Consider the following 114645-nt stretch of genomic DNA (forward strand, 5'->3'; position numbering starts at 1 on the left):
TGGTGTAAAGGCCCTCTGGTGTGCGCTCATCGCCCTCAAAGCGTTTGTGCCCCGCTGGCGCATCGCCAAACTGCAATCCGTAATAGGCGCGGATCGGGCGGCCATTGTTGTAGGCGACCAGCATCCGCTTTGACTTGTCGACAATGAGGTAGTCGGCCAAGCGCGCGCCGCGCCTCGGCACACTGCGCGATGCGCCCGCAGGTGGTATCGGATAGGCTCCGGTATGCACCCGAGCATCCGGCGTAGCATCCGCTGAAGTTTCGCTCGATGGGCCAACGCAGGACGCGGCAAGCATCAGAGCAATCAAGGCAAACAAGCGCTTCATACGGGTTCAGAGTAACGCGAGGTCACCCCACGCGCAATTGCGCATCGCTTCCCATGTCCCAAGCAGGGACGCGGTTGCTGCGCCAGCCGGACCAACCTAGTCCTCAAAGGGATCCTTCATCAGGATCGTATCGTCGCGCTCTGGGCTGGTCGACACCAGAGACACTGGCGTCTCGATCAGCTCCTGCACGCGCTGAATGTACTTGATCGCATTGGCTGGCAGATCGACATAGGAACGCGCACCCACGGTGCTCTCACTCCACCCTTCCATCTCTTCATAGATCGGCTCCACCTCGGCCTGATCCGCCGAATGGCTCGGGAAGTAGTCGAGCACATTGCCGCGCAGCCGGTATCCGGTGCAGATCTTGACCGTTTCCAACCCATCGAGCACATCGATCTTAGTCAGCGCAATCCCGGTCACGCCGCTGATCGCGCAGGTTTGCCGCACCAGAACCGCATCGAACCAGCCGACGCGCCGTTGCCGCCCGGTTACGGTGCCAAACTCATGGCCACGCTCGCCAATGCCCTGGCCGATCTCGTCATCAAGCTCGGTCGGGAACGGACCGCTGCCGACCCGCGTCGTGTACGCCTTCACAATGCCCAGCACAAAGCCGGTGGCATTGGGGCCAAGCCCGCTGCCGCTGGCGGCCGTGCCGCTGACGGTGTTGGAGCTGGTGACGAAGGGATAGGTGCCGTGATCGACATCCAGCAGCACGCCCTGCGCGCCTTCAAACAGGATCTTCGCGCCCGCCTTGCGCACTTTCTTCAAGCGTTTCCACACAGGCTGAGCAAAGCGCAGGACGAAGTCGGCAACATCACGCAGTTCGGCCAGGATCGCCTCACGGTCAACAGGCGGTTGATCGAAGCCTGCCCGCAGGGCGTCATGGTGCGCGCACAGCCGATCCAGCTGTGGCTCCAGCCGGTCGAGATGCGCCAGATCGCACACACGGATCGCGCGGCGTCCGACCTTGTCTTCGTAAGCCGGGCCAATCCCGCGCCCAGTCGTGCCGATCTTGCCCTTGCCCGCGGCCGTCTCGCGCAGTGCATCGAGATCGCGGTGCACCGACAGGATCAGCGGGCAATTGTCAGCAATCGCCAGATTGTCGTCGTTGATCGCGACGCCTTGCCCTTCCAGCTTCTGCACTTCCTCGCGCAGCGCCCACGGGTCCAGCACCACGCCATTGCCAATCATGCTCATCGTGCCAGAGACGATGCCCGATGGCAGCAGGCTGAGCTTGTAGACCTCACCATCGATCACCAACGTGTGGCCGGCATTATGCCCGCCTTGGAAGCGGACAACGGCGTCGGCGCGGCTGGCGAGCCAATCGACGATCTTGCCTTTGCCTTCATCGCCCCATTGGGCGCCGATTACGGTGACGTTAGCCATGCTCTACTTTCATGCTGATTCGGTAGGGAAGGTGTGACCCGACAAACCGCGCGGACCTAGGGCGTCGCGCGGGCAAGAGCAAGATGGTGTTTGTGTTTCGCACACCATCCGGTGTGCGATATCCTCGGCCCTGCCGGGCCTGCGGGCGGGCGCGCGCCCTTGCGAGACCTGCGGTCTCGACCCATTCCCGGCCAGCGACCTTGCGCCAAGCGTCTTGGAGCTTTGCATCTGGCTTGGTCGCGGAACACGGCGCGCAGCGCCGCAAGGCCGACTGGCCGCCCGCAGCGGCGCGGACTTGTCCGCAAACCGCGAGGACATCGCACGCTGGATAGCGTGCGGAACCACAAGAGCGCCTCCGTCCATCGCTAGTGAAGCACGCTTGGAACGGCTGGAACACAGTACAGGGCCAAAAACCCAATCGATCACAGATGGGGCGATTGATCGATTTAGTCGATTGGTGGGAGGTTGGAGAACGGGGAGCAAAAGCATACGCCATCCTTAGCGAGCGGGCGCTGAGTAGGAAAATTCGGCGTCCTCGTGTTCTCGCGCATCGTCATCCCGGACTTGATCCGGGACGACATCCTCAGTCTCGCGCTAGTTGCGGCGGTTATCCTGGAAGCGCAGCTGGCCAAAGGCCAACCTAGTTCAGGGTGACGTACCTGGTGTTTTGATTCTGACCCGAGCGCAAGATCACGCAATAGCACAGCGCCCTAAAGCGGCACCGCCTCGGTGCCGTCCAGCACATGCGTGCAGCCCAGCGCCTTCGCGTCTTCGCCTTCGCCGAGCTGCGCAATCGTGCGCCACCCAATCGCGCGCAGGCGCGCGGCAGTGTCTTCGTCATAGCCCGCTGGCAGATAGAGCGTGCTCGCCGCCTCCGCCTCTGGCGCAGCCTCAGCCACGGCATCGACATAGAGCGTGAAGCCGGTTGCGGCCTCGTCGCTGCCGCCGATCCGATATGTGCCGCCGCGCCCAGCCGCTCCGCGCACGCCCTCGGCATAGATCGTGAAGCCGAACCAGCTTTGATATTCAAAACCGTGGCGTTCTGTTGGGTCGAGCGTGATGCGCTCAGCGTCACCCACCCGCGCGGCAATCGCCTCAAGCCCCTTAATCCGGCTGGACAAGGCGCCGCCTGCGTCAATCGCGCATAATTTGTCGCGTGCCTCGGCAAAATCGCCGGTCGCATAAAGCAGCGGTAAATAGGCCTCGCCGCCCACCTGCTTCAGCCCGCCAGCATCCTTGGTATCGAGCTCGCGCCGGACATCCTCGGCTTGCTTAGCGGTCAGCGGCATCGCTTTCGCGGCCAAAGTGTCGACCAGATCGGGTAAAGTGAAATCGACCGAAATCCCGGTCAGACCCGCTGCGCGCAGAGCCTCCACCGCCAGCGCGACGATCTCGCCCGCTGCCTCTGCGGTGTCCGCCCCGATCAGCTCCGCGCCCAATTGCAGGCGCTCTCGCGCGGGGTCGAGCTGGTCCGCCCGAATCAGAGCAGTGTCGCCGCAATAGGCGAGGCGCAGCGGACGCGGGGCATCTGCCATGCTGGTCGCCGCGATGCGCCCGATTTGCGGGGTAATGTCGCTACGCAGGGCGAGCGTGCGCAGGCTGTCTGGATCAACAAAGCGAAAGGCGTTGCGGGTCTTCACCCCCTCCATACGCGCGGCCAGGGATTGCTCAAATTCGAGCAGCGGTGGGCGCACCCGGTCATAACCGTGGGCTTGCAGCGCATCCAGGCTGGCGCGCATGGCGCGGGTGATGCGGCTTGCCGTGGCGGGCAAACGGTCGGCAAGCCCAACGGGCAGGAGATTGTCGGTATTGGTCATACAGGTGCGCGCTAGAATAAGAGCAGCCCTTCGACAAGCTCAGGGCGAACGGAATATTGCATCGGTTCGCACCGCGAACCGCAAGGGCGACTGCCCGCCGGCCGGCTAGGCCGCCCCTCGGAGGCACCGGCCCGCTAAATAGTGGGCCGGATTGCCGTGAGAGAAAAAGCCTTAAAACTCCAGTGCTTTGACCAGCTTCACGCCTTCGACCTTTTCAGCCTCGGCGACGACTTCATCCGTCACAGGTTGATCGAGCGAGAGCAGCAGCACCGCCTCACCACCCGCATCGCGGCGGCCCAGGTGGAAAGTGCCAATGTTGACGCCGTGATCACCCAGCAGCGTTCCAATGCGACCGATGAAGCCAGGTGCGTCTTCGTTGACGACATACATCATGTGGCCATCCAGATCGGCTTCGATACCGATCCCGAAAATCTCCACCAGACGCGGCGCGGTGTTGCCAAACAGAGTGCCTGCGACCGAGCGCGGGCCTTGTTCGGTTTCCACCGTGACGCGGACAAGCGTGTTATACGCGCCCTCACGCTCGTGGCGCACTTCGCTAACGTTTAGGCCGCGTTCCTTGGCGAGATACGGTGCATTGACCATGTTCACCGTGTCGGAATAGCGGCGCATCAGACCGGCCAGAACAGCGCCGCTGATCGGCTTGCCATTGAGGGCTGCGGCTGCGCCTTCGCGCTCAATGCTGATCTTGGTGAGATTTCCGTGGGCCAGCTGACCCACCAGTGATCCAAGCTTTTCAGCCAGCGCCATGTAAGGCTTCAGCTTCGGCGCTTCTTCGGCGCTAAGCGAAGGCATGTTAAGCGCATTGGTGACGCCGCCATTGACCAGATAATCGGCCATTTGCTCCGCCACTTGCAGCGCGACATTGACCTGAGCCTCGGTCGTGGAGGCGCCAAGGTGCGGCGTACAGATGAAATTGGGTGCGCCGAACAGCGGATTTTCCTTCGCTGGTTCTTCGGCAAACACGTCGAGCGCGGCGGCGGCGACCTGCCCGCTTTCGAGGCAATCTTTCAACGCCGCCTCATCGATCAATCCGCCGCGGGCGCAATTGACGATGCGGATGCCTGGCTTGGCATTCTCCAGCCGTTCACGCGACAGGATGTTGCGGGTCTGATCGGTCAGCGGCGTGTGCAGCGAGACAAAGTCCGCACGGCTCAGCAGCGTGTCGAGATCGACCTTCTCCGCGCCCATTTCCACGGCGCGCTCCTCGGTCAGGAAGGGATCATAGGCGATCACTTTCATCTTCAGGCCAAGCGCGCGGCTGGCCACGATCCCGCCAATATTGCCCGCGCCGATCAAGCCGAGCGTCTTGCCGGTCACCTCGACGCCCATGAAATCCTTCTTCGGCCATTCGCCCGACTGCGTGCGAGCGTTCGCCGCCGGGATTTGCCGGGCGAGCGCCATGATCATCGCAATCGCGTGCTCTGCGGTGGTGATCGAATTGCCGAACGGGGTGTTCATCACCACCACGCCTTTGCCGCTGGCATAGGGGATGTCGACATTGTCGACGCCAATGCCGGCGCGGCCGATGACCTTCAGATTGGTCGCAGCGTCCAGAACGGCGGGGGTGACAGTGGTGGAAGAACGGATTGCGAGGCCATCATAATCGCCGATCCGCGCGATCAGCTCTTCCGGGGTCTCACCGGTGATCACATCAACATCGCAGCCGCGCTCTTCAAAAATACGCGCTGCATTCGGGTCCATCTTGTCAGAGATGAGTACTTTGGGTTTGGTCATTTTGTTTTCCTTTGCCCTGACTCGTTCGTGCTGAGCTTGTCGAAGCATTAACGACGGGCGGAAGAGTTCATCCTTCGACAGGCTCAGGACGAACGGATGCTAAAAGAGGGTGACCGAGCTAGCTTAGAGCTCAGCTTTTACGTGTGCGTAAGCCCACTCGATCCATGGCAAGAGGCGTTTCAGATCCTCTTGCTCGACCGTGCCGCCGCACCAAATGCGAAGGGACGGTGGCGCGTCGCGATAGCCGTTGAAATCATAGCCAATATGCCGTTCTTCCAGCATTTTTACGATCTTCTTCGGCACGGCGGCCTGATCGTCAGCCGACAGGTTTTCGTACCATTCGCCGGTGAACTTCATGCACACACCGGTGTTGGTGCGCTTGGCCGGATCGCTGACCATGTTTTTCAGCCAAGGCGTCGCCTCGATCCAATCGTTCACGATTGCGGCATTGGCATCGGCGCGTTCAAACATCGCCTTGCGCCCACCCAGCGCCTGCGCCCATTCGAGTGCCGCGATGTAATCCTCGGTCGCCAGCAGAGACGGCGTGTTGATCGTCGCGCCTTCAAAGATGCCGCGATTGATCTTATCGCCCTTTTTCAGGCGGAAAAGCTTGGGCAGCGGCCATTCTGGATCATAGCTTTCGATCCGCTCAACCGCTTTGGGAGAGAGGATCAACATCCCATGCTGAGCCTCTGATCCCATCACCTTTTGCCAGGAATAGGTTGTCGCATCGAGCTTCGCCCAGTCCATTTCCTGCGCGAAGATCGCGCTGGTGGCGTCATTGATGGTCACGCCTTTACGGCCCGGCTCCAGCCAGTCCGTGTTCGGGATTTTCGCGCCAGAGGTCGTGCCATTCCAGGTGAAGACAACGTCGTTGTCCTGCGGAATAGAGTGGAGATCAGGGATCTCGCCATAATCGGCATCCAGCACCTGCAAGTTCGGCAGCTTCAGCTGCTTCACCGCATCTTGGATCCAGACATTGCCGAAGCTTTCCCAAGCCGCAACGGTCGCGGGGCCTTGGCCCAGCATGGTCCACATCGCGCATTCCAGTGCGCCAGTGTCAGAGGCGGGCATGATGCCGACGAGGTAATCCTCGGGCACGCCCAGCATCTCTTTGGATAGGTCGATTGCGTATTTGAGACGCGACTTTCCGACAGCCGAGCGGTGCGAGCGCCCGAGCGATTCGGTTTTCAATTTGTCGAGGGACCATCCGGGGAACTTAACGGTCGGACCGGATGAAAATTGCGGACGAGCAGGCTTAAGCGCCGGCTCGGCGGGTAGTTCAGTCATGTATTCTCTCCTTACAGAGAGCTCGCGCGGCGTTGGGACCGCGTGGCCCGGAGCCGCGTGTAGTGGCGTCTCGCCGCATGTCAACGAAGGAGTCTATGTTTTACGCACGCCATCCGGCGCGCGCAAAACAAACTCGCAAATCCTCGCGCAACATTCTATGCCGCGCTCAACATGGAAATATCCGATCTTCGCATTGCCCTGTTCAGCGGCAATTATAACTACACCCGCGACGGCGCGAACCAGGCGCTCAATCGCCTTGTCGGCTCGCTGCTGGGTCTGGGCGCGGCGGTGCGCGTCTATTCCCCCACGGTGGATGAACCTGATTTTGAACCAACCGGCGATCTGGTGAGCCTGCCCAGCTGGCGCATGCCGGTGAAGGGGCGCGGCGAATACCGTCTGCCAACGGGCTTTAACGGCAAAATCCGGCGCGATCTTGAGAAGTTCAAACCCAATATCGTGCATCTGTCATCGCCTGACCCATCCGGCCACGCGGCGCTCAAATGGGCGCAGGAACACGATATTCCGGTGCTATCCTCGGTTCACACCCGGTTTGAGACCTATCCGCGCTATTACAAAATGGGTTTTCTAGAACCCGCCGTGCTGTGGATGCTGCGCCGGTTCTACAATCGCTGCGATGCGCTGGTCGCCCCATCGCAAAGCATGATTGAAGAGCTGATCGCGCAGGGCATGCATGATGACATTGGCCTGTGGACGCGCGGGGTCGACCGCACCATCTTCGATCCATCAAAGCGCGATATGGAATGGCGCCGCAGCCTGGGCCTGGCCGATGATGACATTGCGATCGTCTTTCTTGGCCGGCTGGTCATGGAAAAGGGACTCGACGTCTTTGCCGACAGCATTATCGAGCTGCGCAAACTTCAGGCTCCGCACAAAGTGCTTGTGATCGGCGATGGCCCTGCGCGCGGCTGGTTCCAGGATGCCCTACCCGGCGGAATTTTCGCCGGGTTTCAAACCGGCGCTGATCTAGGCAAAGCGCTGGCGAGCGGCGATATCTTCTTCAACCCGTCCATCACAGAGACTTTCGGCAATGTGACGCTGGAGGCGATGGCCAGCGGTCTGCCAGTGGTGGCGGCCGGAGCCACAGGTGCATCCAGCCTGGTGGAATGCGGCGACAGCGGCTGCTTGGTCGCGCCCGGCAACACCAAAGCATTCGCCGAGGCACTCGCGCCCTATTGCACCGATCATGAACTGCGCACGAGCCACGGCGCAGCGGGCGAAATGAATTCACGCGAATACAGTTGGGAGGCGATCAACCGCGTGGTCGCCGATATGTATGTCCGACTGGTTCAGGAACGCGAGGCTCTGATCGCGAAGGAAATGGCAGAAGAGATTGCGGCTTAGTTGCTAACGCGCCTGTAGCCCTTCAAGCACTTCCCTCTATCTCAGCACACCTGATTTGGCCATGGAGCGCGCATAGAAAAACAGCCCGATGGTAATCACCCAGATTGCTGCAGCGAACACGGTGTGCCCAGCGGTTTGCAGCGTTTCAGGCATTTCCGAAAAAAAGCGCTGAAATATCGTGGTGCCGACAAGGCCGATAATCGAAATCCCAAACAGCCAGACCGCATAGCGACTTCTGAAAAGCAGCGCAGCGGATCCGAAGAAGCATCCCCAGACGCCCAGCGCCCAAAAGGCCGTGGCCCATGCCGGGAAGCTGTAATAATAGTCAAGCTGCTCGGATGGCATGCCGGTGCCATCCAAAGCGGCGAGCTTGGTCATCGTATAACTGATGACGCCGCCAGAATTCCACAACAGTGAAAGCGCCCCGACGACCCACAGGTGCCAAGGTGTTTTGACAGATTGATCCATGATATTCCCTCCCAAGAATGGACGCGACCCAGTCTCAGAAGGGGGAAGTTATATCAAAGGCGCAGCGCGGGCAAACCGGGGGCTGGAAGCCCGCGCCTGTTCGTTCGTACCATCGGGCCTAGCCACCCGTTCCCTCCGCCCTTCCACCCGGATGTTATCCCGGTAGGCTCCGGGTGGAAGGGCGGAGGGAACGGGCGGCTAGGCTCTAATTAACGGCGCTCACATTCTTTCGATGCGCTTGGCGACCTCGTCGATAATGTCGACAATTTCGTTCATCGCGTTCTGATCGAGTTTTCCGGCGCGCGCGCGGTTTTTCAGCACAGAGCCGAGATTGCCCATCGCGCGGAACAAATCGGGTGAACGCTCCTTCACCTTTTCAGCCCGGTCGCCGTGCTCATTGATCCGGCCCATCAGTTGATCGACATCTTCAGCGCGCTCAGCCAGCTCTGCCTTGCCAGACTTCGTCGCCTTGAATGGCTTCTTACCGCTCGTTTCGCCGTCCTCTGCCTTGGCCTTCGACTTGGCCGGTTTAATCTTGCCCTCTTCCTCAAGCATTTGCAGCGTCGGATAGACCGCACCCGGGCTCGGCGCATAGCCGCCCGCCGTCATGTCTTCGATCGCCTTGATCAGCTCATAGCCATGGCGCGGTTCTTCATTGATCAACGCCAGCAATGCGAGACGCAATTCGCCCTGGCCAAACATCCGGCCCCGGCGCTTGCGCCGTTTGGGGCCGTCTTGCCACGAGCCGCCACCGCGCATTTTCTCGCCGATTTCCTCCCAATCACCCGCGGAAGACGCCATCATCGCGACCAGTGGACCGAGGTTATTCCAGCCGCCATTCCAATTGCCGCGGCGCCGTTTCTGCCATGTCATATTCACTCTCCTCAATTCAATTCGATAACTCTTGATAGTCTTAAGATATATCTCAGAGCTATCGATACAAGAGGTGGATGGCATTTTCCGACCAGCGCCTTATCAGACCAGACGAATGACGGACTTGTTCGGAAATGATGCGGCGCCACCCGCCGGAGGCCCCTCTGGCGGGCCTGACCAGACGCGCGATGACGCGCCGCTGGCGGACCGGCTGCGCCCGCGCAACCTTGGCGAGATCATCGGGCAAGAGCATCTGACCGGGCCGACTGGCGCAATTGGGCGCATGGTGGCGGCAGGCAAGCTTTCCAGCATGATCTTGTGGGGGCCGCCGGGCACGGGCAAGACCAGTATCGCGCGTCTGCTCGCCGACAGTGTGGGTATGCGGTTTGTCTCGATCAGCGCGGTATTCTCAGGCGTAGCCGATCTCAAGAAGGCCTTTGCCGAAGCAGACAAGATGGCGGGCGCAGGCCAACGCACGCTGCTGTTCGTGGACGAGATCCACCGCTTCAACCGCGCGCAGCAGGATGGCTTTCTGCCCTTCGTTGAGCGCGGCACCGTGACATTGGTGGGAGCGACCACCGAAAACCCCAGTTTTGAACTCAACGCCGCACTGCTCAGTCGCAGCCAAGTGCTGATCCTGGAGCGTTTAAGCCATGAGGCACTGGAGGCTCTGCTCGCCCGGGCGGAGACGCTGGAAGGCCCCCTCCCCTCACCGAGGATGCGCGCGCCGCTCTGATCGCGAGCGCGGATGGCGATGGCCGTTTCCTGCTGGGTCAGGCGGAAACACTCTACAACGCAGCGCTCACTGAACCGCTTGATCCCGCCGCCCTTGGCCAATTCCTTCAGCGGCGCGTCGCCGTCTATGACAAGGACCGCGAAGGCCATTACAACCTTATCAGCGCGCTGCATAAATCCTTGCGCGGCTCCGATCCGCAGGCAGCCCTGTATTACATGGCGCGGATGCTGACCGCTGGCGAAGAGCCGATGTATGTGCTGCGCCGCCTGGTCCGCTTTGCCAGCGAAGACATTGGTCTGGCTGATCCAAACGCGCTGACCCAATGCCTGGCGGCCAAGGACGCCTATGAATTTCTGGGGTCGCCCGAAGGCGAGCTCGCGATTGTTCAGGCCTGCCTCTACCTCGCGACCGCGCCCAAATCGAACGCCGCCTATGCCGCGCAAAAGGCCGCGTTCAAATCCGCGCGCGAAACCGGCAGTCTCATGCCGCCGCAAAACATCTTAAATGCACCGACTAAGCTGATGAAAGACATTGGCTATGGCAAAGGTTACGCCTACGATCACAATGCGGAGGACGGCTTTTCTGGCGACAATTATTGGCCGGAGGGGATGGAGCCTCAGGACTATTACGCGCCGGTCGAGCGCGGGTTTGAACGCAAAGTGAAGGAGCGAATGGAATGGTGGGCAAACAGACGGGCCGAATTGCGCGGGGATTGATCGGCGGCGCTCTTGTGAGTCTCGCTTGCACCTTCCCAGCGTTGGCGCAATCAAGCGGTGCAACCTCCTCGCCGCCTGACGCGCAAAAGCAGTGCCCGACTGAGCCTACGATCCAGGGGGAACACACTGATCGCGACGCACCCATTGCATTACCAAAGGATTGGACAGATTTCGCCAGCTCTTCGATGAACTGGATCGCAATAGAAACCCAGTTGGGCAGTATATATTGCACCGAAACAGCGTGGTTTTATTCCGCAAACAACTATGAGCGTTTCAATGATCAGTTTGTGGGGTTTGAATGGTTCGGATACGAGGCATCAGGATACATTCTGATCAACACCAGCGGGGTTGGATCATCAATTGAAACCGGGAGCAGGCCGATATTTTCGCCGCAAGAAAGCTATTTCGCGGCAATCCAAGTCTCCGATGCTGGTTGGGGCGGACTTGAGGGCTTTGCCGTATGGCGCACCTATCCCGGCGGCATCTCCCCGCTTCATGTCGATACCAACGTTCATACGATGGCCGATTGGCGGATTGATCGCTGGGAAGGTGAGGATTGCCTTCACCTCTCCGCCATACCGCATGACCGGATTACAGATTGGGACGACCTCTCAAAATACAAACGCGATTCCTATGTCGCGGCCCCAGCGGGCGGCTGGGCACTGACACCGGGCGATAGCTGTCCGACCTCTTAATGCGCGGCTTTGATCACTTTTTGGCGATCGACTGGTCTGGTGCAAAGGGTGAGCGGCATCGTGGCATCGCTTTGGCCCTCGCCGATGCCAAAGGCGGCCCGCCAGTGCTGGTTGAGCCCCCGCAGCGCGGCTGGTCTCGCACCGAAGTGCTCGGATTGCTGCGCGAAGAGCTACCCTCCAACACCTTGGTCGGGATTGACCTCGGTATCAGCCTGCCCTTCGTCGATGCGGGCGCGTATTTTCCGGGTTGGGACGAAAGCCCGCGCCACGCAAATGGCCTCTGGGAATTGATCGACCGGATTTGCGCCGATGACCCGCATTTGGGCGCGCACAGTTTCCTCAGCCACCCAGAGGCCGCGCGCTATTTCCGACACAGCAAGGACAAGGTCGGCGACCGCTTTCATCTGCCCGATGCCATTTCACGCGAGGGGCGCTTTCGTCAGGCAGAGACCGCTCAACGCGCGCAAAAATGCCGCCCGGTCAGTAATTTCAACCTCGTCGGAGCCGCGCAAGTTGGCAAAAGCTCGCTGACCGGGATGCGCATGCTGCACCACCTTAAGGGGCATCTGCCGGTCTGGCCGGTGCAACCAATCCCGCCCAAACATCCGACGCGCGGATCACTATTGGTGGAGATTTACACTGGGCTTGCCGCCAAAGAGGCCGCCGCTACCATGGGCGGACGCGGTGCGCGGACGAAACTGCTTACCTATGCCGACCTAAACGCTGCGCTAGAGGGTTTGGACAGTCCACCGGTTGCGCAAATCGGCGAGATTGATGACCATTCCTCTGACGCTTTGCTGACGGCGGCGTGGCTGCGCAAAGTGCACAAGGAGCCGGAGCGCTGGGAACCGCGCACGTTGACAGCAGAGATCGCCCGCGTTGAAGGCTGGACCTTTGGTGCGTTCTAGGCTGCGGCTCGCTTAGTTGTAAGAGTTGAAAATGTCGCGCCGCTCTTTGCGGTATCCTGAGGCGCGCAGATCCTCGATCATTGCCTCGCGGCGCCTATCCGCTTCGGATTGGAGCTTGCGCGCGGGCTTTACCGGTCCCTCATGAGACGTGAAATTGAGCTCGCCTATAGTCTTCATATTGTGATCACGCACTAGGCCGGGGATAAGTGCCAAGTCGATCAGCAACCATGGGACCAGAACCAACCAGCCTACAACCGAAAGCAACAAAAGCAGCTGCATGATGCCGGTCTTTGTGCTGCCAGCATAGAAGCGGTGAACCCCAAATCCGCCAAGGACCAGCCACAGCAAATAGGCGACGCCCACCGATTTACGGTCCGCCTCAATAATCATTTGCCTCTGCAGATTTTCGTCCATCACCGGTCCCTTTTCGCACGCTAAGATGTATCTTAGAAACGCGGAAAAAACCAGCGATTGGCGGTGATGTTCGACGAACTGCAAACAATGCTCTGCAAAATTGAAAACTGACTGTCTTTAGGTCGCGAATGTCGCGGGTAGCGGCTTGCGCTCATCCGCCGGAATTCAAATTTGTTGCCGCCCTGCTGCTTTGTCACTTGAGGGCCGCAAATCTTTCGCCTAAGGGGGCCTCCTCTTAACGAGATGTGCCGGCTTAGCTCAGTTGGTAGAGCACCTGATTTGTAATCAGGGGGCCGCGAGTTCGAATCTTGCAGCCGGCACCACTTCTCGCTTCTTTTTTGCATCTAACGCGATCCTGCGCCCGATTGCATAGGCACCGTCAGACCTGCGGGGAGGCATCCACCCTTGTGCCCGCTCCCCATTGCCAGCTTTTACCCGATCAAAACTCTCCTGCGATGCCCGCTCGCACGCTGGTTGAGTTGCCGCCTGCATAGGTAACGCCAGCGGTGATGGCGAAGTCACCTTCGAACCGGTGCATCAGGCCCGCTGAAAAGCCAACTTCACCGCGGTACGTCGCGACATTGCTGGCATAGCTGGTCTTGCCCGCTGCACTTGGGAAGTGCGGGCTGGCTTGCGCTGCGATGGAAGCAATGCCCCGCTGCGCATCACGGTCGATTGTGCTGGTGAGGTCGAACAAAGTGTTCACCCTTCCTGACAGCGCATCGAACTGGGCGGTTCCCACTTGTGAAATGGTGTTGAGGGCGCGGCGGACATTGTCGACCGAGGCGGCGGTTGCAACCGCTTGGCGGCCCAGCGTGCCATTGGCATCCACCGTCACTGCATCTACGGGTCCAACCTGCGCCGCTGTACTGGCATCAATGTCGCCAATGCGAACTGAACTGCCCGCACCGCCCAGGGCAACCTGATTGGCGGCGGTCGTCGTCGCCTGAAAGCCCACTGCGGTGGAGAAGTTCTCCGAGGCGGTGGAGTTAGAACCCACCGCTGTGCTGTTGGACCCTGTGGCCGAGGCCAAAACGCCCACAGCAGTTGAGCGGTTGCCCGCGGTGCTGGCAAGAAACCCAACCGCAGTGTTACCCGCACCCGCCGCGCTGCCTTGAGAGCCAACCACAACCGACTGACCGCCAGTTGCATTGGCAAGCTCACCAATCGCAGTGGAGTTGATCACCGCAGAAGCACGCACGCCAATCGCAACCGCATCGGTACCCCCAGCATTGGCTCTATTACCCAGCGCCGTTGCGTTCACGCCCAGCGCCTGAGCATCCGAACCAAACGCACTCGCACGGTCAAAGCTCGCCTGCGCGCCGCGGCCGTCAGCATCATTGCCATCACCGCCAATCGCAATCGAAGCAGCGCCCGTGGCACTCGCTGCTGCTGCCGCTGCAAAACTGTTCTCACCACTCGCAACAGAATCCGCACCAAAAGCAATCGAGGAAGCACCAGTTGCCTGCGCGCCGAAAAAGTCTCCATCCACATCACCACCTACAGCGATCGCGCCAGTCATTGTGGCGTTTGACCCTGCACCTAAGGCTGTGCTGCTAAATCCACTTGCACTAGCATCAACGCCCAAAGCCATGCTGCCATTGCTGCTTGCCGTTGCATCAGCGCCAATGGCTATTGCCAAAACACCTGTCGCCTGTGCGCCGTCACTGTCAGCATCACCGCCATCACCGCCAATCGCAATCGCACCAGCCATCGTAGCATCTGAGCGTGCACCAAGAGCCACGGATCGGTCTCCGGTAGCATCAGCGAAAACGCCCACAGCCGTGCTGTCATCTGCTCCTGCCCGAGCAAAAACGCCTAATGCCGTGCTGGCGACCGCGGTTGCTTGAGTCCCCTGGCCCAAAGCCGTGCTGCTATTTCCCGTTGCTCTCGAATCTTGACCAATGGCGATAGCGCCATCCGCTGTCGCCTGCGCACCCAAAGTGTTGCTGTCCGAACCGTCACCGCCAATGGCAATCGCGGATAGTCCACTGGCGGTGGTATCCGCGCCAATCGCGATAGAGTTCGCTCCGCCAGCAGAGGAGCTGCGCCCGAGCGCGGTGGTGCCTATTCCCAGCGCCTGAGCGGATCGGCCAATTGCCGTTGTATCGCCATTCCCAGCCAGGGACTGATACCCCAAAGCGGTCGCGCTGATATCGGTCGCGCCAGCATCGACGCCAATTGCGGTGCTGTTGTCACCCTCTGAATTTGCATCGAATCCGGCAGCTAAAGTGTTCGCGCCGGTAGCAGCCGAGTTCCCGCCAATGGCCGTACTGCTGGCACCAGAGGCATCTGATCCCACTCCGCAAGCCAGCTCATTATTGCCGTCATCAGAAATGGCGCCGCCCGTTGTATCAACGTTGGAGTCGGCATTGCCGTCTTCATTTGTGTCCAGCAGACACGCCTCTGCAAGGACCTCCTGCGGAGCCAGGACCAATGCGGCCGCGCAGCCAAGCGACAAAGCCGTCGATACCAAAAGCGTATTTTTCATGCGTGTTTCCCTTCCAACACAGTGAAAGGGGCGGCAAAATGCGATCCGAGAATTAACGGTGGCCATTACAGGCAAGCTGAGCCCATTGAGCCAAGCCGTTGAAATTGGCAAACTTCACCCGCCCCAAAGTATTCCCTGAATGAGTTTAGCTGCTTCCTAAAGACAATTATTGTACAAAGTCGACATGTCGCGCGATGCGACAGATCGACTTTGCCTACCCGCGGCCACGATAGGGTTGAACACCTTGATCGGGCACCCATAGACCCTCTGGCGCGGCGCCTGTCTGCCAAAACACATCAATCGGAATGCCGCCGCGCGGATACCAGTAGCCGCCAATACGCAGCCATTTGGGCTTCATTTCCTCAGCCAGCCGCTGGCCAATGCCGACGGTCACATCCTCGTGAAAGCCGTTGTGATTGCGAAAACTGCCCAGAAACAGCTTGAGGCTCTTCGATTCCACGATTGTATCACCGGGCGCATAGTCGATCACCAAATGCGCAAAATCCGGTTGGTTGGTGACCGGGCATAGTGATGTGAACTCTGGCGCGGCAAAACGCACCAAAAACAGCGATCCCTTGCGCGGATTTGGTACGTAATCGAGCACAGCCTCTTCAGGCGAAGTCGGCAGCGGTGTGTCTTTGCCCAGGAATGCGGGCGCAGCGGGATCGTTAGGTGTGGTTTCCATGCCGCGCTGTTGCCGCGAAAGGGCGCTCCATGCAAGCGACAAGCTGGACGGGGCGGCGTTAATATCTATGTCAGACATGCGGTGGCAGTGCTGCGCCGTTATGTTGTAATCGCGCTGCCCGGCCGCACCCGCAAAGTGCTATGACCGCTGAGTCCGTGCACACCGCTATTTTGGAAAAGACCCGCTACGCCAAAGATCATGGTTGCTGTTTCTTCTTTTCGGATGTTGTTCGCGCCCAAAGCGGCGGTCATGTGCGTTCTCATTGCGCTGAGCATTGGTGCGACCGCGCCAACGGTGGCGCAGTCCTCACCGGGCGGTTTTACACTGCCGACCAGCACACCCACACCCCGGCCAGAGGTCGAAGGCCCTGCGGATGACACCGGGCCAGCGGCATTGCCGCCGCGCGTTATTCCAACCGATAGGCCAGCGCCTGCGCCCACACAGGCCGACCCGAGCACGGTCCCCAGTTCTGATCCCACAGCCCCTGCAATTGACCTACCCAGCCCTGCACCGACGATCACGCCGGTACTGAGTCCGAGCGACACGGTATCTCCCGAGGCGACGGGAGCGGCAGGTTCCGCTTCAGGCTCGGTCACACCGGCCAATCGCCTTCCAACAGTGCAGCCAAGCACACCGAGCAATGCGGGTGGCGGCGCTTCCGGTGTATCATCTCCTGCAGTGACAGAAACGCCTACGGGCACGGGAACACCCGGCTTTGACACCAACGCTCCGTTGCCGGACGCCGCAAGCCCAGACACAGCAGTTCCAGACGCCGCGACCAGTGATGCTGCCAGTGCGATACCGCTTTGGGCATGGATCGCAGGCGGTCTTACATTGCTCGCCCTGTTGATTGGTGGAGTCTTGTTCCTGCGGCGAGGAACAGCAGCGATCACAGTGCCCGAAATTGAACGTCCAAAAGTTGCTTCGCGCTCGCCGTCCGAACTTGAACCAGCCTCGAGCGAACCTGCACACGCAGCGACAACTGCTACTAATACAATCAACACGCCAACCGCACCCGCTGTGACTGAGACCAGCGAGCCAGCCGAGGATAACGCGCCAATTCCCCGCGCGCCGGCGCGGATCGACATTGATATTGAAATCGTGCGCGCAACCCGCAGCGTGATGAACTTCACGCTCGATTACCGCCTGAACCTCGCCAATCGAACCGCCAATGCGGTGCGCGATGTGTCCGTTTCCGCAATCCTAACCAGCGCCCAGAGCGGAGCAATTCCGGGTAGCTCCGTCCTGGGGTTTGATCGTCCCGAACCGGTGATTATCCCACGCATCGGACCCAATAAAAGCCATGCCGAAAGCGGTCAGGTGCAATTGCCGACCAGCAAATTACAGGTGATGCGTCAGGGCAATGTCCCGCTGTTTGTGCCGCTGCTGCAGATCACCATAACGCAGGGCAATGGCGAGCCCGTGACGCGCCATTATGTCGTCGGCCAGCCCAGCACGGCAAGCGCCGCGCGGCTTCAGCCGATCCCGCTCAACACGCCGCCCGGCGGCATTCCCGGACTGCGCGTGCGAGAGCTGGATATTCAACCAGCATAAGCGGGCACTTGGCGGCGGCGGCCCAGCGCGCTACCGCTTTGCCTCATGAACCAGATGACCGATAATCTCGTCAGCAGTGATTGGCTGGCCGGCGCATTGAATGATGAGGATTTGGTGGTGCTGGACGCCTCGCTCCACCTGCCTGCGGCAAACCGCGATGCGCGCGCTGAATTCGCGGCGGAACATATACCCGGTGCGCGTTTCCTAGACCTCGCTAGCCTCGTCGATGAAACCAGCGATGTGCCCTCTGCCCTGCCCCGGCCCGAACAATTGGGCGCGCGCATTGCAGAGCTTGGCATAGAGCTGGGCGAGCGTATCGTGATCTATGATGATAGCGCGCTAAACAGCGCCGCTCGCGCCTGGTACTTGCTTACATCCTCGTGGATCGCACCGGTCGCGGTGCTCGATGGCGGCCTTGCCAAATGGCGCGCAGAAGGGCGCTCGGTCGACAAAGGGGAGCCGGAATTCACAGCCAGCAGCATGCCTGAGCTAAGCCCGCCTGAGCGATTGCGGATGAAGGCCGATGTGCTGGCCAATCTGGAAACGCGCGAGGAACAGGTTCTGGACGCACGCAGCGCCGACAGGTTTGAGGGCGCAGGCGCAGACCCCGTGCACGGCGTGGAAGGGGGCCGCATTCCCGGCTCCTACAACCTGCCCCACACTGAACTTTATGCAGAAGACGGCACCTTCAAACCGGCGGACGAATTGCGCAGCGCGTTTGAGCGGGCCGGAATTGATCTGGACAAGCCCATCACCACCACCTGCGGTAGCGGCGTCACCGGCAGCGTCCTGTTGCTCGCGCTGGCGCAGCTCGGCAAGACCGACTGGGCACTTTACGATGGCAGCTGGTCTGATTGGGGCCGTGATCCTGCCACGCCCAAGTCCACCGGACCTAGGGACTAGGGCATGGCGGACGACATATCAGGTAAGAAGCCCGGCACGAAATTGGTTGGCGCGGGGCGGCGCAAGGAATGGACCGGTCAGGTCGTCAACCCGCCGATCTGGCGCGCCAGCACACATCTTTACGCCAGCGAGGCCGACCGCAAGGCTGGCGGATCTCAGCCCAAGGATGGTAAGTTCTACTACGGCCGTCAGGGCGCACCAACACAGTGGGCTCTGGCCGAGGCACTGACCCAGCTGGAGCCAGGCGCGGCGGGCACAATGCTCTATCCCAGCGGCGTTGCCGCCATTAACAGCGCGCTGCTGAGCGTACTGAAACCCGGCGATGTCTTGCTGATCAGCGACAATTCCTATGAGCCGTCGCGGGTCATGGCGATGGGTTTTCTAAAACGCTGGGGCGTGGAGGCGCGGTTTTTCGACCCACTCGATATCGCCGCCTACGAGGCGCTATTCTGCGAGCGAACCAAGGCCGTGTGGCTCGAAAGCCCCGGCAGCCTGACGATGGAAGTGTGCGATGTGCCCGAGCTGACCCGGATTGCGCGGGAGCGCGGCGCGGTGAGCCTGATCGACAACACCTGGGCGAGTGCGATTGGCTTTCCAGCGCTTGAGCGCGGATGTGACATATCAGTGATGAGCCTCACCAAGCATGTCAGCGGGCATTCTGACCTGATGATGGGGGCGGCCAGCGCGGGTGAGCGCTTCTATCGCCGCCTACGCCAGACAAGTCAGCAAATGGGCAACGTTGTCTCACCCGATGATGCGGCGCTGGCTTTGCGCGGCCTGCGAACGATGGAAATCAGGCTGGAGCGCGGCGTGCAAAGCGCGCGCGCGATTGCCGCGTGGCTGCGCGATAGGCCAGAGGTTGCCGCCGTGCAGTGCCCGGTGCTGGAAGGCGATGCGGGTTACGAGCTGTGGCGCCGCGATTTCACCGGCGGATGCGGCCTGTTCAGCTTCACTTTGGCCGATGCGACAGCGGAAAGCCGCGCGGCCCTGGTCGACAATCTCAAGCTGTTCGGGATCGGCTATTCCTGGGGCGGGTATGAAAGCCTCGCTCTGCCTTATGACGCCGCGCCCATTCGCGATGCGATGCCTGTACCTGGAGCAGAGGCAGGCGGCGGTGATGATGCTGGCCCAGATACTAGCGCTGCCATGAGCATTCGCCTATCAATCGGCCTAGAAGACCCAGATGATTTGATTGCAGATCTGCAAACCGGCTTTGCCGCGATGAAAGATTTATGACCGCCACAGCGCCCCCTACCCCATCCGACGAAACTTCCGCTGCCACCAATGGCGCAGATGCGGGCACTCTGCCCGCACCGGACGCGCCCGCAACCGGTCAGGCCTGGACCATGGCGGAAACCGCGCCGGATCAAGAAACCGAGATCATCGCCAGCGAGGGCATTCGCGACGGGATCGCCTCGCAAAGCAAGGCCGCCGGTTCCGTGGTCGACACACTGGATGCCTGGGCGCTGAGCATTGGCGACATGCGTGTGTCGCTGTTCGATATCTTGCTAGTAATTGGCGTGATTGCGCTGGTCATCACCGGCGCGATGCTGGCGATCCGCCTGTGCAAGAACCTGCTGGGCCGAGTGACACGGTTCGATTCCACTCAGCGTTTGCTGGCGGAAAAGCTCAGCACCATGGCGGTGTGGGGATTGGCGTTCTTTATCGGGATCGACCTACTTGGCATTGATCTCACGGCGCTGGCCTTCTTTGGCGGCGCATTTGGCCTGGCGATTGGTTTTGGCCTTCAGAAAACCTTTGGTAACTTGATCTCAGGCATCCTGCTGCTGATGGATAAGTCGATCAAGCCGGGCGATGTGATCTCCGTCACCGATCAGGCAGGCAATGAAAGCTTTGGCCAGATCCGCAAGATCGGCATTCGCGCCATATCCGTCATCACCCGTGATCAGACCGAATATCTGATCCCGAACGAAAACCTGATGATCAATCAGGTGGTCAATTGGTCCTATTCCTCGCGCGATGTGCGGGTAAAAGCACCTGTTGGCGTGTCTTATAGCAGCGACATGAAACTGGTTGAAAAGCTGCTTTATCAGGCGGTTGACGAAACTGACCGGATTTTGAACGCACCCAGGCCGCGCGTGAATATCATGGGCTTTGGCGACAATTCAGTCGATTTTGAAATCCGCTTCTGGATCCAGGACCCGGAAGAAGGCCTCGCGAACATCCGCTCTGACGTTTACAAGCGAGTGTGGGAATTGTTCGATGAAAATGACGTCGAAATTCCATTCCCTCAACGCGATCTGCACCTTCGCTCCAGCAAGCAAATGGACCGCTTGATCGAAGTCATGTCGGCGAAGAACTCCATCTAACCCCCGGCGATCTGCGGTTACGGCGAGCCCGCAATAGCTTTGCTAAAGGTGCGCAAATCCATTCTCACTGGCGTGATCGCGGCGGGCAGCCCATTTCGCCTCCATGGAAAAGACAGGCACAATCTATCTGGTTGGCGCAGGCCCGGGTGATCCCGATCTGCTGACCCTGCGCGCGGCGCGGCTGCTCGAGGCGGCTGAGCTGGTGGTGCATGACGGTCTGGTAAGCCGCGAAATACTCGCGATGGCTCCGGCCACGGCTGAGTTTATCTCTGTTGCGAAACAGCGCGCACGGCACACTCTGCCTCAAGACGATATCAACGCCTTGCTGATCCGCGAGGCGAAGAAAGGCCGCGATGTGATCCGCCTTAAGGGCGGGGACCCGCTCGTCTTCGGACGCGGCGGTGAAGAAGCCGAAGACGCCCGCGCCGCCGGTGTCCCCGTGGTGATCGTGCCCGGCATCAGCGCCGCCAATGGCGCGGCCGCAGCGGCGCAAATCGCCCTAACCCACCGCGACGCGTCCAGCATTGTCAGTTTTGTCGCTGGGCAATGCAAAGGTCTGTCGGATCAGGATTGGTCCGGCCTCGCTGGCAAGGGCCGCACGCTAGTGATCTACATGGGTGTCAAAACTGCGCCTCAGATCGCCGAGAAATTGATGGCAGACGGCCTTGCGCCTGATGTCCCCGTCGCCGTGATCGAAAACGCTGCTCGCCCCGAAATGCGGGTTGTGCGCGGATTGCTGGCGGGTCTGCCGCAGCTCGTCACGGCCAACAAGATCAAAAGCCCCGCGCTCATCGTGATTGGCGATGTGACCGCGCGGGATGACCATTCAATCGCAAACACCGCCGCTAAGGCGCAGGAAACACAGGCCGCCACATGAATATCCTCACAGGAAATGACCTCAAGACCGGCGAAGTCGTCTGGTGGGACGGCCAGAACTGGTCGCTATCCGTGCATGACGCCGTCGATGTTGGCGACATGGGCGAGCAAATCCTCGCCGCTGAAGAAGCCGCGCGCCGGGTGAACGTGCCCTACGCGCTGGTCGCCAGCCGCACCGAAGAAGGCGTGCGGCCTGCTCATATTAAGGACCGGGTGCGCGCACTCGGCCCAACGGTCCGCCGCGATCTCGCGGTGCCGACTGCCTCCAAAACCGGCTGGGACTGGGTGATTTAAGATGTATCAGTATGACCAATACGACCAAGCGATGGTCGACGCCCGCGTTGAGGAATTCCGCGATCAGGCTCAGCGCCGCCTCGATGGCAAGCTGACCGAAGACCAGTTCAAGCCGTTGCGGCTGATGAACGGCCTGTACCTGCAACTCCACGCCTACATGCTGCGCGTCGCAATCCCTTATGGCACGCTCAACTCGCGGCAGATGATCGCGCTGGGCGATATCGCGGATAAATATGATCGCGGTTATGGCCACTTCACCACGCGGCAAAATCTGCAATACAATTGGATCAAGCTGGAAGATGCGGCGGACATTCTCGCCGACCTGTCCAAGGTTGAGATGCACGCGATCCAGACCAGCGGCAATTGCATTCGCAACATCAGCTCCGATCACTTTGCCGGCGCTGCCCATGACGAGCTGATCGATCCGCGTCCCTATGCCGAGCTGCTGCGCCAATGGTCGAGTTTCCACCCGGAGTTCACCTATCTGCCGCGCAAGTTCAAAATCGCCGTCATCGCGGCAGAGACTGACCGCGCGGCCATGCGGCTGCACGACATCGGTATTCAGATCGTGAAGAACGACGCGGGCGAGATTGGCGCGAGCTTCTATGTTGGCGGCGGCATGGGCAGGACCCCGATGATAGCCCCGCAAATTCGCGAATTTGTGCCTCTGGATCAGCTGGTTACCTACGCCGAGGCGTGCCTGCGGGTCTACAATCGCTATGGCCGCCGCGACAATAAGTACAAGGCGCGGATCAAGATCCTGGTCCATGAAATGGGCGCGGAGGAATACACCCGTCAGGTCGAGGAAGAGTTCGCGCATCTGCTGGAGCAAGGCGTTGAGCCGCCTCTGGCTGAGCTGGAGCGGATCAAGCCGTTCTTTGCTGATCCGGCGTTTGAAGACGGACCCAAGAGCATTGACCGCTCTGATCCGGACTTTGCGCTGTGGGTTGACCGCAACACCGTGCGCCACAAGCACGACAGCTATGTCAGTGCGGTCATCAGCCTTAAGCCGGTTGGCGGCATCCCAGGCGATGCAACGGGCGACCAGATGCGTCTGATGGCTAAGCTCGCCAAGCAATACAGCTTTGATGAGCTGCGCGTTATGCACACGCAAAACATCGTCCTGCCGCATGTGCGGATTGCGGACTTGCACGCGCTTTGGACCGAGCTGGAGGCGGCGGACCTCGGCGCGCCGAACCTCGACACGATCGAGGACATCATCGCCTGCCCGGGCCTAGATTATTGCGCACTCGCCAATGCCCGCTCAATTCCACTGGCTCAGCGGATTTCGGAGAATTTTGCGAAGAACGGCCGGACCGAAGAGCTCGGCCAGCTGAAGCTCAAAATCTCAGGCTGCATCAACGCCTGCGGGCATCACCATGCGGGCCACATCGGCATTCTTGGCGTCGATAAGAAAGGCACAGAGAACTACCAGCTCTCGCTCGGCGGCAGCGAGGCGGAAGACGTGAGCCTCGCCAAAATCACCGGCCCCGGCTTCGACGAGGACGGCGTGATCAAGGCGGTTGAAACCGTCACCGACGTCTATCTTGAGACCCGCGAGGATGGCGAACGCTTCCTCGACACCTACCGCCGCATCGGCATGACCCCGTTTAAGGAGGCGTTGTATGATTGAGCGAGGCCTCAGGACCGACGCCCTATCGGGCCACTCGGCTCATCTCCACTTACATTTTGCCAGCGGTCAGCCCGCAAAAGGAGGCCAGGATGGCTGATAAGACCGATCTTGGAACCAGCCCGGACGACGTGCAATTCCGTTTCCGCGATGATGAAGTCGCGGACCATGGCACGGTCACCGTTGATGCCTGCTGCGATCAGACCAACGCCACCGCCGTTCGGATCGAACCGGGCGATGATGCGCGCGTGCTCTTGCCGTTCCTAGACCGGCTCGCGCTGGTCGAGGTGAACTTCCCCAGCTTCGGCGACGGGCGCGGCTATTCCGCTGCCCGGATCCTGCGCGAGGCCGGATATGAGGGCGAACTCCGCGCGGTTGGTGATGTGCTGATCGATCAGCTTTCGCATATGCGCCGCTGCGGCTTTGATGCCTTTGCGCCGGACAAACCACTCGATGAAGACGATGCCCGCCGCGCCTTTGAAGGTTTCGGCAATGTCTATCAAAGCGCCGCCGATGCCAGAGAGAGTGGACGCCGCACAATCGCAGAACTGCGCCATGAGTGAGACCCGCCAGATAGACCGGTTAGAGACCGGACCGCGCTTTACCGAGCACGACGCCGTGCGCCTCAACCGCATGTTTCGCGGCTCCAGCACGCTGGAAATGCTTGAAGGCGTGCTCAAGGGCAGCCTGGCTGGCGATGTTACCACCGTCTCCAGCTTTGGCGCGGAAAGCGCGGTGCTGCTGCACTTAATCGCTCAGGTTGATCCCAATGTGCCAGTGCTGTTTCTAGACACCGGCAAGCATTTTGAAGAGACGATTGCCTACCGCGACGAGGTGGCGGCAAAGATCGGCCTCACCAATCTGATCGTGCTGACCCCGGATGAGGCGGAGCTCGCCAAGAAGGACGAGACTGGCCTGCGCTGGTCATACGATCCCGATGGCTGCTGCGAAATCCGCAAGGTGATCCCGCTGGCCAAGGCTTTGGCGAATTACGATGCCAGCTTCACCGGGCGCAAGGCGTTCCAATCGAGCACGCGGGCCAATTTGCCGCGCTTTGAAGTCGATACGTCTGATGCGCAAGGCCGGCTGAAAATCAACCCGCTGATCGATTGGTCGGCGGACGATATCAAAGCCTATTTTGAAGAGCATGATCTGCCGCGCCACCCACTAGTGGCCGAGGGTTATCCTTCGATTGGCTGCGCACCGTGCACGCACAAAGTTGCCGATGGCGAAGACGCGCGCTCTGGACGTTGGAAAGGCTGGGACAAGACCGAATGCGGCATCCACAAGCCAGGCGAGGAACCGTTCCTCTAAGGCGTTCAGGAAGGCGTTAAAGCCAGCCTTTATCGCGGTACCATTTGGCGGTCTGAGCGAGGCCTTCCTCGCTGGGTATCTTGGGTTTCCAAATCCGGGCAGGCACCGCTTTCAGCGTTCGCGCAACCCAATTGGGATGGCACATATAGCCGACCCGGTCGGCGGTCAGCTTGGCCTTGTCACCGCGCAGCATCTTATCCGCGCGCGCCGCGGCGCTCAACACGCCAGCGGGCAGGTTTGGCGCAAGCACCTTGCGCCCCATCGCCGCGCCTATTGCATGGGCGAGCTCTTTATGGCTCCAACCACCCTCGCGGCCATCGTCCGGCTCAAACAGCACGCGGCTGGGCGCGACCGGCCCCGTCAACACAAGCAGCAATTCGGCCAAATCCTGCACATGGATAATCGAGGTTGCCCCGCGCGGCGGCAGAGGCACGAAGCCCCATTTCGCGCTGCGGAACAGCTCAAACATATCCGTATCGCGCGGGCCATAAACCGCCGGCGGACGCACTGTCGTCCAATCAAGGCCGCTGGCCTCAACCAATGTCTCCGCCCGCGCCTTTGACGCACCATAGGCGGACAAATCTGGCTCGCGCGCGGACAGCGAGGAGACAAACACGAAGCGCTTCACGCCTACAGCCTTCGCGGCGGCGATCATATTCTGAGTGCCAAGCACATTGGCAACTTCAAATTCTGTCGGATCGGGCGTGTTGGTGAGCCCGGCGATATGAACCACCGCATCCACGCCGCTGATCAACTTTGCGAGGGCCTCCACATCGCTCAAGGTGCCCTGAACCCAGGTGACGCCTTTGCGCGGCGGCTGTTCACGCCGGGTCAGCGCGCGGACCTCATGCTCGCTATCCGTTGTGGCAACGTCCAAAAACGCTTGACCCACAAAGCCAGTGGACCCTGTGACGGCCAGCTTCACAGCAGCACCAAATGATCGCGGTGCACCACCGCCGCGCGCGGAGCGTAGCCGAGCACTTTGGCCTGATGATCGTGGCGCAGGCCCGCAATCCGGCGGCAACTGACGGCGTCATATTCAGACAGACCTTGAGCCAGAACGGTGCCGTTCGCCGCACACACGGTGATCAAATCGCCGCGTTGGAACGAGCCCTCGACCGCAGTTATCCCGACCGCGAGCACGCTCGCCCCGTCCTTGGTTAGAGCCCTTTTGCAGCCCGCATCGACCGTGATACTGCCCTCTGGCGCCAAGCGCCCGCCAAGCCATGTTTTACGCGCATCGCCAACATCCTGGGCCGCAAACAAAGTGCCAATACCATGATCTTGCAGTCGCGCGATCGGCGCATCATGCGTGCCATTGACAATGGCGAGCGCAATTCCAGCGCGCTCAGCAATCTGCGCGGCTTGCAATTTGGCGGTCATCCCGCCCGATCCCAGCCCAGATGAGGAGGCATCGCTGGCCATGGCGGTCACATCCGGTGTCACGCGGTCGACCCTCTCAATCAGGCGCGCGTCATCTTCTCCTGGAGGTTTGTTGTACAGCCCGTCAACATCGGACAGCAGCAGTACGGCATCAGCATTCGCCGCCTGCGCCACGCGCGCGGCCAGCCGGTCATTGTCGCCAAAGCGGATTTCTTCGGTCGCCACGCTGTCATTCTCGTTGACGACCGGTACCGCACCCGCCTCGAGCAATCGTTCAAGCGTCGCCGAGGCATTAAGATAGCGTCGCCGATCCTCCAGGTCGCCAATCGTCACCAGCATTTGCGCCGCTGTAATGTCATGCGCGCCCAGAGCCTCTGCCCACAGCTGCGCCAGCGCCACTTGACCAACACTCGCCGCCGCCTGCGCATCGGCCAGGCTCGCCCGGCCGCCCTTCGGCAGGCCAAGCCGAGCCGCACCAAGCGCAATCGCGCCGGAACTGACTAGGATCACTTGTTGACCGCCCGCGCGCAGCCGCGCGACATCGGCGATCAATGTTGCAAGCCATTCGCGGCGCGGCGCACCGTCCCGGACCAACAAGGCCGAGCCAATCTTGACCACCAGGCGCGGGCAAGCGGCGGGATCAACGAAAGCGCTTAAATCGGCGACCATTCGCCCGCATCCCCATCCTCGCTTTCGGGAAGCTCTTCGACCTCTGCGGCCTTCGTCTCGGTCGAGGTGCGATCCGGTAGAAAACCGAGCACCGCGTCGAGCAATGGCTCAATCCCTGCCCCGCTCGCGCCAGAGATCACAAACACCTCGTCCGCGCCAGCGGCTTTCAGCTCCTCGGTAAAGCCCTCCGCCAGCTCATCATCGGCCAGATCAACCTTGTTGAGCACGATCAGCTGCGGCTTGTCTTCTAGCGCGGCGCCGTAGGCTTCGAGTTCTTCGGCCACCACGCGCATCGCCTCGGCCGGGTCATCGCCGGAGATGTCGATCAAATGGATGAGTACGCGGCACCGCTCGATATGCCCCAGGAACCGGTCGCCAATCCCTGCGCCTTCTGCGGCACCCGCGATCAGGCCAGGAATATCCGCGATCACAAATTCACGCGCCTTGTGGCGCACCACGCCCAACTTAGGCACCAGTGTGGTGAAGGCGTAATGCCCGACCTTCGCCTGGGCATTGGACACGGCGTTGATGAAGGTCGATTTGCCCGCATTGGGCAGGCCAACCAAACCCACGTCGGCAAGCAGTTTCAACCGCAGCCACACCCATGCCTCTTCGCCCGGTTCACCCGGTTGATGCTGGCGCGGGGCGCGATTGGTAGAGCTTTTGTACGAAGCATTGCCGCGCCCGCCCTGCCCGCCTTCCATAAAGACGATGCGCTGGCCCACCTCGGTAAAATCGGCAAGCACGTCTTCCTTGTCCTCGGAGAGCACCTGAGTTCCGACCGGGACTTTAACGACCAAGTCCTTCGCGCCAGCGCCGGTGCGGTCGCGGCCCATGCCGTGCCCGCCGCGCGGCGCCTTGAAATGCTGCGAATAGCGAAAATCGATCAGCGTGTTGAGGCCGCCAACAGCCTCAAAGATAATATCGCCGCCCTTGCCACCTTTACCGCCGTCTGGACCGCCATATTGGATGTACTTTTCGCGCCGAAAGCTAACCGCTCCCGGCCCGCCGCCGCCCGACTTTAGGTATATCTTGGCTTGATCAAGGAAATGCATGGAGTGCTCCTATGCATTTCCTTGACAGAAAGCGAGAGCTTAGAACCTTGCCTCGATACCAACGGTCACAGTGCGGCCCGGACTGACGAAACTGAACACCTGCTCATATTCCTCATCCAGCAAGTTTTCCGCACGCGCGAACAGACTGACGCCGTCTGTCAGATCGTAGCGCGCATTGACGTTCACAAGCGTAAAATCATCAAGGGTGGTGACAGGTGCGGGAAAAGCGCCAGTGCTAAAATCACTGTCGAGAGCTTCACCATTATGGCGAACGACCAAAGTGGCAGAAGCTTTGTCGTCAGCAGAAGTCCATGTTAGCGCGGCACTCGCTATGCTTTCGGGACGTCGCACTTCAACCGCTCCATTCTCCTCAGCATCAAGATAAGTGTAGGCAGCGTTGACGCTCCAATTCCGTCCGATCTGCGCCGATACAGCAAATTCGATCCCTTGTTGTTCGCTTTCCGTATCGCGATTGCCCGGTGTGGCAATGAAAGTCGGCGGAGGGAAAACCGTGAAGATTTCACCATCGAGCTCAGCGTTGAAATAGGTGACAGAAAGCATCCCGTTGCCATCAAGAAAGCGCTGATCCACGCCCACTTCCCAGCTGGTCGATTCCTCTGGTTCCAAGTCAGGATTGCCAACAAACACACCATCGAAAAAGCCGAATAGTTCGAAAAAGGTCGGATTCTTGACCCCTGAACCAAGAGCCGCGCGAAGGCGTGTTGTATCAGTGACATTTAGGCCTGCTGCCGCACGGAAAGTGGTCGTATCCTGAAACCGGTCGTTAAAGTCTTGCCGCAAGGCTGCCGAAAAATCGAAACGGTCCCCGTCGTAACGGTACTCACCGACTAAACCGACATTCTCCACCTCACGGCGTTCGTTGAAGGTGGACACATTGTTGAAGCCTTCCTGCTCATAATCAGCAGCAAAGGTGATATTGTGTTCGCTTTGTCCAAAATCAAAACTGCTGACATACGACGCCTTGAACCGGTCGCTTTCCATGTCACTCGTAATGGCTGAACCGTCAAAAGTACTGCGGTTAATATTGGCAAATTGAACCGAAAGATCGTGTATCCAAGACTGATCAAGCGTCTCAAGCCGCGCGCCGACCAAGCCATATAACGCAGTGCTTTCAAAACCGACGCCCGGGCTATCAATCACAAGGCCGAGCGTAGGGCTGCCGAAGGTGAAGTCCTGATTGTTTGTTTCGCCTGATGTGTCAACGAACCGGCCAACCGCGCGTATATGCAGCGCGTTGGAAACTTCGCCAGAGATACGGCCAGACAAAGTATAACTGTCTCGCCCGATATCCCGCTCACCGCCCCGAGCATTTGGCTCCCCATCGGTGCTGACTACGGTAGCAGATAGCGATGTTTCTGCATCGCCGATGCGCGTTCCCCACCGCGCTGCCGCGTTGATTGTCTCGTTGGAACCGGCCTCCAGCCGGCCTGTAAAACCATCAATGTGCGCCAGACGATAGGCTACCACGCCGCCGATCGCATCATTGCCGTAAAGCGCCGATTGCGGGCCGCGCAGCACTTCGACATAACTGCCGATCTCAGCCTGAAGCGTGCCTATATCGAATTCACCGCTGCCAGGATCGGAAACCTCGATGCCGTCGACCAGCACTAGAACATGATTGGCCTCGCTTCCGCGCAGACGAATTTGGGTCTGACCTGCAATGCTGGAAACCGCGACACCGGGCACATCGCGCAGCACATCGGCAATGTCGCGGACCTGACGTTGTTCGATCTGCCTTCGGGTTACGATCGCCGTGGAAGCCGTCGATTCTGACAATCGCGTCGTCCGCAGTCGACTGCTGGTAACGAGAATACCGTCTTCTGGAAGAATGCCAGTTGGCAAAATGACGTTCGGATCGATTTCTTCGTCAGTATAAACGCCCTCATTCTGCGCAGCGGCATGGCTGCCACAACTGAGCGCAAACACAGCAGCGGCGCTGCTCAACAATAGATTTCTCAAGATAATTCCCTTCATCCAAAGCAACGGACTGCGCGGCGTTACCCCCTACGCAGTCCCATTAATCGTCGCTCGAGACGAAAATTCTTTCGCGCCGGATCAATCCCTGAACCAGGCCACAAGCGACACGCTCTGGTCGGTCTCCTGGCTCACGGATCATCGCTCTTGCCTCTCACCTTCCCAGGCGGCCATTCACGGCCTTCCCAGTGGCTGCGCGCTCGTATCCAAGCCCGCGCGAGGTCAATCACTCACCGCTTACAGTTGCAGGGACAGCCGCGGCTTTGGGGCCAATGGCCCCGCACCGCATTCCCGTTACCAATGCGTGTCGCTCGGTTAGTCAGCTTTTGTAGAGGGCGCAAGCCCGCGCTACTAAGACCCCGGATCCGCGGCGGCGGGATCGGCATCAGGGATCGGCTGCGTCACCGGCTGAGAGACCGTGCTCTCGTCCACCGGCACAATCGGCACCTGTGCATTCCCGCTGGTTCCCGGATCAGCCACAAAGCCAGAGGGCGGCGGGGTTGAGCCGAAATTGCCCGATTGGCGCGCGGCCTGAACTGCGACCCAGCCCGGCTGAGACGCGCCGTAGCGCTCGCCATAGCGGGCATCCCAAGCGGCCGAATCCCGCTGGTACTGCTCATAATCGGCGAAGAAGTTGTGAAACGGCGCTTCCTTCAGCTCAAAATTGCTCATCGCAAAGGCGATTGGATCATCATCTGGTGCGGCGAGATAGCGGTTCGAGATATCAAGCGCATTGTTGCAGAAGCTTGCCCGAGCAGGTGGCAGCGCAAAAAAGTTATAGACGCTGGTCATCTTGCTTTCACGCGCCATAATCGCACTACGGCGAGAGCTCAGCTGGCTGCGATAGACCCGATCAATCCGATCGTTCACTTGTTTCAGCGCGCGCGAATGCTTCGAGATGTACGAACTGTATGCGGTAAGCACCGGCGCATGTTGCAGAGCGGTGCAATTGAGCGCGGCGACATTCCAGGCGGAACGGAAATGCCAGACCTTTTCATCATCGCTGATCCCACGATTGATCGTGATGCGCTGACCATCGGCACCGGTGGCCGGAATGTTCATCACATAGGATGCGCCGCCTGGCGGCAATGGCCGGGACGGGATCGCCTCAACAATGGGAGGCGGCGGCGGAGGTGGCGGAGGCGGTGGCGGAGTGGTGGTACAGGCGCCCAGCGTGGCTGCACCAGCAGCGACAGTTAGAATACGCAGCCCCAAGTTGGAGCCAGCGGACGTGCCATCGGAATTGGATGCGACCTCATGGGTCAATTGCGTTACCGGCGTCTGGGCCAGTTGTGCTGCGCTCATTAGGAAGTGCCTCTCTCAAAATCGTAACCCACCCCAGGCATTATGCCATGTGCATGCGCTAGACTGCATTGCCCCAAGCTGAAGCGCAATGGGTTACTGCGCTTGTGCATCAAAACAAATGCCCAGAGCGCTCTAAACGCCCCGGGCATCAAAAGTTTGCAATCATTTATCGGTTGGCGCGGCAAGGTTTGCGTCAAACCGCGCTGGCTGTGCGTTCAAATCAGTCGCGGTTGCCGAGGAACTGCAACAGGAACATGAACATGTTCACGAAGTCGAGGTACAGATTGGTCGCGCCCATGATCACGGCTTTGCCGATGAAGGACGTTCCGCGGATCTGCTGATACTGGTTTTTCAGCATCTGCGTATCGTAAGCGGTCAGACCAGCAAAGATCAGCACGCCGAGCCCGCTGATGACAAATGCCATGGTTTCCGATCCCAGGAACATGTTGATCACCATGGCGATGATCAGGCCGATTACGCCCATGATCAGGAAACTGCCCCAGCCAGAAATGTCTTTCTTCGTGGTGTAGCCCCACAGCGACAAACCAGCGAAGGCCGCAGCCGTGGCAAAGAATGTCACAGCGATGGATTCACCGGTGTAGACAAGGAAAATCGTCGACATCGAAATGCCCATGACGGTCGCGAACGACCAGAACACGATTTGCAGGGTCGACTGGCTCATCTTGTGCAGGCCAAAGCTCATCGCGAGCACGAAGGCCAGCGGCGCAAGTTTCACCGCCCAGAACAACAGGCCGCCATTTACGGCGAGCCAATAGGCTGGCGATTCAACACCGCCCCAGGAAAACAGAATTGCGACAATACCTGTCAGCAATACGCCCGAGCTCATGTAATTGTAGATTGAGAGCATGTGCTTGCGCAGGCCCTCATCATACGTCTCACCGGCAAGGTTCCCGCCGGCACGGGGTACAGAAGAGCCAAAGGCTTGCTGTGATTGCTGAGTGTCTTTCCAATCAGACATGGTCATCCCTACATTTAAAAGCGGGCGCGGACATACGCGCCTTCACCAAGTAATATCGTGATTTTTGCCGTGTATTTCAAGCAAAACCGTTTGGCGGTGCTTACGTTACGTTAAGGTTGCTATCACGCTGATTTATCGTCACTTTACGCCAATTCATCGCCTTTTTGCGCGGTTGCGGCCAAGGTCGCCCGCAAAAGCGCGCGCAACGCAGCCCCATCATCCAGCACATTTAGGCCTTCGCGCGTCATCCCGCCGGGGCTGGCCACTTGATCGGCCAGTTGCCCCGGAGAGCTTGTCGCATTGCCCGCCAGAGAGGCTGCGCCCTCCACCATGGTCAGCGCCAATCGATCGGCCGAAGCCCGATCAAGCCCGAGGTCCGTCGCCGCACCAGCAAGCGAATCAATAAAGCGGTAGACAAAGCCTGGGCCGGAGCCCGCCAGCGCAGTCATCAGGTTAAACTGCGCCTCATCTTCCAGCCAGACTGCACTGCCCAAAAGATCGTACAGCGCAAAGACATTGTCACGCTCCGCTGTATCAAGGCCGCTTTGCGCCAGAATGACCGGCGATTTGCCGATACGAGCGGCGAGATTGGGCATCACGCGAACATGCGCGCGGGCATCAGGAAATGCCTCTACAAGGCCCGCCAGAGTGATCCCCGCCAGCAAGGAATGCACCGCCACTTTCGGCCCCGCAGCGGGCTGAAGCAGCGGGCGCAAGTCCGATAGTTGCTGAGGCTTTACGCCGAGCAGGATCGCATCATGATCGGAATCATGCGGAATCTCGCGGTGCAGATCCACGCCGCCGGGCGCGCGCTCCATAGAGCGGTCGACCACCACAAAGCGGCTCGGGTCCGCCCCATCCGCCAGCCACCCAGCCAGCATCGCGCCCGCCATATTGCCGCAACCAAAAATGAGAACCTTGGACATAATCGCCCCTACCAATCGCGTCTAACCAGCGAGAGAGTTACGCCTCGCCAGCGGCATCGACAAGCGCACTGTCGAGCGCGGCACGCGGGGCCTTGTCACCCCACAGCACGAATTGGAATGCCGGATAGAACCGATCGCATTCATCAATCGCCGTTTCAACCAGCGATTGCGCTTGGGTCAGGCTGAGCATGCCATCATCGCCCAACATCGCGCCGTGACGATAGAGCAGCACATCGCCATTCGACCAAATGTCGAAATGGCCGAGCCACATCTGCTCATTGACCAGGCACAGCAATTCATAGGCCGCCGGTCGCTTCTCTGCACTCACGCGAATGTCGGGCAGCGCGATAAATTGCAGCACATTATCCTCTGCCCGCCAGATCGCGCGCAGTTGATACTTCGTCCAGCTGCCCTGTACTTCGCCGGTCAGCTCGTCATTGGATACGATCTCGCACGGCCAGCCGCGCGCCTCGAACAAGGCCGCCAGCATATCGACCGGCGCGGCATCTTCCGAAGCGCTGAATTCGTTCTCGCGCGGTCTCATGGTTTGGCTATCTTTGTCATCGGCAATGACAGATGCATCGGCAAAGGGTCGCTTTGCAATGTGAATGCGGCGGGCGGCTGGGGAGAACCCTATTGCGCTGTTCAAAGCCTGTGCACAGAAACCTGTTCGTAACCCAAATTTCTATTTAAGTTCCTGAATTTCCTGACCTTCTGGACTCGTATAAGTAAAACTATCCAGACCTTGGGCGCGCAGGGCCGTGACCAGTTGACGGGCCTCTTGCGCAGTGCCGAGCGGCCCCGCGAGCAAGCGATTGGCCTCTCCCCAACGCACGACATGCGGATCGAGGCCGCTCAATTCATCCGGTGCAGTCCGGTTGAAACGCCGCCAATCGAACCGCAAAGCCGAGCGATCTTTGCCCGTTGCAACCTGCACCCATTGTCGGCGCGGATGCTCTGGCTCTTCCGGTTCCGCTTCGACCTCGCTCTCACGCGGGATTTCAATCGCAGCTAGGTCGACCGCTCCCTCACCAGCTCTTGTAACGCGCGGCACATCGGAGCCAAACTCGGCAAAGGCATCGGCAACACTTGCGCGCGAGGCAGGCTCGGTTTCGCGGGTGTTGATCCGCGCGAGGTCAAACCCTGGGCGCGGCGATTCTCCTCCAGTCGGAGCAGTCGCGGCAGTTTCGCCTGCTCGGGCCACACGAACAGTCTCTGCCGAAGCAGGTGTAGCAGGCTGCGTTTCAGGCGCCGCAGCGATCGCAACGGGAGGCGTGGAAGAAGAAGGCTCGATCTGCTCAACGCCGGGAGTAAAGCTCTGCTCGGCGGTATCACCCGCATCGGCGACCCGGCCCAGCGGTTCTCCCGCGGGGGCAAGACGGGTGTCCGCTGCGCTCGCAATGGCTCTGCCCTGTGCTGCATATTCCGCAATGCGCGGATCATCGCGGCCCACTTGCGCGGCGGCGGGGAAGATACCGAGATTGGCGGCGGCCGCCTGCTGAGCCTTGGTCAGGCGCGGCATGAAGGCGAGATAGGGCGTCATACGCGCGGCCAAATCGCGCGGCATGACCGCATCGACAATCGCCGCTGCTTCGTCCTGCTCGCCCAATATCGCCAAGCCAAAGGCCTGCGTGCGGAAAGCCGCAAAATCGCGCGCCTCCAATTGCGGCCTCAGGCTCGCCTCAAATGCTTGCTTGTCACCGGCAATTGCGTGGCTCAGCGCAAGACGCCGGACCACTTCACTGTCTTCAGTGAGCGCCAAGGCATCACGGTAGCTCGCCTGGGCGGCTTGATTGTTGCCAACCAGATCGAAGGCCAGACCGCGGTCACCCATAACGTCGCGGGAGGAAGCGCCTGCGGCCTCTGCCTCATTGAACAGCCTCAGCGCCTCAATGGGCCGATCGGACCGCAGGAAAACCGCTGCCATACCCATCTTGACCCGCGAATCCGTCGGCGAAATATCCTGGGCGCGGCCAAAGAAGCCGATCGCTGCATCCATATCGCCCAGCAGCATCGCCGCATTGCCCGCCTCTATCAGAGTGCTGAGATCGCGCGGACTGCGCGCCAAGCGCCGCAGCGCGCGGTTGAGACGCTGAACCTGAGCCGATGGCAACGGCTGCACCACTTCGCGCGATGTCGCCCCGCTGTCTTGCGCGTGGGCAGGCACGGCAGGCATGCTCAAGCCAAGTCCGGCGCTGACGGCAAATATCGCAAGCGGCATACGCCGGGCAATGCCGGACAGAAAAAGCGAACGGGGGGACCGCAGAATCATAGTTCCTCTAACTAGACCACTTTCGCTAGCGAAAGCGAACTGAAAGCGAGGTGAACACCGCACATTGGAGAATTTCGCCCCATTCATCATTGAAAGCGCTTGGCATTGAGCCGCAGAGCATCGAGGCGGCGGGTTAGAGCGGTGCGACCAAGTCTAACGCAAATCGGGCGAGTGCATCGCTGCACCCGCCCGATTAATGAAACGCGTTTTGCGCGCGGTTACTGGTTGTTCTGGCGTCCGAGGAAGCGCGGAATGCTGAGCGCTGGTGCGTCTTCGCCGCTTTTATCCTCTTCCTCTTCGTCCTCCGCATCGTCCGATCCGGAGCTGCGCGAGAGGTTGGCCATACGTTCAAACAGAGTGCTGCCACCGCCAGAGGCTGCACCTGCCGCGCCGCCGCCACCTGCGCTGGCGCTATCACCATGGCCGGAACCAAGAATGCCGGACCGGCGCGAAGGCACGCCGGATTTAACCGGATTGTCTTCTTCAGCCAGACGGTCTGCGCTTGCTAGCAAATCATCACCGTTATCCGCATCGTCTTCGGGTACTTCTGCGGTCAGATCGAGAGCGGCTTCGCCCTCGTCACTCTCATCCTCCGCATCCACGCCAAAGCCAGTCTCTGCAGCCGAACCAAACGCGTCATCATCTGCTGGTTCTGGCATGCCGCCATCGCCCAAACCGGCTTCTGCATCGCGCAAACCGGCCAGTGGGTCGACAATGCCATCAACATCATCATCGTCCGGCTCGCCCAGATCATCGCCCGCCTGCATGCCGGAAAGATCAAACGGCTCCACCGAAATCGGCTCTTCTTCTGCTTCTTCTTCGATCTCGTCCACTTCCGGTTCGGACAGGATCATTGGCTCGGGCTCTGACAGGGTCAACGGTTCAGCTTCAGCAGCCTCCGCGACCTCTTCTTCACCGGGCAATGGCAGAACTGGACGCTTCGGCGCGCGCGCACTCGACAAAGCGACAGGAGCGCTGTCCCGTGTCGTGCCAACCGCGCCTTGCTCTATACCGGTCGCGACCACGCTAACGCGGATCTTGCCGTCGAGATCGGGATTAAACGCGCTTCCCCAGATGATGTTTGCATCATCGTCCACCAGCTCACGAATGTGATTTGCCGCCTCGTCGACTTCGAGCAGCTTCATGTCTTCGCCGCCGATGATCGAGATGATCACGCCCTTGGCGCCCTGCATGCTGACACCATCGAGCAGCGGGTTGGCAATCGCCTGTTCCGCCGCATCGAGTGCGCGGTTTTCGCCCTCGCCCTCGCCTGTGCCCATCATGGCTTTGCCCATTTCGCTCATCACGGAGCGTACATCGGCAAAGTCGAGATTGATCAGGCCCGGCATCACCATCAGATCGGTGATCGAGCGAACGCCCTGCTGCAGCACTTCATCGGCCAGCTGGAACGCTTCTTTGAAGGTGGTTTCTGCCTGCGCGACCAGGAACAGGTTCTGGTTCGGGATAACGATCAGAGTGTCGACATGCTCTTGCAGCTCGTCAATGCCAGCCTCTGCCGCGCGCATCCGCCGCGTGCCTTCGAACAGGAATGGCTTGGTCACCACACCGACCGTCAACACGCCTTTGCGGCGAGCGGCCTCGGCGATCACTGGGGCTGCGCCAGTACCGGTGCCGCCGCCCATGCCAGCGGCGATGAAGACCATGTTCACGCCTTCCAGCGCGGTCTCGATTTCAGAGACGGTTTCTTCCGCCGCCGCTTTGCCCACTTCTGGCCGAGCGCCTGCGCCCAAGCCGCCGGTGATATCCGGCCCCAGCTGAATGCGGGTCGCCGCCGGGCTGCTGCTCAGCGCCTGAGCATCCGTGTTGGCAACAATGAATTCGACACCTTCGATGTCGGATTCAATCATATTCGCAATCGCATTGCCGCCAGCGCCGCCAATACCCACCACGGTAATGCGGGGCCGCATGTCATCGCTCGCTGCTGGTCCGATATTAATGCTCATCAATTATCCCTTTCAGGCGAGAGACGACCCATCCTTGTCCCGCCATACGTAATATTTCTCTATACTTGTGCCACATTCGCGTCTTCGCGGTTATAGCGCACCAACCCTTATCCACAGAGCCTCAATTGTCCTTCGGCCTCTTACCAAGGCTCTTTAGAAGTATTCCTTAAGCGCGCGGAATAATCGCGCAGCCATTTGTGTCCCTACAACGCCGCCGCCGTATTTGGCGGTCTGCTGGTATTGCGAGCCAATCGCGCGAATATCGACCGGATCATCTGCGGCATAGAGGCACAGTCCCGCCAATGTCGCAAAGCCCGGCGTAGAATGCGCCTCGGGCAGCCCGGTTAAAGTCGGCGCCCGGCCAATACGCACTGGCATCCCTAGCGCACCTTGCGCAAATTCGGCGAGACCAGCAAGCTCAGCTCCGCCGCCTGTCAGAACCACTTGGCCTGCACGCGAGCCGGAAAAGCCCATCGCCTTCAGCGCCCGGCCCACCTCATCGGTGAGCTGGGAGAGATTTTGCGTCACCACAGAGACCAATTCTGCCCGTGCAATGCGGTTCTTATCGTCCGCGCCGCGTGCCAATGGCCCGGTTACTTCATCGCCCGGCCCGTTAACCGGGATCATCTCGCGGTGATCGCTTGGCGAGGCAATAGCAGATCCCGAGACACATTTCAGCCGTTCTGCCTGAAACCGCCGAATGCCAAAGGCGCTGGCGATCGCATCGGTGATATCGCCAGAGCCATAGTGCAGTGCGCGCAGACCGAGCAGCATGCCGCCAGCGTGGACGGAGACATTGGTCACATCATTGCCGATTTCGACCAAGGCAACGCCGAGCTCGCGTTCTTCCTGCGACAGCACTGCATAGCTGGTGGCGAGCGGAGCAGCGACCACGCCCTCCACCTCTAAATGCGCGCTTTGCACGACTTCAGTGAGGTTGCGCACAGGCGCGCCATCGGCCAGCATCACATGCACATCTACACCCAGGCGCTCTGCGTGGAGACCACGCGGATTGGCGACGCCATGCGCCCCATCGAGCGTGTAATGCGCAGGCTGAGCGTGCAGGACCATCCGTCCGTCGGGCTGGATCGTGTCGCGCGCCGCGATCAGCAGGTGCTCAACATCTTCCTCTTCGATCCGGCGCCCGCCGATCTCAATCTCAACCTTGGAGACATTGCTAACCAGGCCTGCGCCCGCGCAGGCCACCCACACGCTTTGCACGCTGGCACCGGCGTTTTTCTCCGCCCGCTCCACCGCGTCGCGAATTGCATAGGTTGCCGCTCTCATATCGATCACATAGCCGCGCTTGATCCCTTGACTTGCGCGGTGGCCAGAACCCAGCACGATGAGATCGCCGTTCTCTGTCTCACCCATAATCATGGCCGAGATACGGAACGAGCCGATATTGACCGCGCCAAAAATCTTCGAAAGGCGCGCTTTACCGGCGGAGCTGTGACCCTTGGAGCTTGCCATTACGGTGTTCCTCCGGTGCCAGACGCATTGGCGAGCAATTGGTCAGAACGTCCCGGCACGCGCATGTAGATGCGCGGCGGCGCACGCATGTCGAAGGTCGCAACTTGTCCGCCGATCAAGCGGTTTTGCCCGTCCATCCGCGCGAATTTGACCAGCGCCGTAGCCGCTTCGTCATCGCCCTCTGGCAGAGCCAGGATTTGCTCGGTCTTGAATGACAGGTTCCAGCGGCGATTACCAACCCATTCTGCTGCCTCAATCTGCGGTTTCAGCGCAGGTGCAGTGGCCAGCAGGCGATCAAGATCGGCCACTTGGCGGCTGGCACCCGGGCCAGAAATCATCAGCATTTCCTTGGCCTTGTCACGCGCAACCGGCTCCAACTCGGTGCCCTCCGCATCGATCAGCACCAAACGATCGGGCTTCTCCAGAACCGCATGCGGGCTGCGCTCAACAATGTCGATCGCCAAAGTGTCCGGCAGTTGAGCGGAAACTCGCGCGTCCTTGACCCACGGCAATTCCAGCAATTCTTCGCGCAATGCCTCCAGCTCAACCTGAGGCATGGGCCGATCACGCTGAGCCAGCGCGCGGCTGTAGACGTGCTGCTCGTCCATCCGGCTGGTGCCGGTCACGCGTACGCGGCGAACCTCAAACCCGGCGTCAGAGGCGAGATGCGCAACTTGCGCCTGGGCCATAGCCGGAACGCCTGCGAGGCTGGCGATGAACCATGCCAGCGCCACTGCACCGCCAATGATGATCGAGAGAAAGATGCGCTGCAATTGCTCGTCAGTGAACGGTAGCAGTCCGATCACACTGTCGAGCACGCCACTTGTGCGCGCCCGCGCTTGCCGTGCGGTTTTCGCCCGGCTCGATGCCTTCACTGCGCGTCTTACACCTTTTCCGCCGCGTTTAATCTGCGCCATCAGTGCCTCCTGTTTGCTTGGCAGGCGCAGCAGGACCGGCATTCGCCGCCCCATGTATCCTGAGCGCCTCGTGCACGATCATTTCTGCAAGATCGGCATAATCAATTCCGGCATGTTTCGCCTGCTCTGGCACGAGGCTGAGCGGCGTCATGCCCGGCTGAGTGTTGGTCTCCAGCACAAACAGGCCAGCCTCGCCTGCCTCATCATCCCAACGGTAATCCGTGCGGCTCGCGCCGTGACAGCCGAGCAATTGATGCGCGCGGATCGCATAGCTTTCGCAGAGCGCCGCAATGTCTGCCGGGATATTCGCCGGGCAGACATGCTGCGTGCAGCCATCGGTGTATTTGTGCTCGTAATCGTAAAAGCCGCTTTCGATGATCAGCTCAGTCACGCCCAGCGCGCGCGGCCCATCTGGTCCGTCGATCACAGCAGTGGTCAGCTCGCGGCCCTTGATAAAGGGTTCGGCGAGCAGCTCTTTAAATTCCTGCCACGGCCCCTCGGCACCGCTCGCAATCGGATTGCCGACATTGCTATCCTCGGTGATGATCGCGACGCCCACGGATGAGCCTTCGTTCACAGGTTTCAGCACATAAGGACGCGGCAGCGGATCGCGCTTATGCAACTCTTCAGAGGCCACGATATGCCCGCCCGGCATCGGGATGCCATGGGGGACAAGCGCTTGCTTGGTCAGCTGTTTATCAATCGCGATCACAGAGGTCGCGACGCCGGAATGGGTATAGGGAATGCCCATCAGATCAAGCATGCCCTGCACCGTGCCATCTTCGCCGGGCACGCCGTGCAGCGCGTTGAACACAACATCTGGCGCCGCCTCAGCAATCCGCGCAGCGACGTCCCGGCCCATATCGATCCGGGTGACGCGGTGCCCCTTGCTCTCCAGCGCATCGGCAATGCCATTGCCGGTCATCAAAGAGACCTCGCGCTCTGCAGCCCAGCCGCCCATCAGGACGGCGATATGGAGGTTGGAGAGCACAGTCATGAGGCCAATCTCGGCTCGTAAAGCGCAGGTTGATCGGCACGCACCCATTCCTCGCAACCCTCTTCCCAAGGGAAAACGCCACTAGCATCCGGCCAAACAAGTTGAGCGACCCTCAACAATTCTCGGTCCATCTGGGTACGGTGGTACCACATTGCAGAATTGAGATATTCTTCTTCAATACGGCTTGGATGGACTAGCCTTACGATACCGTCATAGTCCCCGAAGAACTCATCAAGGCGGACACCTTCACTAAGCTCTTGTCCGGCGACACACATGGCAAGAAGTTGGTTGATTGCAGGTCCGCAAAAGTCACCAGGCAGGCCGAAAATAATGACTTCAGGAAAATCGGAAATGCCAACCTTCTCCAGAGTCTTTGTGAAACCGATCGAATAAACAAAGTTCGGCTCGTCACCTTCTGGGTCAAAGACGCCGTTAAGGTGGCAGCCGTGTTTATCGACATTGTCCACTATTTCACGTTCGCCTTTTGAAAGGCCGTCTTTCTTGAACCAATTTCTCACGGCCTGCCCACTCGTTTGATTTCCCACTCCAGCTGAATGCCGGAATGGGCATAGACTTTCTCGCGCACCATCTCGCCCAGACCCTCGATTTCGGTGCTGGTCGCATTGCCGGTGTTGATCAGGAAATTGCAGTGCTTCTCGCTCACCTGCGCACTGCCGTTCCTCAGACCGCGGCAGCCCGCCTCATCGATCAGCTTCCAGCTGCTGTGACCGGGCGGGTTTTTGAACGTTGATCCGCCAGTCATGCTGCCAATTGGCTGCGAGTCCTTACGCTCGCTGGAAATGCGGTTCATCTCGGCCTTGATCGTATCCGGATCGCCCGGAAAGCCTTCAAACCGCGCGGCGACGACGACCGCACCATCGGGAAGCGCTGAATGACGATAGCTGTATTGCAGATCTTTGTTCGTCAGCGTCACAAACTGCCCATCTGGCAAGATGACGTGGCAATCGACCAGTACATCGCGGGTTTCGCGACCGTAACATCCACCATTCATGCGGGTAACACCGCCAACCGATCCGGGAATGCCGGTGAAGAATGACAGCCCGTCGATCCCGGCTTTCGCCGCACGCCTCGAAACAATGCTGACCGGCGTAGCGGACCCCGCGGTGAGCGTTGTTTCGCCAGTGATCTCGACCTCAGAGAATTCCTTGCCCAGCTTGATCACCACGCCAGGCACGCCGCCATCGCGGATGATCATGTTGGAGCCGACGCCCAGCGCCATCACAGGAATTTCTCCGTCCAACTGCTCACAAAAGTTCTTCAGATCATCCAGATCTTCAGGCTCAAACAGCCAATCGGCATTGCCGCCGCTTTTGAACCAGACGAATTTTGCCAAAGACGCGTTTTGCGTCAGACGACCGCGAATGTTCTCGGTCGGCACAGGTGCGTTCGCGCCGCCCTCAATCGCGCAGGTGGGGGCCATGCCGCTATCCTGATCGTTCCAGTCATCGGGTTGTACCATGTCGTTCATGCGTTCTGCTTCGATTCAATTGCGCCAGCGAGGCCCGCCGCCCACTTGGTGATGTCACCCGCACCCAGGCACACGACGATGTCGCCCTTGCGAATGTCGCTTGCCAGCGCGCTCGCCAAAGACGCCTGATCCTCAATCGTTTGCGCAGAGCGATGCCCGCGCGATTTGAGGCCCGCGACGAGTGCGGCGGAACTGACGCCTTCAATCGGGTCTTCGCCCGCTTCGTAAACCGGGGTGACATAGACCTCGTCCGCCTCGTTGAAGCAGGTTTGGAAGTCCTCCATCAGATCATTGAGGCGCGAATAACGGTGCGGCTGGGCAACCGCGATCACCCGGCCTTCGCTCTCGCCAGCAGAAGCTGCCTCGCGCGCAGCCTCCAGCACGGCACGGATTTCGACCGGGTGGTGAGCGTAATCGTCGATAATGCTGACAGCACCGCCATCGACCGGGACGGAGCCAACCTTGGTGAAGCGGCGGCGAACCCCGCCAAACTGGCCAAAGCCCTCGCGGATGACATCGTCGGCGCAGCCCATCTCAATCGCGACCGCAATTGCGGCGAGCGCGTTTTGCACATTGTGGCGGCCCGGCATGGGCAGGTCGACGCCTTCGATCCGGCGGTCCTCTTCGCCGCGCTGCCGGATGATCACATCGAAGCAATTGCCGCCTTCATGCGGACGGATGTTCACGCCGCAAATGTCGGCCTGCAAAGAGAAACCATAGGTCACAACCTTGCGGTCGCGCACTTGGCCGATCACCGCCTGCACTTCCGGATGATCAACGCACAGGATCGCTGCCCCGTAAAATGGGACGTTGTGAATGAACTCAACAAAGGCGCGTTTGACGCCGTCGAAATCGCCGTAATGGTCGAGATGCTCCGGGTCGATATTGGTGACGACCGCGATCGTCCCATCCAGCCTTAAGAAACTGCCGTCACTCTCATCTGCCTCGACCACCATCCAATCGCTATCGCCGAGACGCGCGTTGGAGCCATATTGCTCAATAATGCCGCCATTGATCACCGTCGGGTCAACATCGCCCTTATCAAGCAGTGCTGCAATCATGCTGGTGGTGGTGGTTTTGCCATGCGTTCCAGCCACCGCGACGGTGGATTTGAGCCGCATCAGCTCGGCCAGCATTTCGGCGCGGCGCACCACTGGGATGCGGTTTTCCAACGCGGCGGCAACCTCCGGATTGGTCCGTCGAACAGCGGTGGAAGTGACGACAACGCTAACGCCGTCCACATTTTCGCGCTCATGCCCAATATGCACGGTGATGCCGCGCGCGCGCAGGCGCTCCACACTCGGCCCTTCGGCCAAGTCGCTGCCCTGCACGCCATAGCCAAGATTGTGCATCACCTCGGCAATGCCCGACATGCCGATCCCGCCGATACCGACGAAATGGATCGTGCCAATATCGGTTGCAACACCCTTCATCGGAGGTCTCCGATGAAAGGTGTCCGTTCATCCTGAGCTTGTCGAAGGACCTTCATTCGGCAGAATCCCGAACAGCGTCCTTGGTCGCGCCTTCAGCGGCGGTGTTGGTCGCGGGGGCTCGCTTTTCGCCCTCGCCGACACGGATCACATCCATCATGTCGGCCCCGCCAAAGCTTTCCATCAAGTCCGCGAGGTCCTTCGTCGCATCCGGGCGACCGCAATTCCATGCGCCATGCGCGGCGTTGGCGAGGCTCGCCGGCTTTTGCGCCATAGCCTGAATTTGCTTGGCCAGTTCTTTGGGCACGAAGTTCGCTTGGCGCACCATGCGCGCGCCGCCAGCGGACACAATCTCGCGGGTGTTGACGGCCTGATGATCGTCGGTCGCAATCGGCAGCGGAATCAGAATTCCGGGACGGCCAACCGCGGTCAACTCGGCAATGGTCGATGCACCTGCCCGGCCAATGAAGACGTGGCAATCGGCCAGGCGCTCTTCCATATCCTCAAAATAGGTGCCGAGCTCGGCCGGGATATCGTGGCTCAAATAACGTTCACGCACGGCATCGATATCTTCCTGGCGGCATTGCTGCGTCACTTGCAAGCGGCCGCGCAGAGCGGGCGGCAACATAGCCAGACCATCGGGCACCACTTCCGAAAGGATGCTTGCGCCCTGACTGCCTCCAGTCACCAGCACCCGCAGCAGGCCTTCATCCGTGAACTCGGGAAAATCCTGCTTGCGCAGCTCGAGCACCTGTGCCCGAACCGGATTGCCGACCAGATAAACCTTGGTCTCGTATTTCTCTTTGAGGCGCTCAACCTCTGGATAGCTGGTGGCAATCGCATCGACACGGCCCGCGAGCAGTCGGTTGACCCGCCCCAGGACAGCGTTTTGTTCATGCACGACGCTAGGGATGCCAGCCTTGGTCGAGGCCAGCAGCGCAGGGAAAGCCGGATAGCCGCCAAAGCCGATCACCGCGCTGGGTTCGAACGCATCAAACAGGCGCAGCGCCATATTGCGGCCATCCCGCACCGCGCGCGCACCGCCCAGCCAACGCAGCGGGTTTTTGCCAAACCGGCCAGCGGGCAGGACATGCGCGGTCAAATAGTCGGGCTTGCCGGGGATATTCGCGCCGCGCTCATCCGTGATCAAGGCCACATGGTGCCCGCGTGCATCCAGCTCCGCTGCCAGCGCAAAGGCCGGGATCAGATGGCCGCCGGTCCCGCCAGCGGCGAGAACGAAATGACGATTGGACTTGGGAGCATCGGTATTCATTCGCGCTCCTCCTTATTTTCTAGAAAGTCTCTCAGTCCCGGCGTCTCGCGCTTTAGGAACGGATTGCGCCGCGTGATTGCGAGCAACAGACCGAATGTAAAGCACACCGCCAAGGTTGACGAGCCGCCATAGCTGATCAGCGGCAAGGTCATGCCTTTTGATGGGAACAGCTGAAGATTGACGAGGATATTGATGAAGGCCTGACCGCCGATTTGCGTGACCAACCCGGCACCCGCGAGCAAAACAAACAGGTTCTCTTCATCCACCAGCCGCACCAGCACGCGAGCAACAATCGCGAGATAGAGCAGTACGATCAGCGCGCAGATCATCAGGCCATATTCCTCGCCAATGACGGAGAAGATATAGTCGGTATGCGCCTCTGGCAGGTTCATCTTGCGAATGCCCAGCCACAGCCCGCTGCCGGTCCAACCGCCAGCCAGTAGGGTCCGCTGAGCCAGATCAACTTGGTCAAACGCCGTGCCGCCGCCCAGAAACGCATCGATCCGGTGGCGCGCATTGTCATAGAGAAAATAGGTCGCAGTCAGGCCAACCACGCCCGCGCCGACCAGCGCGCTGATCCGCTGCACCGATACGCCTGACAGCAGCACCAACACGAACCACACGCCTGCAAACAGGATGGTCGCGCCGAGGTTTGGCTGAAGCATCAGCAGACCCGCGACGAGGCCCATGATCATCGTCACGAAGGTGAGCACCGGCAAATTCGGATCGCGCAGCCGCCAGCTTAATATCCACGCGAGCGCAATGGCAAAGCCGGGCTTCAAGAACTCCGACGGCTGGAGCGACATTCCAACTTCTAGCCAGCGCCGCGCACCGTTTTTCTCAACTCCAAAGATCGGCACGATAAACAGCAACGCCAACATTCCGGCGAACAGCAAGATACCCATACGGCGCGCATTATCGCGGCTGGCAAAGCTGGTGGCGATCATCACGCCCACGCCCATGATTTGCCAAACCACATGCGACTTCAGGAACAGAAACTCATCAAGGCGCACTTCGGCGGTCGACAGCTGCTCTGCACTGGCGGGCGAGGCGGCGGCCACAGCAGCGGTCCCGATCAGCATCGTCACCAGAACCAGGCCGAGCAGCCATTTATCAACCTCGCGCCACCAGATGCGCAAATCGCCCATCCACCCGCGCCGCACCGGCACAGACGCGTGGAACGATCCGCCGCTGCGGCCTGGCGCGTAGGGGCCGTATGCCGGTGAACCGACGGAATTCATGCGGCCTCTCCCAGAGCATCGACGAGATCGCGGAATTGCTGCCCGCGGTCTTCAAAATCACGGAATTGGTCAAAGCTAGCCGCAGCAGGCGAGAACAGGACCACATCGCCAGCGCGCGCATCACCATACGCCTTGGCAAAGGCCTGGCCCAGTGTTTCACAATATTGCGCTGGTGCGGATGGCTGAATGGCCTGCGCAAACATCTCACCGTCACGGCCAATGGTGTATGCGCCCGCTACGTGGTCCATCAGACCCGCGAGCGAGCCCAAACCTTGCTCCTTGGCCATACCGCCGACGATCCAGCGCACGCGCGGATCGGGATCAGGCGGGAACGCAGCGATGGCCGGCGCGCTGGAATCCGCATTGGTCGCCTTGCTGTCATTGACGAAGGTCACGTCGGCGATCTCGGCAATGCGCTCCATACGATGCGGGAGGCCGGGGAAGGTTTTGAGGCCTTTTGATACCTGAGATGTGTCTAATCCCAAGTGCTCACAGACAGCAATGGCAACGGCCGCATTTTGGGCGTTGTGTGGTCCTTGAAGGCTTGGCCAGTTCCTCTGGAAACCAACCCGGCTTGATCCAGTCTTGCCGATTCCATCAACCACACTTCCTGAGCAATTGTCATACTTTGTGGAGGCAAGAAGTGAGCGTTCGCCAGCGTTTGGCCGTGGTTGCTCGTCGGCGTTCCAGTCATACTGCTTAAGCAACGGATCATCTGTGTAGATCCACCAGCTTGAGTGGGTCTGAATTTCCACCAAACGAAATTTCGACGCCGCATATTTTTCAAAACTGCCGTCATACCGATCCAGATGATCCGGCGTAATGTTCAGCAGCACCGCCACATCGCAATCCAGGCTAAACGTCAGATCAATCTGATAGCTCGACAGTTCCAGCACATAGACCCCGACCCCATTTTCATTTGGCGTCAGCGGGTCCTGGCCCAAAATCGGTTCGCCAATATTGCCGCCCATCACACTGGGCACGCCGGCGGTTTGCAGGATGTGATGGACCAGCGCTGTCGTAGTCGACTTGCCATTGGTACCAGTGATGCCAACCACTTTGTGCGGCGGCAGATCGGCGCGGGCCTGAGCGAACAATTCAATATCGCCGATCACTGGCACATCGAACTTCGCGGCATAGGGCGCGATTGGATGGGTGTTGAGCGGGACACCGGGAGACACCACCACGCCCGCAAATCCGGTAAGATCGATTTGCAAAGGATCGGCCAGATCGCACCGGCCAGCAAACGCCTCGCGCGCTTCCTCACGCTCGTCCCATGCGGTTACCTCCGCGCCGCTCGCCAGCAATGCCTCCACCGTGGCCGCGCCAGACCGCGCCAGGCCGAGCACGGCATAGCGTTTTCCAGCAAAGGCAGCGGAGGTGATCACTTTGGCGCAGCTCTCCTTAGCGCAGTTTCAGCGTCGCCAGCCCAGCGAGCGCCAGCACGATCGAAATGATCCAGAACCGGATCACGACCTTGCTCTCGCTCCACCCGAGCTGTTCGAAATGGTGGTGGATCGGGGCCATGCGGAACACCCGCTTGCCCGTGCGTTTGAACCAGAAAACCTGAACGATGACGGAAACCGCCTCCAGCACAAACAGGCCGCCGACAATCGCGAGTACAATCTCGTGGTGCGCGGCGACCGCGATGGCGCCCAAAGCGCCGCCGAGCGCGAGTGATCCCGTGTCACCCATAAACACCGCCGCTGGCGGCGCGTTGAACCACAGAAACGCCAGGCCCGCGCCGATTATCGCGGCGCAAAATATCGCCAACTCACCCGCGCCCTCAACGTAGGGGATGCCGAGATATTCGCTAAAGTCGGTGCGGCCGACGAGATAGGCGATGATTGCAAAGGTGCCCGCAGCAATGATCACCGGCATGATCGCCAACCCATCGAGTCCGTCCGTCAGGTTCACCGCATTGCCCGCGCCGACGATCACGAAGGCGGCAAAGAAGTAATAGAACGGCCCCAAGGGGATCGACACATCAGAGAAGAACGGCACGTAAAGGTCGGTGCTGATCTGGCTAACGATGATATAAGACGCGATGCCAGCGACAACGAACTCCATCGCGAGCCGGACCCGTCCCGGCACGCCAGCATGGCTGTTCTTGGAGACTTTATCATAATCATCGAGGAAGCCGATGATCCCAAAACCCGCCGTCACCGCGAGGCAGGCCCAGACCAGCGGACTGCGCAGATCCATCCACAGCATCAGCGACAGCGCCAATGATATAAGGATCATCAATCCGCCCATGGTCGGCGTGCCGCGCTTCGCAAAGTGGCTTTCCGGCCCGTCTTCACGGATCGGCTGCCCTTTACCCTGGCGCACGCGCAAAATGTTGATGAAGCGCGGACCGATCACCATGCCGATCAGCAACGCCGTCAGCAGCGTCGCTCCGGCACGGAACGTCTGGTAACGCACAAGGTTGAAGATCCCTTCAAACCCGAGCCATTCGGCGAGCAGATACAGCATTTAGTCGTCCTGTTGCCCCTTAACCGGGTGCGTTTGCATAAAATGGGTAACCAGAGCGCCAAGGCCGACCGAGTTTGACCCTTTGACAAGGATTGCGTCCCCGCCATTGATGCCAAATTCGCTAAGCATGGAAATCGCCTGAGCCGGACCGTCGCAATGCGTAAAGCTGCCCGGGTTGCCAAGCGGAACGCCGCCTGATTTCCCCAATTCATAGGCGAGTTCACGCATCTCTTCGCCAACCAGAATGACGTGATCGACCCTCGCATCATTAAGCGGCTCGGCCAGTTGCCGGTGGAAGCGTGGGCTAAAATCGCCCAGCTCCATCATGCTGCCCAAAATCGCGACCCGACGCAGCGCTGGGGTCTGGCCCAATTGCCGCAAGGTTGCCCGCATAGACGCTGGGTTCGCATTGTAGCTTTCATCGACCAGCAAGGCCTTGCCATCACCAGGCAGATCAATCTGGAAACGCGCGCCGCGCCCTTTAAGGCCGCCCATTTCAGCCAAGGCCAGGCCCGCTGCGGCCAGATCGCCGCCCGCTGCGCGCACTGCCGCCATGACGCCGAGTGAATTGGCAATCCAATGTTCGCCCGGCTCCGCAATCGAATAGCACAGCCGCGCGTCGCCGAGGTCTGCTGTGATCAGCGAACCTCCGGTGCTGATCGGAATGGCATCGAGCAGCCGCACATCGGCGTCCGCATGGCGGCCGAAGGTCACAACCGTTGCGCCCGCCGCACGGGCATGGCCGATAAGCCGTTCGGTATAGTCGGTATCAGCCGGAATGATCGCAGTGCCGCCCGGCGTCAGACCAGTGAAGATCGCCGCTTTTTCATCGGCAATGGCCTCCATCGAGCCAAGGTTTTCGATATGTGCAGGCGCGAGCGTTGTGATCAGCGCCACGTCAGGGCGCACGTGATCGGCCAGCGGCGCGATCTCACCCGCATGGTTCATGCCCATTTCGAACACGCCAAACAGGCTGCGCGCGGGCATCCGAGCAAGGCTGAGTGGCACGCCTACGTGATTGTTATAGCTACGAACGCTGCGATGCGCCGCGCCTCTGCTGGCCCGGTCTAGTGCGGCGAAGATCGCCTCTTTCACACCCGTTTTGCCGACCGATCCGGTGACGCCAATGCGCACCGCTGGGCTGCGATCGCGCGCAGCATGGGCCAGCGTGTGTAATGCGGCGCTGGTGTCTTTGACCAGCACATGCGGATAGTCCACAGCCCGGTCGGTGATGGCTGCAACCGCACCTGCGGCAAAGGCCTTGTCGAGGAAGCGGTGGCCGTCCATCGCCTCACCTTTCAAAGCGACAAACAAATCGCCGGGACGCACATCGCGGGAATCCATTTCAACGCCGGAGGCCTGAAAATGGTGGCTGGCCGTGCCGCCCGTTGCGGCCTCGACCTCGCGCGAATTCCACAGCGCTCCACTGAGTTCATCGCGCGCCGTTACCGGCCAAGTACGCAGCGCGGCGTGGATTAGCGGCGCGTTCATGAGCCAGACCCCGAACCGCCAGCAGCGGCGCATTCGCGCGCAACCGTTACGTCATCGAACGGCAAAACCCGCATATTCTCTCCTGCACCGATGATCTGTCCTTGCTCGTGGCCTTTGCCCGCTACCAGCACAATGTCGTGTTCTCCGGCGAGCGAAATGGCCTCGCCAATCGCCTCGCGCCGGTCACCAATCTCACGCGCGCTGGCCGCTGCCCCGCGCATGATATCCGCTCGAATGGCCGCCGGACTTTCGCCGCGCGGATTGTCGTCTGTAACAATGACGATGTCCGATTTGTCAGAGGCGGCGGCGCCCATCGCCTCGCGCTTACCGGGGTCGCGGTCTCCGCCAGCGCCAAACACGGTGATCAAACGCCCGCCCTGCCCGCGCGCCACATGCGGGCGCAGCGCAGCAATCGCCGCCGCCAAAGCATCGGGAGTATGAGCATAATCGACATAGACAGGCGCGCCCGCCGGGCTGATCACGGCCCGCTCAATTCGCCCTCGTACCGGCTGAAGCCGGGAAATCGCGTCCAGCGCCTGAGCGGCATCGCTGCCGGTTGCAATCGCCAGGGCCGCCGCGACCATCGCGTTGGCGGCTTGATATTCACCGATCAGCGGGAGCTTGATCGAAAAAACGCGCCCCTCATGCTCGACGTCAATCGTCTGACCTAGCTGCGTTGCCTTGCGATCGACAAGGCGGAGGAACGCGTTGGAACCGCTCCCCACCTTGCCGACAATGAGCACGCGCAAATTTGAGGACATCGCGTGCTCGGCGGCACGGCGGGTCCACTCGCTGTTATCCCCGCCGTCCCAAATAATTGCCGCTGCACCCGGCTTCAGAACTTCGCTGAACAGGCGCATTTTCGCCGCAAAATAGTCATCCATATCAGCGTGATAATCGAGGTGATCACGGCTGAAATTGGTGAAGGCTGCAGCGGATACGGAGATACCTTCGTTGCGATATTGCGAGAGGCCGTGGCTAGAGGCCTCATAGGCCACATGGCTCACACCTTCGCGCGCCAAACCGCTCATATTCGATAGGAAAGTGACAATGTCCGGCGTGGTGAGCCCGGTGGAAACGCTCTCATCCGGCGTGGTTACGCCCAATGTGCCAATGCTGGCTGCGCGTTCGCCGCACATGCGCCAGATTTGCCGGGTCATCTCTACGGTTGAGGTTTTGCCATTGGTGCCAGTAACCGCCACGATATGCGGCGGGACAGGCGTGAAAAAACCGGCGGCCAGTCGGGCAAAGTCACGGCGCGGATTATCGCTGGCAATATGAACCGCGCCCTCCACCGTAACGCCAGGACGCGTCACGATGGCGACAGCTCCACCGGCAATCGCCTCAGGAATGACGTCCTCTGCATTGAAGGTCAGGCCCTGAAACGCCCCAAAAACCGTGCCGGGGGCAACCTTGCGATGATCGATGGCAAAGCCTGTCACGCTAAGGTCTGCGCCTTCTTCACAAGGCAACCCTGCCCTTTGCGCTAAATTTCCAAGTTTCATTTGCGCCCCTCCACCAAGAAGCGAAGATCACTAATGTCGACGTCGCGCGTCGTATCCGGCCGTACACCCAGCATGGGGCCAATTCGCGGCACGAGCCGCCCGACGACCGGAGCTGCGTTAAACGCCGCTGTCCGCTGGAAAGAGCTTGCCACAGTGCCACGTGGTTCATCAATCACTGCGACCACAACATAACGCGGGCGGTCCATCGGAAACGCCGCAGCGAAGGACGAGATCAGTTTCGTTTTGCTGTATCCGCCTTTCGTCGGCTTTTCCGCCGAGCCAGTCTTTCCGCCGACGCGGTAACCCGGCGCATCGGCGCTGCGCCCAGTGCCGTAAATCGAAATCATCCGTAGCAGCTGGCGCATCCGCGAGGATGTGGAGGTCTTGAACACACGGCGGCCGCGTGGTGCCTGTCCTGCCTCCAGCTTATGCAAAGTTGCAGGCCGCCAGATCCCGCCATTGACCATCGCGGCATAGGCCGTCGCCAGATGCAGCGGTGTGACCGAAATACCGTGGCCATAGCCGACCGTCATATTCGTAAGCCGCGACCAATCGCCGCGCGGCCAGATCGGATGGCCTTTCGCGGGCAGCTCAATATAGGGCCGCTCGTTCATGCCAAGGTCGATCATAGTCTGGCGTAGCCGCTCTGGACCCAGTTGATCCGCGACCCGCATGGTGACGGTGTTGGAAGAATAGGCAAGCGCCTGAGGAATGTTAAGCGTTGCGCCTTTGTCAGAATAATCAGCACGCTCAATCGAGCCGATCTTGACCGGGCGCGCGTTCCAATTGGCGCTGAGATCCGTGATCACACCGGCATCAATCGCGGCGGCCACCGTCAGCGGCTTAAATGTCGACCCGAGCTCATACACCTGATTGGTGGCGCGGTTCATCATGTTGGCCTGACCAGCGGCATCGATCCGGTTGGGATTGAACTCTGGCAGGGAAGCAAGCGCCATCACCTCGCCCGTGTCGACGTCGAGCACCAACCCTGCCGCGCCCAGCGCATTGGTGGCGAGCATCGTCTTGCTCAGCTCGTCTTCGAGCGCGCCTTGTACGCGCATATCGATCGACAACGGCACCGACTGAGAACGCAAAGCTGGATCGCGCAATTGCTCGTCCAGGACCGCTTCCATACCAACGCGGCCACGATCATCAGCAGCAACATAGCCAAGAATGTGCGCACCCAAGGAACCTTGCGGATAGTGGCGATCGGTCTCACGCGGGATTTGCAGCGCGACCTCGCCCAGGCGCATGATCTTGTTCGCCTCTTCTGGCAGGATGCGGCGGCGCAAATAACCCGCTCGGCCAGAAGCCAAGCGCGAGGCGGTGTCATTCACATCCATCGCCGGGAAGATATTGGCCAATTTCAAGGCAACATCTTGAGGCGAGGCTACCAGTGGCTCACCGCCATCGCCCATAGCGGTTGGCGCATACCACAGCGCATAGGCAGGAAAAGCACGCGCCAGCGGAACGCCGTTGCGATCGGTAATCTCACCGCGCGGCGGCAGCAATTGCTCCGCCAGGCTGGTGCGTGATGGAGCGTGGCCAGCAAAACCCAGATAGGCAATGCGCAAGATGGCAGCCGCAGCGACCAGCGCAAATACCAGCACAATCCAGAGCACACGCCAACGCGCCGTCAACAGCGAGCGATAGCGCAAATTGACGAGTTGGATGCGGCCTGCGGGGATGGCCGGGCGAGCCGCAAAGGCACTCATTCAGCCGTCTCTGCCGCTGCTTGGGTAACCGAAGCGCTGCTGCCCGCGCGCGCTTGCGCCGCCCGGATGGGCGAGGCCTCTACTAGGAAGTCACCGAAGGCCTCAGCGAACATTGTCGTTGCGCTCTCTTCAACCTGTGTCGCAGCCAAAGTCACAGGCGCACCCGTAATCGGCGAGACCATTTCGCGTGCCCGCAGCGGCGATGGCATGCCCTCTGCCGGCTCTGCTCGGGCAACTCGGATCGGGCTAGGCGCACCGGGAACTTGCGGTGAACCCAGGCTCGCCAATTGACGCTCGCCCTCAAGATATTGGTCGGCGCGCGGCGCGAGATAGCCAAATTCAACAATGTTCCAATTGGCCAATTGCCGCTGATTGGCGCGCGCCTGAAACTCGGTTTCGAGCACAAGCGTTTCGCGCTCCAACTCAACAATTTGCCGCTCAGCCAACAGAACTTCACTTTTTACGGCATGCACGCGGAAGCTAAGCAGGAGAAACATCCCGACGCACAGCGCGAGCACCGCAACCCAGCCGATTTGACGCATACGAGAACCTGAAACGATCATGCCGCAAGCCTCCTTGCATCGGCGGTTGTTCGGATGGCGCTGCGCAGGGTGGAAGAGCGCGAGCGCGGATTGCGTTCGATCTCACCCTCGGAAGGACGGATCGCTTTGGAAAGTTTCTCAAATACCGGCGGGTCGCCGGGAATTTCCCCTGGCAGGTGACGTGACACGGCGCGGCCTGCGCCGGACGCTTCGCGCAGGAAGCGTTTGACCATGCGGTCTTCGAGGCTGTGAAAGCTGACCACGGCGAGCTTACCGCCAGCACGCAGCAAGCGCTCTGCCGCTGACAGGCCACTGCGCAATTCGCCCAGCTCGTCATTCACATGGATGCGCACGGCCTGAAACGACCGCGTTGCCGGGTCTTTCTTGTCGTGCGGCTTATAGCCCAGCGACTTGCGAACAATCCGCGCCAGATCACCGGTCGTCTCCAGCGGGCGCGCCGCGACAATAGCGCGGGCAACCCGGCGCGACTGGCGCTCCTCGCCGTATTCATAGAGCACATCGGCAATCGTGTCGGCATCGGCAGAATTGAGAAAATCAGCCGCGCTTTCGCCCGCCTGGCTCATCCGCATGTCCAACGGTCCATCGGCCGAAAACGCAAAACCGCGCGCCGCCTGATCAAGCTGCATGGAGGAAACGCCAATATCCATTGCCACGCCATCAACCTGGGCAACACCTACCTCTTCCATCGCGCTCACCATCTCGGAAAAACGCCGCGGATGAAGCACCAAGCGCGGAGGGGAACTACGCGCCTCGCTCCATCCGCGGCCTTGAGAGATCGCGTCAGGATCGCGATCAAAGGCGTGGACGGTAGCGCCGCAATCAAGCAGCGCACGAGTATAGCCGCCGGCACCAAAAGTGGCGTCGACAATAATATCGCCAGGCTGGGGATTAAGCGCGGCGATCACTTCTTCGAGGAGAACGGGGACGTGGGGCGCGTTCTGGCCTAGGGCGGCGGAGGACGTCATTTCTTGCGCCCCTTCGCTTCGGCTTCTGCAACCAGATTGGCGCAGGCTGCCTGCGCACTTTCCCATTGCTCACCCATTTGCGCGAGCTGATCTGGGTTCCAGATCGTGAAGAAGCGCCCGCCGCCGTGGAAGTACAGACCATCGTCAACCTGCGCGAGGCTGCGCAGGTGATCGGGCATTACAAAGCGGCCGCTGTCATCAAACGGCACTTCGACAAAGCCAAACAGCTGCATCGCGCGCAGATCACGGTCGAATTCTTTATCGAGACGGATGGCGCGGTCTTCCTCGCGCTCAATCTGCTCTTCAAGTTCGGTTTTGCGGGACAGGCCAAAGCCGGTGAGGCAATTCCAGCGCTCGTGCTTTGCCAGGCAGACAATCCGTCCTTCGGAACTTTCCTTAACAGCCTTGCGGAACAGTGGAGGCAGCACAAAGCGGCCCTTATCGCCGGCGGGCGAATAAGCTTGACCACTGAATCCTGCGAACGACACGCGCTCCAACTCCCCTTCTCACCCGCCCCTCACGGGCCTTCATTTTCCCCGCCTCCCTTTTCAGGAGACCCAAAACGCCATTTGCTTGGCCATTCCACATGCGAGCGGAACCGGCACGCCAACCATCATGGGCGGCGCAAACACAAACGGTCATGTTTGATGGAAGACGGTAATATCGTGGGTTTAACCGGGATGGAAGGGGTTTTTACGGGATTTCGCGGGATAAGCTGGTAAATAACTGATTTACCATATTAATATTGAACACCCATTCACTTCGCCACCTCGCATGGAAGCCAAAGGACTTGCCTCAAAACACTGAATTTCCGCTCAAAACTGCGAGAATCACACAAGGCGAGTCGCTCATCCCCGGCCTGTCCCGCAAAATCCCCAATCGCGAATTTGGGACGCTTTGACGCAGCCTAGATGGATCGAACCGATATCGGTCAGGATCGGGCTGCTAGCGACTCAGTTGAAGGCTTGAGCCAGCAAGGCGATCAACCTTTCGCCATCTTCTCCGGCGAGCTCTTCATGTTCAAAGATGGCAGCATCGGCAAAAACCGTCACACACCCCTGGCCAATATCACAGGCTGCGATTGCTCCGTCGCCCTGAAGTTCACACGAGGCGGCGGCGGGATCGAGAACGGTTAGGACGCCGGCCATATGAACCGGGATTTGTCCGCCCACCACCGCGGCAGACCGTAGCCCCTCACCCTGTTCTTCATCAAAGCTAACCGCCAATCCCCATCGCTCAATCACCGGAGGGATCAGCGCGGCGTCTACCGGCCTGCGCGGATCACCAAGGGGCACTTCATATTCGCCGGTCAGCATCGGATCGAGCGCAATCAGCAACCGTCCGCCACCCTGGACCCAATCGTCCAATACGGCATTGTCCGACGGACTAAGCCCGCGCGGTTGGATAATCGCCAGGCGCTCCAATCCCGCGAGTGGGCCAACGCCCTGATCATCCGGTGAGAGGCTATCGAGCAGCTTCAGATCATAGCGCGCTTCCAAAACGCCGCGCTGCCAAGGTGTCTCTTGCTCTGCGTCAATCAGGCCCGCCAGATCAGCACCCAACGGCCAATAAAGCGGCAGGCTGCTCATCAAACCAAGCTCCACGTTCTCGACTGAGCCATTGTTCGCGCTCGCGCGCAGGACATGGCCCTCTGCGTTCGATTGGGCCAGCCACCACAGCGCGCCTGCGCACAGGCCCAGCACGCCAATCGCAGCGAGGGCGAATTTATGGAGTTTTGGACTCATTGATCAACGGATCGTCGCGCACAACATCGCCGGGCAGCGGGTCACCAGCGGTCCCCTCGCCTTGCTCAGGCACGATCGCCGCCTCCTGCGTTGCGACCGGGCTTGGCTCTACCGGCAAATCAGGCACGACCCCTGCATCGACCAGCGGATCATTGATTGTGGCCTCTGCGCTCGGCTCAGTCGTCGGCGCGGCCTCTGGCACGGCGCTGTCTTCACTGACTTGCGCCCGGCCTTGGATAACGCTGGCCAGACCAACCAGCAGGACCATCGCAGCAAGGCCAGAAAGCCCGACCTGAAGGCGTTGCACCGCCTCTTCGCGGGTTCCGCCAAGGGGCGCACCTGCGCGTTCAATATCTGGGTTTTCTGCGACAGCCCGCGCCAATTCTTCGCGGGTTTCGAACAGTTTGCGATACGCCATAATGGCTGCCTATCACGCTTGTTCGAGCCAGTCGAACACTGGAAGCTCTTTTGCCTCCAGCCAGTCGGCATTGTAGAGTGTCGAAAGGTAGCGAAAGCCAGTATCGCACAGGATTGTCGCGACTTGCGGGTTCTCTCGCCCTTCGGCGACCAGCTGCTTACCCAGCGCAATCGCACCAGCGACATTGATGCCAGAGGAGAGACCTAGGCACAGCCCTTCTTCACGCAGCAGCCGGGCGACCCATTGCAGGCCTTCCTCGTCAGAAATGCGAAACTGGGTATCGATCGGCGCGCCTTCGAGATTGGCGGTAATCCGGCCCTGACCGATGCCTTCGGCAACGGAAGAACCCTCGCCCTTCAGCTCCCCATTCGCGTAGTAATTGTAGAGCGCCGCACCATGCGGATCGGTCAGCGCAATGCGGACATCTTCGGATTTCTCCTTCAGCCCCATGCCAACCCCGGCAATCGTACCGCCCGTGCCAGCCGCGCAGGTAAAGCCATCAATCTTGCCATTCAGCTGTTCCCACAGCTCCTTTGCGGTGCCTTCAATATGCGCGCGGCGATTGGCGACATTATCAAACTGGCCAGCCCAGATCGCGCCTTCGGTTTCCTCCGCCATGCGGCGCGAGGTGTGCTGAAAGTGCGCAGGATCTGCGTATTTGGTCGGGGGCACGAGCACGAGCTGCGCGCCCAGCGCCCGCAGCGTGTCCATCTTTTCCTTCGACTGATTGTCCGGCATCACGATCACGGTTTTGTAACCGAGCCCATTGGCGACCAGCGCAATGCCAATACCGGTGTTGCCAGCGGTGCCTTCGATCACTGTGCCGCCAGGTTTCAGCTCGCCGCGCGCCTCAGCATCGCGGATCATGTACAGCGCTGCGCGGTCCTTCACCGAAGAGCCCGGATTGGCAAATTCGCATTTGCCCCAAATATCGCAGCCCGCCACCTCGCTCGGCCCGGCCAGGCGGACCAGCGGCGTGTTTCCGATCAAGGCGAGCGTGTCGCCGACAGGTTGAGTAATGTTCATGGACTGCGAGTTAGGAGCTTGCGAGCCAACTCGCAAACAACATCAATCTTCAGCTGCGATAGTTACCTTTAAGCCGTCCAGCTCTGCAGTGAGCGGAACCTGGCACGAAAGGCGCGAGGTTTCATTGCGATGCTCGCTCGATTCCAGCAGATCATCTTCGTCTTCGCTCATCTCAGGCAGCTTTGCCGTAAACTCAGGATCGATGTGGATGTGGCAGGTCGCGCAGGAACAGCATCCGCCGCACAGCGCCAGCAGCTCGTCAAAGCCATTGTCGCGAATAGCCTCCATCACCGTCAGGCCATCTTCGACCTCGATGTCACTCGTTTCGCCTTCACGATTGGTGACGATCAGTTTCGGCATTGCATTGTATCCTTTTCAGTGTCCGCTGGATTGGCCAGCGCTCTATCGAATAGTCGGCTGCGCTGCTAGAGGCAGATTTCGCATTGTATAGCTATGGGAATTATTAGTGGGATTGAGCGCAGCTGCAATCAAGGCCTCGCTTGATGCATTGGCCAAAAATGATGCCGATCTGGCGACTGAAATCGCGCGAATTGGCTATCCAGAACCACGCATCAGAGATCGCGGATATATGACGATGCTGCGCACGATCGTAGGCCAGCAGGTCTCGGTCGCCGCGGCGGCCTCTATGTGGAACAAATTGGAGGCGGAACTGGGCGAAGGCTTTTCGCCTGCCTGCCTGCTGGAGCGGGACTTTGACACATTGCGCGCCTGCGGCCTCTCGCGCCAGAAACAAGGCTATGCCCGCAGCCTGTGCGAGCTGGTGCAAACCGGCGAGGTCAATTTTGATGACCTGCCCGCCGATGACGAGGCGGCGATCGCAGAGCTGATCAAGGTCAAAGGGATCGGGCGCTGGTCAGCGGAGATCTATCTGCTGTTCGCGGAGGGGCGCGGCGATATGTGGCCCGCCGGTGATCTTGCCGTGCAGGAAGGCGTCAAAAGATTGCTGCAGCTGAATGAGCGGCCCGATGAAAAAGGCCTAAGGCAGATCGGCGAGCGCTGGCGCCCGCATCGCGGGGCGATGGCGATCTGGATCTGGCATTTTTACGCCAATCCTGCGCTGTAGCTTCCAAGTCTGTTCTATTTCATCTGGCTTGCGGACGGCTATCATGTGTGTATTAATTGAATAATACAGCTGTTTAGAATCGATTGGATACTTCCCATGTCCCTTCGCATAACATCTCGTCATTCACCGCGCGCCTGCTGACCACGGCACTGGCCGCATTCTGCCTTAACGCTGCCGGGCGCAGTCTCTGCAGACAATCACACCTCCAAAACCGGAGCCACAATGACCAACACCGCCGAAGCCTATGACTTGATCCCGCGCGATGCCCTGTTCGGCAATCCGACCAAAGCGCAGGGGCGCATCAGCCCTGATGGCAAATACCTCAGCTGGCTCGCGCCAAAGGATGGCGTTCTCAACATCTGGATGGCTCCGCGCGACAATCTGGATGCAGCCAAAGCGATGACGAGCGCGGCGGACCGCCCGATCCGACAGCATTTCTGGTCACCCGATTCCAGCAGCCTGCTGTATATTCAGGACAAAGGCGGTGATGAAAACTTCCTGCTCTATTCGATCAATGTGACAAGCGGCGTGGAAACCAACCTTACCCCGTTTGAAAACACCCGCGTCGATATTGTCGGCGGGTCAGAAACGATCCGCGACAAGATCCTGATCGGTCTCAACAATCGTGATCCGCAATTCCACGATGTGCACCTGCTTGATCTCAACACCGGAGAGCTGGAGCTGGTGTATGAGAACAACAGCTATGCCGGGTTTATGGCGGATGACACGCTGACCCTGCGCATGGCAATGCGCCAGAACGAGGCCGGCGGCACCGATTATTTTCGGATCGAAGGCGGCGCGGTGGAAGAGGCCGCCTTTGAAACCACCGCCATGGAAGATTCGCTGACAACCTCGCCAGCGGGCTACACCACCGATGGCTCAACACTGTATTGGCTCGACAGTCGGGGCCGCAACACCGCTGCTCTCTATGCTCAGGACACAGCGAGCGGCGAGAAGACGCTGGTAGCGGAGAATGACAAGGCCGATATTGGCGGCACCATTCGCAACAACAAAACGGGCGTAGTTGAGGCCTATTCAGCGAATTACCTCAAGACCGAGTGGACCGCAATTGATCCCCAGATCAAGGCCTCGCTCGATTGGCTCGGCGCCCAGCTCGATGGCGAGTTTGGCGTCGCCAGCCGCACCGATGACGACATAACCTGGATCGTCTGGAACGACCCGCTGACCGCGCCAAGCAGCAGTTATATCTATGACCGCGCGGCCAAGACCCTCACCCCATTTTACATCACCCGTCCAGAGCTGGAGGGCGCGCCGCTCCAACCGATGCAGCCGGTGGAGATCACCAGCCGCGATGGCTTGACCCTGCCGTCCTATCTCACTCTGCCGCCCGGCAGCGACAGTGATGCAAGCGGCCGTCCAGACGCCGCCGTGCCAATGGTTCTGCTGGTCCATGGCGGCCCATGGGCGCGCGATGATTATGGCTTCTCCAGCGGCGTCCAATGGCTCGCCAATCGGGGCTATGCCGTCTTGCAAGTGAACTTCCGCGGCTCGACCGGGTTCGGCAAGAATTTCCTCAACGCAGGCAACAAAGAATGGGGCCTGTCGATGCATGACGACCTGATCGACGCAACCGATTGGGCGATTGAGCAAGGCATCACCACCGCTGATCAAGTGGCAATAATGGGTGGATCCTACGGCGGCTATGCGACGCTTGCTGGCCTCGCCTTTACGCCAGAGAAATTCGCCTGCGGCGTCGACATCGTTGGCCCGTCCAACCTTGAGACCTTGCTGGAGACCATTCCGCCCTATTGGGCACCGATGGTGAAACTATTCCATGAGCGCATGGGCGATCCGAACACCGAGGAAGGTCTTGCTTTGCTGAAGGCCGCCAGCCCGCTGTACAAAGCAGACCAGATCACAAAACCGCTGCTAATCCTGCAAGGCGCCAATGATCCGCGTGTCAAACAATCAGAGAGCGACCAGATCGTCGGCGCCATGAAAGAGGCCGGAGTCCCTGTTACATACGTGCTCTATCCTGATGAAGGCCACGGCTTTGCAAAGCCGACCAACAACATCGCCTACACCGCAATCACTGAGAATTTCCTGGCAGAATGCCTTGGCGGACGCAGCGAAACGATTGGCGACACGGTCGGCAATTCCACTGCGCAAATCCTTGAAGGTGCGCAGCATGTCGTTGGCCTGGAACAGGCGTTGGCGAAATAGAACACGGCTTAACCCACAGCCTATCCATGCTGACACGCATGTCAGTAGCTGACAAACGGAGTGCGCGGGGTTAGACCACGCCGGTTCTTGTTTTTTGGGAGTAAGATTAGGTGACGCAGCGTCGGTCAATTTTTATCACTGGTGGTGCTTCGGGCATTGGCCGCGCAGTCGCAATCTACTTCGCCGAAAGAGGCTGGTTCGTCGGCGTGGCTGATGTTGACACAGCGGGCTTGGAAGACACGCTGGGCCTGCTTGAGGGTGGCTTCAAATACATGCACCAGCTCGACGTGCGTGACCGCGCCGCTTGGGACGAGGCGCTCGAAGCCTTTTCAACGGCAGCTGGCGGGCGCATCGATGTGGTGTTCAACAATGCGGGGATCGGGCATGGCGGGCCGATTGTGGATCAGCCAAGCGAAGAAGTCGTGGCTCTGCTAGACGTCAATTTGAAGGGCGTGATATACGGTGCGCAGGCAGCGCATAGCCATCTAAAGAAAACCGCGCCCGGCTCTGTTCTGGTCAACACGGCCAGTCTGGCCGGAATCATCGGCGCACCCAATCTGTCTGTCTATTGCGGCACAAAGTGGGCGGTGCGCGGCCTGACGCAAAGCCTGGATGCTGAATGGGCAAAGGATGGGATCAAAGTGTCCGCACTATGCCCTGGGTTTATCGACACGCCCATCATCGAACAAACCGCCGCAGATTCGAACCAATCTGTGAAAGAGGACCTGCTCGACGCAGGTGTCGAAGTATCACCCGTCAGCACAGTACCCAAAGTAGTGTGGGACGCAGTTCACGGTGACAAATTGGATTACACCGTTGGCAAGATGGCAAAACGCCTGCTGCTTCTCCAACGGTTCCTGCCCGGCCGCGTGCGCAAGGAAATGCGCAGCCAAGGTATTGGGACCGATATGGGTTAACGCCTAGGCAAGCTCAGCAATAGCCTTTGCCATGGCTGCATCGCGCATGGACAAGCCTCCGCTTTCCCCGGCATCATGCGTGGTCAAGGTGATCTCTACCTTGTTGTAGACATTGAACCATTCAGGGTGGTGATCCTGGCTTTCTGCGATCAAAGCCACACGGTTCATGAAGCCCCAGGCCTGAGAGAAATCGGCAAATTCAAACTTGCGGAAAATCGCCTTGCCGCCGCGCGCTTCATTCCATTCTGGGAAAGCCGCGAGCAGCTCCGCTCGTTCGGCATCGGTCAGTTCAGGCACACGGCTCATATCGGTTCCGATCGGGCAATTGTTGTATAGCGTGTTGTTTGCAAGTCAGCTTTTGCCTAACGCCATGCAATCATGCAAGCGCGCCTTACCGTATCTGACCTTGCCTGCCGCCGCGGCGATCGCGTGCTGTGCAAGGGGCTAAACCTGACTTTAGAGACCGGCAGCGCGTGCCATGTCACCGGCGCAAATGGCATTGGGAAGACAACGTTTTTACGCAATTGCGCAGGATTACTCACCCCGTTTGCAGGCTCGGTGGCAACCGAGGGTGCGGTCGGTCTGCTCGATGAACGTATGGGCCTTGATCCCGATCTCGCTCTGGGACGAGCTCTCGCGTTCTGGCAAAAGATTGATGGCTGCGCCGATGTGGACGCGGCGGCAGAGGCGATGGACCTTGGCAATCTGCTCGATATTCCAGTGCGCTATTTGTCGACCGGCCAGCGTAAGCGCGCGGGGCTAGCGCGGCTGATCGCACAAGCCGCAACGATCTGGCTGCTTGATGAGCCGCTAAGCGGGCTGGACGCCCGCGCTATTGAGCAAGTGACCGCACTGATTGCGACGCATTGCGAGGACGGCGGGATTGCTTTGGTCGCCTCGCATCAAACGCTCGACATTGCGGGCCTAACAACCCTGGAATTGGCCGACTATGTGCCCCGCGCAGCAGCGGAGCCAGCCGCATGATCACCGCGCTCCTCAAACGCGATCTGGCGCGGTTCTTCCCCTTCACAGGAAGCGGGGCGGCCCTGCCCGTTATCTTCTTCCTGGCGGTGGCGATGCTGTACCCATTTGCGGTCGGGCCGGATGCGCCTCTGCTCGCTCGCACCGGCGGCGGCGTCGTGTGGATCGCGGCATTGCTGGCTGCGATCCTGCCGCTCGACAGCCTGGTGGCGCGCGACATTGAACTCGGCGTGTTTGATCAATTGAAGCTGCGCGGGGTCACCGAGGAAGTCAGCATGGCGGTTCGCCTGACGGCGCATTGGCTCAGCTTTGGCCCGCCGCTGATTTTGGCCGCTTTTCCTGCTGCCGCCCTGCTCAATCTGGATGGAGAGACCCTGCACATTCTGTTGCTCGGATTGCTGGCAGGCACGCCCGGCCTCGCCGCAATTGGCCTGATGATTGCATCGCTCACGGCCAGCCTGCGCGCGGGCGCAGCTTTGTCAGGACTGTTGCTGATCCCGCTGGCGCTACCGATCCTGATTTTTGGCGCAGGCGCACTGGCCCGCATGGATGTGGCGAGCCTTGGATTTGTTGCAGCGATCAGCCTTATCTTGGTGGCTTTGGCCCCCTTTGCCGCAGGCGCGGCAATACGGGCCGCTCGGGAAAGCTAACCTGCCAGGCCTACTTCGGGATTGCGCCCCAAACCGCCTCTAGCCGTTTGTCGCGCCCGCAACCGTTCCGGTAGTAGCCATAACGAACGGGGTTCTTGCTATAGTAATCCTGGTGGTCTTCCTCAGCCCGATAAAAGTCGGCGCGGTCCACAATGTCGGTTACGATTTCCTGTTGAAAGACGCTTTCCCAGCGATCTTTAGAAGCTTCTGCCAGTTCCGCTTCCTCATCATTTCCAGGGAAAATCGCCGCAAGATAGCTGGTGCCCTTGTCACAGAATTGCCCGCGCGGATCGAACGGATCAACATTGCGCCAGAACACCGAAAGCAGGTCTTCGTATTTCAGCTTTGTCTTATCATAGGTGACAAGGATGGCCTCGTAATGGCCTGTCTCAGCATAGGTTACCTGTTTGTAGGTCGGGTTCTCTGTCCGACCTCCGGTGTATCCAGAGACCACGTCGACGACGCCATCAACCTTTTCAAAATCGGCCTCTGCGCACCAGAAACATCCCATGGCGAACACAGCAGTAGCCTGATTTTCCGGCAGATTGTCGGAGGAGATCAGAGTGCTCCCCGCGGCGCTATCACTTTGACGGTTCGCTTGCGGAGAAGAACAAGCGGCCAGCCCCATCAGGCCGGCTGCTGCGGCGAGCGTCATGGCGATTTTTGGCAATTTGATCATAACGAAATTCTGGCCCCTAGATTATGGACGATAAAATACGATGCAAAGCGTATCGCCTGCATCACCACGTCAGCACGATATTCGCGCGGCGCACCAAATAAGTTACGGGATCGCTCAACAAGCAAGCTGACGCAAGCAATCGCAAATCAATACGGCGGTTTGTCTTTACCTGTTGGGCTGAGCGTAAATATCTCAGTGCCCTCTTCAGTCACAGCGAGCGAATGCTCGAACTGTGCGGATAGGCTCTTGTCGCGGGTCACCGCAGTCCAGCCATCACCCAGCACTTTTGCCCATGGCTTGCCTAAGTTGATCATCGGTTCAATGGTGAAGAACATGCCCGGTTTCAGCTCCGGCCCCGTGCCAGCTTTCGCCGCGTGCACAACCTCCGGCGCATCGTGGAACAGACGGCCCAAACCGTGTCCGCAAAATTCACGCACCACGCCGTAACGGAACTGCTTGGCATGCGCCTCAATCGCGGCGCCAATATCACCCAGACGCGCGCCCGGTCTGCCCGCCGCTTCGATCCCCAGCATCAGGCATTCATGTGTCACATCGACCAACCGTTTGGCCTTCAGCGATGGCTCGCCAGCAAAGAACATGCGCGAAGTGTCGCCGTGCCAGCCATCAAGCAACGGGGTAACATCGACGTTGACGATATCACCTTCTTTGAAGACTTTTTCCGACGGAATCCCGTGGCAGATCACATGGTTGATCGAGATACAGCAGCTATGCGTATATCCCCGATAGCCCAATGTCGCGGGCACTGATCCAGCATCCAGCATCATCTCGCGCACAGCGGTATCGACGCTCTCGGTCGTGACGCCGGGTTGCACCAGATTGGCGACCTCATCAAGGATCCGCGCGGCCAGTTGCCCGGCCTTGCGCATCCCGTCAAAGCCATCTGGCCCGTGCAGTTTAATGGTGCCGTCGCGGTAGACGGTCTGATCGCCTTCAATAAGCTGATATTCGGTCATTGGTGCTATGTAGCGACAATGCGCGTGATTTGCGAGAGGCGGCCTACTTGACCGAAAAGCTCGCGCGATATTCAGACTTTACTGCGTCTAAAACCGCCTGTGTGACTGGCACAGTCACCTCGTAAGCCCCCTCAACATATGGCCCGGCGACATAAGGCGCGGCGAGCAATCCCAACCGGTCAAAGCTCTTGCCGTTAGACGACCCTACCAGCAGAGTAAGATCATCCACCTTGGGGCAATCACTAAAGATTCCGGCGTCGACATCGCCGCCCCTACGCTCGGTCTGCTCGATTTTGAGTCCGCTGCAATAGCTATCGCGCACCGCATCATTGAGCGCTGTGGTCGAGGTAAACATCGCGCGCGGATCAAGCACGGCCTTGGCCTCACGGTCCCATACGAGACTGTCGAACCAGTAATTGCCGTGTGCACCGCCCGTGTAGGCATATTGATTGGCCGATAGAGAGAGGAAACGGGGCAAATCTGCCACGACCTTCCAGGTGCGGCCATAAGAATTGGTCTTGCACGAAGCGCCGCAGCTTTCAGGCGCGTCAGCCAGCATTTCGGCCCAATCCTGTTTCTGCTCTTCCAGCGCAGTTGCGCGTTCGCTTTGCAGGTGCTGGGTCAGCTCCGGGATCGCACTGACCTGAGCCGGCCAGCTATACTCGAAGTCGCGGCTGCCGCCGCCAGAATTTTCATCTTCGGTGAAGTTGACCGCCTTGAAACCGGTGGCGGTGCGGCGCTCCAGATCCTCTTGCGCGTTACCATTATCGCCCACTTTGGACGGGGTCGGAGGGGTCGGTGTGTTTTGAGCAACGCCGACGTCCTCGGCGACCTCCTCGAGGGAAGAGCACGCCGTTAGCGCGCCCACGGTCAGAACCGCCATACAAACCGTCATTGCCCTGCCCATGATCATCCACCCTTTCGCTTGCACAATTCGCGCGTGACAAGTCGTCACTCAAAGCTAATGACGTAAGTATGAATGATACCAAAGAATTGATCCAGCCTGACCGCGGGCAAGACGCCATCTCCATCCATCTGGTGACCCAGGATGGATATGAGGAGTGGGTGAAATCTCTGAGCACTGGACAGCGCTCCTCACTCTCCGCGCAGAAATTCACCGGCGCCGCCGGCCAAACCGGCATTGTGCCAGATGGCGACGCCTGGTTTGCGGTTGGCGGCGTGGTCAATACAGACGCGCTTTCAAGCTATTGCCTGGCTGGATTGGCCGGAAAATTGCCAGAGGGCACATACCGATTGGAAAACGCCGAAGCGGGCGCGGCGATGTTTGGCTGGCTAACCGCGCATTACCGCTTCACCCGCTACCGCGAAGATGAAAACGCGGTGGGTCCGCGCGTGCTCCTGACCAAGCAGGCCGCAGCGATTGAGCCATTGCTGGCGGAAGCAGAGGCGGAAATGCTGGTCCGCGATCTTATCAACACACCGGCGGAGGACATGGGGCCAGCCGCACTGGAGGCAGAGTTTGAAAAGCTCGCTAAGGCCTATGGCGGCACTCTGAATGTGACCAAGGGCGACGGGTTGGAGCAAGGTTATCCCATGGTGCACGCCGTTGGCCGCGCCGCCGCGCGCCATCACGCGCCGCGCATGCTGCACCTCAATTGGCAGGCGAAGGGCGGCAGCGATAAGTATCCCGTGTTGGCGATTGTCGGCAAAGGCGTCTGCTTCGATTCGGGTGGACTCGATATTAAACCGGCCGCCGGGATGCGGCTGATGAAGAAAGACATGGGCGGCGCAGCCCATGCGATCGCGCTTGCTGGCCTCGTCATGCGAGCCGGACTGAAGGTGCAACTGCATCTGTTCGTGCCAGCGGTTGAAAATGCCATCTCTGGCCCCGCGTTTCGCCCCGGCGATGTGCTGAACAGTCGCAAGGGGCACAAGGTTGAGATCCACAACACTGATGCGGAAGGTCGCCTGATTTTAGGCGATGCTCTGACTCGTGCGAGTGAGGAAGAGCCCGAGCTGATCATTGATTTTGCCACACTGACCGGCGCGGCCCGCATTGCTCTGGGCCCCGATTTTCCAGCACTGATGACGCGCCGTGACGAGACCGCCGCTGAGTTGATTGCGGCGGGTAAAGCCAATGATGATGAACCATGGCGTTTGCCGCTGCCGGAGGGGTATTTCGACTATCTCAAATCTGACATTGCCGATTTCACCAATGCGCAGAGCAACCCCTATGCGGGCGCGAGCGTCGCGGGATTGTTCCTCGACAAGTTCGTAGGCGAAGGCATTGAATGGGCGCATTTCGACACCTTCGGCTGGCGCCCCTTCCCTAAGCCTGGGCGTAGCAAAGGCGGCGCGGCATACGGCCTGCGTGCGAGCTGGCATACACTGAAAGCGCGCTATGGCGGCGAGTGAACGCCGGGTGACCTGGTGATCGCTTTCCACCACTAGTCAGCGGCTAACTTGCTCGAAAGGCTTTGGCCGTATAAGCGCGCCGAACCCCAGCGATACGCGCTGGGTCGTGACAGGGGACCAGGCTCAGATGAGCAAGGCTGAAAAATACGAAGTGCCATCAGGCGTGCTCGGTTTGAGCGGCCCGATCGCGCGTCCTCAGCCCGGCACTCTACCGCTGCGCGGTGACCTTGCCCATATCGCGCTTGCGGGCACGCATCTGGCGGCGCATTACGTTATTCCTGAGATCCGCGAAGTCGCCGCGAAGGGCGCGGCCATGCTGCTCCAACCGCAAGATGATGCAGAGCTCGTCACGGCGCTGGATTCAGGCAGCGCGATCGAATTGCTCGATATAGCCGGCGACTGGGCCTGGGCCACGATCGGACCGGATGGGCCAAGCGGATATGTCAAAGCCGATAGCTTAAGCAGCGTTGCCTAGCGCGCGTCAGCGGCTAAACAGCGCAGCATGACAACACGCATTTTCATCGATGGGGCCGCCGGGACAACTGGGTTGGAAATCCGCGAGCGTCTGGCGACGCGGAGCGAATTTGAGCTACTGGTGCTGGACAATGACCTCCGCAAGGACGAGGCCGCGCGCAAAGAGGCTTTGCACGAAGCCGATGTCGCGATCCTTTGTCTGCCCGACGATGCAGCGCGCGATGCGGTGGCCCTCGCCGCCGGATCAAACACGCGGATCATCGATGCCTCCAGCGCGCACCGGGTGGCCGATGGTTGGACCTATGGCTTTCCAGAGATCATCGGGCACGACAAAATTGCCGAGGCGCAATTTGTTAGCAACCCTGGCTGCTATCCGACCGGCTTCTTGGCGTTAGTTGCGCCGCTGGTTCGTGCGGGGCTGCTGCCAGCCGGTTGGCCCTACACCGTCAACGCGGTGAGCGGATATTCTGGTGGCGGAAATGCCCTGATCAAACGGATTGAGGACGAACCTGATCTCGCCTTTCGCAGCTATGGCCTAGACATGGCTCATAAGCACCGGCCCGAGATGAAGCTGCATGCAGGACTAGCCCATGGCGTGATTTTCGCGCCAGCAGTTGTGCGCGCCTATCGCGGTATGCTGGTCGAAGTGCCGCTTCACCTGGGCGCGATTGATAGCAAGCTAACGCCAGACCACCTGCGCGAGGCTCTGGCTGAAAATTACCGCCAGTCATCAATCGTTACCGTCGCCGCATCCGAGCCGCTGACCGAACTGAACGTGCGTGAAGGCGAACCAGCAAGCGATCTCGATGACGCTCTATGTCTGCGGCAATGAGGGTGGTTATCACGCACGCCTGATCGCGCGGTTGGACAACCTTGGCAAAGGCGCCAGCGGCGCAGCGGTTCAAAACCTCAACATCATGTGCGGCCTGCCGGAAACCACAGGCCTTCGCCTGCCCGGTTGAGTCCCTCGCGGCTAAGCAATTTCCCTAAGCTTCTGCCTAATTTTTAGGCAATCAGAGTCTGTGCTTTGGGCAGGCCTATCCCTACGAAGCCGGGTGAGACATGATCTTGCGCCGCACCCAATTCAAACGAATGGCCCTTGCGCAGCAGGCCAGATCATCTAACCCAATCCATCACAGAGATTGGCACGATTCTTGGATCGCGCGTGTGACAGTATAAGGCGGCCATAACCGCCTGACAGGGGAGAGCGATCAGGCCGTGAAAAAAGTCGAAGCAATCATCAAGCCATTCAAACTCGACGAAGTGAAGGAGGCGCTGCATGAAATCGGCGTGTCCGGTATCACGGTTACCGAGGCGCGCGGCTTTGGCCGGCAAAAAGGCCATACAGAGCTCTATCGCGGCGCCGAATATGTCGTCGATTTCCTACCCAAGGTAAAACTCGAAGTCGTCATCAGCGATGATCTGGCTGAACGTGTGGTGGAGGCTATCGCTGCCGCCGCGCAAACCGGCCGCATTGGTGATGGCAAGATCTTCGTCTCGCCGATTGAGACCGCCCTGCGCATCCGCACGGGCGAGACAAACGAAGACGCGATTTAAATTTCAACCACCTCTCTGCTCGCAAAAATGCGGGCGCAAACACCAGATAAGCTGGAGAATTACAGACTATGGCAAGTGCAAAAGACATCGTAAAACAGATCGAGGAACATGACATTGAATGGGTGGACCTACGTTTCACCGACCCTAAGGGCAAATGGCAGCACCTCACCATGTGCGGCAGTGTTATGGACGAAGACGCGCTTGACGATGGCCTGATGTTCGATGGTTCGTCCATCGAAGGTTGGAAAGCGATCAACGAATCCGACATGATCCTGAAGCCTGATCTGGGCACCGCTTATGTCGATCCGTTCAGCGCGACCCCGACACTGATCCTGTTCTGCGATATTGTTGAGCCATCTGATGGCCAGCTGTACGCCCGCGACCCGCGCTCCACCGCGAAGCGCGCAGAGGCCTATCTCAAATCAACCGGCATTGGTGACACCATCTATGTCGGGCCAGAGCCTGAGTTCTTCATGTTTGACGATGTCCGCTTTGAAGACGGCTATGCCGGATCAGGCTTTGCAATCGACGATATTGAACTGCCAACCAACACCGGCAAGGAATATGAAGGCGGCAATATGGGCCACCGTCCGCGCGCAAAGGGCGGCTATTTCCCAGTTGCTCCGGTCGACAGCGCCAGCGACATTCGCGGCGAAATGGTCGCCACGATGATGGAAATGGGCCTGCCCATGGACAAGCATCACCACGAAGTTGCCGCCGCTCAGCATGAGCTTGGCATTACCTTCGGCAATCTCGTCCAAACCGCCGACCGCGTGCAGATCTATAAGTATGTCGTGCAGCAAGTCGCCCATGCCTATGGCAAGACGGCAACCTTTATGCCTAAGCCGATCAAGGACGATAACGGCAGCGGCATGCACACCCACATGTCGATTTGGAAAGACGGCGTGAACACCTTCGCTGGCAATGAATATGCCGGTCTGTCGGAAACCTGCCTCTATTACATTGGCGGCGTCATCAAGCACGCGAAGGCTGTCAACGCCTTCACCAACGCCACCACCAACAGCTACAAGCGTCTGGTCCCAGGCTTTGAAGCGCCGGTTCTGCTCGCTTACTCAGCGCGCAACCGCTCTGCCTCTTGCCGCATTCCATACGGCGCTGGCGAGAAAGCCAAGCGGGTTGAGTTCCGTTTCCCGGATGCGCTGGCGAACCCATATCTCGCCTCTGCGGCGCTGATGATGGCGGGTCTCGACGGGATCGAGAACAAGATCCACCCGGGCGAAGCCATGGACAAGAATCTCTATGATCTGCCGCCAGCTGAGCTTGCTGACGTGCCAACCGTTTGCGGCTCCTTGCGCGAGGCGCTTGAGGCTTTGGAAGCGGATCACGAATTCCTGCTGAAGGGCGATGTGTTCTCGAAAGATCAGATCGACGCCTATGCTGAGCTGAAGTGGGAAGAGGTGTCGCGCCTTGAAACCACGCCGGCGCCGGTCGAGTTTGACATGTATTACAGCAGCTAATCCAGCGCTGACGCACACATTAAGGGGGCGCTAAGAGCAATCTTGGCGCCCCTTTTGTTTGGCGCCTCACGCGCGCTGAGATTACGCCGCAATACGCAGCAGGTTTCGCCCACTTTGCTTGGCTTCATAAAGGGCGCGGTCGGCCTTCTGCACTGCCTTTTCAACGCCCTCGATCTCGTCGACCGCTGCCAACCCCGCGCTCATTGTTACCTGCTCTAAACCAGCGATATCCCATGCCTCCGCCGCGACCTCAACACGCAGTCGTTCGACAATGTCATGCGCGGCCGCACCGTCCTCACCGGGCAGGACTACGAGAAACTCTTCCCCGCCGATCCGCCCAACGCAATCGCCAAGGCGCAATTGTTCAGAAACGATTTGCGCAACACGCTTCAGCACTTTGTCGCCTGCATGATGCCCATGATGATCGTTGACCGCCTTAAAGTGGTCAATATCGATAATTGCAATGGTCATAGGCGTGCCGCTGGCCTTGGCAACGCGGGCCGCTGCGCGCAGTTCGCCAAAGACCTTGCGCCGATTGGCGATCCCGGTGAGTTCATCCGTTTCGGATAAGCGCAGCGCTGTTTTCGCTTCGCGCAGCGCATCACGCCGGGCCACTCGCAAGGCTTCGAGCGTTTCGGTTTGCTCAGTTATATCCTGAAACGTTCCAAACAGCCCTCGGAATGCGCCGGATGCATCATATCTCGGGCGGCCAATGCTGGAGACATAGCGGATGACGCCATCCGGTCTGACAATCCGAGCCTCATAGGCGAAGGGCACCAGGTCTTCCATCGCGGCCAGCAACAACGAGCGAACCCTGTCTCTATCTTCCGGATGATAACGGTTGAGCGAGCCTGCTTCTCCAAGTGGCATCGCCCCGACCAATTGTGGATCGCCTGGATCAATCCCATGAATATGGAACACCTCTTCTGACCAGATCAGTGTCGAATTGTCCGGCTCCAGTGCCCAGTGCCCCACTCGCGCCGTTTTCTCAGCCAGTTCGAGCAATTCGGTCGACTGGACGTAGCGATCAATCAGCTTCGCCTTTTCTGCCATCAGGGCCGACAGAGGCCAGACAGAACACAGCAGGCTAAGCAAATAGAATTGTAGGAACAACGTATCCCATTGCAGCGCGAATTCGCCGATCACTGGGGCTGAAAAATCGGTCTCCAATGTGGCAATCACCGCGATAAGGCTGATACTGATCGCGGCCCCGCGCGAGCCATAGGTATAGGTCGCGGCGGCAATTGCGATCACTGGCAGGAACAGAAACTGCCCCTCGCCAAGGGCCAGTGCAGCCCAACAAACGATCCCGACGAAGCCGGTGAAAAGTACAAACCGAAGCACCGATCCGCACGAGACCTGCTTGAGTTTAAGTGGAAACTCATTCGCTGCTGCCACGATCAAAGGCGTCACGATCAGCATCCCTAGGCACACCGTCGTGAACCACACTACGAAGAAGGGCAGCGTCAATTCGCCAGCCAGTAAGGCCGCAATGGCCGCGCTCGCTGCGCTGCCAACGACGGCCGCACCGAAAAATGTCGCGAGCCAGCGTTGATCATCCAAAGTTCGCGGAACGCCAGAGGTGCGAATGACCAGCTGGCTGATCAAGAGCCCTTCGACCACATTGGCGGTAGTAAACGCGAGCGCCGTTCCAAGGGATGCACCATAAAGCACATTGGCAGCGATGCTGGCAGCGGCCACTGCAATAGCCATCGCAGCGATCTGATTTCGCCGAGCGAGGAGCAAAGCTGAAACGAAAACACCGCTGGCAGGCCAAACGGTGGCAACCCCGCTGACCCCCAATGCAATTTCAAAGGAGAAGCAGGCCGCCAGAAAATAGGCAGTTCCCACTATGCATCCGATTGCCCAGTTTTTTACCGGTGCGTCAATTTTGGAAGAGTTCCCGTTCATCCAGCGGGGCCTGCGCCACAAATGTTAAGATAGAGCTTTGCAATTGTAACTGGATGTAAAATTTGCATCGGTCGCTGCGCAAACTTTCCATTTTCCTACTTGCCTACAATCTGCCTAATAGGTTCGCCTCTGTTCCCATTAGGAGGCGACCGCCGTGCCAGATCTCACCCAAAAGTCTCGCAAGCCCTTATTCGACACCATCCGCGCGATGCTGGGCCGGGGCTTTCGCAAATCCGAAGTCGTCGCGCTTGATCGCGCAATTGATTGCGCCACCGGGGATAAGACGGCCTGCATGCCTGAGCGCAGCCATGTGTCCGTGCCGATTATTAAATCCGCGCGTTCTGGCATGCGAATTGGAGAGCAAGGCATTGCCATAATCAAACGGTTTGAAGGCTGCGCGCGGCTGCGCACTGATGGCTTGATAGAGGCCTATCCCGACCCCGGCACGGGCAGCGAGCCCTGGACCATCGGTTGGGGCGCAACCGGGCGCGGGCTTGGCGCGGATGACCGGATTGGTCCCGGCACCGTCTGGACTCAGGCAGAATGTGACGCGCGTCTGGAGGAAGACCTTGCGCTATATGCCGCCGACGTCGCGCACGCTCTCGGCGATGCCCGCACCAGCCAGGCTCAATTCGATGCCATGGTGAGCTTTCACTACAACACTGGTGCGATTGCCCGAGCCACCCTGACGCGCAAGCACAAGGCGGGCGATTTCGACGGGGCGATGCGAGAATTTGCCCGCTGGAACAAGGCTGGCGGGCGGGTGCTTAAAGGGCTGACGCGGCGCCGGGCTGCGGAGGCCAAGTTATATGCGTCTTGAGTGTTGCTGCGTCTGTTTTGGACTAGGCCGGAACCCAGCGCCAAGCCTGCTCAATAGTCGCGGCTAATCTCTGCCACCACGCTTTGCCGCCCAATGGTCGACACACTACCTAGCAAGGCCAGCCAGCGCGTGATCCGGTACTCCACGCTGGTGGCGCTGTATCCGCGTCCATCGGTCACGATCTCAACATAGACGCGGCGGCCAAGGTTCTTGCCCAGCGCCACGCCTGTGCCGCGGTTAAGCGCAGGATCGGCGCTGACAATGCGCAACTGATCAAGGCCTATCGCATTGCGCAGCCGGCTAACCGGATCCACCCCGCCGCCGCCGCGCAGGCTCGCCAAGGCTGCGCCCAATTGCAGCGCATCGGTGGCGGACAGGCTGGTGATCGAACCGCCGAACAGCAGGCGAGCGAGGATTTCCTCCTCCGGCAATTGCGGGTTAGAGCCAAAGGTGATCTCTGGACTTTCGGAATTGCCGCCGATCGCCACCGTCACATTGACGCCATCCGCACTTGTAGCCGCCTCGATGTCGAGGCGCGGATTGATCGGCTGGTTCACGTCAAAGGCGATGCGCCCGCGCGTTAGGTCAAACCGCGTGCCGGCAAAGGTGTAGGCTCCGCGCACCAACCGCGCCTCGCCGCCGATGCGCGGGTCGCTGGTCGTGCCGCGTAGTGCGATGTCCGCGCCCCATTCGCTGTCCAGACCCAGGCCATCGACGGAAATCCGGCTGTTTGTGCTGGCATCCACCAAATAGCGCCAGGTTGATGCAGAAGCGGTCCTGGGGCGCGCATCAATCGGCGTGTTCACTTCTCTGGTGCGCACCTCGGGCAGTGCCAAATCCTCGGCAGCAACGCCCAGCGCCCAGCTCGCCCGATTGATCCTTAACCGCCCGGCAATGGTTCCCCCGCTGCCATCAGAAATAATCCGCAAGGGTCCAGTCAATGTCGCGGACAGGCCATTGGCGTTGAGCAGGCGTGCATCATCCACCGCCGCGCGCAGATCGATCTGCGGCGGGCGGCCCGATTGCAGTCCGGCGAAATTGACCGACCCGCTCCCGCTGACAGTGCCGCCGCGCGCAGTTGTTCCGGCGAAACGGGCTAGGCGTAGGCGCGATCCAGCGAACTGCCCGCGCACAGCGACATTGGCGATATCTGTGCCAGACAGCGCGCTTTGCACCCGCAGATTGTCGCTCGCGACCCGGCCATTGAACACGGGGTTAGAAAGTGTGCCCGTCACCTTCGAGGAAACCGTCGCGGGACCGGTTAGATCAAACGTTTCGATCCCGATCAGGCGCCAAACTCCCTCAGCCGGGCCGTTGTAGTTGAAATCCGCAGCCAGCTTTCCACGCCGCAGCCGCTCCATCAAAGCGCCATTCAGCGGCACCGCAGTAATGTCCGCCTTGACCCGGCCAAGCCTCCGCCCCTCTTCGCGCAGCACCGCACCGCCGCTCAATCGGCTCGGCGTCAGGTCGAGCACCGCGAGGACATCAACTGGGCGCGAGGATAGGACGAGGCCTGAACGAGTGAAGTTCTTGATCTCAACCTTGGCGTTGGCGCTCGGCGGCGCGCTGCCCCTTTGGCGGTAATCGATCAGGCCAGAGATGACGCCGCCAAAGCCAAGGTCAGCAATCGCGAGATCGGCCAGTGAGAGCGGCATGTCGGCAAGTTTCGCCTGCACGGCGGTCTCCGCCCCGCCCAGCGCGCCCTCGACTATTGCATAGCCGCGGCCAAAGCCAACCTGCGTCGGGGCAAGCCGCCAGCCCTCCTGCCCCTCAGCCTGGGTCAGGACAGCGCGGCGCGGCATCGTAATATCGCGCCCAGCAAATTCACCCCGCGCCAGGAGCGCGAGGCGACGCGGCGCGATATCGCCATCAAACTTCAGCGCAAAGCGATCGCTCCGCCGTCCGGCAATCGACCCGGTCGCCTTACCTGTTCCATCGGTAACATCGGCCTTGCCCGCGAAGCGGCCGATGAACAGCGCGCCATATTCCAGGCCGGAGCCAGAGATGTCAGCATTGATGCGGCTGGATCCCTCGGTGAAGGCTCCGTTCGCGTTGATATCGGCGCTGGCCAAAGCCAAAGTGGTGGCCCCGCCAAAGCGCGCGCCGCGGACCGTCAAATCGGCGTCGAAGGCCTGAGCCGTCCCCTCTGGCACCAGCGCGATTGTCCCGCCAATGCCGCCGCCACTGAGCGTCAGATTTCCGCTTAGGCCGCGCTCTTCCAAAGCGAGCGCACCTGTCACATCAGTGCGCCAGATTTTGAGGCTTGAGATGTCGATCCGCGCCGGACCATCGCCGGGCAAGGCAAGGCCCAGTGCCCCTTTAAACGGGCCAAGCAGAGACCCCCCTCGGTATCGATCGCAAAGCCATTGTCACTCGGCGCAATCGCGACGCGGACATTGGCGAGACCAGCTGCGGGCAAGGGATCCGCGAAGACCAAAGTCGCGCGCGGGCCATCACCGCCGAACGCTCCATCAATCGTGAAGTCGCCGTAGTCCGCGTGCCGCCCGGAGCCGACAAGGCTAGTCGTGCCATCAACCACTCGTCCATCAGCAGCGAGAGACAGTTTCACGCTCTCCGCCTCCAGCGCGGTGAAGGAGAACGGCGAATTGCCACCGACCGAGAGCCCGCCGCGCAGTTTTATCGGGCCGCCAGCTACATTGGCGACCGTCTCATTGGCGATGCTGGACAGCTCGCCTGCAAAATTCGCTCGCAGGCTCCAGGGGATGTTCGCACCCAGTTTCAGCAGGACTTTTGCGGTCGCATTGGCACTGCCAATATCGGGCAGATCAAACCCGCGCGCACTGACCGGCCCGGCCAACGCATAAACCCCCGCCGACGTGTCACCTCGCAGCGTGAGATTGGCCCCAAGCGTTTCAAAGGCGAGGCGCAGGTTATCGCTGGTAAGGCGTCCCTCTCGCCAATCTAGGCCGCCGCGCAAAATGCCGCTGATCAGCTTCGGGTCGAGCGCGGCAATGCCAGTCGTTACCCCGCCGCTGGTCGTATCGAGCGGCACCGACCAACCGGCTCCATCATAGCGCGCCGTGCCGGACTGGACGATATTGGCGACCTCAGTCTCGCCAGAGATAAGCGTGCCGATTTGCAGGGAATGCTCGGCCGCTAACTCACGGAATGGGCCGTTCAATGTTGCGGAAAGCCGGGTGTTTTGCAGCGAGACGGCTGAACCGAGCAGCGCAGGATCGCGCAGCAGAGCGCTCAGCCCAAAGCCATCAAAACGGTTGTCAGCCAGATCAACCGCGCCCTGGCCCCGCGCGAACAGTGCGGGGGTAGCCGCAGCAAACCTTCCGTCAAAAGTGCTGTCTTCCAGCGTTCCAACCAGCGACAGCGAAAGAGCATCGCCCAATGCCCGTGCCGCGATCCCAGTGCCGGTGATCGGCGGAGAAACCTGCCCCAACAGGCTGTATTCGCCCGCGCGATTGGTGATCTGAAAACCGGCGACGCGCGACGGATCTTCACCGCCCATCTCCTCCACCAGCAGATGGCCGAGCCATTTCTCCCATGTCCCCTCGCCATCAATGCGTGCGCGGTAGCCGCGATCAAGCCCCGCCATTTGCGCAATCACACCAGCGGCGGGCGCGGCATAGTCGAGCTTTATGTCGAACTCGTCGCCATCCGGCATGGCGTTCAGCAGCAGGGCGATGCGATCTTCGCGGCCCAAAGTGCCTTCCAAATCGACAAAGACACGACCAGAGCGGATGTCAGCCTCCGCCGACAGGTTCACTTGCTGCGCATCCTCACCGGCAATGCCTGGGGCAAGCGTCAGGCTGTCGATGGTCAGCTCATCAACGCGAATATCAAAGTCTGGCAGGATCGGTGCGTCTGGGTCGCCGGGAAGCAGCTCGGGCAACCGGCTGAGCGTGCCGCGCCGCGCGCTAAGCTCTCGAATGTCGATGCCGGTGGTCAGCCAGGCGAGCGGGTTCCAATTGAGATCAACCTCCGGGATCGCGAGGAATTCTCCCACCGGATCAAACACCGTCACATCGTGCAGCGTAGCCTTTCCGTAAATATCGCCCTCGATCCGCCCAACCTCAAAGCGCAGCCCGGATGCTGGCGCGACTTGAGCAATCTGATCGGTCACAAAGCGCTTGCCGATTGGCGTGCTCAAAAACGCGGCAGCCAGCACCAGCGGCAAGAGGATAATCGCCAACGCCCAGCCAAGCCGCTTTGCCCAGCGCCGCTTGCGCTTCACCGGTGAGCTGTCAGCCTGCGTCTCGATCACGGCTTCGTCGCTCATCAGAACGCCTGCCCCAGGCTGACATAGACGACAACCGGACTGTCGAACTCATTGGGATTGAGCGGCACGCCAACATCGACACGGATCGGGCCGAACCCGGTTTTGTACCGCGCGCCCACACCAGCACCGACGCGGATCAGGCCGAAATCCGGCGTGTTGTCGACCGAGACAGAGCCCGCATCAACGAAGGGCACCACTTCCAGTGCACCGTCGAACAAGCCCGTTTCGATCCGCGCTTCGAGCGAAAATTCCACTAATGAGCGCCCGCCTGTGGCTTCTCCGGTGTCGGGATTGCGCGGACCGATGGCTTGAAAGCCATAGCCGCGCACCGAACCGCCACCGCCAGCATAGAGCCGCCTTGAAGGCGCAATGGCATCAACACCCGCCCCCTGAATGGTCGCGAATTTCGCGCGGCTGGCAATTACAGTGGAACCGACCGATTGGTAGTAGGTCGCATCCGCTTCGCTGCGGAAATAGAAGCTGGTTGCCCCGCGCGATTGCGAAACCTCAGGCGCAAGGAAACCGGTAAGCCGGTATCCGCTTGTGGGGTCGAGCAGATCATCGCTGGCATCGATGGTTGCGCGGCCAAACAGCGCGCCAATGACAAAGTCCTGACGCGGGGATTCCGCGCCATCAATCCCTTGGTTGCGCTCATCAGAATACAGCAACTCGCCGCCCAGTGCCCAGCTGAATGGCTTTTGGAACAGCAGGTTGGAAAGCCGCTCAAATGTGCCGCGCAGGCCAATCGTGCGGGCATCCACCGCCTCGGTTTCAATATCACTGGCATAAGTATCGAGGGTAAGGACTTGGTCACGTGCGCGGAAATTGCCTCGCTTGAGGCTGAGGCTGGCCAGTCGTTCGCGCGTGCCGAGGATCCCGCGCAGGGTCAGCGCCCCTTCTGGCGGGAAGAGATTGCGGTGTTCCCACCCCGCCTCAACCTTCAGGCCATCCTCAGAGCCAAAGCCAATCGCGCCAGAAATCGTGCGCAGCTTGGCCTGCTCAATCCCAACATCGAGTGCGACTACGCCCGGCTCATCACCGCGTGGCGGAGTGATTTCTCTGGGCGTCACGGTGACCGTCGAAACCAGTCCCGTCGCTGTGACCGCCCGGCGCAGGTCAAATTCCTGACTGCGCCGATAGATATCACCCGGATCAAAGCGCGCAATCCGCGAGAGGTGCTTGCCAGACAGGAACTCCGGCTGGCTACTGGTGACTTCGCCGAAGACATATTTGCCGCCTGGCTCAACCGGCAGTGTCAAATCGCCCTCTCGCCGGGCGTGATCGATCAGCAATTCCGGCTCTTCGATCTCCGCAAAGGGATAGCCGCTTTCGCCCAGCGCCGTATCCAGCGCAATCTGCTGCTCAACAATCCGGTCGGCGTACAGCGGGTCGCCAGACTGGATCGCAAAGGCATTGCGCAGATCGAGATAATCGAGCGCGCTGGAAAGAGCGCCGAGATTGATCTCGCCAAAAGAGTATCGCGGGCCAGGCAGAATATCGAAGCGAGCACGCGGCCGAGCGCTGGCGGTGTCTTCACCGGGTCGAACGCCGGACAGTTGGCGGATCACCTGGCCATCGTAATAGCCATAATTGCGCAAAGTTCGCTGAAGCAGGTCTTGATCAGACCGCGCACGCGCCGCCAATTGCGCGATACTGGCCTCGCCGCCGCCCAGAGTTTCCACGGTAGAAAGTGCTTCAAATCGGGCGAGAAACGCCGCACGCTCAGGGAAACCCTCTGCATCGGCGGGAAAACCCAACTCCAATTCGTCAGATATGTCGAATCGGGCGAGCTCTGGCAGGTCGATGAGATCGGGCGCATCAATCTCCGCCAGCGCCTCAACCTCAGGATCAGGGGTAAGCGGTTCGGGCACCGCAATCGTCAGCGTTTCGAGTTCTTCGGCGACCCGGTCCGGCGCACCCGCAATATCGGTCACGGGATCGTTCGCTGGATCAGGGTTGTCCAAGACCGTTGCGGCTGGCCCCGCGCCTTGCGTCGCCCAGCCTTCGGCATTCTCCACCGCGCTATCCGGGATCAGATCTTCAAGCGAACGCAGCGCTGGCGGAGCAGCAGGTGCTGGCGCTTCGCTTGGGCTTTCTTGGGACACTGCACCCTCGGCATTACCCTCGATGGCGCGTTCATTTTTGGCCGGTTGCACAACCTCTGGCGAGGCATTCTGCGCATAGGCATACGGACCATGCACAGCGCAGCCCATCGCCGCAGCAAGCCCGATGCCTCGCAATGTCAGAGGATTATGTCGCTGGAAATTTGACCGGCTGGCCGTCTTTACCGCGCGCGCCCTTGATCCGCTCGTCAAGCGAGTCTTTGGGCGCAGTGGCCTCAGCAATAAGCTCGCTTTGCTCTTCATCGGACATACGTTGCCAGCCGTCACGGGTCAGCCGTTCGAGCGGGCGATAGCGCACCTTATATTGCATCCGCGGCGATCCCTCGACCCAGTAGCCCAAATAGACATAGGGAAGCCCTTGCTCCGCAGCGCGCACTATGTGGTCGAGAATGATAAGGTTGCCAAGCCCCGCGCGCGCTTCATGATCGGGATCATAAAAGCTGTAAATCATCGATAGGCCGTCGCCTTGGCGATCAGTCAGACAGGCACCGACCAACCGGCCTGGCTCGCCATTTCGGCTTGGCTCACGGTATTCGACAACATAGCTGGTGACCGGTGTATGCTCGACCATGTCAGCATAATCGAGTTCGTCCATTGCCGCCATGCCGCCATCGGGGTGGCGCGCGCCCAAATATTTGGCGAGAAGCTCAAACTGCTCATCGGTTGCCCATGGCCGGCACTCGGTAACAACGAGATCTTTGTTGCGCTTCATCAGCCGCCTTTGCGTACTGGAAGGCTTGAACTCGTCTGAGACAACCCGCACCGAAACACACGCCTGGCAATCAATGCAGCTAGGCCGATAGGCGACCGTTTGGCTGCGACGAAAACCAATCCGGCCAAGCGCTTCGTTCAACTGATCCGCATGCCCGCCTTTAAGCTCAGTGAAGACCTTACGCTCGCTTTTGCCCGGCAAATATGGGCAAGGCGCAGGGCTGGTAACAAAGAAACGAGGAAAGCGGATCGGGGCCGTCACGGGTTTGCCTTGCGTCCTCTTGCAAAGGGTGAATCAGGGGATTGGGCGTTAAGACATTCTTATGCCTGTTTGGCCGCCGCAGTAAAAGTATCTTAACCACAAAACAGCGTTAATAAAGTCTTACTTTGCACATTTCGCCGCAGGAATGGCGCAATTGCGTGGGGTATGAATTGGGATTGACGTCGATCCAGATACAGTTTGTGCGCCAGAGGTTAACGCGTAACTGAACGAAAAGCAGTCGAGATACGCCAGCGCCCTCAGGTTCGCAGAAGGGCGATCATGTGAGACGCGCAATATCTCAGAAGCGGCTTAAGCAAGCTCCGCCACGGTTACTTTGTAGTCCGCTTCGCGTAGCGCCGCGACCAAAGCATTGAGCTGATCGGCGTCGCGCGCCTCGCATTCAATGTCAGTTATCAAGCCCTTCGCGGGCAGCGTGGTGAAGATGCGCTGGTGATAGATCTCGATGATGTTCACATTGTGCGCGTCGAACAGCCGCATAACCTTGAACAAAGCGCCTGGGCGATCCTGCAAAGTCACACGCAGACGCGCCAGCCGCCCTTGCCGCGCAAGATCGCGCAGAAGAACATTTGCCAACAAGCGGGTGTCAATATTGCCGCCGCACAAAACCATGCCCAGCGATTTTCCGGCGAAGCGTTCTGGATGCTGCAAGACCGCGGCAAGGCCAGCCGCGCCCGCGCCTTCGACAACGGTCTTCTCAATTTGCAATAATAAGGCGACCGCATTTTCCAGCGCTGGTTCATCAACCAACAGGATATCATCGACTCGCTCTGCAATCACCTTGCTCGTGAATTCGCCGGGCTGTTTGACCGCGATACCTTCAGCCAAAGTGTCGCCGCCGCAGATCCGCTCTTCGCCCTTGATCCGCGCATACATGCTGGGAAACAGGCTTGCTTGAACTCCAACCATTTCGATGTCCGGATTGAGCGCGCGGGCGACTGTCGACATACCAGAGATGAGACCGCCGCCACCAATGGGCGTGACCAGGCAATCAAGGTCAGACTTTTGCTCCAGCATCTCCAAGGCAACGGTGCCTTGGCCAGCAGCAACATGCGGATCGTCAAACGGGTGCACAAACGTCAGCCCCATTTCCTGTTCCAGCTTACGCGCATGGGCGTTGGCATCGTCAAATGTCTCGCCTTCGAGCACGACATTACCGCCGACGCTCTCGGTTTGCATCACTTTAACCGTCGGCGTGGTGCGAGGCATCACAATCGTGACCGGCACGCCCAGCCGCGTGCCATGATAAGACAGGCCTTGGCTATGGTTTCCCGCAGACGCCGCGATCACACCGCGAGCGCGCTGTTCTTCGGTCAGTTGCAACAAGGCATTAAGCGCGCCGCGCTCTTTATAGGCGGCGGTGAACTGCTGGTTCTCAAATTTCAGCCAAATCTCTGCACCGGTAATCTGCGACAGAGTTATCGAGTGCATCATCGGCGTTTTGACCACCGCGCCATCAATGCGCGCCGCGGCGGCTCGCACATGATCAAGGGTGAGGTCAGCAGGGCCGCAATTCGCAGGGGCTGATGTGGTGGCAGAGGCAGATTGTGCTGTCATAGTGCCGGGGCGAGTAAGCCTTTGCAGAGCGAAGGGCAATTCCAATTGCGCGATCTGCTTTATTGGCAGCTAGGGCAATTGCCATTACTGCCTCGCCCCATGAGCAAAATCCAAGTGAATTCGGACCTGACAATCGCCTTTATCGGCCTTGGTGTGATGGGCGGCCCTATGACCGGGCATCTCGCGCGCGCAGGCCACAAAGTAAGAGCGTACAACCGTTCACCAGAACGCGCAGCCAAGTGGCAAGGTGTCTGGGCGAAGGAAGGCCTCGACGTCGCTTTCGCCGCATCACCTGCAGAGGCGGCGAGCAGCGCGGATATCGTTTTTACATGCGTGGGCAATGATGAAGACCTGGCCAGTGTGACCTTTGGAGAGACCGGCGTCTTGAGTGCGATTGCAGAGGGCGCTTTGCTGGTCGATCACACGACCGTATCAGCAGATATGGCCCGGCAGCTGGCGGCGGCCTGTATAGACAAAAACGTGGATTGCGTGGATGCCCCAGTTTCGGGCGGACAGGCTGGCGCAGAAAACGGTCAGCTCGCGATCATGTGTGGCGGCAGCGAAGACGCCTTGGCCCGCGCCGCTCCGATCATGGATTGCTACGCCAAATCCATTGTCCATGTCGGAGAAGTTGGTGCTGGGCAGACAGCCAAGATGGCCAACCAGATGTGCATCGCCGGTATACTTGCCGGCCTGTCCGAGGCCATAAGGCTGGCTGAGGCCGCTGGCCTTGACATGGACAAGACCTATCAAGCGATCTCTGGCGGGGCGGCGCAAAGCTGGCAAATGGACAATCGCTGGGCCACCATGGCTGCCGATAGTTTCGATTTCGGCTTTGCCATCGATTGGATGCGCAAGGATTTAGGCTATGCTCTGGACGAGGCAAAACGCCTGGGGCTGTCTTCACCCGTGACAGCGCTGGTCGATCAATTCTATGCCGAAGTGCAAGCGGGAGGAGGCGGGCGCCGCGACACCAGCGCGCTCATCACCCGGCTGCCACAAGCCAAGAAGGACTAAGACAGAGATATGATCCGCAAATTCACCGCCGCGCTGGGTGCTGCCACAGCTATTCTCGCGCTCAGCGCCAGTCCTGCTGTGGCTGACACGTTGGTTTATAATGTCGATGGCATCACCATTGGCGAAGACGGCGAACTGAAGCGGTTCGTCGGACTGGTGTTTGATGAGGAAGGCAAGATCACCGATCTGGTCGAGCACGGTGAGGAGCGGCCCGGCGACATCGACTTTGGCGTGGACGGCGAAGGCCGGGTCATGCTGCCCGGAATGATCGATGCACACTTGCACATCATGGGCGTTGGCTTTGGCGCGCTGACGCTTGATCTGTCGCAAACCACCTCGCTAGAAGACGCGTTGGCAAAGATCGCAGAATTCGCCGCAGAGAATCCTGGACGGCCATGGATCCTTGGCCGCGGCTGGAACCAGGAGAAATGGGGCCTGGGCCGGTTCCCAACCGCCGAGGAATTGGATGCAGTTGTGTCTGATCGTCCCGTCTGGCTGAGCCGAGTGGATGGCCATGCGAGCTGGGCCAATACCAAAGCAATGGAAGCCGCCAGCGTAACAGCTGCCTCGCAGTCACCCAGCGGCGGGCGGATCATCCGCAAACCCGGCAGTCAGGAACCAGCAGGCGTCTTCGTGGATGCAGCGGAAAGTCTGGTGAATGCGGTGGTGCCCCCGCCCCGCCCGGAAGACCGCGATCTGGCGTTGCGCAAAGCGCAGGAAATTCTCTTCGCCAATGGCGTGACCGCTGCGGCCGACATGGGCACCTCGATTGAAGACTGGCAGACCTATCGGCGCGCAGGCGACAATGGTACGCTCAAGATGCGGATCATGTCCTACGCCCGCGATATTGAGACGATGTCGCTGATCGGTGGGCCTGGCCCAACACCCTGGCTGTATGATGACCGCCTGCGCATGGGCGGGATCAAGCTCTATCTCGATGGCGCTCTGGGCTCGCGCGGGGCGACACTGAAAGAACCTTATGCAGATGAGCCGGGCACACGCGGCCTCCCATTGTTGTCGCAGGCGCAATTGCGCAATTTGATGAGCCGCGCGGCGCTCGATAATTTTCAACCCGCCGTCCATGCGATTGGTGATGCGGCAAACTCCGATGTGCTGGCAGCGATTGAAGAGCTCAATTCAAGCTACACTGGCGATCGGCGCTGGCGGATCGAACACGCGCAAATCGCAGACCCAGCAGACCTGCCAACCTTCGGCAAATTCGGGATCATCGCCTCGATGCAGCCTTTGCACCAAACCTCTGATCGCTTGATGGCAGAGGCGCGGTTGGGGCCCGACCGTCTCGGCGGTGCCTATGCCTGGCGCAGCGTGCTGAATGTTGGAGGGCGCCTGGCCTTTGGATCTGACGCTCCGGTGGAACCTGCTGATGCCTTCGCTGGCCTTGCTGTCGCAATCAGCCGCACGGATGCGGATGGTCAGCCCTTTGGGGGATGGCGTGCGCAGGAAACGGTGAGTCGAGAGCAAGCTCTACGAGCCTTTACAGCGGATGCCGCCTTTGCCGGATTTGCCGATGGGCGCTTTGGACGCTTGATACCCGGTGAGCGTGCCGACTTCTTACTGGTCGACCGTGATCCGATGCTGGCCTCACCCGAAGACATCCGCGCAACCCAAATCAGCGAAGTATGGGTTGGCGGCGAGCAAGTCGTCGCGCGCTAAGCCCACGCGGCCTCTGCGCGGTTGCACGTGACGCATCATAGGGCCATTGTCTGATTGATCACAAAGTGAATTGTTCGAAGCACACGGATACGCTGATTTGGATAAAGTATTAAGTGATCCTGGGTATGTTCGAGTTGAGCTACGAGGGGTGAGAAGCGATTCGGTGCTCGCGTGCTATTTGAAGCGGGGCGTAGTGAGCAGTTGCAGCATTTTTCGCACTCGAAAGTGCGTCAAAAATGCATCATGTCGCAGACTGTTTCGCTACACCTCTGATAGAAAAGGATTTTAAAGACCATTTTGGCTGCACTACATTGAAGATTAGGGTTGCCATGAAGAAATTGATCGCCTAGTTAACCAACGAATTCTGAATTCAAGAAAATCAATCAGGAGAATATTGATGAAATTCCGTACGCTTGCCGCTGCAACAGCAGCAGTTTCGCTCGCAGCAACCCCGGCTATCGCAGAAGCCGCATTTGACCGTTCGGCTGCTCCAGTCGAAGGCGAAAGCGAACTCGAAGGCGGCTCGGGCATCATTATTGCACTTCTGGCAGCAGCAGCTGTCATTGCGGGTATCGTGATCGCTGCAGACGGCGACGACGATCCCGTCAGCGCCTAAGACGCGAAACACTATCAATAAGAATTACGGGGTCCTTCGGGGCCCCGTTTTTTTTGACCTTTTGAGAGATCAATCGGTGGGGCGATGGCCGCACGCCCAGCACAGGTTTAGGCCCTAAGTGTAATTGATGCTTTGAAGGATCCGGATATTGCGGCGCGCTCGACTGTAAGCCTGCCAACATGCTTGGAACGATCGCACCAATGCGTTGCAGCTATTCTTCCACCGACCTTCATAAAGCGCGAAAACTATCTCGTTTAAAGCCCTCGATCGGACTACGCTTAGATCAAACTCTCGTCCGCTATTGATGTGCTAGCCAAAGAACCGAGACTTGCCAGCGTTGGTGGCAAAGCGCCGACCTCAACGAGAGCTCTAGGCCTCGCCCAAATCGCTACGACCAACAGCCTCATCGTCATCTCCCCCTAAAGCAGCTGCAGACACGTCTCCGTCCTCCACAATGCTTCCTTCGTCCGACGCATCCGCATCATCGCCCTCGGCACTTTCATCATTGCCTCGCCCGCGCTCTTGCAAGCGCATCAGCACAAGCGATCCTTCGAACAGCAACAACAGAGGCACGGCCAGGATCACCTGTGAGCCGGGATCAGGGGGCGTCACCACTGCAGCAAGCGCCACAACGCCGACAATCACATAGCGGCGAGCGGCAACGAATTGCGCCCGCGTGACAATGCCTGCCCGGTTCAACAGCAGCAGCAAGACCGGCAGCAGAAAGCTCATCCCAAAGGCGAGAATGAACTGCATCACCAGACTGAGATAGTCACCAGCAGCGGGTAGAGCCTCGATATTGAGACCGCCAGCTTCGCCCTCAAAGGTCAGAAACCACCGAAACGCCGTTGGCATAACAATAAAGTACGCCAGCGAACCTCCCGCTAAGAACAGCACCGGCGTTGCCAGTAGAAACGGCAGAAACGCCTTCTTCTCTTTCGCGTAGAGACCCGGCGCGATGAAGGCCCACAATTGGTTCGCAATCACCGGGAAGCTGATGAAGAACCCGGCGAATAGAGCGACCTTCAACTCTACAAAGAACACTTCATAGAGCTTGGTGAAGATCAGTTGCCCTTCGCCCTCAGGAAAGGCGTCTTTCAGAGGCTGAATCAAGAAGCCCAAAATCTCGTCTGCAAAATAGAAGCAGACGCAAAACGCCAGTGTCAGCGCAATGACCGAGCGCACCAGGCGGCTGCGCAGTTCGATCAAATGATCAAGCAACGGTGCCTGCGTCTCGTCGATATCTCTTATGCCCAGAGCCATTGCCGATCTCTAGCCCTCGCTCTTCGACGAGGGTTTTGTCTTGGCCTTAGGTGTGCTTTTCGAAGCGACTTCAGGCTTCTTTGCGGCCTTCTTAGCTTTGGATCTCGGCCGCGCAGCAAGCGGCAACTCCGGCTCTTTCGCCTCAGTTTCGGCAGCACCATCCGCTTTCTTCGGCGCCTTGGCCGCTGACTGACTGCTCGCGCTTGCCTTAGACTTCTCGGTCGCCTTTGCTTCAGCCGTGGCAGGTTCGGGCGCTACGGACGTCGCCACTTCGGGCGCCTGAGCTTTCGGTGCAACAGGCGGAGGGCCAGTCATCACCGGCTCACCAACGGCGGCTTCTGCCGAGCCAGACTGGCGCTTCATTATCTCTTCGTTCTGCGCCTGCCACTTCTTTTCCATGTCCTCCAGATCGGCTTCGCGCACCATCGCATCAATGCCTGTGCGAAAATGCGAGGAAACCTTGCGGACCTTGCCAATCCAGCGGCCAGCCGTGCGCATAGCCAAAGGCAAATCCTTTGGCCCAATTACGATCACCGCGACAATCACGATGACCAGCAATTCTGCGGCGCCTAAATCGAACATATTTAGCTGGTCCGGCGCAATGCCGCTCTCTGTTCAGAGGTTACTTGGACGCGTCTTTCTGCTCTGCAGACGTGGTCTCGCTCGTCGCTGCGCTCTTGTCTGCTGGCGGTTCGATTTGCCCGGCCGGCTCCGATGGCTTGGCCGCAGGGGCGTCGACGTCCTCACTCATGCCCTTCTTAAAGCTGGAGATGCCTTTGCCGAAATCGCCCATCATTTCTGAAATGCGGCCTCGCCCAAACAGGATGAGGACCACGACGGCGACGATGGCGATTTGCCAGACACTAAAACCCATGGGGGAATGACTTTCTCTGCTTAACCTAGAACGCCAATATAGGCGCGATGACGGCGCGGCGCCAGTCGCTAATCCAATGCATGCGGCGGAGAGTTGGTATCAGCATCAGCCGAGCCGGAGTTTTCTGAGGTTTCAACAGCGTTTGAGGTCTCTGCATCTACCTCGTCTTGCTCTTCAGACACGGCATCGCTGCCCGATACTTCCGCCTCGTCTGTATCGCCAGTGTCCGGGCTCATCGCCTCTTCCAGCGCATCATCAACCGGGTCGAGCAGGCCAGCCGCCTTCAGCTCGTCAATGCCCGGCAAGTCGCGGCGCGAGCTCAGCCCAAAGTGATCGAGAAATTCCGGCGTTGTCGCATAAATAACCGGGCGGCCCGGCACATCGCGGCGGCCAGCCAGCCTGATCCAACCCGCCTCCATCAGCACATCGAGCGTGCCCTTGGCGGTCTGAACCCCGCGGATGGATTCGATATCAGCTCGGCTAACCGGCTCATGATAGGCGATAATGGCAAGCACTTCGGTCGCGGCGCGGCTCAAACGGCGCACTTGCTCACGCTCTCTACGCAACAAATGCGCAAGGTCCGGTGCGGTTTCAAAATGCCAACGCTTGCCGCGCTCCACCAGATGGACGCCGCGTTTTTCGTAAAACTCGCTCAGTTCTTTTAGTCCATCGCGCACATCGGAATTGCTCATCCCGCCCAGATGCGTGCCCAATGCCTCAATGCTCATTGGCTCTTCAGAGGCAAACAACGTCGCCTCTAGGCTGCGCGCGATCTCGCTCGGCCCCTCGCTCACTGCGCACTCACTTTCTCTCGCAGGCGGCGAATGCGCAGCGCGCCGTAGGCCTCTTCCTGAGACAGCTCTGCCCGGCCCAGCCGCGCTAGCTCAAGCGCAGCGACGAAGCTGGAGGCGAGCGCAGACTTGCGCAGTTTCGGCTCTGCATGTGGCGGCAGGAAGTCACGAATCTCCATCCAATCAAGCGTGACGCCCAGCATGGAAGAGACCCGCTCCAGCGCGCTGTCGAGCGTCATAACCGGGCGATCAGAGACGTGATAGATACGCGGCGCAGTGCGCGCTTTCACCTGGCCGTATGCCTGGATCAGTGAGAAACTATCGCATTTCCACTGCGTCTTGCGATCGATCCGCAAGCCCTCTGGCGCGCCGCGCGTAAAGATGTCGCGTCCAATCCGGTCGCGCCCCATCAAACGGGCTGCGGCCTCGCGCATCGCGCCCAAACGCTGAAGCCGCAATTGCAGACGCATCGCCAGCTCTTCTGGACTTGGGTCTTCCTGCTCATCCTTGGGCAACAGCAGCGCGGATTTGAGATACGCCAGCCACGCTGCCATCACGAGATAATCAGCGGCCAGCTCAAGCCGCATGGCCTCCGCCTCCTCAACATAGGTGAGGTATTGATCGACCAGCGCCAGGATGGAGATTTGCCTGAGGTCAACTTTTTGCCGGCGCGCAAGGTCCAGCAAGAGATCGAGCGGCCCCTCCCAACCATCAAGCTCTAGATAGAGCGCCTTTTCGCGCTCGCTCTTTTCTGACGCCGCGCCATCGGGATCACCCCAATGCGCTTCGCCAGCGCTGCTCACACTGCCTGGCTCCGGCTTCTCGCCGCTGCCGCCCTCTAGCATGAAGCCATCAGAGCTCATACCGCCGCCTCCGCAATGTTCAGCAGAGCATCGCGTTTTGCGAGCAGGTCGGACGCCTCGCCCAGGTCATCACGCACCTGAGTGTTTTCCAGCGCGCGATGGAGCCGCGCCGCCGTCGCTTCAGACATGGCAGGCAGAACCTCAGCGATACCGCGCATATCATCCATCTTGCCCCAGCAATTGAGGATAATGTCGCAGCCCGCAGCATGCGCCTTGGCCGAGCGCTCTGGGATCGTGCCCTCCAGCGCCTCCATATCTATATCATCGGTCAGCAGCAGGCCGTCAAAGCCAATAGCTCCGCGAATGATCTCGGCAATCACTTTGGAGGACAACGTAGCCGGATTGTCTGCATCCCAGACCGGGAATAGGAGGTGCGCAGTCATCCCCATCGGAGCAGAGGCAAGCGAGCGAAACGGTGCGATATCATGCTCCAGCTGCTCTGCGCTCGCATCCACTCGCGGCATTTCCTTGTGCGAATCCACAGTGGCTCGGCCGTGACCTGGCATATGCTTGATACAACCAGCAACTCCGCCAGTGGTCAGGCCGTCAAGGGTCGCACGTCCCAAAGCGGCAACCTGTACGGGGTCACTGCCCAAAGCGCGGTCTCCGATCGCATCGGTTGTTCCCGGTTGGCGAACATCGAGCGGTGGGTGATAGGTGACCGTAATGCCCATCGCCGACAGTTCCAGCGCCATCGCATGGGCATTTGCCCGAGCGGCTTCGATCGCGCTGGCAGGTGCAATTTGATAGAGCCTGTCGAACGCCTCGCCTGCGGGATAATGCGCCCATTGCGGTGGACGCAGCCGAGCAACCCGGCCGCCCTCTTGATCGATAGAGACCAGCAAGCGGTCGCGGCCATGCAGACTGCGCAGATCATCCGTCAACGCGCGCAGCTGCTCTGCATTGTCGCAATTTCGGCCAAACAGGATGTAGCCCGCCGGATCGGCCTCCTTGAAGAAGGCGCGTTCCTCTTCGGTTAGCGCGGGGCCAGAAAGTCCAAAGATGGCCGGTGTCATTGGCGAAACCTTGCAGGCGCGCCCGGTTCAATCAAGCGTGGTAACCCTGATCCGTGGGGAAAAGTGACCGGACCTGCGCCTCAACGCTTCACCTGGCAGGCAACGCCATCCGCCTTGAGATCGCTACAGAGCTTTTGCGCAGCGGCAAGATTGCCCGCCACCGCCTGCAGACGGTAGACCGTACCGATGTCCGCCTCACCCTTTTGGACGCGGTGACGCACACCGCTGAGCACGCTGGTCTGACGCGTCAGCGTAACCCAGCCAGCCTCTGCCTTAGCGCGGGTGCCATAGGCGCCAACTTGCACGCCAACGGCGCTGCTTGCGGCGGGCTTATCCTCGGTACTGCGGGTCGCGATGGCAGGGCCGGTGCTGCCCGAATTGGCGCCGGAGCCGCTGCCCGATGCAGTGCCGGCCGCATCAGAGCCGCCCGCGCCTGCACCATTTTCAGCGCCTGAACCGGCGCCTTCACCCGCTTCGGCGACTACGCCGTCACGGCTTTGGCCTTCTCCAACGGCCGGGGCGACATTGCCGGTGCCTGCAAATTCTTTGCCACCGGGATCATCCGGGCGCTCTTTATAAGGGCCCTCTGGCGCCACGATCGTGCTTCCATCGGCGACCAATTCCTGATCACCGGTTTTGTTGGTGACGAACCACACCGCGCCGATCACACCGGCCAACACGACCAGCAGAATCGCGGCAAAGCCAATAATCCGGGCGGTATCTACCCCGCCATCATCATCTTCTTCGTCGGATTCCAGCCACGGCAGGCTTTCTTCTTCTGACAAGTCAAGTTCGGCTGCATCGCTCATAATTGTCGCCCGCAGACATCACCGCCCGCGGCCCCTTCCATTAAAAGCCTCTCGGCCCTCACATAGATTCCACCGCCTCAACGCCGAGCACGCCGAGACCATTACGGATCACTTGCCCGATTGCGTCAGCAAGGAAAAGCCGTGCGCCCGTTAAACCAGCATCTTGTTCCAAGATGAAGCGCTTTTGCGGCGAATCATTGCCGAGGTTCCAGAAAGTGTGAAGCTCTGAAGCCAAATCATAAAGATAAAAGGCGATCCTATGGGGCTCGCGCGCCTTTGCGGCGGCCTCGATCTCACGCGGGAATTGCGCGGCAAAACGGATCAGAGCCAGCTCTTCATCGCCCAATTGCGCTAAATTCTGGTCCGATGGGGCCAGACCAGCCTCGGCTGCCTTGCGCAGGGTCGAACGGATCCGCGCATGGGCATATTGGACATAGAAGACCGGATTGTCCTTGCTCGCCTCGACCACCTTGGCGAAATCAAACTCCATCTGCGCCTCAGGTTTACGGGTCAGCATGGTGAAACGCACCACGTCCTTGCCCACTTCGCCCGCCACATCGGCCAGCGTCACAAACGTGCCAGAGCGTTTCGACATCTTCACCGGCTCGCCGCCGCGCAGCAACTGAACCATTTGCACCAGCTTGACGTCGAACGGGGTTGGGCTGCCCTGCCCTTCGCCCAGCGCCGCAACCGCGGCTTTGATCCGCTTAACTGTGCCGGCGTGATCCGCGCCCCAGATGTTGATCATCGCATCGGCGTTTTGCGCCTTTTGCATATGATAGGCGAGATCGGCACCGAAATAGGTCCAGGAACCGGAAGATTTCTTAATCGGTCGGTCCTGATCATCGCCAAATTTGGTCGAGCGGAACAGCGGTAACTCAACCGGCTCCCAGTCCTCAGGCGGGGCCTTGCCCTTAGGCGCTTCGAGCACGCCGTCATAAACCAGATCATGCTCGCGCAGCCACGCCTCGGCGGCATCGGGCTTGCCCTCGCGATGCAACTGAGCCTCTGAGGCAAAGACATTGTGATGAATGCCCAGCACAGCCAGATCAGCCTTGATCAATTCCATCATCGCATCGACGGATTGCTCGCGGAACTGCGACAGCCATTCGCTTTCATCCGCGTTTGCGTAGGCATCGCCGTGTTTTTTCGCGAGCGCCGCGCCGAGCGGTTTCAAGTAGTCTCCGGGATAGAGCCCTTCTGGGATCGCGCCGATATCCTCGCCCAGCGCCTCGCGGTAACGTAGATGCGCGGAGCGAGCGAGCACGTCGACTTGGCCGCCCGCATCATTGATATAATATTCGCGCACCACCGAATGACCGGCAAATTCAAGCAGGCTGGCGAGCGCATCGCCCACCACCGCGCCCCGGCAATGGCCCATATGCATTGGCCCGGTCGGGTTCGCAGAGACATATTCGACGTTCACCGTCGTGCCCGCGCCCATCTCAGAGCGGCCATAGGCGTCGGCCTTCGCAGCGATTGCGGCTAGCTCAGCCAGCCACGCGGCGGGATCGAGCCGCAGGTTGATGAAGCCCGGCCCGGCGATCTCTGCATTGGTGATTTGCGGGTCCGCCTCAAGCTTCGCCGCGATTTTCTCAGCCAACGCGCGTGGATTGGTCTTCGCCTGCTTTGCCAGCACCATGGCGGCATTGGTTGCCAGATCACCATGGCTTGGATCTCGCGGCGGCTCCAGCGTGACATTGGCGAAATTGGTACCCTCAGGCAGCACGCCTTCCTCTTCCAACGCCTGAAGCGCGCTGTGGGTATTGGCCGCAAAGGCGGCGTAGAGTGTTGGTTGATCAGTCATAGGAAGCACGCGCTACCTTAATTTTCTGCTTGCGCAAGAGGATCGCGGTCCGAGCAACGGTCGCAGAGCGACCGCAAGGCCGACCGGCCACCCGCAGCGACGCGACCTCTGGTCGCATGAGCGAGGAAATCGCACACCGGATGGTGTGCGGAACGACTTAACGCGTGGCGTTATAGGCCAGCTGCTGCTCAGTCAGTTGAAAGCCGACCAGCATTTCAAAGCTGGTTCGCTGGATCGCCGCGCGGACCTCTGGTGCAGACAACGGATCAAGCGCGGCATCGACATCGCCAGGTCGTCGCTTGCGTGTGATCCGCTCACGGATATCGGCGGGCAAGGTCGCATCTGCGCGGTTGATGTAAGAAGCAGCGGTTCCGCTGGCCTGCGCGCGCTCCTGGCCATCAGCGAAATTGATCGTCACTTCGCCAATGCGTTTTGAGACAACTGCGCTGCCGCCCTGCAGAACAGTAACGAAGTAAGGCACCGTGACGGTGCGTGCGCCGCGAACGTCGGTGCGGCGGGCCAGCACGTCAAAACTCGCTTCGCTGTAGACCTTCTCGCCGCTCTCATCACAGGTGTGGCGCAAATTTGTGATCGTTGCGGTCATATCCAGATTGGCCGCCGTCTGATCGCCAACCGCACGAAACGCAGTGATATCGCCGGTATAGTCAGGAATGCCGACCGATGGGCAGGATGTCAGGACGGCGGTGATACCGACCCCTTGATCAACCACCAACTCGCCTTCGCGGGCACAGCCAGCAAGGGCAGCAACAAGAGCTAGAGCAGGCAAAATCGGCTTGCGAAACGTCATCAACTGGGTCGTCCTCGATTAATCGATCCAATGCGCACGCATCTAGTAGCGGCGCACCACAAAAACTGAAGTATCACGCCCTAGCGGCGGACGTCGCAAAGCGCTAGAGGGGGCGATATGAATGCTCCCTTTCCCAATTCCGATAATGGCGGGTCGCCTGCCCCAGGCGGCGGACAAGCTGACCAAACCCCGCTAACCCTGCTGATCGCAGCCCCGCGCGGCTTTTGCGCTGGCGTAGACCGGGCGATCGAGATCGTCGAAAGATCGATCGAGCGCTACGGCGCGCCGGTCTATGTGCGCCATGAAATCGTCCACAACAAATACGTCGTGAACTCGCTGAAGGCGCAAGGGGCGATCTTTGTTGAGGAATTGGACGAGGTGCCCGACGATGCCCCGGTAGTGTTCAGCGCGCATGGTGTACCGAAATCGGTTCCGGCTGAGGCGCAGCGGCGCAATATGATTTATGTTGATGCAACCTGCCCGCTGGTCTCCAAAGTTCACCGGCAGGCTGAGCGTCAGCTAGAGAAAGACCGGCACATCATCTTTGTCGGTCATGCGGGCCACCCTGAGGTGATCGGGACGATGGGTCAGGTTGACGAAGGCCAGATGACCTTGGTCGAGACTGTTGAAGACGTCGACAAACTACCGTTTGAAACCAATGATGAGCTTGCTTACCTGACGCAGACCACTCTGTCTGTCGATGATACTGCAGAAGTGATCGCGGCACTCGAATTGCGCTATCCCAATATTCGCGGTCCAAAGGCGGAGGACATTTGCTATGCGACCTCCAACCGCCAGGCCGCGGTCAAACAAATTGCGGGGCAATGCGACCTGTTGTTGGTGATTGGTGCGCCAAACTCCTCAAATTCGCTACGACTCGTCGAAGTGGCAGAGCGGCTGGGCACACCCGGTAAACTAATCCAGCGCAGTAATGAGATTGAACCTACTTGGCTCGACGGAGTGGAAACGCTCGGCGTGACCGCCGGAGCCTCCGCACCAGAAATCTTGGTGCGCGAGGTGGTCGCCAAGATCACGGAACTGCGCCCGGTCAACGAACAGACAATCACGGCAGCGGAAGAGAAGATGGTCTTCAAACTGCCGCGCGAATTGACCGACTAAGGCAGCGAAGCTCGCAGACGAATGGCGGTCTACACTCACCTTGGCGCTGAGGAATTGGCACAGCTGATCGCGCATTACGATGCTGGCGATCTCGTCTCGGCCAAGGGTATCGCCGAGGGCGTCTCGAACTCAAACTGGCTGATCGAAACGACGGGCAATGGCGCAGGCGGTTCACCCACACGTTTCATCCTGACCATGTATGAGCGCCGGATTGAGCTCAGTGATCTGCCCTATTTCCTAGGCCTACTCGATCACCTGTCAGCTGGCGGCTGCCCCGTGCCGCGCACCATCCATGACCATGACGGCGCCGCGTTTCGAATGCTGGATGGCAAAGCGATCGCGCTGATCGAATTTCTTCCGGGTGTTTCGCCAACTCAGCCAACTGTCGCTCAGACGCGGGCCGTGGGCGGCGCGCTAGCGCAAATGCATCTCGCGTCGGCTAATTTTGAACTAACCCGCGCCAATACTATGGGCTTTACCGATAACCTAGCAGTGCTGGAGAAATGCGGAGAGGCGGGCCTTGCCAGCATTGACCTGGCACTTCCCGCAGTCTTAGGCCCAGCCAAGGCCGCTGCTGCGCTCGATTTATCCGCCCTTCCCATGTCCAACATTCACGCTGATCTGTTCCCGGACAATGTCCTGATGCTGGGCAATCAAGTTTCGGGTATGATTGACTTCTATTTCGCTTGCCGAGGCACCATGGCCTTAGATCTTGCGACCACCCATGCTGCGTGGTGCTTTGACCCCTCTGGCAAGCGCTACAATGCCGATCTCGGAAGCGCGCTGATCGAAGGATACGAGGCGGTTCGTCCGCTAGAGACCGCTGAGCGTGAGCTGCTGCCAGAAATCGCCAAGGGAGCGTGCCTGCGATTTGTCGCGAGCCGCGCGGAGGATTGGCTCGATACGCCGGATGACGCATTGGTCACACGCAAGAACCCATTGCAATTCGTCTCACGATGGCACTTTTACGACGAAGTGGGCCTAGGTATATTTGCGTAAGCTAACTATTCGGGCAATGGTGGATGCTATGAAACACGTCGAGATTTTCACTGACGGCGCCTGTAAAGGCAATCCCGGCCCGGGCGGCTGGGGCGTGCTGCTGCGCTTAGGCAAGCATGAGAAGGAATTGTCGGGCGGAGAACGCGACACCACTAACAACCGTATGGAGTTGATGGCGGCCATCAAGGGTCTTTCCGCTCTGATCGAGCCATGCTCTGTCGATCTCTATTCGGACAGCAAATATGTGCTCGACGGGATGACCAAATGGGTTGCCGGCTGGCAAAAGCGCGGCTGGATCAACGCCAGCAAGAAACCCGTTCGCAATGCCGATTTGTGGCATGAGCTAATCGACGTCTCGGCCAAGCATCAGGTTGAATGGCACTGGGTCAAAGGGCACAGCGGCCATCCGGAGAACGAGCGCGTCGACAAGCTCGCCAGCGATCAAGCAAACCGCGCGGCATCCGCCAGCGACGAAGAAGAGAGCGAAAACGCCTAAAGCGTGCTTGCGCGAGTTGATGCGCGCCTAGTGACCGCAATCCACTGAGATCAAACAAAAAGCGGCGCACCATTCCGGTACGCCGCCCTCATATCAGTATTGTGCAACAGCAGCGGCGGCGATGCGCCAGCCGCCAATGCAACCTAGGTGTTGTCTTCGGTCGGCGCGCCAGGGCCATTCTTCTTGATCGAATCGATCGCATTTTGCGCGCTCGACTTGCTAGAATAACCTTGGGTGGAGAACATCACTTCTGAATTGTAGCTAAAGCGCACACGAAATTCGCCTGCTTTGTCTTTGTAGATTTCAAATTTATGCGACATCGGATTGTCTCCTGTAGTTTTGAATTCGTCCGCGATTCGGGAGCTTACAGATCAAAACAAGGTTGGCTAGGCATGGGTTGTAACAAAACGTTGCGGCGCGTAGCGCGCGCGCTCGATCCCGCTGGTCATTGCATCCACGCCCAGCCCCAAAAGCTCTTGTGCCGCCAGCCGCGCCGCCGCGGGCGCGGTTTGAATACCAAAGCCGCCTTGTCCCGCAAACCAATAGAAGCCAGGGACTTCTGCGTCATAGCCATAAACGGGCAGACGGTCCGGCGCGAAGCTGCGCAAACCGGCCCAGCGCCGCTCAACATGCTCGATCTTCCAGTCGACAACCGTTTCAAAGCGCTCAATCGCGCGGGCGACATCCAGTTCTTCCGGCGCGGCATCGCACGGCTCACTGGGAATTTCGTCATGCGGACTCAACCACAATCGCCCATTGTCCGGCTTAAAGTAGAACCCGCCATTAATGTCGAGCACCAGTGGTAGATCGTCCGGGGCTTCAGGCGATACCCGCAACTGCACGACCGTGCGGCGCATGGGCGCAATCCCTAGCGGTTTGACACCTCCGGTGACTGCAAGCGCATCGGCCCATGCTCCTGCTGCGTTCACGACTCTTTCGGCCCCATAGGTTTCGCCGGATTCGAGAGTGACCGCCCATAGGCCGGTGTCGGGATAGCGTTTTAGTTTTGCTACACGCGCGCGGCAGACAAGGTCGACGCTGCGCTGGCGCATGATTTTGAGGTAATGCTGGTGCAGGCCCGCCACATCGATGTCCGCGCAGGCGGGCTCCCACACTGCATGACGCCATTCACCTCGAACATGCGGAACTTTCGCGGCAATCTCCGCGAGCGAGAGCCGCTCTATAGTGACGCCAGTGTCCGCAAAGGTCTGCTCAAAATCGGTAAGGGCACCGAGATCTTCATCCCGCGCCAAATGCACTGCGCCGCGCGGTTTCAGAAACCCGCCATCACGCAAATATTGCCCTGACGCGAGAGTGAGCGGCACCACGCCTGGCCCACCATAACACTCATCCCAGAAGGCCGCAGATCGCCCAGTTGAGTGGTATCCGGGCGCATCCTCTGCCTCCAGAACCAGTACTTTGGCATGAGCGGACAGCCCAGCCGCAAGACTAGCGCCCGCTATTCCGGCTCCGACAACCGCAAAGTCATAGATTCCATCGGGCATCAGCTTGCAGGTTTAGGCGCGACCCGATCGAGAAACTCGGTGACTGCATTCATTGCTCGGTCTCGCACCGCATCAACCTCGCGCAGTATCTCATGGCGGGCTTCTTCGCCAAAGGCGCACAGCTCTCCCTTGGGAAGGCGCTCTACCGCACGCACGCAATCGGCATGGCTCACCAGCTTATCTTCTGAGGTCGAGAGTATGAGCACCGGCACATCGACCGATTCCATTGCGCCGGGTGCTTCCAGCACTCTGGTCGAGGCATAGGCGCGCTCGACCCAGCCCCAACTGCCCGGCCCCATGACCAACTCTGGGCGGTGCTCCCGCCACCACAGTTCATCGTCATAGCGATCATCATCATGGGTCAACAGAGTGCGGCGGCGCGCGGGCATCTCGCCGGGCTTCTCGCTCCATTTCCATGCTTGCCGGGTCGGTTCGCCCACGACATTCATCAGCTTTGCCGCCCCGTGGAGCACCGCCAGCGGCAGCGGCGGCCCCGCCATGCCGAGCATGGGCGCGCTTAACACCACTGCCTTGGGCTGGACGCGACGTTCAATCAGTGCACGCATAACGAGATGCCCGCCCATCGAATGTCCGGCCAATACATGCGGTCCTGGCGTCTCAGCGATCCAGTCCGACCAGAAATGCGCAAGATCATCCACCCAGGTCGCGAAATCATCAATGTGTCCGGTAACCTCGTCATCACCGAGCCGGCCAGAGCCCGCCTGCCCGCGCCAGTCCGCCGCTGTTACGCGCCAGCCATCGCGGTGCCATTCATCCAGGCTTTCGAGATATTTTTCGTAATTGTCGCCTCGGCCTGGTAAAAACAGGATGGAGCCGCGCGGACTTTCATCGTCAGTTCTGGAGATCTGCCAATCAATCCGGCGCAATTCATGGCCATCTTGCGCATGCCAAATGCTCTCGCTGGCAGCAGCGGGAATTGCCCGGCGATCCATAATTACAACGCCTCTCGATCGGCGCGCCATGAGGGCATTGCAGACGTCACTAATTTCATCCCTTCGGGGTTGGTTACTATTTGGTAAGTCATAATCTGTAGCAACACCCTTAGAAGGACCGACCAGACAAGCTGGCCGTCAACCTTTGGGGGCCAAATGTTTAGTGAGACTATCCAATACGGACTGCTGATTGCCTTGGCAATTGCGCTGTTGTTTGCAGCCTTTACGGACATTCGTAGCCGCAGAATCGCCAATTGGTTGAACCTAGCGATTGTCGTTGGCGCACCGGTTTTTTGGTGGGCCAGTGGCATGTCTCTGCTTCCCGAAGGGCCGAGCATTTTTAGTCCGACCAGTGTCGCCTTGCAGGTCGGCGTCGCACTCATAACGTTTTTTGCCATGGCTCTTTTGTTCGCGCTCAAGATGATGGGCGGCGGCGATGTGAAGCTGTTGGCTGCACTTGCGCTGTGGATCGAACCCGGCGCCTTCATGCAATTGCTGATCATCATGGCGCTGGCTGGCGGCGTGCTGACCATTGTGATGGCTGCCTATCATTTCATGCGTCAGCAAAAAGAACGCATCGCAATTCCATACGGCGTGGCCATCGCGGCCGGCGGCCTGTGGGTCATTTATCCGAAAATTTTCTCCAGCGCGGCAATGGCTGCGAATTTGGGGTGAACCCGATTTTAACCAATCCGCGCTTAGAAGGCGCAAATCTACCCGCCCGTGAATTCATCTGGGCCATTACAAGGGGGCTACAAAGCCATGGACAGGAAGAAGCTTGTTTTGCTCATCGGAGCGTTGATCATCGCGGTCGGCACTGCCTTTGCTGCACGCAGCATGTTCGCAGGGGCCGCCGCCCCGGAAGTTGAGGCTGCTGCTGTGCCAGTCGGTCCAAAGGTCTTGGTTGCGCAGCGCGCGCTTCCAACCGGCACCATCATCACCGCCGATGCGCTGAGCTATCAGCAATGGCCGGAAGAGCTGGTGCAGGATGCCTACTTTATTGATGGCGAATCAGACATCACCCAATTGCTCGGCACTGTCGTGCGTCATCCGGTCACCGCTGGTGAACCGGTGACCCAAGGCTCGCTGGTAAGCCCTGGCGATCGCGGCTTCCTCGCTGCGGCGCTTGGCCCAGGCATGCGCGCCGTTACGGTGCCAGTGTCGGCTAAGACTGGTGTTGCTGGCTTTGTATTTCCGGGTGACCGTGTCGACCTTGTCCTGACTCAAACGGTCAAGGGCGAAGGTAAGCCTCTGAAGGCTGCTGAGACTGTTCTACGGAACCTGCGCGTCCTTGCGACTGACCAACGAACTTCGCAGACAACCAACGAAGCTGGCAATACCGTTGTTCGTGCATTCCGGACGGTCACAATCGAGGTGACGCCTAAGATCGCGGAAAAAGTGGCTGTGGCACAGACTCTCGGCACGCTCACATTGGTCCTGCGTTCGATCGCGGATAACCAAACTGAACTTGAGCGCGCAATTGCTTCTGGTGAGGTAAAAATTCCAGAAGATGCGACGCCTGAGGAAGAGGAACGGCTGCTCCAGTCGGCTATGAACCGACCAAATGATAAAGGCACGACCTATTCAACCGGCGGCGACGTCTCTCGCTTCCAACGCAAGTCGATTCCCGCCAGTGGCAAGGCTAAAGTTACGCCTCCTGCACTAGGCGTCCCAGCAAACGTCAACGGTGCTCCGGTCAATCGCGGCCCTGCCGTTCGTGTCACCCGTGGCAAGCAGACCAGGGAAGTTCCTGTGGGTGGTGTTCGAGGCGCGACCAATTCTCTCCGCCAGGGCCAAGCGCAGAATGTGAATGACGCCGGCCAGACTGCACCTGCTGCAGGCGCATTGCTGATCCGTTGAGGGAACAGAACATGACACACCAAATCGAAAATTTGGATGCCGTGCAAACGGCAACAGGGAAACTATCAAGGGGCTCTAAAATGAAACGCCTGTCTACTGCAAAAATGCTGCTGGCCAGTATTGCCGCACTGCCGCTTGTTGCAGCTCCGGCAAACATTGCCACCGCTCAGCAAGTGAACAGTCCGGATCAGGATGTTGTTCTGTCCATCGGTGCTGGTCAATTGGTCACAGTACCTGGCACGATGACGGATGTCTTCATTGCCAACGAATCTGTTGCCGATGTCCAGATCAAATCACAACGCCAGCTGTATGTGTTCGGTCGCTCCGGCGGTGAAACTACGATTTACGCTAGCAACGCATCTGGCAATGTAATTTGGTCGGCCAATATCCGCGTCGGTTCCAACATTGGCAGCATCGACCAGATGCTGGCGTTGGCAATGCCGCAAGCGAAAATTGGCGTTGCAACCATGGGCACCAACACGGTTCTTCTAACCGGCACTGTTAAGGCGCCAGAGGATGCAGCCGAAGCGGAACGCCTAGTCCAAGCCTTTGTTGGCGAAGGTGCAAATGTGATCAGTCGACTGAAAACAGCGACACCGTTGCAAGTCAATCTCAAGGTTACTTTTGCAGAAGTTAGCCGCTCGCTCACTCGCGATATTGGCGGAAATTTGGCCACTTTTGACGCCTCAACTGGCGGTTTCCGCGGCGCCATAGGAAATGGCCGCAACTTTACCAACGGCGAAGTTAACTTCGCGGGCCCATTGGCCGCAGGTAATGGCGTAGCTCAGCCCGCCCTCATTGGCGGCCGGATACCGCTCCTACGGCCGGATGGCACGGTCGCTGTCGATCCTGTGACAGGCGCTATCTTGTTTGAAACACTTCCTGATATTGCAGGCACCGCTGTTAACAGTGCCGGCGGCACCACCTTTGGTGCGCTGGGCCAGCTTTTCGGGCTGGACGTCACAGCTGCACTCGATGTTGCTGAACAAATCGGCCTGATCACGACCTTGTCCGAACCAAACCTCACTGCGCTTTCGGGTGAAACGGCTAGCTTCTTGGCTGGCGGTGAATTCCCGATCCCGATCAGCGAGGGTCTCGGCTCGGTTTCGATTGAGTATCGCAATTTCGGCGTTAGCCTTGCTTACACGCCTACGGTTCTGGCCAATGGTCGAATTTCTTTGCGGGTTCGCCCAGAGATTTCTGAGCTTTCAACGCAAGGCGCGGTCACTCTCAACGGCTTCCAGGTTCCGGCTCTCACAATCCGCCGGACCGAAACAACCGTCGAGCTTGGCTCTGGCCAAAGCTTCATGATTGCTGGCTTGATGAGCAACAACTCGCAGAACTCGATCGACAAGGCCCCAGGCGTTGGTGACATTCCAATCCTAGGCAACCTATTCCGTTCGCGCGCCTATCGTAAGGGCGAGACCGAATTGGTAATCATCGTAACGCCGTATCTGGTGAAGCCAGTCAATTCAAACCAGATCAAACTGCCAACCGATGGTTTCCGTGCAGCAAACGAGATCCAGCAACTGCTTGGCTACCAAGACAGCGCCAGCGAAAGCGGTGCGACCCGTCCTGGACCAACGGCTGCTGGTGACGAAAACGCACCTGAACCATCGGTAAGCGCTGCTGATCCCGCTGCAATCGTTCCCGGCTCCAGCCGTGATGATGAACGTCGCGCCAAGAAAAAAGACCGGAAAAAAGACCGTCAGGCTGACGCCGCGGCTCCAGGTTTTAGCCTCTAATCGAAGTGAGAAAGGTAAGAATGATGCCCAAAGCAACTCATAGTAAGCTGGCCAAACTGCCCGCTATTGCCATTGCCCTCTCGCTTGGAACAGCGCTCGCCGGATGCGGCGGTATGCCAACCGATCGGAGTCTATACAGCACCAAGCAGCCAGTGGTTGAGCGAACCAATTTTACGCTTGACGTGCAGACCAATCGCTCTGGTCTGCCAATCTCTGAACAGCAACGCGTTGATGGTTGGTTCGACACAATGGAACTGGCCTATGGTGATCGGATTTCAATTGATGATCCAACCAACAACCCTGCGCTGAAGACCGCCGTTAGCGATCTAGCAGGACGATACGGCCTGCTTGTCAGCGCGACAGCTCCGACGACTGCTGGCTTCCTCAATCCGGGTCAAGCCCGCATTGTGATCACCCGGTCGAACGCTTCAGTTCCAGGTTGTCCTGATTGGTCAGCCACATCGGACATGAACTACAACAACGCAACCAGCCCAAACTACGGCTGTGCGACCAACAGCAACATCGCTGCAATGATCGCCGATCCGCAAGACCTGCTCGAAGGCAAGAAAGGCACTGGCGAATCCGTCGTCGCCAGCGGCACCAAAGCCATCGACCAGTTCCGCAACACTGCACCGTCTGGTGCAGGTGGTCTTCCAGCAGCTTCAACCGGAGGGAATTGATCCATGAACGCGCCTTGGAATTCCGGACTACCCGGCAATCGTGATCCATTTGCGGCCTATATCTGCGATGACAACGCACTCGACGTTCTGCGTCCAGTGGTCATCGAAATGGGCTGGCAGCCAGAGAAGTGCAACAAAGGCGGACTGCGCAACGCGATCCAATCGCTGTCAGTCAGCGCCAGCCCTGCCATCCTGCTCGTTGATTTGTCTGAAAGCGGCGACCCGCTGAATGATATCAACGCACTGGCTGAGGTCTGCGAGCCCGGTACTGTCGTGATCGCTATTGGCCAGGTCAATGACGTACGTCTGTATCGTGACCTGCTTGCCAGCGGCATTCACGATTATCTGCTGAAGCCGTTGTCTGCTCAACAGATCCACGATTCGCTGAATCAGGCTCTTAACGTCTTCACCTCGCCAAAAGCCGGCGAAGCGGAGCAAGTGCAGCGCCATATTTCGACCGCAGTGGTTGGAACGCGCGGCGGCGTTGGCGCGTCAACGCTGGCAACTTCGCTGGCATGGCTGTTCAGTGATGAACACAATGCGCCAACCGCACTGCTTGATCTTGACGTGCATTTCGGCACCGGCGCACTTGCGCTGGATCTGGAGCCAGGTCGCGGCCTGACCGATGCGATTGACAATCCAAGCCGGATTGATGGGCTCTTCATTGAGCGCGCCATGATCCGCGCCAACGATAATTTGTCGATCCTGTCTGCTGAGGCACCGATCAATCAGCCATTGATGACTGATGGCGCGGCATTCTTACAATTGGAGGAAGAATTCCGCCAAGCGTTTGAAATGACTGTGATCGATTTGCCGCGCAATATGCTGATCAACTTCCCGCATCTGCTGGGCGAGGTTAACCTCGTTCTGGTTACCTGCGAGCTGACCCTGGCATCTGCACGTGACACAATTCGCGTTCTGTCTTGGCTGAAAACCAATGCTGCGCACGCCCATCCGATGGTCGTTGCCAACAAGGTTCAAAACGCCACCGCTGAGATCAGCAAAGCTGACTTTGAAGCATCAATTGAGCGCAAGATTGATTTCGTAATTCCATACGACATCAAAGCCGCGTCCAATGCTGCGAAGCTTGGCCAAGTGTTCGTTGATGCCAACCGCTCGAGCAAATCCACTGCTGTTATCAAGCAGATTGGTGAGCGGATTATGGGCGCCGATGAAGACGATTTGGAAGCACTGACAGAAGAGAAGAAGTCGCTTTTGGGCGGGTTTGATCTGAAGTCGCTGTTGTCGAAGAAAGACAAGTCAGAGGCCGAACCGGCTGAATAACAAGCATCAGAGGGGCGGCTCGCGGCAATTATCGGCGCGGCGCTCCTCTCCTCGCTTGCTGATCGGTCACGCCTAAACAAGAAAAGGCGGGAAGGGAAAGCATGGATATCTTGCAAATCCTGCTCATCACTACGGTGATTTTTGCAGTCCTCGTTGGCGGCTACGTCCTCGCGACTGGCTCAAACTCGGGCAAGGCTCAGAAACGACGCCTTGAGGCCCTGAGGTATCGCCATTCGCAAAGCACCGACGCCAAAGTTGATGCGCAACTGAAAAAAGCGATCGCGGCTCGCAAGCCAAAGGCTCAAAAGGTCGCTGGCGCAAGCTCACGCACCGAAGCGCTGGCCATTCGGCTTGATCGCACCGGTAAGCCTTGGACATTGTCGCAATATCTCTATGCGACCCTTGGCCTTGCCTTGGTGTTTGCAGTGTTGGTTTACATCAAATCCGGCGCACTTTTGCTCTCGCTTGGTGTTGGCCTATTGCTTGGTGCTGGCATTCCGCATTTGGTCGTGAATTTCATGATCAAAAAGCGCACTGCAATGTTCAACGCAAAATTTCCTGACGGCATTGAGTTGCTCGTCCGGGGCCTACGCTCTGGCTTGCCAGTCACCGAAACTCTGGGCGTTGTTGCGCAAGAAGTCGAAGGCCCAGTGGGCATCGAGTTCAAGGGCATCACCGAACGCATCCGCATCGGCCGCACTATGGAGGAATCGCTCCAGGAGACCGCTGATCGGCTTGGCATTCCGGAATTCAACTTCTTCTGCATCACGCTGGCCATTCAGCGCGAGACCGGCGGTAACCTGGCAGAGACACTGTCGAATCTGGCTGATGTTTTGCGCAAACGCTCGCAAATGAAGCTGAAAATCAAAGCGATGAGCTCTGAATCCAAAGCTTCTGCCTACATCGTTGGCTCGCTGCCTTTCATCGTCTTTGCGATGATCTGGTGGATCAACCCAGGCTATCTTGGCGGCTTCTTTACTGAGGACCGACTTATCATTGCCGGTCTGGGCGGCCTGACTTGGATGTCGATTGGTGTGTTTATCATGGCCAAAATGGTCAGCTTTGAAATCTAAGTGAGGGACGAGATACTATGATTAATCCTCAACCCGGCCCCACTTTGCTTGGTTTCGACGTTATTGTCGTCGGTACAATCCTGGCTGGCCTTGCTGCCTTTGCTGTGATCATGGCGATTTATGCCGCCGTGACGATCAAAGATCCAATGTCCAAGCGTGTTAAAGCGCTTGAGGAACGCCGCGACGAGCTCAAAGCTGGTATTGTCACTGGCAATACCAAAAAACGCGCCAGCCTGGTCCGTAAGACCGAAGGCACTGACAAGGTCAAAGAGCGCCTCGACAGTATGAAGATCCTGCAGGATAGTCAGCTTGAAGACATTCAGCAGAAGCTGGCTTACGCAGGATACCGCAACAAAGAACTCGCGGTTTACGTCATCATGCTGCGAGCGATCTTGCCTATCGTGATAGGGGCAATCGCAGCGACCGTAATATACTTACTCGATTTCTTCCCAGACTGGGGTGCGTTCAAGCGTGCAGGTGCGCTCACCGTGGCAGTCTTTGGTGCCTACAAAGCTCCAGAATTGTTCTTGTCCAACAAGGCAAGCAAACGGACGCTGGAAATCCAGCGAGGCCTACCAGACGCGCTCGATCTGCTCGTCATTTGCGCAGAAGCCGGTCTTACGGTCGATGCCGCGTTTAACCGCGTCGCCAAGGAACTGGGCCGCGCCTATCCGGAACTGGGCGATGAATTTGCCCTCACCGCGATTGAGCTGTCCTTCCTGAACGAGCGGAAACAAGCGTTCGACAATCTGGCTTATCGGGTCAATCTTGACGCTGTCAAAGGCGTGGTGACAACCATGGTTCAGACCGAGCGTTATGGTACACCGCTGGCATCCGCGCTGCGGGTCCTGTCAGCAGAGTTCCGTAACGAGCGGATGATGCGCGCCGAGGAAAAGGCCGCCCGTCTGCCAGCGATTATGACCGTACCGTTGATCTTGTTCATTCTACCGGTGCTGTTCATCGTTATCCTTGGTCCAGCAGCTTGCTCGATCTCGGATGCACTGATTAAGGAATAAAATCCGACATCACTCAACGCGCCGCTTGGCATGGAGCAAGCTCAAACGGCGCACAGACGAAAGGCCCGGCTACACAGCCGGGCCTTTTTTGTTTGGGGTCGAATTGTATTGGGAGGTTGGGGTCCGCGTCAGACCGCTTCAGCGCCCTCGCCCAGCAATCCGGCGCGCTCGCGCATACGATGCAGCAGCTCGCGAAACTTCATCTGCTCATCAATTGTGAAATCGGCAAAGAGTTCGCTCTCGGTCGCCTGCGCCAGCGGCATCACTTCGCGGTGAATGGCCCGCCCATCTTCGGTCAGCTCCAGCAGGTGCGAACGTCCATCGCGCGCATTGGGAGCCCGGGCGATAAGCCCGCGTTCCTCAAGCACTTTGCAGGCCCGATTAACCGCGACCTTATCCATCAAGGTCGCCTCGGTCAGGGCTCTTTGTGTGAGCCGCCCTGTGCCATCCTTGGCATCGCCAAGCACTGCCATCACCCGCCATTCCAGAATCTTCAGGCCAAAGCGTTTGCGATAGCGCTCAGCGATCAAGCTGCTGACAGCATTGGACGCAATTGACAGCTGGTAGGGGAGAAAGTCCGCGAGTTGTCCCGGCATTGTCGAGAGAGCGCCGGTTTGAATCGTGCCCGCTCTCCTATGTTCGCCCCCTGCTTGGCTCACCTCTGCGCTCCGTTTGTTCGCTGCAACCTTATTACTCACGGCATTGGTTTCCCATGAAACCAGCCGCGAATGCAAGCTTGGCCGTTCAGCAAACGCTATTCGTAGGTCGCCTCGTCCCACCAGGGATAGAAATCTGGCATGTCTTCGGTGACTTTACCGGGATAGATGGCTTTGCGCTTTTCAAGGAAGCTGGCGATCCCCTCTTTCGCGTCCTTACCGCGCGAGAGGCGGTAGATCGCGCGGCTGTCGATCTTATGCGCCTCCATCGGATGGTCTGCGCTGGCGAGCCGGTACATCATCGCCCGGGTCATAGCGACCGACACAGCGGAGGTATTTTCGGCGATCTCGTTTGCGAGCTCTCGGGCCGCATGCTGCAAATCGGACGGCACATGAACAGAGCGCACCAGCCGGCCCGATTTCGCTTCCTCTGCGCCGAACACCCGGCCAGAATAGCACCATTCAAGCGCCTGGCTGATCCCGACGATTCTGGGCAAGAACCAGCTTGAGGCCGCCTCTGGCACAATCCCGCGCCGGGCAAAGACGAACCCATAGCGCGCAGTATCGCTCGCGAGCCGAATATCCATCGCTAGCTGCATGGTCGCACCCACACCCACTGCCACGCCATTGCAGGCAGAGATCAGTGGCTTTGTGCTCTCATAGAGCCTCAGGGTCAGCAATCCTCCGCCATCGCGAACCTTAGGATCGGACAGATCGTCCACCTCTTCGGGGTCAGAGAACACGTGCCCCCCGCCTTCCGGCGTCAGGTCCGCGCCTGCACAAAACGCCTTCTCTCCGCTGCCGGTAAAGATCACCGCGCGCACCGCGTCATCCGCGTCGATATCATCCATCGCCGCAATGATCTCCGTCCCCATCGTGCGGGTGTATGCGTTCATCTTTTCCGGACGATTGAGCGTAATGGTCGCAATGCCATCGGCCTTGTCGACGAGTATCTGGGTGTATTCGGTCATGTGGGTTCTCTCCGTTGCGAACGAACTCTGACACACCTCTTGGAGGAAGAAAACTGTCCTTCTCAACAAGCCCTTAAATCAGTTCGATCAAGCCGAACTCCGCGCCTTGCTCAATCCTGCTCCTGTCCGCCAGTCCTTGCTATCCTAAGCGGTAGCCATTTTCATTGAGATTGCCCCTTTCGAGCTTGTGACGGCGCGCAAGGCTAGTCAGTTGAGAACAACCGGTAGAGCGTTACGCGCTGGATCAAGCCTTTGTCGGTGCGGACCTCTTCCGCCACCGCGACAAATCCGTATCCGGCGGCAAGAGCGCGCCCAAAGCGTGCGTTTTCCTGACCGGCTTCGTGGTGATAGGTCAAAAGGCGGTCACCCGTGGTGCCATCGAGTACGACCAACCCGCCCTGTCCCGCCAACGAATTCGGCCAGTCCGGAAGGCCCGAAATCAGCAAATTTCGCTCACCGGTCAGGCCCGATGGAAACCCTTCCCCACTGACTCCGTTCAAGATTTCATCAGTCGTTGTTGGGGCACCTCGGTCCTCGAGCGTGAATAACAATTCGCCGCTGTCCAGATCATAAGAGTGCACACGCTCTGTGGGCCAATTCGAAGGGCCCGTTTCGCCCAAACTCGATACATGTAGCCGGCCATCCGATAGAACGAGTGACCGACCAAGCATGGTCGCCTTTTCTGATACCGGCCTATCGAACCTATATTGAAAGGAGCCATCTTTCGCATCGAAGACCCAGACCTCGCCCCGCGCATAGAGACCGGTCGGCCCCGAGTGACCATTTGAAGCGATGGCGATATGCGTTTCGTTCATCGCGATCGTATGGCCAAAATAGCTCAGGCGGCGACCATTTTCGGGTACGTTCGGCTCATCAATGGTAAGCAATATTTCCCCAGTTTTGGCGCTGAACACCCAAGCGCTGGCGCGCCTGTCCCTAGTTGTTGAAACAGACACGAGAATGCGCTCACCGTCCAAGGCCAGGCCAGCGATCCCAAACCACGCAGATTCCTCGGCGCGCGGGTTCTCTATGCGGCGCAGCAGCTTTAGGGTCTTCGCGTCGTAGACCAGCAACTGGCCGCCAGCTTCTGGTGAATGCTTACGATGAAGGACGGTGACGACAAAGTGATCATTCGCTGCGATCGCTTCGCCAAATCCGTCAAATGGCCGTGCATCAGGGTGATTGAGGACGTCGCCGGGTTCACCGCTTTCAATATCGAACGCGCGGATTACCTGATGCTGCCGATCCCCCTTGGGCATGAAGCCAGCCACCAGAACATGCTCTGGCGTGATCGCGAGTGTCGGCTCCAGCTTGAAATCTGAGCCATAGCCCCCGCCGTCATAGCTCCAAACCTTTTCGAGGCGTAGTCCGGCTCTATCCCCCTCCTCGGCGAGGGCGGGATTGGCAGTCAGGAAGAGAAAAGCAAACGCTAGTGAAAAGAAGCGGAAGAGTCCGGTGGCTCGAGATCCAGAGTTTTTCTCGTAAGCCAACAGACCCTCCCGCCTTCTTTACTAAGTCCCGATAAACTATCGCTAGGCATGCGCCTAAGGGGGCAAGTTAATCAAGGGTCAGACCATTAACGCGGTGCCATGCGGATACCGCCGTCGAGGCGCACGTCTTCGCCATTGAAGTAGCCGGTTTCGATCATCGTCATCGCTAGCTTCGCGTACTCGTCAGGGTTGCCCAGACGTTTCGGGAATGGAACGGAGGCTGCGAGTGCTTCCTTCACCTGCGGCGGTGCAGCGTTCATCAACGGGGTTTCGAAGATGCCGGGCAGGATGGTGTTCACCCGAATGCCTTCGCGCATCAGGTCGCGAGCGATTGGCAAGGTCATGCCGACAACGCCGCCCTTCGATGCGGAATAGGCCGCCTGGCCAATTTGACCGTCTTCAGCGGCGACCGATGCCGTGTTGACCATCGCGCCGCGCGCGCCGTCTTCATTAATCGGGTCGAGCGTCATCATGCCGGCCGCCGATTTGGCGATGCAGCGGAACGTGCCGATCAAGTTCACCTGAATGACGAAGTCGAAAGCAGAGACGGGAAAGTGCTTGATCTCGCCAGTTTGTTTGTCGCGGCTGGCGGTCTTGATCGCATTGCCGATGCCAGCGCAATTCACGAGAATCCGCTCTTGGCCGTGCACTTCGCGCGCCTTAGCAAAGCCAGCGTCCACGTCTTCATCGCTGGTTACATTGACCTTGCAAAACACGCCGCCAATCTCGGCGGCCATGGCCTCGCCCTTCTCTTCGTTCATGTCGAAGATGGCGACTTTGGCGCCTTTGACCGCGAGTGCGCGGGCCGTTGCCGCGCCGAGGCCGGATGCGCCGCCGGTGACGACGGCTGGGGTGTTTGCAGATACTTCCATTGTTTCAATTCCTCTCAAATGAGTTTTTATTCTTAAAGAGCCTCAACGATGGTGACATTAGCAACGCCGCCGCCTTCGCACATCGTTTGCAGGCCGTATTTCTTGCCATGACGTTTCAGCCCATGGACGAGCGTTGCCATCAATTTTGTGCCCGACGCGCCGAGCGGGTGGCCCAGTGCAATCGCGCCGCCATGCACGTTCAGCTTTTCTGGATCGGCGCCCGTGTGCTTCAGCCATGCCATCGGTACAGGAGCGAAAGCCTCGTTGACCTCGTAAAGATCAATATCGTCGATCTTCAGGCCAGCGCGTTCCAGCGCGCGGTCAGTTGCAAACAGCGGCTCTTCCAGCATGATAACAGGGTCGCCCGCCGTGACGGTGAGGTTGTGAATGCGCGCCATTGGCGTGAGATTGTGGCGTTTAAGAGCCTCTTCGCTCACCACCAGAACCGCAGAGGATCCGTCGCAAATCTGGCTGGCAGAGGCGGCGGTGATCCGCCCCTCTGGCGCGAGCAGTTTGACGCCCGAAATCCCTTCAAGCGTCGCATCAAAGCGGATCCCTTCATCCACCGTGTGCATGGCATCGCCTTCCGGCGTTTCGATCGCAATCGGCGCGATTTCGTCTTTGAATGCGCCCGCCTCGGTCGCCGCGATCGCGCGCTTGTGGCTCTCCAGCGCGAATGCGTCGATCTGCTCTTTGGAAAAATCATGCTTCTTCGCGATCATTTCTGCGCCCATGAACTGGCTGAACTGAACGCCCGGATATTTCTCCATAACGCCGGGCGACATGTAATTGCCCAGCCCCTCTTTCATATGCAACGTCATGTTAGAACCCATCGGAACGCGGGTCATACTTTCAACGCCGCTCGCGATCACGACGTCCTGCGTCCCGCTCATCACGGCTTGCGCAGCGAACTGGATCGCTTGCTGAGAAGATCCGCATTGGCGATCAATCGACACGGCTGGCGTTGTTTGTGGCAGCAGCTTTGACGCGAGCACCGCCATCCGGCCGACCTGCCCGGCTTGCTCACCCGCCTGGCTGACACAACCGCTCACCACATCATCAATCACGGTGGGATCAATGCCGCTGCGCTCAACAATCGCGTCGAGCGAATGAGCCAGAAGATCAACCGGATGAATGCCAGCAAGCCTGCCGCCTCGGCGCCCTCCGGCTGTGCGAACGGCGTCAACGATATAAGCGGTGGTCATAGCGGCATGTCCTCTCACGGCAGTGTCCGGGCGGCCCCATTCTTGGACCTGCTCCATGTTATGGCCACCGAGGTAAGGTCCGCTTACGTAAACGTCAACCGAGATTCTGAGCGTGATTTGAGCTTCCTTTGCGCATCACAATTGTCACAGCTTGTCCAAGGCAAAGACTGAAGTGTTACTAAGTCAAATTGAAGCAAAGCAAAGAACCCCATGAAAAGGCGGATTCTGTTGGTTAATTCGAGCGATTTAGGAGTGTTGCACAGCTGCTACACCGCGATTTCAATTTCGCGAAAGCTAACCGTCGTGCTTTCCTTAATCGCGCAAAGGCTACTAATTCGAGGGCAGGGAATGGTGGGTCTAAAAGCTTATGTGAGAATGTTGCTCACGTAGCTTCTGTTACGCCTTTGCCGATAAATTGGATGCCTTTTGATACTGACATTAAGGTCGGAATCCGGGACTGGATTGCATCTTGACATTTGTCAGCCGAACTTTGGCTGGCATTATCATAAGGGTATGAAATCATATGAAGATTTCCAATCAGCTCCGGCTGAGCGCTGGCTCGTTCGCCGTCGGTTTAGCATTGGCATCGGTTCCGGCCGTTGCTCAAGATGCCGAAACCGATGACACCGCTGCTGGCAGTGAAGCCGAAACGCAAGGCACGATTATCGTTACTGGTACCCGTGTTTCTAACCCCAACCTCGAGCTCTCAAGCCCAGTTGCCGTTGTTGGCGAAGGTGAAATCCTTCTGCAACAAAGTAGCGGTGTTGAAGAAGTTCTCCGAGAGATCCCTGGCGTTGTTAACAGCGTCGGCGCCAACACCAATAACGGTAACGGCGGTTCTACCCTGATCAACCTTCGCGGTATTGGCTCGAACCGGAACATCTCGCTGCTGAACGGCACGCGCGTGATCCCGTCGACCACAACTCTCGAAGTCAATCTCGACGTGATACCAGTTGCGCTTCTGGAACGTGTTGATGTGCTGACCGGCGGTGCCGGCTCGACTTATGGCGCCGACGCTATTTCGGGCGTGATCAACTTCATCACCAAGCGTGATTTCGAAGGTGCTGAGCTCAACATCACCAACAACATCACGGAAGAAGGCGATGGCAACGTTTTCCGTGCTGACCTTACCCTTGGTGCCAACCTCGAAGACGGCCGCGGCAACGTAGTCTTCAACGTAGGCTACACCAATCGTGATCCGTTGCGTCAGGGCGATCGCGACTTCTCAACCTTCAACATCAGCTCGATCAGCGGCAATCCCGGTGGTTCATCTACGACCACCCCAATCCGCTTGTCTGCCGCTGGCGGCGCGAGCGGCCTGTTGAACAATATCGGTATCGATCCGGATACGGGCAACGAAGTCAACAACGGCTTTGTGCAGCTCAATCCTGCCACCGGAGGTGTCGAGCCAGGCTTCACGCCGTTCAACTTCAACCCGTTCAACTACTTCCAGACTCCGCTGGAACAGTATCGCATCTACGCTCAGGGTAACTATGAAGTTAGCCCGTCGCTAGAGTTCTTCGGCGAAGCGATGTACGTAAACAGCACAGTTGAAACGAACGGCGCTCCCTCGGGAACGTTCGGAGTTACGGCCGCTATCCCGCTGTCGAACCCGTTCTTGCCTGATGCATTGGTCGATCAGATCTGTGCACGTGACACCGTTCTCTTCCAAGCTGCGACCGCTACTACGCCTCAGCAGAGCGCTCTTGGTGTTGTAGAACCATTCCTTGATCCAGCAGCCTGCGCTGCGGCTCGCGCAGCAACCGATCCGAACGATCCAAACTTTACAACGACAAACCTTACATTGGGTCGCCGTTTTGTAGAGTTCGGTGAGCGGCTTTCGGTTCGAGAAACAGATGTGTTCCAAATCAAGGCCGGTGCGCGCGGAGATATCAGTGACAATATCCAGTACGAAGCGTTCTTCGCCTACGGTGAAAGCGAGCGTACTCGGCGTCAGTCAGGCAACGGCCTGCGTTCGCGACTGATCCAGTCGCTCAACGCTGTCAGCACAACCGAGTGCATTGACCCAACTGGTGGCTGTGTCCCGATCAATATCTTTGGCGACACTGGCACGATCCAGCC

At 59.3% G+C, this 114645-nt stretch carries 104 protein-coding genes, 1 tRNA gene, 2 pseudogenes and 1 riboswitch (2 of these 108 cut by a window edge); of the genes and pseudogenes, 39 read left to right on the forward strand and 68 right to left on the reverse strand.

Annotation, left to right across the window (positions count from 1 at the left end):
* The 5 genes from AC0V6O_RS11515 to AC0V6O_RS11535 form a co-directional block, all read right to left on the reverse strand.
* Window positions 1–325 carry the 5' portion of a L,D-transpeptidase family protein gene (locus tag AC0V6O_RS11515; protein WP_486144126.1) on the reverse strand. It extends 254 nt beyond the left edge of the window, so 325 of the gene's 579 nt are visible here — the first part of the coding sequence; it begins with the start codon at window positions 323–325; the stop codon falls past the left edge of the window.
* 96 nt (window positions 326–421) lie between these two features.
* A complete protein-coding gene (locus AC0V6O_RS11520) occupies window positions 422–1711 on the reverse strand; it encodes an adenylosuccinate synthase (RefSeq protein ID WP_486144128.1) in 1290 nt (429 codons plus the stop codon).
* Between the two features lie 710 nt (window positions 1712–2421).
* The gene (locus AC0V6O_RS11525; RefSeq protein WP_486144130.1) at window positions 2422–3528 is read right to left on the reverse strand and encodes an ATP phosphoribosyltransferase regulatory subunit; all 1107 of its coding nucleotides are present in this window, start codon (window positions 3526–3528) and stop codon (window positions 2422–2424) included.
* Between the two features lie 171 nt (window positions 3529–3699).
* Window positions 3700–5283, reverse strand: a complete 1584-nt coding sequence (gene serA, locus AC0V6O_RS11530) for a phosphoglycerate dehydrogenase (RefSeq protein ID WP_472639406.1) — start codon at window positions 5281–5283, stop codon at window positions 3700–3702.
* A gap of 123 nt (window positions 5284–5406) precedes the next feature.
* Entirely contained in the window at window positions 5407–6573 is a 1167-nt protein-coding gene (locus tag AC0V6O_RS11535) for a phosphoserine transaminase (RefSeq protein ID WP_486144132.1), read from the reverse strand.
* A gap of 171 nt (window positions 6574–6744) precedes the next feature.
* Between AC0V6O_RS11535 and AC0V6O_RS11540 the strand changes: the two genes are divergently transcribed.
* Complete coding sequence (locus tag AC0V6O_RS11540; protein ID WP_486144134.1) at window positions 6745–7935, forward strand: glycosyltransferase family 4 protein; 1191 nt, start codon at window positions 6745–6747, stop codon at window positions 7933–7935.
* A 36-nt stretch (window positions 7936–7971) separates the two neighbouring features.
* Here AC0V6O_RS11540 and AC0V6O_RS11545 read toward each other — a convergent pair whose 3' ends face one another.
* Together AC0V6O_RS11545 and AC0V6O_RS11550 are read right to left on the reverse strand one after the other, a co-directional pair.
* On the reverse strand, window positions 7972–8403 hold the full coding sequence (locus AC0V6O_RS11545) for a hypothetical protein (protein WP_472639409.1): 432 nt from the start codon (window positions 8401–8403) through the stop codon (window positions 7972–7974).
* 219 nt (window positions 8404–8622) lie between these two features.
* Entirely contained in the window at window positions 8623–9276 is a 654-nt protein-coding gene (locus AC0V6O_RS11550; protein ID WP_472639410.1) for a PadR family transcriptional regulator, read from the reverse strand.
* Window positions 9277–9391: 115 nt separating this feature from the next.
* Between AC0V6O_RS11550 and AC0V6O_RS11555 the strand changes: the two are divergent.
* From AC0V6O_RS11555 to AC0V6O_RS11565, 3 genes and pseudogenes are all read left to right on the forward strand, one after another.
* Window positions 9392–10728: pseudogene (locus tag AC0V6O_RS11555) on the forward strand (replication-associated recombination protein A).
* Entirely contained in the window at window positions 10689–11423 is a 735-nt protein-coding gene (locus AC0V6O_RS11560) for a hypothetical protein (RefSeq protein WP_486144137.1), read from the forward strand. Before AC0V6O_RS11555 ends, AC0V6O_RS11560 begins: the two are co-directional and overlap by 40 nt.
* Complete coding sequence (locus AC0V6O_RS11565) at window positions 11423–12331, forward strand: hypothetical protein (RefSeq protein ID WP_486144139.1); 909 nt, start codon at window positions 11423–11425, stop codon at window positions 12329–12331. Before AC0V6O_RS11560 ends, AC0V6O_RS11565 begins: the two co-directional genes overlap by 1 nt.
* 12 nt (window positions 12332–12343) lie before the next feature.
* On the opposite strand, the gene AC0V6O_RS11570 is transcribed toward AC0V6O_RS11565, so the two are convergent.
* Window positions 12344–12745 carry a TM2 domain-containing protein gene (locus AC0V6O_RS11570; RefSeq protein WP_472639414.1) on the reverse strand — a complete coding sequence of 134 codons (402 nt, stop codon included), beginning with the start codon at window positions 12743–12745 and terminating at the stop codon, window positions 12344–12346.
* A 247-nt stretch (window positions 12746–12992) separates the two neighbouring features.
* Here AC0V6O_RS11570 and AC0V6O_RS11575 point away from each other — a divergent pair.
* A tRNA-Thr gene (locus tag AC0V6O_RS11575) sits at window positions 12993–13068 on the forward strand.
* 116 nt (window positions 13069–13184) lie between these two features.
* Here AC0V6O_RS11575 and AC0V6O_RS11580 read toward each other — a convergent pair.
* The 3 genes from AC0V6O_RS11580 to AC0V6O_RS11590 form a co-directional block, all read right to left on the reverse strand.
* On the reverse strand, window positions 13185–15236 hold the full coding sequence (locus AC0V6O_RS11580) for a YadA family autotransporter adhesin (protein ID WP_486144141.1): 2052 nt from the start codon (window positions 15234–15236) through the stop codon (window positions 13185–13187).
* 214 nt (window positions 15237–15450) lie between these two features.
* Window positions 15451–15921, reverse strand: a complete 471-nt coding sequence (queF, locus tag AC0V6O_RS11585; RefSeq protein ID WP_486144143.1) for a preQ(1) synthase — start codon at window positions 15919–15921, stop codon at window positions 15451–15453.
* Window positions 15922–16019: 98 nt separating this feature from the next.
* Window positions 16020–16643, reverse strand: coding sequence for a hypothetical protein (locus AC0V6O_RS11590; RefSeq protein WP_486144145.1), 624 nt, complete (start codon window positions 16641–16643; stop codon window positions 16020–16022).
* Window positions 16644–16653: 10 nt separating this feature from the next.
* On the opposite strand from AC0V6O_RS11590, the gene AC0V6O_RS11595 reads away from it, so the two are divergent.
* The 9 genes from AC0V6O_RS11595 (at window position 16654) to AC0V6O_RS11635 (ending at window position 24822) form a co-directional block, all read left to right on the forward strand.
* Window positions 16654–17475: a hypothetical protein gene (locus tag AC0V6O_RS11595; RefSeq protein ID WP_486144147.1), complete on the forward strand. Its 822-nt coding sequence runs from the start codon at window positions 16654–16656 to the stop codon at window positions 17473–17475.
* A 54-nt stretch (window positions 17476–17529) separates the two neighbouring features.
* A complete protein-coding gene (sseA, locus tag AC0V6O_RS11600; protein ID WP_486144149.1) occupies window positions 17530–18378 on the forward strand; it encodes a 3-mercaptopyruvate sulfurtransferase in 849 nt (282 codons plus the stop codon).
* Window positions 18379–18381: 3 nt separating this feature from the next.
* Window positions 18382–19614, forward strand: coding sequence for a cystathionine beta-lyase (gene metC / locus AC0V6O_RS11605; protein ID WP_486144151.1), 1233 nt, complete (start codon window positions 18382–18384; stop codon window positions 19612–19614).
* A complete protein-coding gene (locus AC0V6O_RS11610; protein WP_486144153.1) occupies window positions 19611–20708 on the forward strand; it encodes a mechanosensitive ion channel family protein in 1098 nt (365 codons plus the stop codon). Before metC ends, AC0V6O_RS11610 begins: the two co-directional genes overlap by 4 nt.
* A gap of 103 nt (window positions 20709–20811) precedes the next feature.
* Window positions 20812–21585 (forward strand): uroporphyrinogen-III C-methyltransferase, encoded by a 774-nt coding sequence (cobA, locus tag AC0V6O_RS11615; RefSeq protein WP_486144155.1) that lies wholly within the window; start codon window positions 20812–20814, stop codon window positions 21583–21585.
* The gene (locus tag AC0V6O_RS11620) at window positions 21582–21878 is read left to right on the forward strand and encodes a DUF2849 domain-containing protein (protein WP_472644507.1); all 297 of its coding nucleotides are present in this window, start codon (window positions 21582–21584) and stop codon (window positions 21876–21878) included. The genes cobA and AC0V6O_RS11620 overlap by 4 nt, the downstream gene beginning before the upstream one ends.
* 1 nt (window position 21879) lies before the next feature.
* Complete coding sequence (locus tag AC0V6O_RS11625) at window positions 21880–23511, forward strand: nitrite/sulfite reductase (protein ID WP_486144157.1); 1632 nt, start codon at window positions 21880–21882, stop codon at window positions 23509–23511.
* An 89-nt stretch (window positions 23512–23600) separates the two neighbouring features.
* Window positions 23601–24071 (forward strand): DUF934 domain-containing protein, encoded by a 471-nt coding sequence (locus AC0V6O_RS11630; protein WP_486144159.1) that lies wholly within the window; start codon window positions 23601–23603, stop codon window positions 24069–24071.
* The gene (locus tag AC0V6O_RS11635) at window positions 24064–24822 is read left to right on the forward strand and encodes a phosphoadenylyl-sulfate reductase (protein ID WP_486144161.1); all 759 of its coding nucleotides are present in this window, start codon (window positions 24064–24066) and stop codon (window positions 24820–24822) included. The genes AC0V6O_RS11630 and AC0V6O_RS11635 overlap by 8 nt, the downstream gene beginning before the upstream one ends.
* Window positions 24823–24838: 16 nt before the next feature.
* Here AC0V6O_RS11635 and AC0V6O_RS11640 read toward each other — a convergent pair whose 3' ends face one another.
* The 30 genes from AC0V6O_RS11640 to AC0V6O_RS11785 form a co-directional block, all read right to left on the reverse strand.
* The gene (locus AC0V6O_RS11640; protein ID WP_486144163.1) at window positions 24839–25747 is read right to left on the reverse strand and encodes an NAD-dependent epimerase/dehydratase family protein; all 909 of its coding nucleotides are present in this window, start codon (window positions 25745–25747) and stop codon (window positions 24839–24841) included.
* Window positions 25744–26874 carry a glutamate 5-kinase gene (proB, locus tag AC0V6O_RS11645; protein WP_486144165.1) on the reverse strand — a complete coding sequence of 377 codons (1131 nt, stop codon included), beginning with the start codon at window positions 26872–26874 and terminating at the stop codon, window positions 25744–25746. The genes AC0V6O_RS11640 and proB overlap by 4 nt, the downstream gene beginning before the upstream one ends.
* Entirely contained in the window at window positions 26859–27929 is a 1071-nt protein-coding gene (gene cgtA / locus AC0V6O_RS11650; RefSeq protein ID WP_472639428.1) for an Obg family GTPase CgtA, read from the reverse strand. The genes proB and cgtA overlap by 16 nt, the downstream gene beginning before the upstream one ends.
* A 39-nt stretch (window positions 27930–27968) precedes the next feature.
* The gene (locus AC0V6O_RS11655; protein ID WP_486144168.1) at window positions 27969–29894 is read right to left on the reverse strand and encodes a TonB-dependent receptor plug domain-containing protein; all 1926 of its coding nucleotides are present in this window, start codon (window positions 29892–29894) and stop codon (window positions 27969–27971) included.
* A 129-nt stretch (window positions 29895–30023) separates the two neighbouring features.
* Window positions 30024–30241: riboswitch (cobalamin riboswitch) on the reverse strand.
* A 34-nt stretch (window positions 30242–30275) separates the two neighbouring features.
* The gene (locus AC0V6O_RS11660) at window positions 30276–31229 is read right to left on the reverse strand and encodes a hypothetical protein (protein ID WP_486144170.1); all 954 of its coding nucleotides are present in this window, start codon (window positions 31227–31229) and stop codon (window positions 30276–30278) included.
* Window positions 31230–31449: 220 nt separating this feature from the next.
* Window positions 31450–32208, reverse strand: a complete 759-nt coding sequence (locus AC0V6O_RS11665) for a Bax inhibitor-1/YccA family protein (protein ID WP_486144172.1) — start codon at window positions 32206–32208, stop codon at window positions 31450–31452.
* 143 nt (window positions 32209–32351) lie between these two features.
* Window positions 32352–33134, reverse strand: coding sequence for a pyrroline-5-carboxylate reductase family protein (locus AC0V6O_RS11670; RefSeq protein ID WP_486144174.1), 783 nt, complete (start codon window positions 33132–33134; stop codon window positions 32352–32354).
* Between the two features lie 37 nt (window positions 33135–33171).
* Window positions 33172–33678 carry a type III secretion system chaperone family protein gene (locus tag AC0V6O_RS11675; protein ID WP_472640802.1) on the reverse strand — a complete coding sequence of 169 codons (507 nt, stop codon included), beginning with the start codon at window positions 33676–33678 and terminating at the stop codon, window positions 33172–33174.
* Between the two features lie 141 nt (window positions 33679–33819).
* A complete protein-coding gene (locus tag AC0V6O_RS11680; RefSeq protein ID WP_486144176.1) occupies window positions 33820–35310 on the reverse strand; it encodes a tetratricopeptide repeat protein in 1491 nt (496 codons plus the stop codon).
* 314 nt (window positions 35311–35624) lie between these two features.
* Complete coding sequence (gene ftsZ, locus AC0V6O_RS11685) at window positions 35625–37370, reverse strand: cell division protein FtsZ (RefSeq protein ID WP_486144178.1); 1746 nt, start codon at window positions 37368–37370, stop codon at window positions 35625–35627.
* Window positions 37371–37523: 153 nt separating this feature from the next.
* A complete protein-coding gene (gene ftsA / locus AC0V6O_RS11690; protein WP_486144180.1) occupies window positions 37524–38843 on the reverse strand; it encodes a cell division protein FtsA in 1320 nt (439 codons plus the stop codon).
* A complete protein-coding gene (locus AC0V6O_RS11695) occupies window positions 38843–39760 on the reverse strand; it encodes a cell division protein FtsQ/DivIB (protein WP_486144182.1) in 918 nt (305 codons plus the stop codon). Before AC0V6O_RS11695 ends, ftsA begins: the two co-directional genes overlap by 1 nt.
* A complete protein-coding gene (locus AC0V6O_RS11700; RefSeq protein WP_486144184.1) occupies window positions 39747–40757 on the reverse strand; it encodes a D-alanine--D-alanine ligase in 1011 nt (336 codons plus the stop codon). The genes AC0V6O_RS11695 and AC0V6O_RS11700 overlap by 14 nt, the downstream gene beginning before the upstream one ends.
* Entirely contained in the window at window positions 40754–41302 is a 549-nt protein-coding gene (locus AC0V6O_RS11705; protein ID WP_486144186.1) for a DUF4262 domain-containing protein, read from the reverse strand. The genes AC0V6O_RS11700 and AC0V6O_RS11705 overlap by 4 nt, the downstream gene beginning before the upstream one ends.
* Entirely contained in the window at window positions 41272–42237 is a 966-nt protein-coding gene (gene murB / locus AC0V6O_RS11710; protein WP_486145613.1) for a UDP-N-acetylmuramate dehydrogenase, read from the reverse strand. The genes AC0V6O_RS11705 and murB overlap by 31 nt, the downstream gene beginning before the upstream one ends.
* Before the next feature lie 5 nt (window positions 42238–42242).
* Window positions 42243–43679, reverse strand: coding sequence for a UDP-N-acetylmuramate--L-alanine ligase (gene murC, locus AC0V6O_RS11715; protein ID WP_486144188.1), 1437 nt, complete (start codon window positions 43677–43679; stop codon window positions 42243–42245).
* A gap of 52 nt (window positions 43680–43731) precedes the next feature.
* On the reverse strand, window positions 43732–44949 hold the full coding sequence (gene murG, locus AC0V6O_RS11720) for an undecaprenyldiphospho-muramoylpentapeptide beta-N-acetylglucosaminyltransferase (RefSeq protein WP_486144190.1): 1218 nt from the start codon (window positions 44947–44949) through the stop codon (window positions 43732–43734).
* Window positions 44946–46190: an FtsW/RodA/SpoVE family cell cycle protein gene (locus AC0V6O_RS11725; protein ID WP_486144192.1), complete on the reverse strand. Its 1245-nt coding sequence runs from the start codon at window positions 46188–46190 to the stop codon at window positions 44946–44948. The genes murG and AC0V6O_RS11725 overlap by 4 nt, the downstream gene beginning before the upstream one ends.
* Window positions 46187–47578: a UDP-N-acetylmuramoyl-L-alanine--D-glutamate ligase gene (murD, locus tag AC0V6O_RS11730; RefSeq protein WP_486144194.1), complete on the reverse strand. Its 1392-nt coding sequence runs from the start codon at window positions 47576–47578 to the stop codon at window positions 46187–46189. Before murD ends, AC0V6O_RS11725 begins: the two co-directional genes overlap by 4 nt.
* A gap of 16 nt (window positions 47579–47594) precedes the next feature.
* Window positions 47595–48665 (reverse strand): phospho-N-acetylmuramoyl-pentapeptide-transferase, encoded by a 1071-nt coding sequence (gene mraY, locus AC0V6O_RS11735; protein ID WP_472639441.1) that lies wholly within the window; start codon window positions 48663–48665, stop codon window positions 47595–47597.
* Window positions 48666–50156 carry a UDP-N-acetylmuramoyl-tripeptide--D-alanyl-D-alanine ligase gene (locus AC0V6O_RS11740; RefSeq protein ID WP_486144197.1) on the reverse strand — a complete coding sequence of 497 codons (1491 nt, stop codon included), beginning with the start codon at window positions 50154–50156 and terminating at the stop codon, window positions 48666–48668.
* The gene (locus AC0V6O_RS11745; protein ID WP_486144199.1) at window positions 50153–51661 is read right to left on the reverse strand and encodes a UDP-N-acetylmuramoyl-L-alanyl-D-glutamate--2,6-diaminopimelate ligase; all 1509 of its coding nucleotides are present in this window, start codon (window positions 51659–51661) and stop codon (window positions 50153–50155) included. The genes AC0V6O_RS11740 and AC0V6O_RS11745 overlap by 4 nt, the downstream gene beginning before the upstream one ends.
* A complete protein-coding gene (locus tag AC0V6O_RS11750) occupies window positions 51658–53376 on the reverse strand; it encodes a peptidoglycan D,D-transpeptidase FtsI family protein (RefSeq protein WP_486144201.1) in 1719 nt (572 codons plus the stop codon). The genes AC0V6O_RS11745 and AC0V6O_RS11750 overlap by 4 nt, the downstream gene beginning before the upstream one ends.
* On the reverse strand, window positions 53373–53939 hold the full coding sequence (locus tag AC0V6O_RS11755) for an alpha/beta hydrolase family protein (protein WP_486144203.1): 567 nt from the start codon (window positions 53937–53939) through the stop codon (window positions 53373–53375). The genes AC0V6O_RS11750 and AC0V6O_RS11755 overlap by 4 nt, the downstream gene beginning before the upstream one ends.
* The gene (gene rsmH / locus AC0V6O_RS11760) at window positions 53936–54904 is read right to left on the reverse strand and encodes a 16S rRNA (cytosine(1402)-N(4))-methyltransferase RsmH (protein ID WP_486144205.1); all 969 of its coding nucleotides are present in this window, start codon (window positions 54902–54904) and stop codon (window positions 53936–53938) included. The genes AC0V6O_RS11755 and rsmH overlap by 4 nt, the downstream gene beginning before the upstream one ends.
* A complete protein-coding gene (locus tag AC0V6O_RS11765; RefSeq protein ID WP_486144207.1) occupies window positions 54901–55392 on the reverse strand; it encodes a division/cell wall cluster transcriptional repressor MraZ in 492 nt (163 codons plus the stop codon). Before AC0V6O_RS11765 ends, rsmH begins: the two co-directional genes overlap by 4 nt.
* Before the next feature lie 465 nt (window positions 55393–55857).
* Window positions 55858–56649 (reverse strand): hypothetical protein, encoded by a 792-nt coding sequence (locus AC0V6O_RS11770; RefSeq protein ID WP_486144209.1) that lies wholly within the window; start codon window positions 56647–56649, stop codon window positions 55858–55860.
* Window positions 56630–57067: a hypothetical protein gene (locus AC0V6O_RS11775; protein ID WP_486144211.1), complete on the reverse strand. Its 438-nt coding sequence runs from the start codon at window positions 57065–57067 to the stop codon at window positions 56630–56632. Before AC0V6O_RS11775 ends, AC0V6O_RS11770 begins: the two co-directional genes overlap by 20 nt.
* 12 nt (window positions 57068–57079) lie before the next feature.
* A complete protein-coding gene (locus AC0V6O_RS11780) occupies window positions 57080–58093 on the reverse strand; it encodes a cysteine synthase A (RefSeq protein WP_486144213.1) in 1014 nt (337 codons plus the stop codon).
* 42 nt (window positions 58094–58135) lie between these two features.
* Window positions 58136–58453 carry a 2Fe-2S iron-sulfur cluster-binding protein gene (locus AC0V6O_RS11785; RefSeq protein WP_472639453.1) on the reverse strand — a complete coding sequence of 106 codons (318 nt, stop codon included), beginning with the start codon at window positions 58451–58453 and terminating at the stop codon, window positions 58136–58138.
* A gap of 106 nt (window positions 58454–58559) precedes the next feature.
* Here AC0V6O_RS11785 and AC0V6O_RS11790 point away from each other — a divergent pair, with 106 nt between their 5' ends.
* The 3 genes from AC0V6O_RS11790 to AC0V6O_RS11800 all read left to right on the forward strand — a co-directional run bounded on the left by AC0V6O_RS11790 (window position 58560) and on the right by AC0V6O_RS11800 (window position 62278).
* Complete coding sequence (locus AC0V6O_RS11790) at window positions 58560–59177, forward strand: DNA-3-methyladenine glycosylase family protein (protein ID WP_486144215.1); 618 nt, start codon at window positions 58560–58562, stop codon at window positions 59175–59177.
* Between the two features lie 222 nt (window positions 59178–59399).
* Window positions 59400–61361, forward strand: a complete 1962-nt coding sequence (locus AC0V6O_RS11795; RefSeq protein ID WP_486144217.1) for a S9 family peptidase — start codon at window positions 59400–59402, stop codon at window positions 61359–61361.
* Between the two features lie 110 nt (window positions 61362–61471).
* Complete coding sequence (locus AC0V6O_RS11800) at window positions 61472–62278, forward strand: SDR family oxidoreductase (protein ID WP_486144219.1); 807 nt, start codon at window positions 61472–61474, stop codon at window positions 62276–62278.
* A gap of 3 nt (window positions 62279–62281) precedes the next feature.
* Here the strand turns inward: AC0V6O_RS11800 and AC0V6O_RS11805 are convergent, their stop codons facing one another.
* Complete coding sequence (locus AC0V6O_RS11805; protein WP_486144221.1) at window positions 62282–62584, reverse strand: 4a-hydroxytetrahydrobiopterin dehydratase; 303 nt, start codon at window positions 62582–62584, stop codon at window positions 62282–62284.
* Window positions 62585–62656: 72 nt separating this feature from the next.
* Between AC0V6O_RS11805 and ccmA the strand changes: the two genes are divergently transcribed.
* Together ccmA and AC0V6O_RS11815 are read left to right on the forward strand one after the other, a co-directional pair.
* Window positions 62657–63262, forward strand: a complete 606-nt coding sequence (gene ccmA / locus AC0V6O_RS11810; protein WP_486144223.1) for a heme ABC exporter ATP-binding protein CcmA — start codon at window positions 62657–62659, stop codon at window positions 63260–63262.
* Entirely contained in the window at window positions 63259–63909 is a 651-nt protein-coding gene (locus AC0V6O_RS11815) for a heme exporter protein CcmB (RefSeq protein WP_486144225.1), read from the forward strand. Before ccmA ends, AC0V6O_RS11815 begins: the two co-directional genes overlap by 4 nt.
* Window positions 63910–63919: 10 nt before the next feature.
* Here the strand turns inward: AC0V6O_RS11815 and msrA are convergent, their stop codons facing one another.
* The 3 genes from msrA to AC0V6O_RS11830 all read right to left on the reverse strand — a co-directional run bounded on the left by msrA (window position 63920) and on the right by AC0V6O_RS11830 (window position 66457).
* Window positions 63920–64564 (reverse strand): peptide-methionine (S)-S-oxide reductase MsrA, encoded by a 645-nt coding sequence (gene msrA, locus AC0V6O_RS11820; RefSeq protein WP_486144227.1) that lies wholly within the window; start codon window positions 64562–64564, stop codon window positions 63920–63922.
* A gap of 170 nt (window positions 64565–64734) precedes the next feature.
* Window positions 64735–65562, reverse strand: coding sequence for a type I methionyl aminopeptidase (gene map / locus AC0V6O_RS11825; RefSeq protein WP_472639461.1), 828 nt, complete (start codon window positions 65560–65562; stop codon window positions 64735–64737).
* 43 nt (window positions 65563–65605) lie between these two features.
* On the reverse strand, window positions 65606–66457 hold the full coding sequence (locus tag AC0V6O_RS11830; protein ID WP_486144230.1) for a PdaC/SigV domain-containing protein: 852 nt from the start codon (window positions 66455–66457) through the stop codon (window positions 65606–65608).
* An 80-nt stretch (window positions 66458–66537) separates the two neighbouring features.
* Here AC0V6O_RS11830 and AC0V6O_RS11835 point away from each other — a divergent pair, with 80 nt between their 5' ends.
* From AC0V6O_RS11835 to glnA, 5 genes and pseudogenes are all read left to right on the forward strand, one after another.
* Entirely contained in the window at window positions 66538–67938 is a 1401-nt protein-coding gene (locus AC0V6O_RS11835) for a leucyl aminopeptidase family protein (RefSeq protein ID WP_486144232.1), read from the forward strand.
* A gap of 127 nt (window positions 67939–68065) precedes the next feature.
* Window positions 68066–68413 (forward strand): hypothetical protein, encoded by a 348-nt coding sequence (locus AC0V6O_RS11840; protein ID WP_486144234.1) that lies wholly within the window; start codon window positions 68066–68068, stop codon window positions 68411–68413.
* 27 nt (window positions 68414–68440) lie between these two features.
* Window positions 68441–69374: pseudogene (gene argC, locus AC0V6O_RS11845) on the forward strand (N-acetyl-gamma-glutamyl-phosphate reductase).
* A 256-nt stretch (window positions 69375–69630) separates the two neighbouring features.
* Window positions 69631–69969: a P-II family nitrogen regulator gene (locus AC0V6O_RS11850; protein ID WP_486144236.1), complete on the forward strand. Its 339-nt coding sequence runs from the start codon at window positions 69631–69633 to the stop codon at window positions 69967–69969.
* 68 nt (window positions 69970–70037) lie between these two features.
* Window positions 70038–71447: a type I glutamate--ammonia ligase gene (gene glnA / locus AC0V6O_RS11855; RefSeq protein ID WP_472644462.1), complete on the forward strand. Its 1410-nt coding sequence runs from the start codon at window positions 70038–70040 to the stop codon at window positions 71445–71447.
* A gap of 81 nt (window positions 71448–71528) precedes the next feature.
* On the opposite strand, the gene AC0V6O_RS11860 is transcribed toward glnA, so the two are convergent.
* Window positions 71529–73298, reverse strand: a complete 1770-nt coding sequence (locus AC0V6O_RS11860) for a sensor domain-containing diguanylate cyclase (RefSeq protein ID WP_486144239.1) — start codon at window positions 73296–73298, stop codon at window positions 71529–71531.
* A gap of 214 nt (window positions 73299–73512) precedes the next feature.
* Here AC0V6O_RS11860 and AC0V6O_RS11865 point away from each other — a divergent pair, with 214 nt between their 5' ends.
* Entirely contained in the window at window positions 73513–74178 is a 666-nt protein-coding gene (locus tag AC0V6O_RS11865) for a lysozyme (protein ID WP_472639467.1), read from the forward strand.
* A gap of 50 nt (window positions 74179–74228) precedes the next feature.
* On the opposite strand, the gene AC0V6O_RS11870 is transcribed toward AC0V6O_RS11865, so the two are convergent.
* From AC0V6O_RS11870 to AC0V6O_RS11890, 5 genes are all read right to left on the reverse strand, one after another.
* The gene (locus AC0V6O_RS11870; protein WP_486144242.1) at window positions 74229–76478 is read right to left on the reverse strand and encodes a translocation/assembly module TamB domain-containing protein; all 2250 of its coding nucleotides are present in this window, start codon (window positions 76476–76478) and stop codon (window positions 74229–74231) included.
* Entirely contained in the window at window positions 76415–78430 is a 2016-nt protein-coding gene (locus AC0V6O_RS11875; protein WP_486144244.1) for an AsmA family protein, read from the reverse strand. Before AC0V6O_RS11875 ends, AC0V6O_RS11870 begins: the two co-directional genes overlap by 64 nt.
* Window positions 78430–80631 (reverse strand): autotransporter assembly complex protein TamA, encoded by a 2202-nt coding sequence (locus AC0V6O_RS11880; protein ID WP_486144246.1) that lies wholly within the window; start codon window positions 80629–80631, stop codon window positions 78430–78432. Before AC0V6O_RS11880 ends, AC0V6O_RS11875 begins: the two co-directional genes overlap by 1 nt.
* A gap of 49 nt (window positions 80632–80680) precedes the next feature.
* Window positions 80681–81526, reverse strand: a complete 846-nt coding sequence (locus AC0V6O_RS11885; RefSeq protein WP_486144248.1) for an arginyltransferase — start codon at window positions 81524–81526, stop codon at window positions 80681–80683.
* Between the two features lie 309 nt (window positions 81527–81835).
* Window positions 81836–83101, reverse strand: a complete 1266-nt coding sequence (locus AC0V6O_RS11890; RefSeq protein ID WP_486144250.1) for a threonine ammonia-lyase — start codon at window positions 83099–83101, stop codon at window positions 81836–81838.
* A gap of 99 nt (window positions 83102–83200) precedes the next feature.
* Here AC0V6O_RS11890 and AC0V6O_RS11895 point away from each other — a divergent pair, with 99 nt between their 5' ends.
* From AC0V6O_RS11895 to AC0V6O_RS11905, 3 genes are all read left to right on the forward strand, one after another.
* Entirely contained in the window at window positions 83201–84118 is a 918-nt protein-coding gene (locus AC0V6O_RS11895) for an NAD(P)-dependent oxidoreductase (RefSeq protein ID WP_486144252.1), read from the forward strand.
* A gap of 9 nt (window positions 84119–84127) precedes the next feature.
* Window positions 84128–85792 (forward strand): amidohydrolase, encoded by a 1665-nt coding sequence (locus AC0V6O_RS11900; RefSeq protein WP_486144254.1) that lies wholly within the window; start codon window positions 84128–84130, stop codon window positions 85790–85792.
* A gap of 397 nt (window positions 85793–86189) precedes the next feature.
* A complete protein-coding gene (locus AC0V6O_RS11905; protein ID WP_486144256.1) occupies window positions 86190–86408 on the forward strand; it encodes a hypothetical protein in 219 nt (72 codons plus the stop codon).
* A gap of 369 nt (window positions 86409–86777) precedes the next feature.
* On the opposite strand, the gene tatC is transcribed toward AC0V6O_RS11905, so the two are convergent.
* The 9 genes from tatC to AC0V6O_RS11950 all read right to left on the reverse strand — a co-directional run bounded on the left by tatC (window position 86778) and on the right by AC0V6O_RS11950 (window position 94639).
* Entirely contained in the window at window positions 86778–87671 is an 894-nt protein-coding gene (gene tatC, locus AC0V6O_RS11910) for a twin-arginine translocase subunit TatC (RefSeq protein WP_486144258.1), read from the reverse strand.
* 9 nt (window positions 87672–87680) lie between these two features.
* Window positions 87681–88253, reverse strand: a complete 573-nt coding sequence (tatB, locus tag AC0V6O_RS11915; protein WP_486144260.1) for a Sec-independent protein translocase protein TatB — start codon at window positions 88251–88253, stop codon at window positions 87681–87683.
* Between the two features lie 40 nt (window positions 88254–88293).
* Window positions 88294–88545: a twin-arginine translocase TatA/TatE family subunit gene (locus AC0V6O_RS11920; protein ID WP_486144262.1), complete on the reverse strand. Its 252-nt coding sequence runs from the start codon at window positions 88543–88545 to the stop codon at window positions 88294–88296.
* 68 nt (window positions 88546–88613) lie between these two features.
* The gene (scpB, locus tag AC0V6O_RS11925; protein WP_486145615.1) at window positions 88614–89273 is read right to left on the reverse strand and encodes an SMC-Scp complex subunit ScpB; all 660 of its coding nucleotides are present in this window, start codon (window positions 89271–89273) and stop codon (window positions 88614–88616) included.
* 62 nt (window positions 89274–89335) lie between these two features.
* Window positions 89336–90199, reverse strand: a complete 864-nt coding sequence (locus AC0V6O_RS11930) for a segregation and condensation protein A (protein ID WP_486144264.1) — start codon at window positions 90197–90199, stop codon at window positions 89336–89338.
* Window positions 90196–91215, reverse strand: coding sequence for a beta-N-acetylhexosaminidase (gene nagZ / locus AC0V6O_RS11935; RefSeq protein WP_486144266.1), 1020 nt, complete (start codon window positions 91213–91215; stop codon window positions 90196–90198). The genes AC0V6O_RS11930 and nagZ overlap by 4 nt, the downstream gene beginning before the upstream one ends.
* Window positions 91216–91295: 80 nt before the next feature.
* A complete protein-coding gene (locus AC0V6O_RS11940; RefSeq protein ID WP_486144268.1) occupies window positions 91296–92024 on the reverse strand; it encodes an SPOR domain-containing protein in 729 nt (242 codons plus the stop codon).
* Window positions 92025–92082: 58 nt separating this feature from the next.
* Complete coding sequence (gene argS / locus AC0V6O_RS11945; RefSeq protein WP_486144270.1) at window positions 92083–93831, reverse strand: arginine--tRNA ligase; 1749 nt, start codon at window positions 93829–93831, stop codon at window positions 92083–92085.
* 157 nt (window positions 93832–93988) lie between these two features.
* Entirely contained in the window at window positions 93989–94639 is a 651-nt protein-coding gene (locus AC0V6O_RS11950) for a hypothetical protein (protein ID WP_486144272.1), read from the reverse strand.
* 117 nt (window positions 94640–94756) lie between these two features.
* Here AC0V6O_RS11950 and ispH point away from each other — a divergent pair, with 117 nt between their 5' ends.
* Genes ispH through rnhA form a run of 3 tightly spaced genes read left to right on the forward strand, consistent with a single transcriptional unit; the run spans window position 94757 to window position 97253 of the window.
* The gene (ispH, locus tag AC0V6O_RS11955) at window positions 94757–95758 is read left to right on the forward strand and encodes a 4-hydroxy-3-methylbut-2-enyl diphosphate reductase (RefSeq protein ID WP_486144274.1); all 1002 of its coding nucleotides are present in this window, start codon (window positions 94757–94759) and stop codon (window positions 95756–95758) included.
* Between the two features lie 21 nt (window positions 95759–95779).
* Window positions 95780–96757: a homoserine kinase gene (locus AC0V6O_RS11960; RefSeq protein ID WP_486144276.1), complete on the forward strand. Its 978-nt coding sequence runs from the start codon at window positions 95780–95782 to the stop codon at window positions 96755–96757.
* A 28-nt stretch (window positions 96758–96785) separates the two neighbouring features.
* Complete coding sequence (rnhA, locus tag AC0V6O_RS11965) at window positions 96786–97253, forward strand: ribonuclease HI (RefSeq protein ID WP_486144278.1); 468 nt, start codon at window positions 96786–96788, stop codon at window positions 97251–97253.
* Window positions 97254–97396: 143 nt separating this feature from the next.
* Here rnhA and AC0V6O_RS11970 read toward each other — a convergent pair whose 3' ends face one another.
* The 3 genes from AC0V6O_RS11970 to AC0V6O_RS11980 form a co-directional block, all read right to left on the reverse strand.
* Complete coding sequence (locus AC0V6O_RS11970; protein ID WP_472639486.1) at window positions 97397–97573, reverse strand: YegP family protein; 177 nt, start codon at window positions 97571–97573, stop codon at window positions 97397–97399.
* A 66-nt stretch (window positions 97574–97639) separates the two neighbouring features.
* Window positions 97640–98758 (reverse strand): NAD(P)/FAD-dependent oxidoreductase, encoded by a 1119-nt coding sequence (locus AC0V6O_RS11975; RefSeq protein ID WP_486144281.1) that lies wholly within the window; start codon window positions 98756–98758, stop codon window positions 97640–97642.
* Window positions 98758–99711 (reverse strand): alpha/beta fold hydrolase, encoded by a 954-nt coding sequence (locus AC0V6O_RS11980; protein WP_486144283.1) that lies wholly within the window; start codon window positions 99709–99711, stop codon window positions 98758–98760. The genes AC0V6O_RS11975 and AC0V6O_RS11980 overlap by 1 nt, the downstream gene beginning before the upstream one ends.
* Before the next feature lie 156 nt (window positions 99712–99867).
* Here AC0V6O_RS11980 and AC0V6O_RS11985 point away from each other — a divergent pair, with 156 nt between their 5' ends.
* From AC0V6O_RS11985 to AC0V6O_RS12015, 7 genes are all read left to right on the forward strand, one after another.
* Complete coding sequence (locus AC0V6O_RS11985; RefSeq protein WP_486144285.1) at window positions 99868–100386, forward strand: A24 family peptidase; 519 nt, start codon at window positions 99868–99870, stop codon at window positions 100384–100386.
* A gap of 87 nt (window positions 100387–100473) precedes the next feature.
* A complete protein-coding gene (cpaB, locus tag AC0V6O_RS11990; RefSeq protein WP_486144287.1) occupies window positions 100474–101571 on the forward strand; it encodes a Flp pilus assembly protein CpaB in 1098 nt (365 codons plus the stop codon).
* Window positions 101572–101651: 80 nt separating this feature from the next.
* Window positions 101652–103316: a type II and III secretion system protein family protein gene (locus AC0V6O_RS11995; RefSeq protein ID WP_486144289.1), complete on the forward strand. Its 1665-nt coding sequence runs from the start codon at window positions 101652–101654 to the stop codon at window positions 103314–103316.
* Window positions 103317–103336: 20 nt separating this feature from the next.
* On the forward strand, window positions 103337–103996 hold the full coding sequence (locus tag AC0V6O_RS12000; protein ID WP_486144291.1) for a CpaD family pilus assembly protein: 660 nt from the start codon (window positions 103337–103339) through the stop codon (window positions 103994–103996).
* A 3-nt stretch (window positions 103997–103999) separates the two neighbouring features.
* Window positions 104000–105280, forward strand: a complete 1281-nt coding sequence (locus tag AC0V6O_RS12005) for a CpaE/TadZ family protein (RefSeq protein WP_472639493.1) — start codon at window positions 104000–104002, stop codon at window positions 105278–105280.
* A gap of 101 nt (window positions 105281–105381) precedes the next feature.
* On the forward strand, window positions 105382–106353 hold the full coding sequence (locus AC0V6O_RS12010; protein WP_486144293.1) for a type II secretion system F family protein: 972 nt from the start codon (window positions 105382–105384) through the stop codon (window positions 106351–106353).
* 17 nt (window positions 106354–106370) lie between these two features.
* A complete protein-coding gene (locus AC0V6O_RS12015; RefSeq protein ID WP_486144295.1) occupies window positions 106371–107369 on the forward strand; it encodes a type II secretion system F family protein in 999 nt (332 codons plus the stop codon).
* A gap of 128 nt (window positions 107370–107497) precedes the next feature.
* Here AC0V6O_RS12015 and AC0V6O_RS12020 read toward each other — a convergent pair whose 3' ends face one another.
* From AC0V6O_RS12020 to AC0V6O_RS12040, 5 genes are all read right to left on the reverse strand, one after another.
* The gene (locus AC0V6O_RS12020) at window positions 107498–107965 is read right to left on the reverse strand and encodes a MarR family winged helix-turn-helix transcriptional regulator (protein ID WP_486145617.1); all 468 of its coding nucleotides are present in this window, start codon (window positions 107963–107965) and stop codon (window positions 107498–107500) included.
* A 158-nt stretch (window positions 107966–108123) separates the two neighbouring features.
* Window positions 108124–108996 carry a crotonase/enoyl-CoA hydratase family protein gene (locus AC0V6O_RS12025; protein WP_486144297.1) on the reverse strand — a complete coding sequence of 291 codons (873 nt, stop codon included), beginning with the start codon at window positions 108994–108996 and terminating at the stop codon, window positions 108124–108126.
* 203 nt (window positions 108997–109199) lie between these two features.
* Window positions 109200–110486: a hypothetical protein gene (locus AC0V6O_RS12030; protein ID WP_486144299.1), complete on the reverse strand. Its 1287-nt coding sequence runs from the start codon at window positions 110484–110486 to the stop codon at window positions 109200–109202.
* 86 nt (window positions 110487–110572) lie between these two features.
* Window positions 110573–111358 (reverse strand): SDR family NAD(P)-dependent oxidoreductase, encoded by a 786-nt coding sequence (locus AC0V6O_RS12035; protein ID WP_486144301.1) that lies wholly within the window; start codon window positions 111356–111358, stop codon window positions 110573–110575.
* Between the two features lie 32 nt (window positions 111359–111390).
* Window positions 111391–112563: an acetyl-CoA C-acetyltransferase gene (locus AC0V6O_RS12040; protein WP_486144303.1), complete on the reverse strand. Its 1173-nt coding sequence runs from the start codon at window positions 112561–112563 to the stop codon at window positions 111391–111393.
* Between the two features lie 523 nt (window positions 112564–113086).
* Here AC0V6O_RS12040 and AC0V6O_RS12045 point away from each other — a divergent pair.
* Window positions 113087–114645 carry the 5' portion of a TonB-dependent receptor domain-containing protein gene (locus AC0V6O_RS12045; RefSeq protein WP_486144305.1) on the forward strand. It continues 1489 nt past the right edge of the window, so 1559 of the gene's 3048 nt are visible here — the first part of the coding sequence; its start codon is at window positions 113087–113089; its stop codon lies beyond the right edge, outside the window.

Source organism: Erythrobacter sp. JB2-19, from assembly GCF_057365005.1.

What these genes read in the sequence shown, in the direction of transcription:
- AC0V6O_RS11520 (WP_486144128.1), bottom strand. Translation starts at nt 1,711, where the DNA reads ATGGCTAACGTCACCGTAATCGGCGCCCAATGGGGCGATGAAGGCAAA.
- AC0V6O_RS11525 (WP_486144130.1), bottom strand. Translation starts at nt 3,528, where the DNA reads ATGACCAATACCGACAATCTCCTGCCCGTTGGGCTTGCCGACCGTTTG.
- serA (WP_472639406.1), bottom strand. Translation starts at nt 5,283, where the DNA reads ATGACCAAACCCAAAGTACTCATCTCTGACAAGATGGACCCGAATGCA.
- AC0V6O_RS11535 (WP_486144132.1), bottom strand. Translation starts at nt 6,573, where the DNA reads ATGACTGAACTACCCGCCGAGCCGGCGCTTAAGCCTGCTCGTCCGCAA.
- AC0V6O_RS11540 (WP_486144134.1), top strand. Translation starts at nt 6,745, where the DNA reads ATGGAAATATCCGATCTTCGCATTGCCCTGTTCAGCGGCAATTATAAC.
- AC0V6O_RS11545 (WP_472639409.1), bottom strand. Translation starts at nt 8,403, where the DNA reads ATGGATCAATCTGTCAAAACACCTTGGCACCTGTGGGTCGTCGGGGCG.
- AC0V6O_RS11550 (WP_472639410.1), bottom strand. Translation starts at nt 9,276, where the DNA reads ATGACATGGCAGAAACGGCGCCGCGGCAATTGGAATGGCGGCTGGAAT.
- AC0V6O_RS11560 (WP_486144137.1), top strand. Translation starts at nt 10,689, where the DNA reads ATGGTGGGCAAACAGACGGGCCGAATTGCGCGGGGATTGATCGGCGGC.
- AC0V6O_RS11565 (WP_486144139.1), top strand. Translation starts at nt 11,423, where the DNA reads ATGCGCGGCTTTGATCACTTTTTGGCGATCGACTGGTCTGGTGCAAAG.
- AC0V6O_RS11570 (WP_472639414.1), bottom strand. Translation starts at nt 12,745, where the DNA reads ATGGACGAAAATCTGCAGAGGCAAATGATTATTGAGGCGGACCGTAAA.
- AC0V6O_RS11580 (WP_486144141.1), bottom strand. Translation starts at nt 15,236, where the DNA reads ATGAAAAATACGCTTTTGGTATCGACGGCTTTGTCGCTTGGCTGCGCG.
- queF (WP_486144143.1), bottom strand. Translation starts at nt 15,921, where the DNA reads ATGGAAACCACACCTAACGATCCCGCTGCGCCCGCATTCCTGGGCAAA.
- sseA (WP_486144149.1), top strand. Translation starts at nt 17,530, where the DNA reads ATGACCGATAATCTCGTCAGCAGTGATTGGCTGGCCGGCGCATTGAAT.
- metC (WP_486144151.1), top strand. Translation starts at nt 18,382, where the DNA reads ATGGCGGACGACATATCAGGTAAGAAGCCCGGCACGAAATTGGTTGGC.
- AC0V6O_RS11610 (WP_486144153.1), top strand. Translation starts at nt 19,611, where the DNA reads ATGACCGCCACAGCGCCCCCTACCCCATCCGACGAAACTTCCGCTGCC.
- cobA (WP_486144155.1), top strand. Translation starts at nt 20,812, where the DNA reads ATGGAAAAGACAGGCACAATCTATCTGGTTGGCGCAGGCCCGGGTGAT.
- AC0V6O_RS11620 (WP_472644507.1), top strand. Translation starts at nt 21,582, where the DNA reads ATGAATATCCTCACAGGAAATGACCTCAAGACCGGCGAAGTCGTCTGG.
- AC0V6O_RS11625 (WP_486144157.1), top strand. Translation starts at nt 21,880, where the DNA reads ATGTATCAGTATGACCAATACGACCAAGCGATGGTCGACGCCCGCGTT.
- AC0V6O_RS11630 (WP_486144159.1), top strand. Translation starts at nt 23,601, where the DNA reads ATGGCTGATAAGACCGATCTTGGAACCAGCCCGGACGACGTGCAATTC.
- AC0V6O_RS11635 (WP_486144161.1), top strand. Translation starts at nt 24,064, where the DNA reads ATGAGTGAGACCCGCCAGATAGACCGGTTAGAGACCGGACCGCGCTTT.
- proB (WP_486144165.1), bottom strand. Translation starts at nt 26,874, where the DNA reads ATGGTCGCCGATTTAAGCGCTTTCGTTGATCCCGCCGCTTGCCCGCGC.
- cgtA (WP_472639428.1), bottom strand. Translation starts at nt 27,929, where the DNA reads ATGCATTTCCTTGATCAAGCCAAGATATACCTAAAGTCGGGCGGCGGC.
- AC0V6O_RS11660 (WP_486144170.1), bottom strand. Translation starts at nt 31,229, where the DNA reads ATGAGCGCAGCACAACTGGCCCAGACGCCGGTAACGCAATTGACCCAT.
- AC0V6O_RS11665 (WP_486144172.1), bottom strand. Translation starts at nt 32,208, where the DNA reads ATGTCTGATTGGAAAGACACTCAGCAATCACAGCAAGCCTTTGGCTCT.
- AC0V6O_RS11670 (WP_486144174.1), bottom strand. Translation starts at nt 33,134, where the DNA reads ATGTCCAAGGTTCTCATTTTTGGTTGCGGCAATATGGCGGGCGCGATG.
- AC0V6O_RS11675 (WP_472640802.1), bottom strand. Translation starts at nt 33,678, where the DNA reads ATGAGACCGCGCGAGAACGAATTCAGCGCTTCGGAAGATGCCGCGCCG.
- AC0V6O_RS11680 (WP_486144176.1), bottom strand. Translation starts at nt 35,310, where the DNA reads ATGCCTGCCGTGCCTGCCCACGCGCAAGACAGCGGGGCGACATCGCGC.
- ftsZ (WP_486144178.1), bottom strand. Translation starts at nt 37,370, where the DNA reads ATGAGCATTAATATCGGACCAGCAGCGAGCGATGACATGCGGCCCCGC.
- ftsA (WP_486144180.1), bottom strand. Translation starts at nt 38,843, where the DNA reads ATGGCAAGCTCCAAGGGTCACAGCTCCGCCGGTAAAGCGCGCCTTTCG.
- AC0V6O_RS11695 (WP_486144182.1), bottom strand. Translation starts at nt 39,760, where the DNA reads ATGGCGCAGATTAAACGCGGCGGAAAAGGTGTAAGACGCGCAGTGAAG.
- AC0V6O_RS11700 (WP_486144184.1), bottom strand. Translation starts at nt 40,757, where the DNA reads ATGACTGTGCTCTCCAACCTCCATATCGCCGTCCTGATGGGCGGCTGG.
- murB (WP_486145613.1), bottom strand. Translation starts at nt 42,237, where the DNA reads ATGGTACAACCCGATGACTGGAACGATCAGGATAGCGGCATGGCCCCC.
- murC (WP_486144188.1), bottom strand. Translation starts at nt 43,679, where the DNA reads ATGAAGGGTGTTGCAACCGATATTGGCACGATCCATTTCGTCGGTATC.
- murG (WP_486144190.1), bottom strand. Translation starts at nt 44,949, where the DNA reads ATGAATACCGATGCTCCCAAGTCCAATCGTCATTTCGTTCTCGCCGCT.
- AC0V6O_RS11725 (WP_486144192.1), bottom strand. Translation starts at nt 46,190, where the DNA reads ATGAATTCCGTCGGTTCACCGGCATACGGCCCCTACGCGCCAGGCCGC.
- mraY (WP_472639441.1), bottom strand. Translation starts at nt 48,665, where the DNA reads ATGCTGTATCTGCTCGCCGAATGGCTCGGGTTTGAAGGGATCTTCAAC.
- AC0V6O_RS11740 (WP_486144197.1), bottom strand. Translation starts at nt 50,156, where the DNA reads ATGAACGCGCCGCTAATCCACGCCGCGCTGCGTACTTGGCCGGTAACG.
- AC0V6O_RS11745 (WP_486144199.1), bottom strand. Translation starts at nt 51,661, where the DNA reads ATGAAACTTGGAAATTTAGCGCAAAGGGCAGGGTTGCCTTGTGAAGAA.
- AC0V6O_RS11750 (WP_486144201.1), bottom strand. Translation starts at nt 53,376, where the DNA reads ATGAGTGCCTTTGCGGCTCGCCCGGCCATCCCCGCAGGCCGCATCCAA.
- AC0V6O_RS11755 (WP_486144203.1), bottom strand. Translation starts at nt 53,939, where the DNA reads ATGATCGTTTCAGGTTCTCGTATGCGTCAAATCGGCTGGGTTGCGGTG.
- rsmH (WP_486144205.1), bottom strand. Translation starts at nt 54,904, where the DNA reads ATGACGTCCTCCGCCGCCCTAGGCCAGAACGCGCCCCACGTCCCCGTT.
- AC0V6O_RS11770 (WP_486144209.1), bottom strand. Translation starts at nt 56,649, where the DNA reads ATGAGTCCAAAACTCCATAAATTCGCCCTCGCTGCGATTGGCGTGCTG.
- AC0V6O_RS11775 (WP_486144211.1), bottom strand. Translation starts at nt 57,067, where the DNA reads ATGGCGTATCGCAAACTGTTCGAAACCCGCGAAGAATTGGCGCGGGCT.
- AC0V6O_RS11780 (WP_486144213.1), bottom strand. Translation starts at nt 58,093, where the DNA reads ATGAACATTACTCAACCTGTCGGCGACACGCTCGCCTTGATCGGAAAC.
- AC0V6O_RS11785 (WP_472639453.1), bottom strand. Translation starts at nt 58,453, where the DNA reads ATGCCGAAACTGATCGTCACCAATCGTGAAGGCGAAACGAGTGACATC.
- AC0V6O_RS11795 (WP_486144217.1), top strand. Translation starts at nt 59,400, where the DNA reads ATGACCAACACCGCCGAAGCCTATGACTTGATCCCGCGCGATGCCCTG.
- AC0V6O_RS11805 (WP_486144221.1), bottom strand. Translation starts at nt 62,584, where the DNA reads ATGAGCCGTGTGCCTGAACTGACCGATGCCGAACGAGCGGAGCTGCTC.
- ccmA (WP_486144223.1), top strand. Translation starts at nt 62,657, where the DNA reads ATGCAAGCGCGCCTTACCGTATCTGACCTTGCCTGCCGCCGCGGCGAT.
- AC0V6O_RS11815 (WP_486144225.1), top strand. Translation starts at nt 63,259, where the DNA reads ATGATCACCGCGCTCCTCAAACGCGATCTGGCGCGGTTCTTCCCCTTC.
- msrA (WP_486144227.1), bottom strand. Translation starts at nt 64,564, where the DNA reads ATGACGCTCGCCGCAGCAGCCGGCCTGATGGGGCTGGCCGCTTGTTCT.
- map (WP_472639461.1), bottom strand. Translation starts at nt 65,562, where the DNA reads ATGACCGAATATCAGCTTATTGAAGGCGATCAGACCGTCTACCGCGAC.
- AC0V6O_RS11830 (WP_486144230.1), bottom strand. Translation starts at nt 66,457, where the DNA reads ATGACGGTTTGTATGGCGGTTCTGACCGTGGGCGCGCTAACGGCGTGC.
- AC0V6O_RS11835 (WP_486144232.1), top strand. Translation starts at nt 66,538, where the DNA reads ATGAATGATACCAAAGAATTGATCCAGCCTGACCGCGGGCAAGACGCC.
- AC0V6O_RS11840 (WP_486144234.1), top strand. Translation starts at nt 68,066, where the DNA reads ATGAGCAAGGCTGAAAAATACGAAGTGCCATCAGGCGTGCTCGGTTTG.
- glnA (WP_472644462.1), top strand. Translation starts at nt 70,038, where the DNA reads ATGGCAAGTGCAAAAGACATCGTAAAACAGATCGAGGAACATGACATT.
- AC0V6O_RS11875 (WP_486144244.1), bottom strand. Translation starts at nt 78,430, where the DNA reads ATGAGCGACGAAGCCGTGATCGAGACGCAGGCTGACAGCTCACCGGTG.
- AC0V6O_RS11890 (WP_486144250.1), bottom strand. Translation starts at nt 83,101, where the DNA reads ATGACAGCACAATCTGCCTCTGCCACCACATCAGCCCCTGCGAATTGC.
- AC0V6O_RS11895 (WP_486144252.1), top strand. Translation starts at nt 83,201, where the DNA reads ATGAGCAAAATCCAAGTGAATTCGGACCTGACAATCGCCTTTATCGGC.
- AC0V6O_RS11900 (WP_486144254.1), top strand. Translation starts at nt 84,128, where the DNA reads ATGATCCGCAAATTCACCGCCGCGCTGGGTGCTGCCACAGCTATTCTC.
- AC0V6O_RS11905 (WP_486144256.1), top strand. Translation starts at nt 86,190, where the DNA reads ATGAAATTCCGTACGCTTGCCGCTGCAACAGCAGCAGTTTCGCTCGCA.
- tatC (WP_486144258.1), bottom strand. Translation starts at nt 87,671, where the DNA reads ATGGCTCTGGGCATAAGAGATATCGACGAGACGCAGGCACCGTTGCTT.
- tatB (WP_486144260.1), bottom strand. Translation starts at nt 88,253, where the DNA reads ATGTTCGATTTAGGCGCCGCAGAATTGCTGGTCATCGTGATTGTCGCG.
- AC0V6O_RS11920 (WP_486144262.1), bottom strand. Translation starts at nt 88,545, where the DNA reads ATGGGTTTTAGTGTCTGGCAAATCGCCATCGTCGCCGTCGTGGTCCTC.
- scpB (WP_486145615.1), bottom strand. Translation starts at nt 89,273, where the DNA reads ATGAGCATTGAGGCATTGGGCACGCATCTGGGCGGGATGAGCAATTCC.
- AC0V6O_RS11930 (WP_486144264.1), bottom strand. Translation starts at nt 90,199, where the DNA reads ATGAGCTCTGATGGCTTCATGCTAGAGGGCGGCAGCGGCGAGAAGCCG.
- nagZ (WP_486144266.1), bottom strand. Translation starts at nt 91,215, where the DNA reads ATGACACCGGCCATCTTTGGACTTTCTGGCCCCGCGCTAACCGAAGAG.
- AC0V6O_RS11940 (WP_486144268.1), bottom strand. Translation starts at nt 92,024, where the DNA reads ATGAGCGATGCAGCCGAACTTGACTTGTCAGAAGAAGAAAGCCTGCCG.
- argS (WP_486144270.1), bottom strand. Translation starts at nt 93,831, where the DNA reads ATGACTGATCAACCAACACTCTACGCCGCCTTTGCGGCCAATACCCAC.
- AC0V6O_RS11950 (WP_486144272.1), bottom strand. Translation starts at nt 94,639, where the DNA reads ATGACGTTTCGCAAGCCGATTTTGCCTGCTCTAGCTCTTGTTGCTGCC.
- ispH (WP_486144274.1), top strand. Translation starts at nt 94,757, where the DNA reads ATGAATGCTCCCTTTCCCAATTCCGATAATGGCGGGTCGCCTGCCCCA.
- AC0V6O_RS11960 (WP_486144276.1), top strand. Translation starts at nt 95,780, where the DNA reads ATGGCGGTCTACACTCACCTTGGCGCTGAGGAATTGGCACAGCTGATC.
- rnhA (WP_486144278.1), top strand. Translation starts at nt 96,786, where the DNA reads ATGAAACACGTCGAGATTTTCACTGACGGCGCCTGTAAAGGCAATCCC.
- AC0V6O_RS11970 (WP_472639486.1), bottom strand. Translation starts at nt 97,573, where the DNA reads ATGTCGCATAAATTTGAAATCTACAAAGACAAAGCAGGCGAATTTCGT.
- AC0V6O_RS11975 (WP_486144281.1), bottom strand. Translation starts at nt 98,758, where the DNA reads ATGCCCGATGGAATCTATGACTTTGCGGTTGTCGGAGCCGGAATAGCG.
- AC0V6O_RS11980 (WP_486144283.1), bottom strand. Translation starts at nt 99,711, where the DNA reads ATGGATCGCCGGGCAATTCCCGCTGCTGCCAGCGAGAGCATTTGGCAT.
- AC0V6O_RS11985 (WP_486144285.1), top strand. Translation starts at nt 99,868, where the DNA reads ATGTTTAGTGAGACTATCCAATACGGACTGCTGATTGCCTTGGCAATT.
- cpaB (WP_486144287.1), top strand. Translation starts at nt 100,474, where the DNA reads ATGGACAGGAAGAAGCTTGTTTTGCTCATCGGAGCGTTGATCATCGCG.
- AC0V6O_RS11995 (WP_486144289.1), top strand. Translation starts at nt 101,652, where the DNA reads ATGAAACGCCTGTCTACTGCAAAAATGCTGCTGGCCAGTATTGCCGCA.
- AC0V6O_RS12000 (WP_486144291.1), top strand. Translation starts at nt 103,337, where the DNA reads ATGATGCCCAAAGCAACTCATAGTAAGCTGGCCAAACTGCCCGCTATT.
- AC0V6O_RS12005 (WP_472639493.1), top strand. Translation starts at nt 104,000, where the DNA reads ATGAACGCGCCTTGGAATTCCGGACTACCCGGCAATCGTGATCCATTT.
- AC0V6O_RS12010 (WP_486144293.1), top strand. Translation starts at nt 105,382, where the DNA reads ATGGATATCTTGCAAATCCTGCTCATCACTACGGTGATTTTTGCAGTC.
- AC0V6O_RS12015 (WP_486144295.1), top strand. Translation starts at nt 106,371, where the DNA reads ATGATTAATCCTCAACCCGGCCCCACTTTGCTTGGTTTCGACGTTATT.
- AC0V6O_RS12020 (WP_486145617.1), bottom strand. Translation starts at nt 107,965, where the DNA reads ATGCCGGGACAACTCGCGGACTTTCTCCCCTACCAGCTGTCAATTGCG.
- AC0V6O_RS12025 (WP_486144297.1), bottom strand. Translation starts at nt 108,996, where the DNA reads ATGACCGAATACACCCAGATACTCGTCGACAAGGCCGATGGCATTGCG.
- AC0V6O_RS12035 (WP_486144301.1), bottom strand. Translation starts at nt 111,358, where the DNA reads ATGGAAGTATCTGCAAACACCCCAGCCGTCGTCACCGGCGGCGCATCC.
- AC0V6O_RS12040 (WP_486144303.1), bottom strand. Translation starts at nt 112,563, where the DNA reads ATGACCACCGCTTATATCGTTGACGCCGTTCGCACAGCCGGAGGGCGC.